The organism is Enterobacter sp. AC1, from assembly GCF_050434705.1.
Lineage (GTDB): Bacteria > Pseudomonadota > Gammaproteobacteria > Enterobacterales > Enterobacteriaceae > Enterobacter > Enterobacter cloacae_L.
The window spans coordinates 1-113,655 of record NZ_JBNDIZ010000004.1 but is presented as its reverse complement, the minus strand read 5'-3'; the positions used below and the strand labels follow the sequence as shown (position 1 = coordinate 113,655).

At 56.1% G+C, this 113,655-nt stretch carries 109 protein-coding genes, 4 tRNA genes and 2 rRNA genes (1 of these 115 only partly in view); 44 read left to right on the top strand and 71 right to left on the bottom strand.

The window, feature by feature from the left end:
• Positions 1-243, top strand: partial view of a ribosome biogenesis factor YjgA gene (gene yjgA / locus M2433_RS13710; RefSeq protein ID WP_042713463.1) — the 3' portion only. Its footprint begins 309 nt before the window's first position; 243 of the gene's 552 nt are visible here — the last part of the coding sequence; the start codon falls outside the window, past its left edge; the stop codon is at positions 241-243.
• Positions 244-332: 89 nt separating this feature from the next.
• Here the strand turns inward: yjgA and mpl are convergent, their stop codons facing one another.
• Positions 333-1,712: a UDP-N-acetylmuramate:L-alanyl-gamma-D-glutamyl-meso-diaminopimelate ligase gene (mpl, locus tag M2433_RS13705; RefSeq protein ID WP_429054819.1), complete on the bottom strand. Its 1,380-nt coding sequence runs from the start codon at positions 1,710-1,712 to the stop codon at positions 333-335.
• A 196-nt stretch (positions 1,713-1,908) separates the two neighbouring features.
• Between mpl and fbp the strand changes: the two genes are divergently transcribed.
• The gene (gene fbp / locus M2433_RS13700) at positions 1,909-2,907 is read left to right on the top strand and encodes a class 1 fructose-bisphosphatase (protein WP_023310178.1); all 999 of its coding nucleotides are present in this window, start codon (positions 1,909-1,911) and stop codon (positions 2,905-2,907) included.
• Between the two features lie 150 nt (positions 2,908-3,057).
• Complete coding sequence (locus M2433_RS13695) at positions 3,058-3,414, top strand: helix-turn-helix domain-containing protein (RefSeq protein ID WP_429055075.1); 357 nt, start codon at positions 3,058-3,060, stop codon at positions 3,412-3,414.
• Here M2433_RS13695 and M2433_RS13690 read toward each other — a convergent pair.
• The 5 genes from M2433_RS13690 to ytfQ all read right to left on the bottom strand — a co-directional run bounded on the left by M2433_RS13690 (position 3,386) and on the right by ytfQ (position 9,666).
• A complete protein-coding gene (locus tag M2433_RS13690; RefSeq protein WP_429054817.1) occupies positions 3,386-4,957 on the bottom strand; it encodes a methyl-accepting chemotaxis protein in 1,572 nt (523 codons plus the stop codon). The genes M2433_RS13695 and M2433_RS13690 overlap by 29 nt on opposite strands.
• Before the next feature lie 93 nt (positions 4,958-5,050).
• A complete protein-coding gene (gene yjfF / locus M2433_RS13685; RefSeq protein WP_429054816.1) occupies positions 5,051-6,052 on the bottom strand; it encodes a galactofuranose ABC transporter, permease protein YjfF in 1,002 nt (333 codons plus the stop codon).
• Entirely contained in the window at positions 6,039-7,064 is a 1,026-nt protein-coding gene (gene ytfT / locus M2433_RS13680; protein ID WP_429054814.1) for a galactofuranose ABC transporter, ATP-binding protein YtfT, read from the bottom strand. The genes yjfF and ytfT overlap by 14 nt, the downstream gene beginning before the upstream one ends.
• A gap of 10 nt (positions 7,065-7,074) precedes the next feature.
• The gene (ytfR, locus tag M2433_RS13675; protein ID WP_429054812.1) at positions 7,075-8,577 is read right to left on the bottom strand and encodes a galactofuranose ABC transporter, ATP-binding protein YtfR; all 1,503 of its coding nucleotides are present in this window, start codon (positions 8,575-8,577) and stop codon (positions 7,075-7,077) included.
• 132 nt (positions 8,578-8,709) lie between these two features.
• Positions 8,710-9,666, bottom strand: a complete 957-nt coding sequence (gene ytfQ, locus M2433_RS13670) for a galactofuranose ABC transporter substrate-binding protein YtfQ (protein ID WP_014882271.1) — start codon at positions 9,664-9,666, stop codon at positions 8,710-8,712.
• Between the two features lie 309 nt (positions 9,667-9,975).
• On the opposite strand from ytfQ, the gene ppa reads away from it, so the two are divergent.
• Positions 9,976-10,506, top strand: a complete 531-nt coding sequence (gene ppa / locus M2433_RS13665; RefSeq protein ID WP_010427397.1) for an inorganic diphosphatase — start codon at positions 9,976-9,978, stop codon at positions 10,504-10,506.
• Positions 10,507-10,624: 118 nt separating this feature from the next.
• On the opposite strand, the gene M2433_RS13660 is transcribed toward ppa, so the two are convergent.
• Genes M2433_RS13660 through tamA form a run of 3 tightly spaced genes read right to left on the bottom strand, consistent with a single transcriptional unit; the run spans position 10,625 to position 16,478 of the window.
• On the bottom strand, positions 10,625-10,969 hold the full coding sequence (locus M2433_RS13660) for a gamma-glutamylcyclotransferase family protein (protein WP_024907288.1): 345 nt from the start codon (positions 10,967-10,969) through the stop codon (positions 10,625-10,627).
• A 2-nt stretch (positions 10,970-10,971) separates the two neighbouring features.
• Positions 10,972-14,748: an autotransporter assembly complex protein TamB gene (tamB, locus tag M2433_RS13655; RefSeq protein ID WP_429054809.1), complete on the bottom strand. Its 3,777-nt coding sequence runs from the start codon at positions 14,746-14,748 to the stop codon at positions 10,972-10,974.
• Complete coding sequence (gene tamA, locus M2433_RS13650) at positions 14,745-16,478, bottom strand: autotransporter assembly complex protein TamA (protein WP_429054807.1); 1,734 nt, start codon at positions 16,476-16,478, stop codon at positions 14,745-14,747. Before tamA ends, tamB begins: the two co-directional genes overlap by 4 nt.
• A gap of 224 nt (positions 16,479-16,702) precedes the next feature.
• Here tamA and msrA point away from each other — a divergent pair, with 224 nt between their 5' ends.
• Positions 16,703-17,344: a peptide-methionine (S)-S-oxide reductase MsrA gene (gene msrA / locus M2433_RS13645; protein WP_429054806.1), complete on the top strand. Its 642-nt coding sequence runs from the start codon at positions 16,703-16,705 to the stop codon at positions 17,342-17,344.
• Here the strand turns inward: msrA and M2433_RS13640 are convergent, their stop codons facing one another.
• Positions 17,345-18,403, bottom strand: a complete 1,059-nt coding sequence (locus M2433_RS13640; protein ID WP_047346156.1) for a LacI family DNA-binding transcriptional regulator — start codon at positions 18,401-18,403, stop codon at positions 17,345-17,347.
• Between the two features lie 192 nt (positions 18,404-18,595).
• On the opposite strand from M2433_RS13640, the gene M2433_RS13635 reads away from it, so the two are divergent.
• The 6 genes from M2433_RS13635 (at position 18,596) to M2433_RS13610 (ending at position 26,209) form a co-directional block, all read left to right on the top strand.
• Positions 18,596-19,747, top strand: a complete 1,152-nt coding sequence (locus M2433_RS13635; RefSeq protein WP_429054805.1) for a Gfo/Idh/MocA family protein — start codon at positions 18,596-18,598, stop codon at positions 19,745-19,747.
• A gap of 16 nt (positions 19,748-19,763) precedes the next feature.
• A complete protein-coding gene (locus M2433_RS13630) occupies positions 19,764-20,948 on the top strand; it encodes a Gfo/Idh/MocA family protein (RefSeq protein ID WP_429054803.1) in 1,185 nt (394 codons plus the stop codon).
• Positions 20,945-22,012: a Gfo/Idh/MocA family protein gene (locus tag M2433_RS13625; RefSeq protein WP_429054801.1), complete on the top strand. Its 1,068-nt coding sequence runs from the start codon at positions 20,945-20,947 to the stop codon at positions 22,010-22,012. Before M2433_RS13630 ends, M2433_RS13625 begins: the two co-directional genes overlap by 4 nt.
• A gap of 12 nt (positions 22,013-22,024) precedes the next feature.
• Positions 22,025-23,047 (top strand): Gfo/Idh/MocA family protein, encoded by a 1,023-nt coding sequence (locus tag M2433_RS13620; RefSeq protein ID WP_429054799.1) that lies wholly within the window; start codon positions 22,025-22,027, stop codon positions 23,045-23,047.
• Positions 23,048-23,127: 80 nt separating this feature from the next.
• Entirely contained in the window at positions 23,128-24,675 is a 1,548-nt protein-coding gene (locus M2433_RS13615) for an MFS transporter (protein ID WP_063430261.1), read from the top strand.
• 196 nt (positions 24,676-24,871) lie between these two features.
• Positions 24,872-26,209, top strand: a complete 1,338-nt coding sequence (locus M2433_RS13610) for a hemolysin family protein (RefSeq protein ID WP_047346150.1) — start codon at positions 24,872-24,874, stop codon at positions 26,207-26,209.
• 78 nt (positions 26,210-26,287) lie between these two features.
• On the opposite strand, the gene M2433_RS13605 is transcribed toward M2433_RS13610, so the two are convergent.
• On the bottom strand, positions 26,288-26,494 hold the full coding sequence (locus M2433_RS13605) for a DUF1107 domain-containing protein (RefSeq protein ID WP_008501430.1): 207 nt from the start codon (positions 26,492-26,494) through the stop codon (positions 26,288-26,290).
• A gap of 323 nt (positions 26,495-26,817) precedes the next feature.
• On the opposite strand from M2433_RS13605, the gene M2433_RS13600 reads away from it, so the two are divergent.
• Positions 26,818-27,375, top strand: a complete 558-nt coding sequence (locus M2433_RS13600) for a YtfJ family protein (RefSeq protein ID WP_429054796.1) — start codon at positions 26,818-26,820, stop codon at positions 27,373-27,375.
• Here the strand turns inward: M2433_RS13600 and cysQ are convergent.
• Entirely contained in the window at positions 27,369-28,109 is a 741-nt protein-coding gene (gene cysQ, locus M2433_RS13595; protein ID WP_429054794.1) for a 3'(2'),5'-bisphosphate nucleotidase CysQ, read from the bottom strand. The genes M2433_RS13600 and cysQ overlap by 7 nt on opposite strands.
• A gap of 190 nt (positions 28,110-28,299) precedes the next feature.
• Between cysQ and M2433_RS13590 the strand changes: the two genes are divergently transcribed.
• Entirely contained in the window at positions 28,300-30,243 is a 1,944-nt protein-coding gene (locus M2433_RS13590; RefSeq protein ID WP_429054793.1) for a bifunctional 2',3'-cyclic-nucleotide 2'-phosphodiesterase/3'-nucleotidase, read from the top strand.
• A gap of 78 nt (positions 30,244-30,321) precedes the next feature.
• Here the strand turns inward: M2433_RS13590 and M2433_RS13585 are convergent, their stop codons facing one another.
• The gene (locus M2433_RS13585; protein ID WP_047346146.1) at positions 30,322-30,708 is read right to left on the bottom strand and encodes a winged helix-turn-helix transcriptional regulator; all 387 of its coding nucleotides are present in this window, start codon (positions 30,706-30,708) and stop codon (positions 30,322-30,324) included.
• Positions 30,709-30,792: 84 nt separating this feature from the next.
• Between M2433_RS13585 and M2433_RS13580 the strand changes: the two genes are divergently transcribed.
• From M2433_RS13580 to M2433_RS13570, 3 genes are all read left to right on the top strand, one after another.
• Positions 30,793-31,641, top strand: a complete 849-nt coding sequence (locus M2433_RS13580) for an SDR family oxidoreductase (protein WP_429054791.1) — start codon at positions 30,793-30,795, stop codon at positions 31,639-31,641.
• Between the two features lie 81 nt (positions 31,642-31,722).
• Positions 31,723-32,547 (top strand): AraC family ligand binding domain-containing protein, encoded by an 825-nt coding sequence (locus M2433_RS13575; RefSeq protein ID WP_429054789.1) that lies wholly within the window; start codon positions 31,723-31,725, stop codon positions 32,545-32,547.
• A 75-nt stretch (positions 32,548-32,622) separates the two neighbouring features.
• Entirely contained in the window at positions 32,623-33,588 is a 966-nt protein-coding gene (locus M2433_RS13570) for a DMT family transporter (protein WP_429054787.1), read from the top strand.
• A gap of 52 nt (positions 33,589-33,640) precedes the next feature.
• On the opposite strand, the gene M2433_RS13565 is transcribed toward M2433_RS13570, so the two are convergent.
• Complete coding sequence (locus M2433_RS13565) at positions 33,641-35,290, bottom strand: methyl-accepting chemotaxis protein (protein ID WP_429054785.1); 1,650 nt, start codon at positions 35,288-35,290, stop codon at positions 33,641-33,643.
• Positions 35,291-35,535: 245 nt separating this feature from the next.
• On the opposite strand from M2433_RS13565, the gene ytfE reads away from it, so the two are divergent.
• Positions 35,536-36,198, top strand: a complete 663-nt coding sequence (gene ytfE / locus M2433_RS13560; protein ID WP_429054784.1) for an iron-sulfur cluster repair protein YtfE — start codon at positions 35,536-35,538, stop codon at positions 36,196-36,198.
• A 96-nt stretch (positions 36,199-36,294) separates the two neighbouring features.
• Here ytfE and cycA read toward each other — a convergent pair whose 3' ends face one another.
• Together cycA and fklB are read right to left on the bottom strand one after the other, a co-directional pair.
• Entirely contained in the window at positions 36,295-37,704 is a 1,410-nt protein-coding gene (gene cycA / locus M2433_RS13555; protein WP_024907315.1) for a D-serine/D-alanine/glycine transporter, read from the bottom strand.
• 311 nt (positions 37,705-38,015) lie between these two features.
• Positions 38,016-38,636, bottom strand: coding sequence for an FKBP-type peptidyl-prolyl cis-trans isomerase (gene fklB, locus M2433_RS13550; protein ID WP_008502892.1), 621 nt, complete (start codon positions 38,634-38,636; stop codon positions 38,016-38,018).
• Positions 38,637-38,869: 233 nt separating this feature from the next.
• Between fklB and M2433_RS13545 the strand changes: the two genes are divergently transcribed.
• Positions 38,870-39,508, top strand: a complete 639-nt coding sequence (locus M2433_RS13545) for a LysM-like peptidoglycan-binding domain-containing protein (RefSeq protein WP_429054783.1) — start codon at positions 38,870-38,872, stop codon at positions 39,506-39,508.
• 68 nt (positions 39,509-39,576) lie between these two features.
• On the opposite strand, the gene rplI is transcribed toward M2433_RS13545, so the two are convergent.
• The 4 genes from rplI to rpsF are packed head-to-tail and all read right to left on the bottom strand — an operon-like array spanning position 39,577 to position 41,016.
• Positions 39,577-40,026 carry a 50S ribosomal protein L9 gene (gene rplI / locus M2433_RS13540; protein ID WP_059311871.1) on the bottom strand — a complete coding sequence of 150 codons (450 nt, stop codon included), beginning with the start codon at positions 40,024-40,026 and terminating at the stop codon, positions 39,577-39,579.
• A 41-nt stretch (positions 40,027-40,067) separates the two neighbouring features.
• Positions 40,068-40,295 (bottom strand): 30S ribosomal protein S18, encoded by a 228-nt coding sequence (gene rpsR / locus M2433_RS13535; protein ID WP_000135199.1) that lies wholly within the window; start codon positions 40,293-40,295, stop codon positions 40,068-40,070.
• Positions 40,296-40,299: 4 nt separating this feature from the next.
• Positions 40,300-40,614 (bottom strand): primosomal replication protein N, encoded by a 315-nt coding sequence (priB, locus tag M2433_RS13530; protein WP_008502895.1) that lies wholly within the window; start codon positions 40,612-40,614, stop codon positions 40,300-40,302.
• Between the two features lie 6 nt (positions 40,615-40,620).
• Positions 40,621-41,016, bottom strand: a complete 396-nt coding sequence (gene rpsF, locus M2433_RS13525; protein WP_014068637.1) for a 30S ribosomal protein S6 — start codon at positions 41,014-41,016, stop codon at positions 40,621-40,623.
• Between the two features lie 340 nt (positions 41,017-41,356).
• On the opposite strand from rpsF, the gene yjfY reads away from it, so the two are divergent.
• On the top strand, positions 41,357-41,632 hold the full coding sequence (gene yjfY / locus M2433_RS13520; RefSeq protein WP_429054766.1) for a DUF1471 family protein YjfY: 276 nt from the start codon (positions 41,357-41,359) through the stop codon (positions 41,630-41,632).
• Between the two features lie 139 nt (positions 41,633-41,771).
• On the opposite strand, the gene M2433_RS13515 is transcribed toward yjfY, so the two are convergent.
• The 6 genes from M2433_RS13515 to ulaA are packed head-to-tail and all read right to left on the bottom strand — an operon-like array spanning position 41,772 to position 46,179.
• The gene (locus M2433_RS13515) at positions 41,772-42,458 is read right to left on the bottom strand and encodes an L-ribulose-5-phosphate 4-epimerase (RefSeq protein ID WP_429054764.1); all 687 of its coding nucleotides are present in this window, start codon (positions 42,456-42,458) and stop codon (positions 41,772-41,774) included.
• Positions 42,451-43,311 carry an L-ribulose-5-phosphate 3-epimerase gene (locus M2433_RS13510; RefSeq protein ID WP_429054762.1) on the bottom strand — a complete coding sequence of 287 codons (861 nt, stop codon included), beginning with the start codon at positions 43,309-43,311 and terminating at the stop codon, positions 42,451-42,453. The genes M2433_RS13515 and M2433_RS13510 overlap by 8 nt, the downstream gene beginning before the upstream one ends.
• A 9-nt stretch (positions 43,312-43,320) precedes the next feature.
• Positions 43,321-43,971: a 3-keto-L-gulonate-6-phosphate decarboxylase UlaD gene (gene ulaD / locus M2433_RS13505; RefSeq protein WP_008502901.1), complete on the bottom strand. Its 651-nt coding sequence runs from the start codon at positions 43,969-43,971 to the stop codon at positions 43,321-43,323.
• A 12-nt stretch (positions 43,972-43,983) separates the two neighbouring features.
• Complete coding sequence (gene ulaC, locus M2433_RS13500; protein ID WP_047346134.1) at positions 43,984-44,451, bottom strand: PTS ascorbate transporter subunit IIA; 468 nt, start codon at positions 44,449-44,451, stop codon at positions 43,984-43,986.
• A gap of 9 nt (positions 44,452-44,460) precedes the next feature.
• On the bottom strand, positions 44,461-44,766 hold the full coding sequence (ulaB, locus tag M2433_RS13495) for a PTS ascorbate transporter subunit IIB (RefSeq protein WP_000218355.1): 306 nt from the start codon (positions 44,764-44,766) through the stop codon (positions 44,461-44,463).
• A 12-nt stretch (positions 44,767-44,778) separates the two neighbouring features.
• Entirely contained in the window at positions 44,779-46,179 is a 1,401-nt protein-coding gene (gene ulaA / locus M2433_RS13490; RefSeq protein WP_059311869.1) for a PTS ascorbate transporter subunit IIC, read from the bottom strand.
• Positions 46,180-46,536: 357 nt separating this feature from the next.
• Between ulaA and ulaG the strand changes: the two genes are divergently transcribed.
• Both ulaG and ulaR read left to right on the top strand, forming a co-directional pair.
• Positions 46,537-47,601, top strand: coding sequence for an L-ascorbate 6-phosphate lactonase (gene ulaG, locus M2433_RS13485; RefSeq protein ID WP_429054761.1), 1,065 nt, complete (start codon positions 46,537-46,539; stop codon positions 47,599-47,601).
• 110 nt (positions 47,602-47,711) lie between these two features.
• Positions 47,712-48,467, top strand: a complete 756-nt coding sequence (ulaR, locus tag M2433_RS13480) for an HTH-type transcriptional regulator UlaR (protein ID WP_059311867.1) — start codon at positions 47,712-47,714, stop codon at positions 48,465-48,467.
• Here ulaR and yjfP read toward each other — a convergent pair.
• Positions 48,464-49,186 carry an esterase gene (yjfP, locus tag M2433_RS13475; RefSeq protein ID WP_429054759.1) on the bottom strand — a complete coding sequence of 241 codons (723 nt, stop codon included), beginning with the start codon at positions 49,184-49,186 and terminating at the stop codon, positions 48,464-48,466. The genes ulaR and yjfP overlap by 4 nt on opposite strands.
• A 137-nt stretch (positions 49,187-49,323) precedes the next feature.
• On the opposite strand from yjfP, the gene bsmA reads away from it, so the two are divergent.
• From bsmA to M2433_RS13460, 3 genes are all read left to right on the top strand, one after another.
• On the top strand, positions 49,324-49,653 hold the full coding sequence (gene bsmA, locus M2433_RS13470; protein ID WP_048339024.1) for a biofilm peroxide resistance protein BsmA: 330 nt from the start codon (positions 49,324-49,326) through the stop codon (positions 49,651-49,653).
• Between the two features lie 148 nt (positions 49,654-49,801).
• Positions 49,802-50,077 carry a DUF1471 family protease activator YjfN gene (gene yjfN / locus M2433_RS13465; protein ID WP_139157912.1) on the top strand — a complete coding sequence of 92 codons (276 nt, stop codon included), beginning with the start codon at positions 49,802-49,804 and terminating at the stop codon, positions 50,075-50,077.
• A 170-nt stretch (positions 50,078-50,247) separates the two neighbouring features.
• Complete coding sequence (locus M2433_RS13460; protein ID WP_429054757.1) at positions 50,248-52,179, top strand: methyl-accepting chemotaxis protein; 1,932 nt, start codon at positions 50,248-50,250, stop codon at positions 52,177-52,179.
• On the opposite strand, the gene M2433_RS13455 is transcribed toward M2433_RS13460, so the two are convergent.
• Positions 52,176-53,798, bottom strand: a complete 1,623-nt coding sequence (locus M2433_RS13455; RefSeq protein WP_429054755.1) for an isovaleryl-CoA dehydrogenase — start codon at positions 53,796-53,798, stop codon at positions 52,176-52,178. The genes M2433_RS13460 and M2433_RS13455 overlap by 4 nt on opposite strands.
• Before the next feature lie 194 nt (positions 53,799-53,992).
• On the opposite strand from M2433_RS13455, the gene M2433_RS13450 reads away from it, so the two are divergent.
• Positions 53,993-55,267 (top strand): MFS transporter, encoded by a 1,275-nt coding sequence (locus M2433_RS13450; protein WP_429054754.1) that lies wholly within the window; start codon positions 53,993-53,995, stop codon positions 55,265-55,267.
• A 90-nt stretch (positions 55,268-55,357) separates the two neighbouring features.
• Here the strand turns inward: M2433_RS13450 and rlmB are convergent, their stop codons facing one another.
• The 25 genes from rlmB to nnr form a co-directional block, all read right to left on the bottom strand.
• Positions 55,358-56,092, bottom strand: a complete 735-nt coding sequence (gene rlmB / locus M2433_RS13445) for a 23S rRNA (guanosine(2251)-2'-O)-methyltransferase RlmB (RefSeq protein ID WP_010427468.1) — start codon at positions 56,090-56,092, stop codon at positions 55,358-55,360.
• A 106-nt stretch (positions 56,093-56,198) separates the two neighbouring features.
• Positions 56,199-56,999: an ABC transporter ATP-binding protein gene (locus tag M2433_RS13440; protein ID WP_429054753.1), complete on the bottom strand. Its 801-nt coding sequence runs from the start codon at positions 56,997-56,999 to the stop codon at positions 56,199-56,201.
• Positions 56,996-57,985, bottom strand: coding sequence for an ABC transporter ATP-binding protein (locus M2433_RS13435; protein WP_237845376.1), 990 nt, complete (start codon positions 57,983-57,985; stop codon positions 56,996-56,998). Before M2433_RS13435 ends, M2433_RS13440 begins: the two co-directional genes overlap by 4 nt.
• On the bottom strand, positions 57,978-58,838 hold the full coding sequence (locus M2433_RS13430; protein WP_429054750.1) for an ABC transporter permease: 861 nt from the start codon (positions 58,836-58,838) through the stop codon (positions 57,978-57,980). The genes M2433_RS13435 and M2433_RS13430 overlap by 8 nt, the downstream gene beginning before the upstream one ends.
• Positions 58,835-59,791 (bottom strand): ABC transporter permease, encoded by a 957-nt coding sequence (locus M2433_RS13425; RefSeq protein WP_429054748.1) that lies wholly within the window; start codon positions 59,789-59,791, stop codon positions 58,835-58,837. Before M2433_RS13425 ends, M2433_RS13430 begins: the two co-directional genes overlap by 4 nt.
• Positions 59,792-59,803: 12 nt before the next feature.
• On the bottom strand, positions 59,804-61,366 hold the full coding sequence (locus M2433_RS13420; protein WP_237845374.1) for an ABC transporter substrate-binding protein: 1,563 nt from the start codon (positions 61,364-61,366) through the stop codon (positions 59,804-59,806).
• Between the two features lie 22 nt (positions 61,367-61,388).
• Complete coding sequence (locus M2433_RS13415; RefSeq protein ID WP_429054746.1) at positions 61,389-62,606, bottom strand: M20 family metallopeptidase; 1,218 nt, start codon at positions 62,604-62,606, stop codon at positions 61,389-61,391.
• A 53-nt stretch (positions 62,607-62,659) separates the two neighbouring features.
• Entirely contained in the window at positions 62,660-63,436 is a 777-nt protein-coding gene (locus M2433_RS13410; protein WP_126545649.1) for an ABC transporter ATP-binding protein, read from the bottom strand.
• Positions 63,436-64,206, bottom strand: coding sequence for an ABC transporter permease (locus M2433_RS13405; protein ID WP_063144093.1), 771 nt, complete (start codon positions 64,204-64,206; stop codon positions 63,436-63,438). Before M2433_RS13405 ends, M2433_RS13410 begins: the two co-directional genes overlap by 1 nt.
• Complete coding sequence (locus M2433_RS13400; protein WP_429054745.1) at positions 64,203-65,210, bottom strand: glycine betaine ABC transporter substrate-binding protein; 1,008 nt, start codon at positions 65,208-65,210, stop codon at positions 64,203-64,205. The genes M2433_RS13405 and M2433_RS13400 overlap by 4 nt, the downstream gene beginning before the upstream one ends.
• 57 nt (positions 65,211-65,267) lie before the next feature.
• Positions 65,268-65,987, bottom strand: coding sequence for an aspartate/glutamate racemase family protein (locus M2433_RS13395; RefSeq protein WP_429054743.1), 720 nt, complete (start codon positions 65,985-65,987; stop codon positions 65,268-65,270).
• A complete protein-coding gene (locus M2433_RS13390; protein ID WP_429054741.1) occupies positions 65,980-66,984 on the bottom strand; it encodes a D-cysteine desulfhydrase in 1,005 nt (334 codons plus the stop codon). Before M2433_RS13390 ends, M2433_RS13395 begins: the two co-directional genes overlap by 8 nt.
• 212 nt (positions 66,985-67,196) lie before the next feature.
• Complete coding sequence (gene rnr / locus M2433_RS13385) at positions 67,197-69,641, bottom strand: ribonuclease R (RefSeq protein WP_429054739.1); 2,445 nt, start codon at positions 69,639-69,641, stop codon at positions 67,197-67,199.
• A 38-nt stretch (positions 69,642-69,679) separates the two neighbouring features.
• Positions 69,680-70,105, bottom strand: coding sequence for a nitric oxide-sensing transcriptional repressor NsrR (gene nsrR, locus M2433_RS13380; RefSeq protein ID WP_010427492.1), 426 nt, complete (start codon positions 70,103-70,105; stop codon positions 69,680-69,682).
• A gap of 192 nt (positions 70,106-70,297) precedes the next feature.
• On the bottom strand, positions 70,298-71,596 hold the full coding sequence (locus tag M2433_RS13375) for an adenylosuccinate synthase (protein WP_047346433.1): 1,299 nt from the start codon (positions 71,594-71,596) through the stop codon (positions 70,298-70,300).
• A 103-nt stretch (positions 71,597-71,699) separates the two neighbouring features.
• Positions 71,700-71,897, bottom strand: a complete 198-nt coding sequence (locus tag M2433_RS13370; RefSeq protein WP_003855996.1) for a DUF2065 domain-containing protein — start codon at positions 71,895-71,897, stop codon at positions 71,700-71,702.
• 71 nt (positions 71,898-71,968) lie between these two features.
• Positions 71,969-72,973 carry a protease modulator HflC gene (gene hflC / locus M2433_RS13365; protein ID WP_059311860.1) on the bottom strand — a complete coding sequence of 335 codons (1,005 nt, stop codon included), beginning with the start codon at positions 72,971-72,973 and terminating at the stop codon, positions 71,969-71,971.
• A gap of 2 nt (positions 72,974-72,975) precedes the next feature.
• A complete protein-coding gene (gene hflK, locus M2433_RS13360) occupies positions 72,976-74,235 on the bottom strand; it encodes an FtsH protease activity modulator HflK (protein WP_429054736.1) in 1,260 nt (419 codons plus the stop codon).
• A gap of 56 nt (positions 74,236-74,291) precedes the next feature.
• Positions 74,292-75,572, bottom strand: coding sequence for a ribosome rescue GTPase HflX (hflX, locus tag M2433_RS13355; RefSeq protein ID WP_429054734.1), 1,281 nt, complete (start codon positions 75,570-75,572; stop codon positions 74,292-74,294).
• Positions 75,573-75,646: 74 nt separating this feature from the next.
• Entirely contained in the window at positions 75,647-75,958 is a 312-nt protein-coding gene (gene hfq, locus M2433_RS13350; RefSeq protein WP_047346121.1) for an RNA chaperone Hfq, read from the bottom strand.
• A gap of 85 nt (positions 75,959-76,043) precedes the next feature.
• Positions 76,044-76,994 (bottom strand): tRNA (adenosine(37)-N6)-dimethylallyltransferase MiaA, encoded by a 951-nt coding sequence (gene miaA / locus M2433_RS13345; protein WP_429054731.1) that lies wholly within the window; start codon positions 76,992-76,994, stop codon positions 76,044-76,046.
• Positions 76,987-78,831 carry a DNA mismatch repair endonuclease MutL gene (gene mutL / locus M2433_RS13340; protein ID WP_429054729.1) on the bottom strand — a complete coding sequence of 615 codons (1,845 nt, stop codon included), beginning with the start codon at positions 78,829-78,831 and terminating at the stop codon, positions 76,987-76,989. Before mutL ends, miaA begins: the two co-directional genes overlap by 8 nt.
• Positions 78,832-78,840: 9 nt before the next feature.
• Positions 78,841-80,181, bottom strand: coding sequence for an N-acetylmuramoyl-L-alanine amidase AmiB (gene amiB / locus M2433_RS13335; RefSeq protein WP_223562236.1), 1,341 nt, complete (start codon positions 80,179-80,181; stop codon positions 78,841-78,843).
• 16 nt (positions 80,182-80,197) lie between these two features.
• A complete protein-coding gene (gene tsaE / locus M2433_RS13330) occupies positions 80,198-80,659 on the bottom strand; it encodes a tRNA (adenosine(37)-N6)-threonylcarbamoyltransferase complex ATPase subunit type 1 TsaE (RefSeq protein ID WP_429054727.1) in 462 nt (153 codons plus the stop codon).
• Positions 80,652-82,175 carry a bifunctional ADP-dependent NAD(P)H-hydrate dehydratase/NAD(P)H-hydrate epimerase gene (nnr, locus tag M2433_RS13325; protein ID WP_429054725.1) on the bottom strand — a complete coding sequence of 508 codons (1,524 nt, stop codon included), beginning with the start codon at positions 82,173-82,175 and terminating at the stop codon, positions 80,652-80,654. Before nnr ends, tsaE begins: the two co-directional genes overlap by 8 nt.
• On the opposite strand from nnr, the gene queG reads away from it, so the two are divergent.
• A complete protein-coding gene (gene queG, locus M2433_RS13320; RefSeq protein ID WP_264439411.1) occupies positions 82,174-83,313 on the top strand; it encodes a tRNA epoxyqueuosine(34) reductase QueG in 1,140 nt (379 codons plus the stop codon). The genes nnr and queG overlap by 2 nt on opposite strands.
• Before the next feature lie 270 nt (positions 83,314-83,583).
• On the opposite strand, the gene M2433_RS13315 is transcribed toward queG, so the two are convergent.
• The 4 genes from M2433_RS13315 to orn all read right to left on the bottom strand — a co-directional run bounded on the left by M2433_RS13315 (position 83,584) and on the right by orn (position 84,634).
• A tRNA-Gly gene (locus M2433_RS13315) sits at positions 83,584-83,659 on the bottom strand.
• Between the two features lie 36 nt (positions 83,660-83,695).
• Positions 83,696-83,771, bottom strand: a tRNA-Gly gene (locus tag M2433_RS13310).
• 45 nt (positions 83,772-83,816) lie between these two features.
• A tRNA-Gly gene (locus tag M2433_RS13305) sits at positions 83,817-83,892 on the bottom strand.
• A 196-nt stretch (positions 83,893-84,088) separates the two neighbouring features.
• Positions 84,089-84,634 carry an oligoribonuclease gene (orn, locus tag M2433_RS13300; protein ID WP_045909541.1) on the bottom strand — a complete coding sequence of 182 codons (546 nt, stop codon included), beginning with the start codon at positions 84,632-84,634 and terminating at the stop codon, positions 84,089-84,091.
• A 107-nt stretch (positions 84,635-84,741) separates the two neighbouring features.
• Between orn and rsgA the strand changes: the two genes are divergently transcribed.
• The 3 genes from rsgA to mscM all read left to right on the top strand — a co-directional run bounded on the left by rsgA (position 84,742) and on the right by mscM (position 90,204).
• Positions 84,742-85,794: a small ribosomal subunit biogenesis GTPase RsgA gene (gene rsgA / locus M2433_RS13295; protein ID WP_429054723.1), complete on the top strand. Its 1,053-nt coding sequence runs from the start codon at positions 84,742-84,744 to the stop codon at positions 85,792-85,794.
• Between the two features lie 98 nt (positions 85,795-85,892).
• Positions 85,893-86,861: an archaetidylserine decarboxylase gene (gene asd, locus M2433_RS13290; RefSeq protein WP_429054722.1), complete on the top strand. Its 969-nt coding sequence runs from the start codon at positions 85,893-85,895 to the stop codon at positions 86,859-86,861.
• Positions 86,862-86,880: 19 nt separating this feature from the next.
• Entirely contained in the window at positions 86,881-90,204 is a 3,324-nt protein-coding gene (gene mscM / locus M2433_RS13285; RefSeq protein WP_059311851.1) for a miniconductance mechanosensitive channel MscM, read from the top strand.
• Between the two features lie 44 nt (positions 90,205-90,248).
• Here the strand turns inward: mscM and epmA are convergent, their stop codons facing one another.
• Positions 90,249-91,226 carry an elongation factor P--(R)-beta-lysine ligase gene (epmA, locus tag M2433_RS13280; RefSeq protein WP_429054721.1) on the bottom strand — a complete coding sequence of 326 codons (978 nt, stop codon included), beginning with the start codon at positions 91,224-91,226 and terminating at the stop codon, positions 90,249-90,251.
• Between the two features lie 310 nt (positions 91,227-91,536).
• Here epmA and frdA point away from each other — a divergent pair, with 310 nt between their 5' ends.
• Genes frdA through frdD form a run of 4 tightly spaced genes read left to right on the top strand, consistent with a single transcriptional unit; the run spans position 91,537 to position 94,830 of the window.
• Entirely contained in the window at positions 91,537-93,327 is a 1,791-nt protein-coding gene (frdA, locus tag M2433_RS13275; RefSeq protein WP_024907346.1) for a fumarate reductase (quinol) flavoprotein subunit, read from the top strand.
• On the top strand, positions 93,320-94,054 hold the full coding sequence (gene frdB / locus M2433_RS13270) for a fumarate reductase iron-sulfur protein (protein WP_028016426.1): 735 nt from the start codon (positions 93,320-93,322) through the stop codon (positions 94,052-94,054). The genes frdA and frdB overlap by 8 nt, the downstream gene beginning before the upstream one ends.
• Positions 94,055-94,064: 10 nt before the next feature.
• Positions 94,065-94,460 carry a fumarate reductase subunit FrdC gene (gene frdC, locus M2433_RS13265; RefSeq protein WP_429055074.1) on the top strand — a complete coding sequence of 132 codons (396 nt, stop codon included), beginning with the start codon at positions 94,065-94,067 and terminating at the stop codon, positions 94,458-94,460.
• Between the two features lie 10 nt (positions 94,461-94,470).
• A complete protein-coding gene (frdD, locus tag M2433_RS13260) occupies positions 94,471-94,830 on the top strand; it encodes a fumarate reductase subunit FrdD (protein WP_429054719.1) in 360 nt (119 codons plus the stop codon).
• 29 nt (positions 94,831-94,859) lie between these two features.
• On the opposite strand, the gene ampR is transcribed toward frdD, so the two are convergent.
• Entirely contained in the window at positions 94,860-95,735 is an 876-nt protein-coding gene (ampR, locus tag M2433_RS13255) for a LysR family transcriptional regulator AmpR (RefSeq protein ID WP_429054718.1), read from the bottom strand.
• Between the two features lie 132 nt (positions 95,736-95,867).
• On the opposite strand from ampR, the gene blaACT reads away from it, so the two are divergent.
• Both blaACT and M2433_RS13245 read left to right on the top strand, forming a co-directional pair.
• Entirely contained in the window at positions 95,868-97,010 is a 1,143-nt protein-coding gene (gene blaACT / locus M2433_RS13250) for an ACT family cephalosporin-hydrolyzing class C beta-lactamase (protein ID WP_429054717.1), read from the top strand.
• A 138-nt stretch (positions 97,011-97,148) separates the two neighbouring features.
• A complete protein-coding gene (locus M2433_RS13245) occupies positions 97,149-97,679 on the top strand; it encodes a lipocalin family protein (RefSeq protein ID WP_429054715.1) in 531 nt (176 codons plus the stop codon).
• Here the strand turns inward: M2433_RS13245 and sugE are convergent.
• A complete protein-coding gene (sugE, locus tag M2433_RS13240) occupies positions 97,676-97,993 on the bottom strand; it encodes a quaternary ammonium compound efflux SMR transporter SugE (RefSeq protein WP_047346106.1) in 318 nt (105 codons plus the stop codon). The two genes, M2433_RS13245 and sugE, sit on opposite strands and share 4 nt — an antisense overlap.
• 261 nt (positions 97,994-98,254) lie before the next feature.
• Between sugE and M2433_RS13235 the strand changes: the two genes are divergently transcribed.
• On the top strand, positions 98,255-98,854 hold the full coding sequence (locus M2433_RS13235) for a response regulator transcription factor (RefSeq protein ID WP_429054713.1): 600 nt from the start codon (positions 98,255-98,257) through the stop codon (positions 98,852-98,854).
• Positions 98,855-98,892: 38 nt separating this feature from the next.
• Here M2433_RS13235 and ecnB read toward each other — a convergent pair whose 3' ends face one another.
• The 3 genes from ecnB to efp form a co-directional block, all read right to left on the bottom strand.
• Positions 98,893-99,039 (bottom strand): lipoprotein toxin entericidin B, encoded by a 147-nt coding sequence (ecnB, locus tag M2433_RS13230; protein ID WP_047346104.1) that lies wholly within the window; start codon positions 99,037-99,039, stop codon positions 98,893-98,895.
• 108 nt (positions 99,040-99,147) lie between these two features.
• A complete protein-coding gene (locus tag M2433_RS13225) occupies positions 99,148-99,279 on the bottom strand; it encodes an entericidin A/B family lipoprotein (protein WP_429054711.1) in 132 nt (43 codons plus the stop codon).
• A 48-nt stretch (positions 99,280-99,327) separates the two neighbouring features.
• Positions 99,328-99,894, bottom strand: a complete 567-nt coding sequence (gene efp, locus M2433_RS13220) for an elongation factor P (RefSeq protein ID WP_010427766.1) — start codon at positions 99,892-99,894, stop codon at positions 99,328-99,330.
• Positions 99,895-99,934: 40 nt separating this feature from the next.
• On the opposite strand from efp, the gene epmB reads away from it, so the two are divergent.
• Positions 99,935-100,963, top strand: a complete 1,029-nt coding sequence (epmB, locus tag M2433_RS13215) for an EF-P beta-lysylation protein EpmB (RefSeq protein ID WP_429054710.1) — start codon at positions 99,935-99,937, stop codon at positions 100,961-100,963.
• Between the two features lie 40 nt (positions 100,964-101,003).
• On the opposite strand, the gene M2433_RS13210 is transcribed toward epmB, so the two are convergent.
• The 3 genes from M2433_RS13210 to M2433_RS13200 form a co-directional block, all read right to left on the bottom strand.
• A complete protein-coding gene (locus tag M2433_RS13210; RefSeq protein ID WP_429054708.1) occupies positions 101,004-101,357 on the bottom strand; it encodes a DUF4156 domain-containing protein in 354 nt (117 codons plus the stop codon).
• Positions 101,358-101,491: 134 nt separating this feature from the next.
• Positions 101,492-103,135, bottom strand: a complete 1,644-nt coding sequence (gene groL, locus M2433_RS13205) for a chaperonin GroEL (protein WP_429054707.1) — start codon at positions 103,133-103,135, stop codon at positions 101,492-101,494.
• 31 nt (positions 103,136-103,166) lie between these two features.
• A complete protein-coding gene (locus M2433_RS13200; protein WP_003855929.1) occupies positions 103,167-103,460 on the bottom strand; it encodes a co-chaperone GroES in 294 nt (97 codons plus the stop codon).
• A 178-nt stretch (positions 103,461-103,638) separates the two neighbouring features.
• On the opposite strand from M2433_RS13200, the gene yjeH reads away from it, so the two are divergent.
• The gene (gene yjeH / locus M2433_RS13195) at positions 103,639-104,877 is read left to right on the top strand and encodes an L-methionine/branched-chain amino acid transporter (RefSeq protein WP_429054705.1); all 1,239 of its coding nucleotides are present in this window, start codon (positions 103,639-103,641) and stop codon (positions 104,875-104,877) included.
• Positions 104,878-104,910: 33 nt separating this feature from the next.
• On the opposite strand, the gene M2433_RS13190 is transcribed toward yjeH, so the two are convergent.
• The gene (locus tag M2433_RS13190; protein WP_429054704.1) at positions 104,911-105,375 is read right to left on the bottom strand and encodes an FxsA family protein; all 465 of its coding nucleotides are present in this window, start codon (positions 105,373-105,375) and stop codon (positions 104,911-104,913) included.
• Between the two features lie 335 nt (positions 105,376-105,710).
• Between M2433_RS13190 and aspA the strand changes: the two genes are divergently transcribed.
• From aspA to M2433_RS13165, 5 genes are all read left to right on the top strand, one after another.
• Complete coding sequence (aspA, locus tag M2433_RS13185) at positions 105,711-107,147, top strand: aspartate ammonia-lyase (RefSeq protein WP_003855923.1); 1,437 nt, start codon at positions 105,711-105,713, stop codon at positions 107,145-107,147.
• Positions 107,148-107,262: 115 nt separating this feature from the next.
• Entirely contained in the window at positions 107,263-108,564 is a 1,302-nt protein-coding gene (locus M2433_RS13180) for an anaerobic C4-dicarboxylate transporter (protein ID WP_024907357.1), read from the top strand.
• A 113-nt stretch (positions 108,565-108,677) separates the two neighbouring features.
• Positions 108,678-109,001, top strand: coding sequence for a divalent cation tolerance protein CutA (cutA, locus tag M2433_RS13175; protein ID WP_429054701.1), 324 nt, complete (start codon positions 108,678-108,680; stop codon positions 108,999-109,001).
• The gene (locus M2433_RS13170) at positions 108,977-110,683 is read left to right on the top strand and encodes a protein-disulfide reductase DsbD (RefSeq protein WP_429054699.1); all 1,707 of its coding nucleotides are present in this window, start codon (positions 108,977-108,979) and stop codon (positions 110,681-110,683) included. The genes cutA and M2433_RS13170 overlap by 25 nt, the downstream gene beginning before the upstream one ends.
• A 49-nt stretch (positions 110,684-110,732) precedes the next feature.
• Positions 110,733-111,308 carry a transcriptional regulator gene (locus M2433_RS13165; protein ID WP_429054698.1) on the top strand — a complete coding sequence of 192 codons (576 nt, stop codon included), beginning with the start codon at positions 110,733-110,735 and terminating at the stop codon, positions 111,306-111,308.
• On the opposite strand, the gene M2433_RS13160 is transcribed toward M2433_RS13165, so the two are convergent.
• Together M2433_RS13160 and M2433_RS13155 are read right to left on the bottom strand one after the other, a co-directional pair.
• Positions 111,305-111,895: a LysE family translocator gene (locus tag M2433_RS13160; protein WP_429054697.1), complete on the bottom strand. Its 591-nt coding sequence runs from the start codon at positions 111,893-111,895 to the stop codon at positions 111,305-111,307. The genes M2433_RS13165 and M2433_RS13160 overlap by 4 nt on opposite strands.
• A 36-nt stretch (positions 111,896-111,931) precedes the next feature.
• On the bottom strand, positions 111,932-112,777 hold the full coding sequence (locus M2433_RS13155) for an AraC family ligand binding domain-containing protein (RefSeq protein ID WP_429054696.1): 846 nt from the start codon (positions 112,775-112,777) through the stop codon (positions 111,932-111,934).
• Between the two features lie 169 nt (positions 112,778-112,946).
• Here M2433_RS13155 and M2433_RS13150 point away from each other — a divergent pair.
• A tRNA-Phe gene (locus M2433_RS13150) sits at positions 112,947-113,022 on the top strand.
• Between the two features lie 239 nt (positions 113,023-113,261).
• Here M2433_RS13150 and rrf read toward each other — a convergent pair.
• Both rrf and M2433_RS13140 read right to left on the bottom strand, forming a co-directional pair.
• Positions 113,262-113,377 (bottom strand): 5S ribosomal RNA (gene rrf / locus M2433_RS13145).
• Between the two features lie 72 nt (positions 113,378-113,449).
• A 23S ribosomal RNA gene (locus M2433_RS13140) occupies positions 113,450-113,655 on the bottom strand; the annotation flags it as partial.

Here is a 113,655-nt window from a genome sequence, read left to right as displayed (position 1 = left end):
CTGAAAAATCGCCACAACCAGCAGGTGGCGTTTTTCCATAAGCTTGAACAGATCCGCGATCGCCTGATTGAACAGGGTGATGACGCCGTACCGGAAGTGCTGAACCTGTGGCCGGATGCCGACCGCCAGCAGCTGCGTTCCTTGATCCGCAACGCGAAGAAAGAGAAAGAAGGGAATAAGCCGCCGAAGTCTGCGCGCCTGATTTTCCAGTATCTGCGCGAGCTGTCTGAGAACGACGAGTAATCCGTTCCCCTCACCCCGGCCCTCTCCCCGGAGGGGCGAGGGAGAAAAGAATGTAGGCCCGGTAAGCGCAAGCGCCACCGGGCTTTTTTTTACGCGTCGGCGGCCGCTTCCGCTTTTTTCGCCAGGCCGTCCAGCAGCTTCTGATGGATCCCACCAAAACCGCCGTTGCTCATCACCAGAATGTGATCGCCAGGCTGTGCGGCTTTCACGACCATATCCGCCAAGACATCCACATCCGCACTCCAGTGCGCAGGCTGAATGCAGGCATCGGCCACTTCGGCCACCTGCCACGGAATATGCTGCGGCTGCAGCAGGAAGACCTCATCGGCGCGTCCTAATGACGGCGCGAGATCGTCTTTGCAGATGCCCATCTTCATGGTGTTCGAGCGCGGCTCCAGCACCGCCAGAATGCGCGCGGTACCGCCGACTTTGCCGCGCAGGGCCGCAAGCGTCGCCAGAATCGCCGTTGGGTGGTGCGCGAAATCGTCGTACACCGTGACGCCGTGGGCTTCACCGCGCAGCTCCAGGCGGCGACGGGCATTGATGAACGAGCCCAGCGCATTCGCTGCATCCGCAGGCAGCACGCCCACGTGACGCGCCGCAGCAATGGCCATCAGGCCGTTGTGCATGTTGTGCTCGCCCACCAGGCCCCACTTCACCTCACCCACTTTTTCACCGTCGAGCAGCACTTCCCACTCGGAGGCATCGGCGTTGAGCTTCTTCGCCTGCCAGTGGCCCTGCTCGCCCACCAGCTCCTGCTCGCTCCAGCATCCCATCGCCATCGTCTGTTTCAGGTTGATGTCGTTTTCCGGCAGGATGATGCGTCCCTGGCCCGGCACGATGCGTACCAGGTGATGGAACTGCTTCTGAATGGCTTTCAGATCGTCAAAGATATCCGCATGGTCGAACTCAAGGTTGTTGAGGATCAGCGTCCGCGGGCAGTAATGGACGAATTTGGAGCGTTTGTCGAAGAACGCGCAGTCATACTCGTCGGCTTCGATAACGAAGAACGGGCTGTCTCCCAGGCGGGCAGAAACGTCAAAGTTGCCCGGTACGCCGCCGATCACAAAACCCGGCTTGTAGCCGCAGGCTTCGAGGATCCAGGTCGCCATCCCGGCAGTGGTCGTTTTGCCGTGCGTGCCGGCTACGGCAACTACCCAGCGGTCGCGCAGCACGAAATCATGCAGCCACTGCGGGCCGGACATGAACGGAATATTGCGTTCCAGTACCGCCTCGACGCACGGATTACCGCGGGTCATGGCGTTGCCAATGATCACCAGATCCGGCTCGGGATCCAGCTGGCTGGCATCGTAGCCCTGAATTAAAGAGATGCCCTGCTTTTCCAGAAGCGTGCTCATTGGCGGATACACATTGGCGTCCGAACCTGTCACTTCGTGGCCCAGCGAGCGCGCCAGCATTGCCAGTCCGCCCATGAAAGTGCCACAAATCCCCAATATATGAATGCGCATACGTCACTATCCTTCTTCAATGTGGCGCACATTTTACTCACATGTCAGCGGGTGTGAAACGCATTTCAGGAAAATCCGTATCCTGCTGGCGCGATTCACCTCTGCGCTACTATTTGAATGTTTGTTAAGATTGTTGGGCTTTAGTCGTTTTAGTGAACATAAATCGCTCTACTCACAAAGATGCAGGGAAAGTGTTATGAAAACGTTAGGTGAATTTATTGTCGAAAAGCAGCACGAGTTCTCTCATGCTACCGGTGAGCTCACTGCTTTGCTGTCGGCAATAAAGCTGGGCGCTAAGATCATCCATCGTGATATCAACAAGGCCGGTCTGGTCGATATCCTGGGTGCCAGCGGTGCCGAGAACGTTCAGGGCGAGGTTCAGCAGAAACTCGATCTGTTCGCAAATGAAAAACTGAAAGCTGCACTGCGCGCGCGCGACATCGTTGCGGGTATCGCCTCCGAAGAAGAAGATGAGATTGTTGTTTTCGAAGGGTGCGAACACGCGAAATACGTTGTGCTGATGGATCCGCTCGACGGCTCCTCAAACATCGACGTTAACGTTTCTGTCGGTACCATTTTCTCCATCTACCGCCGCGTCACGCCTGTTGGCACGCCGGTGACCGAAGAAGATTTCCTGCAGCCGGGCATTAATCAGGTGGCTGCCGGTTACGTCGTTTATGGCTCTTCCACCATGCTGGTGTACACCACCGGGTGCGGGGTTCACGCCTTTACGTACGATCCTTCACTGGGCGTTTTCTGTCTGAGCCAGGAACGCATGCGCTTCCCGGAGAAGGGCAACACCTACTCCATCAACGAAGGCAACTACATCCGCTTCCCGAACGGCGTGAAGAAGTACATCAAATTCTGCCAGGAAGAAGATAAAGCGACGCAGCGCCCTTACACCTCCCGCTATATTGGCTCTCTGGTCGCGGATTTCCACCGTAACCTGCTGAAAGGCGGTATCTACCTCTATCCAAGCACCGCAAGCCACCCGGACGGGAAGCTGCGCCTGCTGTACGAATGCAACCCGATGGCGTTCCTCGCCGAGCAGGCGGGCGGCAAGGCGAGCGACGGTAAAGAGCGTATTCTGGATATCGTGCCGGAAAGCCTTCACCAGCGCCGTTCATTCTTCGTCGGCAACAACCATATGGTTGAAGACGTTGAACGTTTTATCCGTGAGTACCCGGACGCGTAATACCTTTCTTCAGGGGAGCCGTTCTGGCTCCCCTGGTCATTTATATATTTTACCGTATAAGTGTTTATAAAAAACACGCTTTAATATTCACCACTGCTCCTGCATTATTTCCATAACAGTTTGACAGATATTCCCTGGAGCAGAACCGCTATGAAAAATTATTCTCGTGCTACTACCGGTATTGATTTAAATCTTATCCCTGTTTTTATTGAAATCGTCCGCTGCGGCAGCATGGCAAAAGCCTCTGTGCGCCTCGATATGTCACGCCCGGCGGTGAGTCTGGCCCTGAAGCGTTTTAATCAGCTGTTTGAAGAGCCGTTATTTTTCCGCAAGGGTTTATATCTTGAGCCGACTGAAAAAGCGTTAGCCTTAACCCGTTCTCTGGAAATATTAATGGGCGATATTCACGATAATATTGCGGCAGTTAATTCCGCGAAAAATAAAGCCCCGGTACAGAACGGTCCGGGGCTGGGGAATATTATGCCGCGGTCTGAGACGTCACTTTGAATGATGACATGGCTTCTATCAGCTGACGCGACTGCTCCTCAAGGGAGCGGGTCGCGGCGGAGGATTGCTGCACCAGCGCCGCATTCTGCTGCGCGGTTTCGTCCATCTGGTTTACCGCAATATTCACCTGCTCAATGCCGCGGCTCTGCTCCTGGGACGCGGTCGCAATCTCGCGCATCAGTTTAGTCATGCGCAGCACTTCTGTTGCGATCTCATCCATCGTTTCGCCAGCCTGCTGGGCCAGCTCGCTGCCCTCGTTAACGTGGGTCTGCGAATCGCTGATAAGCGAACGGATCTCTTTCGCCGCGTCGGCGCTGCGGCTGGCGAGGTTTCGCACTTCGCCGGCGACGACGGCAAACCCGCGCCCCTGCTCGCCCGCGCGCGCCGCTTCCACGGAGGCGTTAAGCGCCAGAATATTGGTCTGGAAGGCAATGCCGTCAATCACGCTCAGGATGTCGGCGATGCGCGCCGAGCTGCCGGAGATATCGCGCATTTTTTCAATCACGTAGCAGACCATTTCGCTGCCGTGATCGGCCGTGTCGGACACTGACTTCGCCAGCTGGTGCGCCTGCTCGGCGTTATCGGCGTTGAGTTTCACCGTGGCGGTGATCTGTTCCATGCTGGCCGCCGTCTGCTCCAGCGAGGTGGCGGTAGATTCCGTACGCTCGGCGAGATCCCGGTTCCCCGCCGTCAGCTCGCGGCTGCCGGTGTCAATTTGCGAGCTGGCATCACGCACCCGCAGAACCGAGTTCATCAGCGACTGGCGCATCTCCTCTATCGCCGCGTTGAGACGGTTAAACTCCTGACTCGCTGGCGCATTCAGGGTATGGGTTAAATCGCCCGCCGCCACATTCTCCAGTTGAGCGATCGACGCCGAGAGCGGCTTGAGCAGCATGTGGCGCAGCACCAGCCAGGCCAGCACGATAATGCCTGCCGTCAGCAGCGCCGCAACGATAATCAGGATCAGCACGCGGGTTTTACTCGCCTGCACGGCACTCACTTCCGCCTGACCCCGCGCTTCGCTCCATTTCTGAAACGCCTGCATATCGTTATCAAACTGCTTCGCCACCGGGATCAGCGCGTTTTCCAGCAGATCGTAATAGCTGTCCGCGCTCTGGTCATTCAGGGTTTTCAGCATCGGATTGATCCCCTGCTGGTTATACGTCGCCAGGCTCGCCGCGACTTTATCAAGAAGCTGCTGCCCCTGCCTGTCGGCCACGCCGCCGTCGATCACGCCTTTGAGCGTTTTCTGGGCCAGGGCCACTTCCTGATTGATGTTTTTTACCGATTTGGATGCATCGTCCAGCAGACCAATTTCCATCATTCGGACGGCCTGGCCCGCCTCGTTGCGCGCGCGCAGGATCAGCGTATAGCCAGAATTAAGCTGCACCATCTGCTCACCCTGAAGGTGGTTGATGCGCTGAAGCGAAGAAGAACTCTGTGTGAGGGCATAGATGCCAATGCCGCTGACAATCAGCAGCAGAAGGGTCATAACGGCCAGTAAAGAGAGCAAGCCGGTACGAATCGATAGCGTTTTAAGCATGATATTATTTCCGGTAGCGAGATATTTCTGGGCATAAAAAAAGAGTATCGGCCGCTACCGGAAAATGTTTAGAGTTTAAGCAATTTCAGGATGTTATCGCTCTGTTACTGATGTATCCACGCGCGTAACGGGTGAGCTTTGACGGTTCTCCCAGAGCACCGTCAGACCGCGCTGCAGGGCAATAAAAATAAACAGCAAAATGCCGATGGCGATCTTCGTCCACCACGAGCTGAGCGTGCCGTCAAAGTTGATATAGGTTTGTATCAGCCCCTGGATCGCCACGCCGAACAGCGTCCCCAGGACCGTACCCACCCCGCCGCTGAGCAGCGTGCCGCCGATAACCACAGAAGCAATCGCATCCAGCTCCACGCCAACGCCCGCCAGCGCGTAACCGGCCTGGGTATACACAGAGAAGACAATTCCCGCCAGCGTCGCCAGCCCGGTCGACAGCATATAGATGCGGATAGTGGTGCTGCGGGTGGAGATCCCCATCAGGTTGGCCGACGTGGCGTTACCGCCAATGGCGTATACCTGGTTGCCAAACCGGGTACGGTGGGCAAGGAAGATGCCAATGACCACCACGCCCAGCATCAGCAGCCCCATCGCGCTCAGGCGGCCGCCGCCGGGGATTTTCCAGGCCAGGCTGGAGAGCGTGTCGTAGATGGGGTGGTTAATCGGAATCGACTCTTCCGACACCAGATAACTCACCCCGCGCAGGAAGAACATCCCGGCGAGGGTGATGATAAAGGCTGGAATTTTCAGCGCGTCGATCAGCAACCCCATAAAGGCACCAAACGCGCAGCCCATCGCCAGCACCAGCGGGAAAGCCACCAGAGGAGAGATCCCCCAGAAGCCGATCGCTTTCGCGAGGAACACGCCGGTGAAGGCGATCACCGAGCCGACGGAGAGATCGATCCCGCCGGAGAGGATCACAAACGTCATGCCGACGGCGATAATGCCTAAAAAGGCGTTATCGGTCAGGATATTGCAAATCACGCGCGTCGAGGCAAACCCCGGGAACTGGGTCAGGCAGTAGAGATACCCCAGCACAAACACGCCCAGCGTGATCATTAGCGGTAAATTACGTTTTATCATGGCCACGGATCCCCTTAACGATGCTGACAAAGCGCGGTGACTGGACGATCAGCACGCAGAGCACGACCACCGCTTTCACCACCTGATTGAGTTCCGGCTGAAAACCGGAGAGCAGGATCCCGGTGTTCATTCCCTGAATGATCAGCGCGCCAATCACCGAGAGCAGCAGGTTAAAGCGCCCGCCCATCAGCGACCCGCCGCCGATCACCACCGCCAGGATTGCGTCCAGTTCCAGCCAGAGTCCCGCGTTGTTTGCGTCGGCCCCGCGGATATCCGCCGCGACGATGACCCCGGCGATGGCGGCGCACACGCCGCTCAGCACGTAGGTCAGCATCACCATCAAGCGGGTGTTGACCCCGGCGTTGCGCGCGGCGCGGATGTTGATCCCCACCGCTTCAATAAACATGCCGAGCGCCGTTTTGCGGGTAAAGAGCCAAAAGATAACCAGCGTCACGAGGGCAATAATCACCGGCGTCGGGAAGAACAGAAGGTTGCCGCTACCGAGCCACGCCAGGCTCGGCGAGTTGAAGGTGACAATCTGGCCGGAGGTAATGAGCTGCGCCACGCCGCGCCCGGCCACCATTAAAATCAGGGTAGCGACAAAGGGCTGAATTTTCAGCACCGCCACCAGAATGCCGTTCCATAATCCTGCCAGCACGCCGGTGCCTAAGGCCGCCAGCAGAACGACCGGCAGGCTATGCCCGGCCACGGTCATTGAGGCTGCCGTGGCCCCCGCGATGGCCATCACCGCACCGACGGAGAGGTCAATTCCGCCGGTAGCAATGACCAGCGTCATCCCGATGGCCAGCAGCGCCACGGGTGCGGCACGGTTTAAAATATCGATCGGACTGCCAAACAGGCGGCCATCCTGCACGATGATCTGGAAGAAATGCGGTGCGACCAGGCTATCCACCAGCAGCACCACCAGCAGCGCCGCGATTTGCGGCGTGCCGGTTGGCCAGCTGAAGCGGCGCTTTGTCTCACCGGTTTGCGAAAGCGAACGGGGCATCACGATTCACTCCTTATGCCGCGATGGCATTCATGATTGCCGGAACGGACAGCTTATCCAGCGGGATCTCTGCCACCTGTTTGCGATCGCGCATGATAATGACGCGATCGGCATACCCCACCAGCTCTTCCAGCTCGGATGAAATGACCAGCAGCGCCAGCCCGTCCGCACACAGCGTTTCGATAAGGCGGATAATTTCGGCGTGCGCCCCCACGTCTATGCCGCGGGTCGGTTCGTCGAGGATCAGGAACTGGGGTTTGGTCAGTAGCCAGCGTGACAGCAGCACTTTCTGCTGGTTACCGCCGGAGAGAAATTCAATCGGCTGTTCCGCGCTCGGGGTGCGGATGCCGAGCTGGCGGATAAAGCGCTCGGCAATAGCGTTCTGCTCTTTGCGTGGGATCGGCCGTAGCCAGCCGCGCTGGGCCTGCAGGGCAAGAATGATGTTTTCCCGCACCGAGGCTGCGGCAATAATGCCATCCGTTTTCCTGTCTTCCGGGCAGAAGCCCACTCCGAGGCACGAGGCCTGATGCGGCGATCGCAGAGTTTGCGGTTTGCCCTTGATCAGCGCGCTGCCGCTGTCCGCAGGCTTGATCCCGAAGATCACCTCGGCGGTTTCGGTTCGCCCAGAGCCTAACAGGCCCGCCAGACCGACAATTTCGCCCGGGCGGACTTCCAGGTTAAACGGCGAGATCACCCCTTTTTTGCCGTAATCGCTGAAGGCGGCGACCGGTTTATCGCTCAGCAGCGTGCGGCCCGCGCGCTGAAGGGCGTTGGTGTCGAGTTCACGGCCCAGCATCATTTTCACCAGCTCGATCTGCGGCAGCTCGCGGGTTTCGCGGCAGCCGACAAAGCTGCCGTTGCGCAGCACCGTAATGCGATCGCTCACCTCATACACCTGATCGAGGAAGTGCGTCACGAAGATCAGGCTGACGCCCCGATCGCGCAGCTGGCGCATCAGGGTAAAGAGCATCTCCACTTCCTGGGTATCGAGGCTGGCGGTGGGTTCGTCGAGGATAAGCACCTTTGCCGAGAGATCGATCGCGCGGCAAATCGCGACAATCTGCTGCATGGCGACGGAAAAGCGGTTCAGCGGCTCGCGAACGTCAAGAGAGAAGCCGTAAGATTCCATCAGCGCTGTCGCCCGCGCCTCCATCTCTTTGCGGCGCAGCAGGCCAAAACGTCGTGGCTCGCGGCCAATAAACAGGTTATCCGCCACCGACATATTGGGCAGCAGGTTCACTTCCTGGTACACCGTCCCGATCCCCAGTTCCTGGGCATGGGCGGTATTTTTTGGCGAAATGGCGTTGTCTTCCAGCCAGATGGTGCCGCGATCGGCGTGATAAACGCCAGTGAGGGATTTAATCAGCGTCGATTTCCCCGCACCGTTTTCCCCCAGCAGCGCCATAATCTCACCGCGCCGCAGGCTGAAATCAACGTTATCCAGCGCTTTTACGCCGGGGAAGAATTTACTCAAGCCCTCTGTGCGGAGGATTTCCTGGTGTTGTTCAGTGGTCATGGTTTTCCCCCTCACCCTGACCCTCTCCCCGGAGGGGAGAGGGGACTGTTCGTGCCAATTATTAATATCCAGCTCCGCCCTGCCTTTCCCCCTCTCCCCTCCGGGGAGAGGGCTGGGGTGAGGGGCGAGGGCTTAGTAGCCCATATTTTTCTTCTTCTCTAACTCTTCTTTCGCCGTATCCGGCAGGTAGAGCGTGGATTTGGTGACCGTCACCTTCTCAGGCATCGTGCCGTCTTTCTTGAATTTCTCCAACGCATCGAATGCCGGGCCAGCCATGTTTGGCGTGAGTTCCACGCTGGCGTTGGCTTCGCCGTCGATCATCGCTTTGTAGATATCAGGCACGCCGTCGATAGAGCCGGTCAGGATATCTTTGCCCGGCTTTAGGCCCGCTTCTTTAATCGCCTGAATCGCACCGATTACCATGTCATCGTTATGGGCGTAAACCATGCAGATGTTTTTGCCGTTGTTTTCAGCCTTGATGAAGCTCTCCATGACCTCTTTACCTTTGCTACGCGTAAAGTCGCCGGACTGAGAGCGGATTATCTTGATGTTTGGCGCTTTGGCGATGGCCTCGGCAAAGCCTTTTTTACGGTCGATGGCCACGCTCGCGCCGACGGTGCCCTGCAGCTCAACGACGTTACACGGCTTGCCGTCGACCTGCTTCACCAGCCAGTCGCCAATCAACTGCCCTTCAAGCACGTTGTTGGCGGTGACGGTGGTCATATAGAGGGATTTGTCTTTGACGTCGATGGAACGGTCGAGCAGGAAGACCGGGATCTCAGCGTCTTTCGCTTCCTTCAGGACGGGTTCCCAGCCGGTCGCCACGACGGGTGCAATAAAGATGGCATCCACGCCCTGGGCGATAAAGGAGCGTACGGCTTTGATCTGGTTCTCTTGTTTTTGCTGACCATCGGCGATTTTCAGGGTGATGCCGCGTTTCTGGGCCTCGCTTTTCGCCACGTTGGTTTCTGCCGCTCGCCAGCCAGATTCAGAGCCGACTTGCGAAAAACCTACGGTTAAGGGGGCGGCCATCGCCATAGACGACATGGCTGCCGAAACTGCTGTGACCAGGAGTAAGCGCTTCCACATATGAACGTCCTCGTAGGGTGAGTTATTGTTGGTTAAAAGATGTTCTGCGGAATGACTATAGCCGATGAAATATGTAACGAATTGCGTTACATCACACTTCAGAAAAGTGAATAAAACGTTAATCACAAGTTTGTAATCGCTTTCATTTCTTCATGAAAAATGCGGCTGAGTTTATGGATTTTCCTGTCATGGAATCGGTCTGAAAAGTGGTAACAACGTGGAGAATAGGCGAAAACAGGCGGAGACATTCAGCGCGAGTTGGCTATAATACCTGCCACTTGTTTACCATCCATTTTAAAGGACACCGACATGAGCTTACTCAACGTCCCAGCGGGTAAAGAACTGCCAGAAGACATCTACGTAGTTATCGAAATCCCGGCTAACGCAGATCCGATCAAATACGAAGTGGACAAAGAGAGCGGCGCCCTGTTCGTAGACCGTTTCATGTCTACCGCGATGTTCTATCCGTGCAACTATGGTTACATCAACCACACCCTGTCTCTGGACGGTGACCCGGTTGACGTGCTGGTCCCAACGCCATACCCACTGGAGCCAGGCTCCGTCATTCGCTGCCGTCCAGTTGGCGTGCTGAAAATGACCGACGAATCCGGTGAAGATGCGAAGCTGGTTGCGGTACCGCACACCAAGCTGAGCAAAGAATACGATCACATCAAAGATGTGAACGACCTGCCAGAACTGCTGAAAGCGCAGATCACTCACTTCTTCGAGCACTACAAAGACCTCGAAAAAGGCAAGTGGGTTAAAGTTGACGGCTGGGACAACGCAGAAGCGGCGAAAGCAGAAATCATCGCCTCTTTCGAACGTGCTGCGAAGAAGTAATTCTTACTGCCGATCGATAAAGCCCCGCTGGTCGGGGCTTTTTTGTGTCCGGAGAGTAGCGCCACCCGGCAAGAGGCACAAAAAAACAACGCCACCGTGAGGTGGCGTTGTTTTTTTTTCAGTACTGGTCTCTGTCTAACCAGTTACCGCTTACAATCCGCGTTAACCCTTCGACCGGACGCTGGTAGACGTACATCCACGCACTTCCGTACGGCGTCTGGATCAACTGGCGCGCGTATTCACCGCCCCTGGTGCGCAAGGCATCAAGTTCGGCAAGCGTCGCGTTATCAATACGATAAACCTCACCCTGTACCGTTCCCTCCCCGGGAACCGCGCCTGGATAGTGGCCCAGGCTGTACAACTGGTAGTTCTCGATATTGTAATTCCCCAGCAGCAGGGCATTGGTCATCCAGTGACTGTTGCCTTGCCTGGTTCTTAAACTGCCGTAGACAAATATTCGCATTGCTAAAACTCAAACTGATAGAGCAGATCAAGTGCCTGGTCTATGCCGGACACTGCTTCCAGATATAGCTTAGGCATCAGGCGATAGCGTAACGTGAGTGTTGCCAGTGAGTCAAAGATCCCCACACCATATTTCACCTGCAGACCCGGCAGTACATAGCCGCTGACCACCACCTGCGAGGAGTCACCCACGCCCTGGGTGTCCAGCGCCAGATTGCTTACGCCGAACGTCTCGCCGATTTTACCCACAACCTGCCCACTTTGTGCAACCCCCAGACCCACTAACATCGAGGTCATCGCCGCACTGTCGCTCTGACCGCTGTCCAGACCTTGTCCTCGCAGCAGATAAGAGAGGGCTTCCTGCTGCGACATCGCCGGGTCAGAGAAGATCTCCGCCTTCGGTTCGTCGGCGGAGCCGGTGACGCGGACGCCCGCGATAACGTCGTTTTCCGTTGCTTCCGGGTTACGAATCGCTTCGATGTTCAGCAAAGGCTGATCCGGTGGACCGGAGAACAGCAGCTCGCCTTTGCGGACAATCAGATCCTGGCCATAGGCGTGGAAGCGCCCTTCAGGAATATTGATTTGCCCGTTCAGGCCAAGCCCTTGTTTATCCTGCGCCACTTTCAGGTCGCCCGTGAGCCGTGCCTTCAGCCCAAACGCATCCAGCCGCACGTTATTCCCCACGTGCACGATAAGGTTACTATTAATCGGTATGCCTGCGCTCTTCTGTTCGACAGGTTTCAGATTTTCATTGAGCATCACTTCATCGCTTGAGACGCCAACCGCACTTTCCGGCACGTCGTGGACCACGATGCGCGCCCACGGCACGTCGACGCGTCCGTCAAGCGTAAAGAGGCTTGGCGTGGCTTCAAAGACCACATCTGGCGAGACGTCCAGGCGCACCATTGGCGGTACGGTGATGCGCACCCTACTGCCTTTCGCGGCAATGCGGGCGCGCCAGTTATCGAGCTGGCTCCAGTCCGCGTCGCCGCTGAGGTTGATTTGTCCCTGCTGCGTTAATACCGAGCCGCTCAGCGTCGAGCTCATGCCGTTGAAGTTCATCGCGATCTGGCTGGGCTGCATATCAAACGGCATAAAGTTGCCGTCAATATCCACGCCGCTGAGCCGCATCTGACCGAACAGCTGCGGGCTTTGCGCGTTGCCGGCCAGGCGCAGGTTAGCGTTGAGCATGCCCTCTGCTTTTTCCCCGCGGGCAAAAATCGGGTTCACCATCGCCAGGTTGAAGTTACGGATATTCACGTTGCCGCCCAGATTACGCCGTCCCTGCGGGTCGGTAATCTGTACCTGTCCATCCAGCTGACCGTTGTTGGTCAGACGGATAAGCCACCCCAGCTCCGCGCGGTTGTTATGCAGGTCCGCGCTCAGGTTCAGGGTGTCGAATGCTACCGGCAGCGGCGCATCGTTGACCTCCTGGGTCACCTTCACGTTACGCCCGGAAAGGGTGACGCTGCCCTGCGGCAGCCCCTCTTTCGTGGTGTCCCAGGCGACATCGGCCTTCCCGCTGAAGACGCCGCTGGCCTGCGTGGTATCCGGCATAAACGGCTTCAGCATCGCCAGATCGAAGCGATTGAGGTTGATCTGCGCGCGCCCTTCCGCTCCCGCATCGATGGTCTGCGGCACGCACAGTTCCGCATTCGGGTTGGTCCAGCAGTGTGGCCCAATGCTGATCTTCTGCTCGGCGTTGCGGTAGTCCAGCGCGATGGAGCGTGACAGCGCCAGCGGCCCAACCGGGGTGTTGAAGCGGGTGTTGTCCAGCGTCCCTTTCCAGCGTTCTTCCTTGCGATCGAAGCTGCCGGTCAGGTGAAGCTGGCCGGAGACCGGCTCGCCCTGCACGCGCAGCTGGAGGTCGTGCTGCTTCTCGTTCCCTTTGGCGTCCAGGGTGACCAGGTTAATGTTGACGTCCGGCTGAGAAATACGCTCCACGCGCAGGTTCAGGTTACCGCCGATCTGATCGGTGGATTTTACATCCCCTTCAACGCGAACGCGGGCAACGCTAAGCTCCTGCCAGCGCAGGTTGTTGGCGGTGATATCCGCCAGCAGCTGCGGCGCGTCGACCGTGCCGCGCACTTTCACTAACCCTTTCGCCGTGCCGCCAAGGCCCGGCAGGGCGTTATCCAGGCTCGGCGCGTCAATGGAGGCATCCAGATTGAGATCTTTCACCCCCAGCTCGCCTTTGATATCCGCCGTGTTGCGGCCCAGCGCCACGTGCAGCCCCGGGATGATCCACTGCAGATAGCTGTTGCCTTTCAACGAGCCTTCAACGTTTACCTTGTTCTGCTTCACGTTCCCGGTGAGCTTGATTTCCGGCACGTCCATCTGCCACGTGCCGCCGTACAGGCTGCCGCGGGTTTTGATCAGGCCATCCAGTTTTGACGGCCAGTCCGGCACCTCTTTGGCGGTGTTAATGCCCGTCAGCTTAAGCTCGCCGCGCCAGCTGATCGCCTGCTGCCAGTCGAGCAACGCGGTCAGCTCGGTTTTACCTTCCAGCGCCGCGACGGTCAGCTTGTCGAGGTTGACCTGCTGTTCGTTGCCCTTCGCATCCAGCGTGATGGTTGCAGGCGGCACGCCCTGCCCCTTCACCGCGGTGCGGAACGAGAGCGTGTAATCGGTCATCTTGCCGCTCAGCTTCAGCTTCAGGTCATCGGCCTGGAACTGCTTTTCGCCGGTGAACGGCCAGTAAAGCTGCTTGCTGACAACCTCAAGATTAAGCGGCAGCCCGGCCTCCGCCAGCTGGGTTTGCGCGCGCAGGACCATGTCCACCGGGCCGGAGAGATTCACGCCGACGTCCAGCTTATCGCGCAGCGCCCCGCCCACTTTGACCTTCACCTTTTCGCCTTTCAGCGGATCGATGTTGAGCGCGCTGTTCAGCGTGATATCCACCGGCCAGCTGTCGCGCAGCAGGGCATTCCCTGACGCGTTAACCGAGCCCTGGTTAGTGTCGATATCCAGCGCGTCGAGCTTCATATTGCCGTCAATGCTGCTGACCTTCAGCAGCATGGTATAGACCGTCAGATCGGTATCGCCGGTCAGGCGCAGCTGCTCGCCTTTGAATTCCTCAATGTTGAGGTTCAGCGGCAGATGAACGTCGGTCATCTCCGGCAGGACAGGCTTCGAGAAGAGATCTTTCAGCGTTTCGCCCAGCGGCTTTTCTTCCGGCTGCGGGTTCTGGATCTTCGGTTCGACGATCTCTTCCTGCGCCACGTCCGCCACTTTCGGCAGCGCGATGAGTAAACCCTGCAGCGACGTAGGCGTCAGGGTCAGGTTTTTCTCCTGCCAGCGCAGGCCGGAGGTGAAATCCATCACCGACACGGTGGTGTCGTCGATTTTGATATTAACGTTATCCAGCGCCACCCGATAAAGCGCGATCGGGTACGGCGTGGAGAGATTCAGCGGGCCGCTGTCCTCTTCTTCAACCGGCGCAGACTTCGGCATTTTTTTCGAATCTATCGCCACGTTGACATCTTTTAGCGACAGATCGTTAACGCAGAGCTTGCTGTCGCGCAGGCATCCCAGCTTCACCGCGAGGTGAAACTCCCCGGCGTTCACCGCCACGCCCGGCTGCTCATAGCGGATGTTCTTCAGGCGCAGGTCGCGCCAGCCGCCCGTCACCTGGCCGATTTCCAGCCCGGGCACCCAGCGGTTCGCGGCGTTAAACAGCAGATGCAGCCCGGTCGTCGTTCCCACCAGAAACGCCACCGTACCGAGCAGCAGCACGATAAAAATCAGCACCCCGAGGCTTATCTTCTTCCATAAACTCATAATTCAGGCCCCAGACCGATGTAAAACTGTAATCCGTGTTCGTCTTTGTCGCCCACCGGGACGGCGAAATCGAGCTTGATGGGCCCGACGGGTGACTGCCAGCGCACGCCTACGCCCGCGCCGGTTTTGAAATCGCTGCGGCGGATATCGTTTACCGCCTCACCGCCGTCAACGAACATCGCTCCCCACCACTTGCCGCTGACGTTGTACTGATACTCCAGCGAGCCGGTCGCCAGTTTGGATGCCCCGGTCAGCTGGCCTTTTTCGTTTTCCGGTGAGATCGATTTGAACTTATAGCCGCGAATGCTGCGGTCGCCCCCGGCGAAGAAGCGCAGATCCGGCGGAACGCGCTCGAAGTCTCCCGTCTCAATCCAGCCGAGATTACCGCGCATCACAAAGCGGTGTTTGTCGTACAGCGTGCGGATCCAGACGTTTTGCGCCTGAAAGACCGAGAAGTCCACGTCGGAGCCCCAGGCGGTGTTGGAATAATCGATGGAGTAGCGCTGTGAGTCGCCCCAGGTCGGCATCAGGCCCCCGCGCGAGCGGGTGCGGCTGATCATCACGCCCGGATAAAGCAGCATGGTGGTATTAGTGACGTTGGCCTGGGTAAAGTGGTCGAGGCTCCAGCGCAGGTTAATGGCGCGCTGCCAACCGCTTGAAAGATCCCAGAAACGCGATACGGCAAGCGTCGTTGAGTCCTGCTCGGTGTCGTTCAGGTCGGTGCGCTTAAAGCCGCCCTGCAGAAGGTAATACTGCTCAAGCGGATTTTTCAGCAGCGGCATTTTGTAGCTGAAATCAAGCTGCTGCTCGGGCGCAGAGAGGCTCAGGCTGGTGGTCAGGCTGTGGCCGTAAGAGTTCATCCACGGTTTTTTCCACGAGGTTTTCACGCGTGGACCAACATCTGTCGAATAGCCTACACCGGTCTCAATGGTGTTCTCGGTGCGCGGCGAAACAACGCCATGCAACGGCAACACCTTGGTTTTGCGAGACTTATCAAATTCCGGTGCGACAATCACGGAGTTAAACCAGCCGGTGGCGGAGAGGCGGCGGTTCAGCTCTCCCAGGTCGCTCGACTGGTAGTAATCCCCTTTTTTGAAGGGGACGAGGTTTTGCAGGTACTCTTCACGAATTTGCGACCCTTCAAACGTCACGTCACCAAAGCGGTAGCGCTCCCCGCTGTCGTAGTCGATATCCCAGAAGGCCTGACGTCGTTCCAGCGACACGCCAAGCTGGCTTTTGTTGAACTGGCTGTCGAAATAGCCTTTACGCAGCGCGACGCTGGTTAAGGATTTTTTAAAATGATCGTAATCGCCGTGATTCAGAACGGTGCCAATTTTTGGACGTGTACTCAGCAGATCGAGGTAATCCCGATCCGTGCGCGCACCGCCGCGCAGCACCACGTTGGTGCCGCCAATCAATACCGGCTCGCCCGGCGAAACGCGGGCAATAAGCACCTGTCGTCCTTTTTTCGGCGGCGGACGGAGGTCAAAATCAATGGTGGGTTCGTAATAACCCAGCGCTTTAAGCCCTTCACGGATCGCGTCATCCACGCGCGCGCGAAAACGCCGGTCCGGCGTCACCTCATCGCTCTGGATGGTCGATAGCTGCGCCCGCACGTTTTTTTGTAGCGCCCCGGATAACCCCTCAACCTGCAAACGGACATTCGCCGCGCTGGCAATCCCGCTTGTCAGCAATACACTGACTAAACATAACTGGCGGATTTTTGTCACGTTTTCTCCTGAATATCCCTGTTTCCACCCTGGAAGCAAATGAAGTGCCGCTCCGCGGCAAAATACGGCCCGTTGGCCAAAAACCCGAATCGCGGGTTGAAAATGGGTGTAACACCCAAATATTTCTTATGATTAAATCTAGACTCATTCAGCGCATTTATTGTGTTCAATTAAACGCTTCGTGACAACCTTAACTGAAACATCGCACCCCGGGAGGCCCCATCGTGAGTTTATTCGACAAAAAGCATCTGGTTTCACAAGCCGATGCATTACCGGGACGCAACACCCCTATGCCTGTGGCGACCTTACACGCCGTCAATAACCATTCAATGACCAACGTTCCAGAAGGGATGGAAATCGCCCTGTTCGCGATGGGCTGCTTCTGGGGCGTTGAACGCCTCTTCTGGCAGCTGCCCGGCGTTTACAGCACGGCGGCCGGCTACACCGGCGGTTACACGCCTAATCCAACCTACCGCGAAGTTTGCTCCGGGGAGACCGGCCATGCGGAAGCGGTTCGCGTGGTTTATGACCCTGCGGTGATTAGCTACGAGCAGCTCCTGCAGGTCTTCTGGGAAAATCACGACCCGGCGCAGGGCATGCGTCAGGGCAACGATCACGGCACCCAGTACCGCTCGGCCATTTATCCGCTGACGCCGGAGCAGGACGCCGCCGCGCGCGCCAGCCTTGAGCGTTTCCAGCAGGCCATGCGTGAAGCGGGCGATACGCGCGAGGTGACCACGGAAATCGCGTCCGCGAAACCGTTCTACTATGCCGAGGACGATCACCAGCAGTATCTGCATAAAAACCCCTATGGCTACTGCGGTATCGGGGGCATCGGCGTCTGCCTGCCGCCGCAGCTGGCGTAATTACTGGTCCAGCGCCACGCGAGCCGCGTGGCGCGTAGCGTTACTGACCGAGCCGTAGTCCATCACTTTGCCCTGCAGCAGCAGGTTAAAGACCGGTGCCTGCGGTCGGTTGAGCCGCGTTTGCAGCAGGTGAACGGCCTCAATGCCCAACTCGCGGCAGGGCACCGTAACGCCCGTGATCGGTCTTTCCAGACGGTGCGCTAAATTCCAGGCAAAATCGGTCGTGATGAGCGAAATGTCTTCCGGAATGCGCAGCCCGTGGCGCGTTAACGCCCTGACCACGCCTTCCGTCATGCTGGTACTGTTCGGGAAAATCACCTCCGGCCACTGGGATCTGTCATGACTCATCAGCCACGCGTCCAGCGCCCGCTCGGCCTCGTCTGCCGTAAACCACTCCGTCACTAATAGATCGCGCTGGGGATCAAAGGCGACGTGAAAATGGCGGTATGCCTCCTTGATGCCGTCCAGACGCGCGTAGAGCGTATCCCGGCGCAGGCAGGTGAGCGTGAGCACCCGGCGATGCCCCTGCTCAAAAAGGTACTGCATGGCGGTGAAACCAATCGCCCGGTGGTCGGGCGACACGGAATCCAGCACCCGATCCCGGTCAACGGAGTTAATCAATACGCAGGGCTTATTCAGCGTGCTCGCCAGTTTAAATATGGTGGAATCATCAGTCCCAATAATGATTATCGCGTTGATATTCTTATGACTGGCCTTTTCCATAAATAATTTCACATCGGCGTGCTGCTCTTCTAATCCACAGCAGCTGACCCACACGTTGTGCGGCGCGCAGGCTTCAGCAATACCTTTGGTCACTTCCAGATAAAAAATGTCCCCACGTCCCTGAAAGGTTCTTTCCGGGGCAAAGACCGCGATGCCGTTAATCAGCAGCCGCCCGCTTGCCATCGACTCAAGCACACCCAGCTTTCGCGCGGTACGTACAATCGCTTCTCGGGCTTTCTCGCTGGTGTATGACTTGCCGCTCAGGACCCGCGAAACGGTGCTGACGGAATAGCCCGTAAGCGCCGCGATCTCCTCCATTTTTAACCTTCCCGACATAGTGTGACCTCGCTCTCAATCAGTTTTTGCAAATATTTGCAGAAACAGCACGTTGATTTTAAAACCAAATTTCAGGAAGCCTGGAGATTACTTAACCACCCTGCGAGTATTCTCACAAAAACACATTGTCGCTGCCGCTCCCCTTTCCTATTTTCCGGTCATCACTCATTTCAACTGAAATTAAGGTGTGACATGGAGAAGGTACGTTTTGGCATTATTGGAATAGGTAATATCGGTACGGTCCACGCGCGTTATTTACTGGCAGGTACGGTCAGCGACGCCTGCCTGGCGGCGGTTTGCGATAATGCACTGGAAAAACACCCGGCCATTCGCCAGCTGGTCGGCACTCTCCCCCTTTTCAGCGACGCGCAGGAGATGCTCCAGAGCGGGCTTATCGACGCGGTGATTGTCGCGACTCCCCACTACGACCATCCGCGCCTGTCGATGCTGGCAATGCGCCACGGCATCCACACCCTGTGTGAAAAACCAGCGGGCGTGTATACCGCCCAGGTTCAGGAGATGAACGCCTGTGCCCAGGCGTGCGACGTGGTGTTCGGCATCATGTACAACCAGCGCCCGAACCCGCTCTACCGGAAGGTGAAAGATCTGATCGACAGCGGCGAGCTGGGCGAGATCCGCCGCTCCAACTGGATCATCACCAACTGGTATCGATCGCAGAGCTACTACAACTCCGGCGGCTGGCGCGCCACCTGGAAAGGAGAAGGCGGCGGCGTACTGCTCAACCAGGACCCGCATCAGCTCGATCTCTGGCAGTGGCTGGTCGGCATGCCGGTTCGCCTGCGCGCGTTTTGCCAGTTCGGCAAGCATCGCGATATCGAAGTGGAGGACGAGGTCACCGCCTATGCCGAGTACGCCAGCGGTGCGACGGGCGTGTTTATTACAACCGTGGCGGAAACGCCGGGGACCAACCGGCTGGAAATCGTCGGCGATCGCGGCAAGGTGGTCGTCGAAGAGGGGAAACTGCGCTACTGGCGGCTGCGTGAGTCCGAAACTGACTTCAACGCCCGCTGGCAAAACGGTTTTGGTGAACCCGAATGCTGGGAGGTCACGCTTCCCGTCGCCCCGGAGTGCAGCGAACACCACGTCATTACCGCCAATTTCTGTGCCGCCATCCTGCGCGGCGAACCGCTCATTGCACCGGGCCTGGAAGGGATCAATGGGCTGACGCTCTCCAACGCCATGCACCTCTCTACCTGGACCGATGACTGGGTCGAACTCCCGCTCAACGAGAAACAGTATCTGCGCCTGCTTCAGCAGCGCATCAGCACCTCAGTGGCTAAAGAGACAGCCAGCGTCACGCTGGATGCCTCCGGCACCTGGTAACTCCGGAGAAGAAACGATGTTAAATGTCGCTATCGTGGGAACAGGGAATATCTCGCATAACCATATTCAGGGCTATTTGCAGTTTGGCCAGCGCTGCCGGATCGTCGCGCTGGTGGATATCTACCCGGAAAAAGCCCACGAGAAAAAAACGCGTTACGGCCTGACGGACGCTCGCGTGTATGAAAGCCACCAGCAGATGCTGGCGTCAGAGCCGGATATCGACATCGTCGACGTCTGCACGCCGCCCTACGTCCATGCAGAGATAAGCATTGATGCCCTCACTGCCGGCTGCCATGTGCTGTGCGAAAAGCCGATGGCCGCCTCGCTGGAGGAGTGCGACGCCATGCTCGCCGCACAGAAGGCCAGCGGCAAAACGCTCGCCGTCATTGCCCAAAACCGCTTTACCGACGCCTTCTGGCGCTTAAAAGCGGCGCTGGATTCAGGTCTGGCTGGCAAGGTCTGCCATGCCCAGGTGGATTCGTTCTGGTGGCGTGGACACTGCTACTACGACCTGTGGTGGCGCGGTACCTGGGAAAAAGAGGGCGGCGGCTGCACGCTTAACCACGCGGTTCACCACATCGACGCCATTCAGTGGATGCTGGGCTTCCCGTCCGAGGTGGTGGCCATGATGACCAACGTGGCGCACGACAACGCTGAAGTCGAAGATCTCAGCGCCGCGATATTTAAATACCCCAGCGGCGCGCTCACCCAGTTGACCGCCTCGGTCGTACACCACGGGGAAGATCAAAAAATCATTATCCAGGGTGACAAGGCGCGGATCTCCGCCCCGTGGCAGGCCTTTGCCAGCGTCAGCGCCGATAACGGCTTCCCGCAGGAAGATCGGGATCTGCAGCGGGAAGCTCAGCTCAACGCCGTTTTTCAGGAGACGCCGAAGCTCGAATGGACGCTGCACACCGGGCAGATTAACGACCTGCTGCACGCCATCGAGCGGGGCGCGGCGCCGTTAGTGGACGGCCTGCAGGGCAAACGCTCCCTGGAGCTGATTACCGCGGTTTATAAATCCGCCATTACCCGCAGCGTGGTCTCGCTGCCGATTCAGCGCGACGACCCGTTTTACCGCACCGGCGGGACGAACGCACTCGCCCCCCGTTTTTATGAAAAATCCGCAAGCGTTGCCAACTTCAGCGAAGTCGGTGCGATTCCCCTCGGCAAAGATCTGGATGAAGGAGTGACACCATGAACAAAAATGACGGTATGAACTACGCGCCGGTCGGTAAGCCACAGCCGGTCGTGAAGGAAGGCGAATTTGTTTTTGCCGCTGCCGCGCTCGACCACGGCCATATCTACGGCATGAGTAACGGCCTGATTGAAGCTGGCGCCACGCTGAAGTGGGTGTACGACCCTGACCCGGCAAAAGTGGATAAATTCATCCAGCAGTATCCGCAGGCCAGGGTTGCAGAATCCCTGGACGTGATACTCGCCGACGACGAAGTGCGTCTGGTGGCAGGGGCCGCCATTCCCTCCGAGCGCTGCGCGCTGGGGCTGAAGGCGATGGCGGCGGGCAAGGACTACTTCACGGATAAAGCGCCGCTCACCACCCTTGAGCAGCTGGAAGATGCGAAAGCCATGGTGGAAAAAACGGGCCGGAAATACGCCGTGTACTACAGCGAACGCCTGCACGTTGAGAGCGCGGTCGTTGCCGGACAGCTGGTGCAGCAAGGGGCCATTGGCCGCGTCGTACAAACGCTGGGGACTGGCCCGCACCGGGAAGGGACCGGCCGCCCGGAGTGGTTCTACGATCGACGCTATTTCGGCGGCATTCTGTGCGATATCGGCAGCCACCAGATTGAGCAGTTCCTTTTTTACACCGGCAACAGCGACGCCACCGTGGTGGCAAGCCAGGTGCGCAACGTTAAACACCCGCAGTATCCCGCCTTTGAAGATTTTGGCGATGCCGTGCTGAAAGGGGAAAACGGCGCCAGCGGCTATTTCCGCTGCGACTGGTTTACCCCTGACGGTCTCTCTACGTGGGGCGATGGCCGTCTGACGCTGCTCGGTACCGAAGGCTATATCGAGATCCGCAAATATGTCGATCTCACCCGCGGCGAGCAGGACGTGGTGTATCTCGTCAATAAAGAGGGAGAGTTCCGCTATCCGGTCGCCGGACAGGTGGGGTTCCCGTTCTTTGGCGAACTGATCCTCGACTGTTTGCATCGTACTGAAAATGCCATGACCCAGGCACACGCCTTCAGGGCGGCGGAGCTCTGCGTGAAGGCTCAGATGCTGGCCAACGCGACGGAATAACGGGAGGCGACGATGACGATCCTGAACACGGCAGTTATCGGCGCCGGGGCGATTCACGGTTGCCATGTGAACGCGCTGCGCCAGCTCCCCAACGTTGCCCTGCGCGCGCTGGTCGATATCGACAGCGTCAAAGGGCTGAAGCTGGCGATGGGCTACCAGTGCCGCTTTTATCAGGATTACCGGGAAATGCTGCTGGATGACGCCATCGACGTGGTCCATATCTGCACGCCGCATTTCGAGCATAAAAGCATGATCCTGGCGGCTCTCGCCGCCGGGAAGCATGTTTTCTGCGAAAAACCGGTGGGCATGAACAGCAGCGAACTCGTGGATATCACCCGCGCCGCTGAACGGGCGCCGGGCCTGCTCGGCGTGTGCTATCAGAACCGGCTCAACCCCACCAGCCTGCGCATTCGCCAGACGCTGGACGATGGCGGACTGGGAAAAATGCTCAGCATCAAGGCGGTGCTGACGTGGTCGCGCGCGGGCGCGTACTACACCGAAAGCCCGTGGCGCGGCCGGCTGGCAACGGAAGGCGGTAGCCTGCTCATCAACCAGGCCATCCATACTCTCGACCTGATGCAGTGGTTCGCCGGCGGCGCAACGCGCGTCAAAGGGGTGGTCGATAGCGGTGAGCTGGCGGACGTGACCGAAGGTGAAGACAGCGCGATGGCGACGCTGCATTTTGCCAACGGCGCGCGCGGCCTGTTTTACGCCAGCAACTGCAACACCACCGACTCCCCGCTCCTGATGGAGATCCACTGTGAGCGGGGCTCGCTGCTGCTGAATGACAACGTGCTCTGGCGCGTGACGCCGGGCGAGCGCGTGAGGCTGGCGACCGACGACTCGCCTGACGGCTCGGTCAAAAGCTACTGGGGGCTGGGACACGAGCAGGCGATCCGCCGTTTTTATCACGCTATCACCCACCCGGGAAACACGGGCTACACCGACATCCGTGAAGCCGGAAAATCACTCACCCTTGTGGAGGCTATTTACCGCTCATCTCAATTAAGACAATGGATAGATATCAATAATTAGAACGTAATTTGTATTCCACCAGTAAATAAAAAAAAACGACCCAAATATGGGTTTATAGCTACCCTACACTGGAAATTATTATGGTCAAACCAACTGAACGTAGAGTGGGTTATGGCGTGGCGCTTGGCTACGGCATAACCGATCTGTTTGGCGGAGGCGCTTTCGCCATTATCGGCACCTGGCTGTTATTTTTTTACACCACCTACTGCGGGCTCTCGGTTATTGAAGCGGGATCTATATTTGCCATTGCCCGCGTTATCGATGCGCTGTTAAGCCCGATTATGGGGTATATCACCGATAATTTCGGCGATACCTGGCTCGGGCGTAAATTTGGCCGTCGCCGCTTCTTTTTATTGCTCAGTTCCCCGTTAATGTTTTTATATGCCCTGCTGTGGATGACCGATATGGGGTACTGGTATTACCTGGGCACCTACCTCTCGATTGAATTGCTGTCGGCGATGGTGCTGGTGCCCTGGGAGACCCTGGCGGCTGAGATGACCAACCGCTACGAAGAGCGTAGCCGCCTCTCCGGCGTGCGTATGATCTGCTCCCAGCTGGGCGGTTTTCTTGCGGTTTCCGTTCCCGGCGTCATTATGCAGTTCACCGGTAAAGATAATCCGTTTACCTATACGCTGACCGGGCTGATCTTTTCCTGCATCTTCTGCATTGCGGTATTTATTACCTGGTACACCACCTGGGAAGCGAAGGATGTGCAACAGGAGTCCACGTTTAAAGTAGAGAATCATCGCAGCAGCGGGATACTCAATCACCTGAAATATCTGGTGCTGGATCTCTTCTCCTCCTTCCGTATTCGCGCGTTCCGTCTGCACATTATTATTTATATCTTTTCGTTTACGGCGATGGACGTCTTCGGGTCGGTCTTTACCTATTATGTCGTTTATTGCCTGAGCCAGGATGCGGCGGCGGTGTCGGGCTGGCTGAGCATAGCGGCTTTCGCCTCGGTGCCCGGCACCTATGGATTTATGCTGCTGTTGAACCGTCTGAACATGACACCGTCTGCCGCCCTGCGTCTCTCCTACGGCTGTATTTTCCTGGTACTGGCCTTCCTGTTTACGGTCTATCTGACCAAAACGCAGGTGCCGACGCTGCTGTTCTCGGCGGTCTTTATCCTGCTCGGCGCCGCCCGCTCTGGCCTCTATTACATACCGTGGAACATCTACAGCTTCATTCCGGACATTGACGAGATGGTGACCCAGCAGCGCCGCGAAGGCATTTTTGCCGGCGTGATGGTCCTGACCCGCAAAAGCACCGTGGCGATTGCCATCATGATTATTGGCCTGGTGCTGCAGGAGTCCGGCTTCGTGAAGGGCAGCGGCGCGCAGCCTGAAAGCGCGCTGGGGGCGATTATTGGCCTGATGATTTTCGCGACGGCCGCCCTGCTGGCGGTAAGCTTCTTCACGACCTACAAGTTCAGGCTCACCCGCGAGACGCATAAGCTGCTGCTTAAGGAGATTGCGCGCCGCAAGCTGGGCGGAGACTATCGTGACTGCGACGCCAGGACCCGCGTGGTGATCAAACAGCTTACAGGCTATGAGTACGACCAGGTATGGGGAGGCGATGCGACCCGACGGGCAGAAGGAAACGCCCGTTTATCCGCCGCGAAATAACCCCCTCTTACCGGACAGCATCAGGCTGTCCGGTCTGTTTTATGCCAAAAATGTGACCTCTGGCAGATTTACATCTCTTTACGCTATACTACCCGCTGAAATAATCGGCTCAACGCTACGAGCTGACGTTCAATGTGTCTTCACACAAATGGTATCAACTCCCCTTCTGAGGATCTGGCGATAAGCCGGATAAACTATGTTAAACAGTATTTTAGTAATACTTTGTCTTATTGCCGTCAGTGCATTTTTCTCGATATCTGAGATCTCGCTGGCCGCATCCCGTAAAATCAAACTGAAGCTGCTTGCAGACGAAGGCAACATCAATGCCACCCGCATCCTGAAAATGCAGGAAAACCCCGGCATGTTCTTCACCGTGGTGCAGATCGGCCTCAACGCGGTCGCCATTCTCGGCGGTATCGTCGGCGATGCGGCGTTTTCCCCGGCGTTTTATAGCCTCTTTGTAAAGTACATGTCCGTTGAACTGGCCGAACAGCTGAGCTTTATCCTTTCCTTCTCGCTGGTGACCGGGCTGTTCATCCTCTTCGCTGACCTGACCCCGAAACGCATCGGTATGATTGCGCCAGAAGCCGTGGCTTTGCGTATCATCAACCCGATGCGCTTCTGTCTGTACGTGTTCCGTCCGCTGGTGTGGTTCTTCAACGGCCTGGCGAACGTGATTTTCCGCATCTTTAAGCTGCCGATGGTGCGTAAAGATGACATCACCTCTGACGACATTTATGCGGTCGTGGAAGCCGGCGCGCTGGCCGGGGTGCTGCGTAAGCAGGAGCACGAGCTGATTGAGAACGTATTCGAACTGGAATCCCGTACCGTGCCCTCTTCCATGACGGGCCGTGAAAATATTATCTGGTTCGATTTACACGAAGACGAGCAGAGCCTGAAGACCAAGGTGGCGGAGCATCCGCACTCTAAGTTCTTGGTCTGTAACGAGGATATCGACCACATCATCGGTTACGTCGACTCCAAAGACCTGCTGAACCGCGTGCTGGCGAACCAGAGCCTGGCGCTCAACAGCGGCGTACAGATCCGCAATACCCTGATTGTGCCGGACACCCTGACGCTCTCAGAAGCGCTGGAAAGTTTCAAAACCGCCGGGGAAGACTTCGCGGTTATTATGAACGAATACGCGCTGGTGGTGGGTATTATCACCCTCAACGACGTAATGACCACGCTGATGGGCGACCTTGTTGGCCAGGGACTGGAAGAGCAGATTGTTCAGCGTGACGAAAATTCATGGCTGATTGATGGCGGTACGCCGATTGAAGACGTGATGCGCGTGCTGGATATTGACGAGTTCCCGCAGTCCGGTAATTACGAGACCATCGGCGGCTTTATGATGTTTATGCTGCGTAAAATACCGAAACGTACCGACTCGGTGAAGTTCTCCGGCTACAAGTTTGAGGTGGTGGATATTGATAACTACCGCATCGACCAGCTGCTGGTGACGCGTATCGACAACAAACCGACCGTCCTGGTGCCTAAGCTGCCGGATGCGGAAGAGAAGGTGTCCGCGTAAGATTCCTGCCCCCCACAAACATCAACGGCTCCCATTGGGAGCCGTCTTTTTATCTACTACTACTGCATAGCACGTTGGTTAAGCCATCTCAGTTTGCAGACGCATAACCTGACGGTTGACTTCGGACATCACAGACAGGTGCTGTTTGTCCTTCACTTTTGGGACAAGGATCTTGCCCTTATCAAACTCAAAAGCGCCAACATCCTTGATATACAACCGTCCACGGAACAGGATCTTCACGTACTTCGCCACCTGAAGCGGGTTGTAGCGTTGGAAAATTTTCATTCTTGTATCTCCTGCGAATCATACGCTCTTGCGGTGCCACAATCGGCCCGACTGTCCTGAGCGCAAATTTTAATGCCCCATGACTATAGACCAGAACTACGTTGTTACCCAGTATGCATAAGTTTATTTACCGTTTGATTACAATTATTCAGAATAATCTTTGCAAACCGTCACTGAGGGCAGTATAAGCCGTCGTTTTTTCATGGATATGTGCGTTCACCCGCAAACTGGCATCCGGATTGCGGGAAAACCACATTGATCGCACTTATCATTAAAGCGTATGACCAAGTGGTCGGATCACCTGCAAACAATAAGGAAACGCCATGACCCTACGTAATATCCTTGCAGCAGCTTGCCTGCTGCTGCCTCTGTGGGCTTCCGCTCACAACATTGAAAAAGGACAACGTGTACCGCCAGTCGGCATTGCTGACCGGGGAGAATTGATTCTCGACAATGATAAGTTTAGCTACAAACCCTGGAATAGCGCGCAGCTCGTAGGGAAAGTGAGAGTTGTACAACATATTGCCGGTCGTACATCCGCAAAAGAGAAAAATGCCAACCTGGTGGAAGCGATCAAGTCCGCAAAATTCCCCCATGACCGCTACCAGACGACCACCATTGTTAACACTGACGACGCCATTCCGGGCTCCGGGATGTTTGTGCGCTCAAGCCTTGAGAGCAATAAAAAGCTCTACCCGTGGTCGCAGTTTATCGTCGACAGCAACGGCGTAACCCGTAAGGCCTGGCAGCTGGAGGAAGAGAGTTCTGCGATCGTTGTGCTCGATAAAGAGGGCCGCGTGCAGTGGGCGAAAGACGGCGCGTTAACCCAGGAAGAGGTGCAGCAGGTTGTCGACCTGCTGCACAAGCTGTTGGCTCAATAAATAGAGACGCGGAAGCCGGGGTTGAGGAACGATTCGCGCGGGGTATAGTCCAGCGGCTTGCCCTGCCAGTCATGAACGTGCGCTCCGGCGGCCGAGGCAACGGCATGACCTGCCGCGGTATCCCAAACGTTGGTTGGCCCGAAGCGGGGGTAGAGCTGCGCCTGGCCTTCCGCCACCAGGCAGAACTTCAGCGATGAGCCAATCGAGGTAGTCTGGTGTTCGCCCAGCTGTTGCAGATACTCCTGCAGCTCGCTGTCGCTGTGCGAGCGGCTGATCACCACCAGCGGTGGACGCGCATCCCGCACCTGGATCTGCTTACGCACGCCGCACTCTTCCTTCCAGGCCTTCCCTTCTGCGGCGCTGTACATCACCTTCATCACCGGCGCGTATACCACCCCCAGCACCGCTTTGCCTTTCTCAATCAGGGCAATGTTGACGGTGAACTCACCGTTGCGCTTGATGAACTCTTTTGTCCCGTCCAGCGGGTCAACCAGCCAGTAACGCTGCCAGTGCTGGCGCTCGTCCCAGCTTTGCGGCGCTTCTTCAGACAAAACGGGAATGTCCGGCGTTAAGGCCTGTAACCCTTGCAGGATCACCTTATGCGCCGCGATATCTGCCGCCGTGACCGGAGAGTCGTCGGCTTTGCTGACAACCTCCATCGGTTTATTACCGTCATAGACCTGCATGATGGCATCTCCCGCATCCCGTGCGAGCTGACAAATTTTATCTAGCATTTTCCACCTCTTTGTTAACGCAGTGAGGTTAACTCTTTGTTTTAGTTATATCGTAATGTGAACAATTCCGCTATCTGTGAAGCAATTCCGGTTTCAGGGCGCTTTTTTCTGTCAGGATTCACATTTCTGTAAGCAACACGCTATAGATACATACTCTTTTGTGGCATGGATCGAAAAAAGGACTCCTCTGATGATTAAGTTTAGCGCAACGCTCCTGGCGACGCTGATTGCAGCGAGCGTACAGGCGGCGACGGTCGATCTGCGTATTCTCGAAACGACCGATCTTCACAGCAACATGATGGACTTCGACTACTACAAAGATACCCCGACGGAAAAATTCGGACTGGTACGCACGGCAAGTTTGATAAACGCCGCGCGCGGTGAGGTGAAAAATAGCGTGCTGGTCGACAACGGCGATCTCATTCAGGGCAGCCCGCTCGGCGATTACATGGCGGCGAAGGGGCTGAAAAAAGGCGAGATCCATCCTGTTTATAAAGCGATGAACACGCTGGACTATGCCGTCGGCAACCTCGGCAACCACGAATTCAACTACGGCCTGAAATACCTGCATGACGCGCTGGCAGGGGCTAAATTCCCGTACGTTAACGCCAATATCATCGACGTTAAAACCCAAAAGCCGCTGTTTACGCCTTACCTGATTAAAGAGACAGAGGTAGTCGACCAGGACGGTAAAAAGCAGACGCTGAAAATCGGCTACATCGGCTTCGTACCGCCGCAAATTATGACGTGGGATAAGGCGAACCTCAGCGGCAAAGTCACCGTTAACGACATTACCGAGACGGCGCGTAAATACGTGCCGGAAATGCGTGAGAAAGGGGCGGATCTGGTGGTCGTCGTCGCCCATTCCGGCCTTTCTGCCGATCCGTATCAGGCCATGGCCGAAAACTCCGTTTACTACCTGAGTGAAGTCCCGGGCGTTGACGCGATCCTCTTCGGCCACGCTCACGCGGTCTTCCCGGGCAAAGATTTTGCCGGCATCAAAGGGGCGGACATCGCAAAAGGGACGCTCAACGGCGTGCCGTCGGTGATGCCAGGCATGTGGGGCGACCATCTTGGCGTGGTGGATCTGGTGCTGAATAACGACGGCGGCAGCTGGAAGGTTACGCAGTCAAAAGCCGAAGCGCGCCCGATTTACGACGCAGCGGCTAAAAAATCACTGGCGGCGGAAGATAAAAAACTGGTCGAGGTACTTAAGCACGATCACGACGCCACGCGCGACTTCGTCAGCAAACCGATCGGCAAATCCGCCGACAACATGTACAGCTTCCTGGCGCTGGTTCAGGACGATCCGACCGTCCAGGTGGTCAACATGGCGCAGAAAGCCTATGCCGAACACTTTATTCAGGGCGATCCGGATCTGGCGAAACTGCCGGTGCTCTCAGCCGCTGCGCCATTCAAGGTAGGCGGGCGTAAGAATGACCCGGCAAGCTATGTGGAAGTCGAAAAAGGCCAGCTGACCTTCCGTAACGCCGCCGATCTCTACCTCTACCCGAACACGCTGGTGGTGGTAAAAGCGACAGGCCAGGAGGTGAAAGAGTGGCTGGAGTGCTCCGCCGGACAGTTTAACCAGATTGACCCGCACAGCAGTAAGCCGCAGTCGCTGATTAACTGGGACGGATTCCGCACCTACAACTTCGACGTGATCGACGGCGTGAATTACCAGATTGACGTCACCCAGCCGGCGAAATATGACGGCGAGTGTCAGGCAGTCAACCCGCAGGCGGAGCGCATCAAAAACCTGACCTTCAACGGCAAGGCGATCGACCCGAGCGCCAGCTTCCTGGTGGTGACCAATAACTATCGCGCCTACGGCGGCAAGTTTGCCGGTACGGGAGACAGCCACATCGCCTTTGCCTCGCCGGATGAAAACCGCTCGGTGCTGGCCGCCTGGATCGGCGCCGAGTCGAAAAAGGCGGGGGAAATTCACCCGGCCGTGGATAATAACTGGCGCCTGGCGCCGATCCACAGCGATACGCCGCTGGACATCCGCATTGAAACGTCACCGTCCGATAAGGCAGCCGCGTTTATTAAGGATAAAGCGCAGTATCCGATGAAAAAGGTGGCGACGGATGATATCGGGTTCGCGATTTATCAGGTGGATTTAAGCAAGTAAAAGCAAAACGGCAACTTTGTTCCCTCTCCCTGTGGGAGAGGGTCAGGGTGAGGGCATCAGGCCGCACATTCCCGGCTTTTACGCCGCACGATCGTCGCGATTCGCCATCACCTTCGGCGTATTTACCTCAATCCAGTCCGCCAGCGCGGCGACTTTCTCGCTGACCTCAATACCTAACGGCGTCAGGCTATACTCTACGTGCGGCGGCACAACCGGATACGACACGCGATCGACAAACCCGTCCAGCTCCAGCGCCTGGAGTGACTGGGACAGCATCTTTTCGCTTACTCCGCCCATTTTACGACGCAGATCGCTAAAGCGGTGCGTTCCCTCGCGCAGGGCCAGCAGAATCAGTACTCCCCAGCGGCTGGTCACGTGTTTAAGCACCTCCCGCGAAGGGCACTGCTCCGCGAAGAGATTGCCATCGCGCATTTGTTCGCTGAGCGTCGGAATCGTTGTTTTCATACTTACCTTTTTGTACGTACTTACTAAAAGTTAGCTATGGTGCTAGTGTGCCACAACACCAGACAAACACGAAGGAGATTCATCATGATCGCGATTACCGGCGCTACCGGCCAGCTTGGCCATCTCGTTATCGAACAGCTGTTGAAAACCGTACCGGCCAGCCAGGTTGTGGCCATCGTACGTAACCCGGCGAAAGCGGAAGCCTTAAGCCAGCAGGGTATTGTGGTTCGTCAGGCTGACTACACGGACGAAGCCGCCTTCACCGCCGCGCTGAGCGGCGTGGATAAACTGCTGCTGATCTCGTCCAGCGAAGTCGGCCAGCGCGCGACCCAGCACCAGAACGTGATTAACGCCGCCAAAGCCGCCGGCGTGAAATTCATCGCCTACACCAGCCTGCTGCATGCGGACACATCGCCGCTCGGTCTTCACGTTGAACACGTCCAGACCGAAAAAGCGCTGGCAGAGTCAGGCGTGCCATATGCCCTGCTGCGCAACGGCTGGTACACCGAAAACTATCTGGCGAGCGCACCGCCGGCGCTTGAGCATGGGGTCTTTATTGGTGCGGCAGGCGAAGGCAAAATCGCCTCTGCGACCCGTGCAGATTACGCGGCGGCTGCAGCCAAAGTCGTTTCTGAGGAAGGTCACGCAGGTAAGGTGTATGAACTGGCGGGCGACAGCGCGTGGACGCTGAGCGAACTGGCAGCTGAACTGAGCAAGCAGAGCGGTAAGCCGGTGGCGTATCAGAACCTGAGCGAAGCGGATTTTGCCGCCGCGCTGAAGGGCGTTGGTCTGCCTGCCGGGCTGGCGGATATGCTGGCGGACTCCGACGTGGGCGCCTCGAAAGGCGGCCTGTTTGACGACAGCCGTACCCTGAGCAAGCTGATCGGCCGCCCGACCACTACGCTTGCTGAGAGCGTCAAGTCCATCCTGTAATTGTTACGGATTGGTTATTTTTTGTGGCGTCCCCTCGGGTCATCTCTGATAATGAAGCGATGACCCACGAGGAGGCTTACCGTGCAAGGCGTACCGGAACAGTTCATTGATGAGAGAGACAGCGCACGCTTTCGCCATCTGGCGCAGGTGCCGGGCATCGAACTCTATCACGCGCATATTTCCCGCTATGCCTTTGAGCCTCACACTCATGAAGCCTTCGGTATCGGCACCATTGAAACCGGTGCCGAACGCTTTCGCTATCGTGGCACCCAGCATCTCGCGCCTGAAAAATCCGTCGTGACCATGAACCCGGACGAGATCCATACCGGCGAGTCCGCCACCGAAGACGGCTGGCGCTACCGGATGGTTTATATCGAACCCGACCTGCTGGAAGAGGTGACCGGCCTCCGGCACTGGTGGTTTAGCGATGTGACCCGTTATGACCCGCTGCGCTCGCAGCAAATCGGCAGGCTCATTTATGGCCTGTGGCACACGAACGATCCGCTGGCGCAAAAAGGGCTGCTGCTGGATCTGATTGAGACCTTCCAGCCGTTAGCCCGCCACGCGCCTGTCGTTCACGAAGGTGCGCACCGGTTCGAACGGGTACGCGAGTATCTGCACGATAACTATATGCACGCCCTGACGCTGGACGAGCTGGCAAGCGTCGTCTCGCTGAGCCCTTACCATTTCCAGCGCCAGTTCAAAGCCCATTTTCACGTGACGCCGCATCAAATGCTGATGGCCATCCGCCTGTGGCGCGCCAAAGCGTTCCTCACGCACGGCATGCCCGCCGCCGAGGTCGCCGCCGCGACCGGGCTGACCGACCAGTCGCATCTGACCCGCGCCTTTACCCGCCGCTACGGCATTACGCCCGTGCGTTACCAGAAGCAGGTCACCCGGCGCTAATGCGCAACCTCATACAATACGCGCCCCTTTCCCCCACCTACACTGAGCGCAACGTGAATCAATGTGGATGGAAAAATGATTAGTGGTGTGTTGTATGCCCTGCTGGCCGGGATGATGTGGGGACTGATTTTTGTCGGCCCGCTGATCGTGCCCGAGTACCCGGCAATACTGCAGTCGACCGGACGTTACCTGGCGCTGGGGCTGATTGCCTTGCCCCTGGCGTGGCTGGGACGCGCGCGCCTGCGCCAGCTCAGCCGTCAGGACTGGAGTACCGCGCTGGCGCTGACCATGATGGGCAATCTTATCTATTACGTTTGCCTCGCCAGCGCCATTCAGCGCACCGGCGCGCCGGTATCCACCATGATTATCGGCACGCTGCCGGTCGTTATCCCCGTCTTCGCGAACCTGCTCTACAGCCACCGCGACGGCAAACTGGCGTGGTCAAAAATGGTGCCAGCGCTGTTCTGCACCGCCCTGGGTCTGGTATGCGTCAATATTGCCGAGCTGCGTCATGGTCTGGCCGATTTTGACCTGTGGCGTTACGGTTTTGGCATTTTGCTGGCGTTCATTTCCGTGGCCTGCTGGGCCTGGTATGCCCTGCGCAATGCGCGCTGGCTGCGGGAGAACCCGGACAAACATCCTATGATGTGGGCGACGGCGCAGGCGCTGGTCACGCTGCCCGTCTCCCTGGTGGGATATGTCGGGGCGTGCATCTGGTTAGGCCATCAACAGCCAGACTTCGCCCAGCCCTTCGGGCCAAGACCGTGGGTGTTTATTGGCCTGATGGTGGCGATTGCGGTGCTGTGTTCATGGGTGGGCGCGCTATGCTGGAACATTGCCAGCCAGAAGCTGCCGACGGTGATCCTGGGGCCGCTGATTGTCTTCGAAACCCTGGCCGGGCTGCTTTACACTTTCCTGATGCGCCAGAGCGTGCCGCCGCTGTTAACGGCCTGCGGGATTGCGTTGCTGGTCGTAGGGGTTGTGATGGCGGTAAGGGCGAAGCCGGAAAAACCGAGGGTCGTTCCGGCGTCGGAGAGGTGAGCATTGCCCAGCGGTGCGGCCTATAAAACCGTAGCCGCCAACGGGCAAGCCCTTAAAACGTTTCCCAGTTCGCTTCAGACGCGGCCGCTACGGGCTGCGCTTTAGGCACATAGGTTTTCACCGGAGCCGCCTTAACCGCCTGGCTGCGGGTGATTTTAAACACCGCCACCGCTTCGTTCAGGCGTGCAGCCTGATCTTCCAGCGCCGCCGCCGCGGCCGCAGACTCTTCAACCAGCGAGGCGTTCTGCTGGGTCACGCGGTCCATCTCGGCCACCGCCTGGCCTACCTGATCGATACCGCGGCTCTGCTCGTCAGAGGCCGAGGCAATCTCACCCATGATGTCGGTAACGCGGGTGACCGCATTCACGATCTCTGCCATCGTGGCACCGGCTTCGTTAACCAGCTGCGAACCCGCGTTTACGCGCTCGCCGGAATCATCGATCAGCGCTTTGATCTCTTTCGCCGCCTGGGCGCTGCGCTGGGCAAGGGTACGCACTTCACCAGCCACGACCGCAAAGCCACGGCCCTGTTCGCCTGCACGCGCCGCTTCCACCGCCGCGTTGAGCGCCAGGATGTTAGTCTGGAAGGCAATTCCGTCGATCACGTTAGTAATTTGCGCAATTTTGCCGGAACTGGTGGCGATTTCGTCCATCGTGCGCACAACGCCTTCGACCACATTTCCGCCCTTCTTCGCGGTAGAGGACGCATCCAGCGCCAGACGCGAAGCCTGACGCGCATTATCGGCGTTCTGCTTCACCGTTGCCGTCAGCTGTTCCATGCTGGCTGCCGTCTCTTCCAGAGAAGCGGCCTGCTGCTCGGTACGGGAAGAGAGATCGTTGCTGCCGGCCGAAATTTCACCTGCACCGGTGTAAATAATATCTGCGCCTTCCCGCACCACGCCCACGGTGTTCGCCAGCGAGGTTTGCATTTCCTGCACGTTGCGCGCCAGGATCGCCATTTCATTTTTACCGTCTGCCTGAATCGGCTGGGTCAAATCCCCTGCAGCAATGGCGCGGATATGGTTGATGACGTCCTCCAGAGGCAGCAACAGCACGCGACGCATCGCAATCCAGCTGGAGATAATCACCGCAATGACGAGAATCATGACGGCAGAAAGGATCCACAGGATGCGCTTATAGTCGCTTTCGTTATCCTGAATGCCTTTATTAGTGAGCGCGGCCTGCGCCTCACGCCACTCGCGGTAGACCTTTTGCATCGCCGTCTGCTTCTGCTCGGCGTTCTGTTTAAACATATCTTCCAGATTGCCCTGGCCTAGCAGAACGTTCATTTGCGTCAGCGTGGCGGAATATATGCGGTACTGCTCCTCCAGCCGATCGGCCAGTTTCTCATCCAGACCCGGGGTTTCCGGCAGCGCGTAGTATTTATCGTAATGCGCCTGGGCATCGGCCAGCAGGTTTTTCGCGGTGTTCACCAGTTCGTTCAGCTGACCGCCGTTAATCTGCGACGCCATGCTGCTTTGCAGGCGCAGCATGCCGCGGTTCAGCGTCACACGCGCCTGGTTCAGGCTGATCCAGGCGTCGGTAAATTCAGCAACGTTTTGGCTGGAAAGCTGAGAAACAGTGAAGTTCTCTTTATCATTATTAAGCGCATTGATGAAAATGCCGGCTGAGATCAGCTGCATAATGCCGAGCACAAGCAGCACCGAAATCAGAAGGGTAATGACTTTTATACGTTTAAACATGCGTTGCCTTTTTTATATGCAGGTATTGTCTGACGTGTATCTATCGGCAGGCTCGGCGCGTTGTTTACTGTTTCTACACCTTTAAAAAGTTTCTAAAGCACTTTCTTATGTTCATTCAGGGAGTTAAACGAGACATTTTTTTGTGATCCACCTCTCATTCTCTCCCTTCCCTCTAAAGGGTTATAGCCTCGCCACAAAGATGCATTTAATATGCACCTTATATTATTCATGACGAGGTAACTGCTATGGCCTTCCGCGACCAACCCCTCGGCGAGCTGGCGCTCTCCATTCCTCGCGCTTCTGCGCTGTTCCGTAAATACGATATGGATTACTGCTGCGGCGGTAAGCAAACCCTGGCGCGTGCGGCTTCGCGTAAGGAGCTGGACGTCGAGGTGATTGAAGCAGAGCTGGCGGAGCTGGCCCAGCAACCCGTCGACAAAGACTGGCGAACCGCCCCGCTCGCGGAAATCATTGACCATATCATCGTGCGTTACCATGACCGCCACCGTGAACAGCTGCCGGAACTGATCCTGCAGGCAACCAAAGTGGAGCGCGTGCACGCCGACAAACCTTCCGTACCGCGCGGTCTGGCGAAATACCTGACGATGCTGCACGAAGAGCTTTCCAGCCACATGATGAAAGAAGAGCAGATCCTCTTCCCGATGATCAAACAGGGAATGGGTAGCCAGGCAATGGGGCCAATCAGCGTGATGGAAAGCGAACATGATGACGCCGGCGAGCTGCTGGAAGTGATCAAACACACCACCAACAACGTCACGCCGCCGCCAGAAGCGTGCACAACGTGGAAAGCGATGTACAACGGCATTAACGAAACGATCGACGACCTGATGGAGCACATCAGTCTTGAGAACTACGTTCTGTTCCCGCGGGCGTTGGCCGGGGAATAAAAAAGGCCACTGAAGCCTGATGCCCTCACCCCGGCCCTCTCCCACGGAGAGAGGATGCAAAAACTAAAAACGGCAACCGAAGTTGCCGTTTTGCTTTTACCTTACGCCTGCCATACGTTTCTTACCGATAAACACCCAGCCCAGCCCCAGCGCGATAAACCACAGCGGCGTGACGATCAGCGCCTGACGGGTATCATCTTCCAGCGTCAGCAGAACCAGCACGAAGACGAAGAACGCCATGCACACCCAGCACATCAGCTTACCCAGCGGCATCTTGTAGATCGATTTTTCATGCAGGTGTGGACGCTGCTTGCGGTACACCAGGTATGAACACAGGATGATGGTCCAGACGAACATAAACAGGATCGCAGAGACCGTGGTAATCATGGTAAATGCGCCAATCACGCTTGGGTTCACGTAGAGCATCACCACGCCGCCCAGCAGGCACATGCAGGAGAAGGTCAAACCTTTCGCCGGTACCGCACGCTTAGACAGCTTCGCGAACGCGCTCGGCGCCACGCCTTCCTGCGCCAGACCAAACAGCATACGGCTGGTTGAGAAGACGCCGCTGTTGGCAGATGAAGCCGCAGAGGTCAGCACCACGAAGTTAATCAGGCTCGCGGCGGCAGGCAGGCCTACCAGCACGAACAGTTCAACGAACGGGCTCTTGGTTGGCACCACGGAGCTCCACGGCGTCACGGACATAATAATGACCAGCGCGAAGACGTAGAACATGATGATACGAACCGGAATGGAGTTAATGGCGCGCGGAAGAGACTTCTCCGGATCTTTGGTCTCTGCAGCCGTGGTTCCTACCAGTTCAATCCCCACGAAAGCAAACACCGCAATCTGGAAGCCGGCAAAGAAGCCGCTGATGCCTTTCGGGAACCAGCCACCGTCATTCCACAGATGGGTAAACGAGGCCTGAACGCCCGTTGGCGACTGGAAGTGGGTAAGAACCATCACCAGACCCACAACGATGAGCCCGACAATCGCCACGATTTTAATCATCGCGAACCAGAACTCCATCTCACCGAACATTTTAACGGTGGCGAGGTTCAGGCTCAGCAGCAGAACAATGACCGCCAGCGAAGCCACCCAGTCCGACAGCCCCGGGAACCAGAACTGCGCGTAAGCCGTAATCGCCACGACATCCGCCATGCCGGTCACGACCCAGCAGAACCAGTATGTCCAGCCGGTGAAATAGCCCGCCCACGGTCCGAGCAGGTCTGAAGCAAAGTCGCTGAAGGATTTGTATTCGAGGTTCGAGAGCAGCAACTCACCCATTGCACGCATCACGAAGAACAGCATAAAGCCGATAATCATATAAACGAATATGATTGACGGCCCGGCCAGACTGATGGTTTTGCCTGACCCCATAAACAGCCCGGTACCGATGGCACCCCCAATGGCGATGAGCTGAATATGACGGTTTGTGAGATTGCGCCGTAGCGACTGTTCAGACGACGCCTCTTCGTCGGCGACGACTTTGACCTGATCTACCATTTGATATTTTCCTGTTTATGCCTGTCTGTGTTGTTAAGGCTCTTCTGGCCTTTAAATACGTCAAAGGATGACGTTCCCTTGTAAGGGCTAATCGATATTAGGTAAGAATCGGCGGGATGAATACTATGATTTAGATATTATGTTAACAATATGTTGAAAGTGAGTGTCATATCACTCATACAGCGCGAAACAGCTCACAAAAATACACGCAACTGTTTCGTTTGCAAGATAAAATATTGATTGCGTCGTAACTATAGGTTTTAACACTATTTTCCTCTCCCCAACCGGGAAGAGGAAATAAGAAAAGTCGATTACAGAATTTCCAGCAGCTCGACTTCAAACACCAGGGTGCTGAATGGCGGAATGGACGCGCCAGCGCCACGTTCGCCGTACGCCAGGTTATGTGGGATAGTCAGTTCCCATTTAGAACCTACTGGCATCAGGGTCAGCGCTTCGATCCAACCCGCGATAACGCCATTCACCGGGAATTCAGCCGGTTCGCCGCGTGCCACGGAGCTGTCGAAGACGGTGCCGTCGATAAGCTTACCGGTGTAGTGTACGCGAACGTGATCGGTGCGCGCCGGGATTGCGCCGTCGCCCTGATTGATTACGCGGAACTGCAGACCGGACTCGGTGCTGTTCACGCCTTCACGCTCACGGTTCTCTTCCAGATATTTCACGCCTTCGGCTGCCATCTCTTCAAAGCGCGCGCGACGCACGGCGTCAGCACGTTCGTGGATTTCACGCAGCGCGCGGTGCACAACGTCAACCGGAACAGCAGGCTGTTTGCCTTCCAGCGCGTCAGCGATACCCGCCACCAGCGCTTCTGGTAACAGACCTTCCAGGCCGGATTCGCTCAGCTGCTGTCCTACCTGCAAGCCGATACCGTAACTTGCCTGCGCTTCGATAGTGTCAAAAGTCGGGGTGGTCATGGGTTTTCCTTCCATCACATTTAAAGTAGCGGGCAGCATATCAGCCATGCCCTTATGGGTAAAACTTTGTCTGAAGTTAAGGTGACAAACCGCGACGAAACAGAAACAATAGAGATAACCAGGATTAATCCCGAACTGATGTCACGGATGTCGGGTTTGCTACGCCGTTCAGGCAGTTAGCAAACTATACTTCGGAGCACAGGATAAAAAATACGCGGAGCAGGAGGAGTGCCATGCCCGGGCGATTTGAACTGAAACCTACCCTGGCGAAAATCTGGCAGGCGCCGGACAATTTTCGCATCATGGATCCGCTGCCTCCTCTGCATCGCAGAGGGATCATCATTGGCGCGCTGATGGTGATCGTGGGCTTCCTGCTTCCTTCCGGGGGCGATGATGTTGATACCGCGCCCGTCACCCGTAACGCGCAGCTGGACATTCAGTCGCAAACGCGGCCGCAGCCTGACACGCAGCCGATGCAGACGCAGCTCGTCGCCCCGTCTAACGATCCGGGTCAGGTCGCGCCTGTTGAGCCAGAGCCCGTTCAGGAAGAACAGCCGCAGGAGCAAGCTACCGCTGAGCCACAGACGCAGCAGCCCACCGGCATTGAGCAACAGTGGCGTTCCTATCGCGTAGAGCCGGGCAAAACCATGGCGCAGCTGTTCCGCGACCATAACCTGCCGCCGACCGACGTATATGCTATGGCGAAAGTGGAAGGCGCGGGTAAGCCGCTCAGTAACTTGCAGAATGGTCAGATGGTGCAGATTCGCCAGAATGCCAGCGGTGTGGTAACAGGCTTAACGATTGATACAGGCAATGGTCAACAGGTGCTGTTTACCCGCCAGCCTGACGGCAGTTTTATCAGAGCGCGTTAAAAACCCGATTCTGTAAAAAGCAAAACGCCGGCACAAGGCCGGCGTTTCAACGTGAGCAGAGTAGAAAATTACTCAGCTACAACGTTAACAACCAGTTTAGCGAACACTTCGCTGTGAACCTGGAAGTCAACTTCGTGCTCACCAGTGGTACGCAGAACGCCGTTCGGCAGACGAACTTCGCTCTTAGCCACTTTAACGCCAGCAGCAGTTACTGCATCAGCGATATCGCGGGTACCGATGGAACCGAACAGTTTACCTTCGTCGCCAGCTTTGGAAGCGATGGTAACAGTGCCCAGTGCGTTGATTGACTCAGCGCGAGCATTAGCAGCCGCCAGAACGTCAGCCAGTTTGGCTTCCAGTTCAGCGCGACGTGCTTCGAAAAACTCTACGTTTTTCTTGGTAGCTGGAACAGCTTTACCCTGTGGAACCAGGAAGTTACGAGCGTAGCCCGCTTTAACGTTTACCTGATCACCCAGGCTGCCCAGGTTTGCTACTTTATCAAGCAGAATAACTTGCATTACCTTATCCTCTTAAAGTCGTATTAATGGACCGTGCCCGATTACTGATGACGATCAGTGTACGGCAGCAGGGACAGGTAGCGAGCGCGTTTGATAGCGCGAGCCAGCTGACGCTGGTATTTTGCACGAGTACCGGTGATACGGCTTGGGACAATCTTACCGCTTTCGGTGATGTAGTTTTTCAGCGTTGCGATATCTTTATAGTCGATCTCTTGAACGCCTTCCGCGGTGAAACGGCAGAACTTGCGACGACGGAAATAACGTGCCATATGGCTAGTCTCCAGAATCTATCAAATCAATCTGCTCGGCATGCAGAACCATTTTGCTCAGGCCGTTCTTTGCCTTGTGGCAAGAAATGAACCCCTGAACGATTACTGCGCTACCGACCGTTAAACTGTGAGTAATGGCCTGGTTTTCGTGTCCGCTAATAATAACGGGCATTTGGCACCACGCCTGCCGGTGAAAACCGGCTTCCTCTTGCACAGAACGATGCTCAAGCACGAACTGGCAATGCGGAATTCCTGATGGACTGACCTTTCGAAGGGGAGCCCTGCATACGATGCCGGACAACGCCAGACGGTTGGTCATCAGAAATTACTCTTCAGAATCCCCAGCATCAGAATCATCTGCGGTTTCGTTTGCGAAATCATCGCGACGCTCACGGCGCTCGTCTTTCGCTTTAACCATCGGAGATGCTTCGGTAACTGCGTTTTTGGTACGCATAACCATGCTGCGGATAACGGCATCGTTGAAGCGGAAGGTAGTTTCCAGCTCATCGATCACTTCCTGCGGCGCTTCAACGTTCATCAGAACGTAGTGTGCTTTGTGCAGTTTGTTGATCGGGTAAGCCAGCTGACGGCGGCCCCAGTCTTCCAGACGGTGGATCGTACCTTCTGCACCAGTGATGGCAGCAGAGTAACGCTCGATCATACCCGGAACCTGTTCGCTCTGGTCAGGATGGACCATAAAAACGATTTCGTAATGACGCATCGAATTGCTCCTTACGGATTATTCAGCCTCCTGTCTGGGTCAGCCGAGGCCCGGGGAGGCAAGGAACGTGTTAAAGGTCGGCTGAAAAATTGACGCGTCATAATACTTGCGTGCCCCAGGAAACTCAAGCTGATTGCGCAAATAATTCGCACAAAGCGCGAAGCGGGTCTAAGTGGGTGATTTAAAATTAATCGCATCAGGAAGCGTTGTTTTTTTGAACAACTGCATCAGAAATGGTCACGCATCCTCGCCGGAGGAGTGATTACACTTTAATCAAAGACCACCTGAATTCAAGAAGGAGCTTCCCCCTCTCACAGCACGCAGTCGTGGAGCGCATATCATGAAAAAAATCGCATTAGCCGTAATGGCGGCGCTTTTGCTCAGTGCAAACGCGATGGCAGCCATCAAGATAGACAGCCGGCAGGCCAGAAACATGGATGATGTGCAAAGCTTGGGCGTAATTTACATCAATCATAATTTCGCCACGGAAAGTGAAGCAGATCAGGCACTAAACGAAGAAACCGATGCGCAGGGCGCAACCTATTACCACGTGATGTTAACCCGTGAGCCCGGCAGCAACGGCAATATGCACGCCAGTGCAGATATTTACCGATAACGCTTTAACGCTAGCACCAGGAAAGCCAACAACGAGAACATAGCCATAGTTTACGTTGCCCCCTGCCCGGGGGCTTTTTTTTGTGAATGGCTCCGGAATACCACCGGTTACAACTGTTTAGGTATTCCAGAGCGCTTATTCACTTCTGCCCGTAATAAGCATTCGGGCCGTGCTTGCGCATGAAATGCTTGTTCATCAGGTAATCGTCAATGCCATGAAGCTGTGGGTTGATGCCGCGGGCAATCCACGCCATTCGCGCCACTTCCTCCATGACAACCGCATTATGGACGGCGTCGTGGGCATCTTTTCCCCAGGAGAACGGACCGTGCTGATAGACCACAATACCCGGCGTATGCAGCGGCTCCTTCTCTCCCAGCGTTTCGATAATCACCTTCCCGGTGTTGAGCTCGTATTCACCCTCGACTTCATCCTGGGTTAACGCGCGCGTGCAGGGGATATCACCGAAGAAGTAGTCCGCATGGGTCGTACCCAGCGCCGGAATAGCCAGCCCCGCCTGTGCCCAGGCGGTGGCATGGGTCGAGTGGGTATGCACGACTCCACCAAGCGACGGATAACGCCGATACATCGCCAGGTGAGTCGCGGTATCCGACGAAGGCCGCCATTTACCCTCGACAACGTTACCTTCCAGATCCACCACCACCATATCGTCTGCTTTCATGGTGTCATACGCCACACCGCTGGGCTTAATGACAATGAGGCCCTGCTCGCGATCGATAGCGCTGACGTTACCCCAGGTAAATGTCACCAGGCCATAGCGAGGAAGATCCATGTTGGCCTCAAAGACCTGCTGCTTGAGCTTAAGCATGTTCAGCCTCCAGCAACCCCGCCCGCGCCATGCGCTCACGCACCCAGTCCCGTGCGTTTGCCACTTCTGCGGCCGGGTCGTCCGACGTTTCACTCCACATCTCAATCAGGTAAGGTCCGCAATACCCAGTCTGCTTGAGCGTCTGGAAGCACCGTTCGAAATCCACCACCCCGGTGCCGAACGGAACATTTTTGAATACGCCTGGACGGGTATCTTTGACGTGAACCGCCACGATATGCCCGACGCCCGCCTGCAGTTCCATCTGCACGTCGTTATCCCATGCGGACAGGTTGCCGATATCGGGATAAAGCTGGAACCATGGATTATTGAGATAGTGCGCGTAGCCCAGCGCCTTACTGATGGAGTTCATCAACGGGTAGTCCATGATCTCCATCGCCAGCGTCACCTGCGCGCGGCTTGCCATCTCAACGCTCTCTTTCAGGCCGTTGCGAAAGCGGCGGCGCGTTTCGTCATTGGCTTCCTGATAGTAGACGTCATAGCCCGCCAGCTGAATCACGCGGATACCGACATCCTGGGCAAAGCGAATGGCTTTACGCATGATCTCCAGCCCCTGCGCACGCACGGCATCATCTTCACTTCCAAGAGGAAAACGGCGATGGGCGCTGAGGCACATGGAGGGCACTCGCACGCCCGTTTCAGCAATAGCGCTCACCAGCGCCAGACGTTGCCCCTGGCTCCAGTCGAGGCGAGAGAGGCGCTCGTCCGTCTCATCCACTGACATTTCGACAAAATCGAAACCCAGTTCTTTTGCCAGCTGCAGCCGCTCCAGCCAGCACTCCCCCGCAGGGAGTGCCTTTTCATAGATGCCGAGCGGGACCTGTTTTGACAACATACCCGCTCCTTAGCCCCAAAGCTGAGCGATAGAGCGTTTGAACTGACGCGCCGCTTCCACCGGAGACGCCGCATCACGAATGCTACGACCGGCAATAAATACGTGGATTGGAATACCTTTAAACAGCGGCAGATCTTCCAGCGCCAGGCCGCCCGTGACGGTTACCTTGAAGCCCATATCCGCCAAACGTTTGATGGCGCTGATATCCGCTTCACCCCATGCCACGCCAGCCGCCTGCGCATCACGGCTGCGGTGATAAACCACCTGCTGGATACCTGCGTCACGCCACTCCTGCGCCTGCTCCCAGGTCCAGAAGCCGGTCAGCTCAATTTGCACGTCGCCGTTGAACTCTTTCGCCACGTCCAGCGCGCCTTTCGCGGTGTTGATATCCGCACAGCAGATCACGGTGACCCAGTCGGCGTTGGCTTCGAAGCACATGCGGGAGAGGATTTTGCCTGCGTCAGCAATTTTGGCATCCGCCAGCACGATTTTATGTGGGTAGAGGGCCTTCAGGTCACGAACGGCGCGAACGCCCTCGCCGACGCACAGAATGGTGCCCACTTCGATAATGTCGACTTCTTCCGCAATCAGGCGAGTCGTTTCGTAGGCGTGAGACAACGTCTGGTTATCGAGCGCAACCTGCAACATTGGTAATGACATTTTCATTTCCTCTTAGACTGCCGCCGCAGTGGCGGTATCAATTAAATCCAGCACTTCCTGCTCGGTACGGCAGGCGCGTAAACGGTCAAAATTGGCTTCATCATCAAACAGATTGACGATCTGCATGATGCCCACCTCCTGGTGAGTGTTGGCATCAACGGCCGCCATGGTGATCAGGATGTCGACCGGGTCGTTATCTTCATGGTTAAAGACCAGCGGTGTTTTCAGCGTCACCAGCGCAAAGCCGGTTTTCTTCACGCCCTCTTCCGGGCGGCCGTGCGGCATGGCCAGACCTGGCGCAATGACAAAGTAAGGACCGTGCTGCGCCACGCCATCAAGAATGGCCTGGTAGTAACGCGGCTCGACCACGTCAGCTTTAACCAGCAAATCCACGCTCAGCTTTACTGCTTCCTGCCAGGTGCTGGCCTCAGCCTGTAAAAGGATGGAGTTATTCTCTGCCAGCGAATCACGTAGTTTCATATGGCGCCCTTACTTCACGTCTTGTGGGAAGTGTTCTTTGATCACTTCCAGCAGCTTGGGACCGAAATCCGCAGGCGACAGCATGTTGCGTACCCCCACGACATATTTATTGCCCGTCACGGTGATTTCACCGGCAATATGGGTAGAGGCAATGATGATGTCCGCGCCGTTCAGCTCGCTTTTATATTCACCCACTGCGCAGCTGTTCACCGTGTGATCGATGTTTGACTGGGTTAAAAACTGGTCCACTTTCATCTTCATGATCATGGAGCTACCTTGCCCATTGCCACAGACAGCCAGGATACGTACGGTCATAATCGAAACTCCTTAATGAGCAGACACTTCTGCTGTTTGTTTTTCCGCATCTTCTTCAGCGCGCAGCGTGCGGCCCGCGAAGAACATATAAGCCAGAGCAATCAGGATGATGACGGCCATAAAGACCAGTCCGACGGAGGCGAAGCCCTGCATCATCGGTGGTGCCAGAATTGACCAGTCCGCCATGCCCATCCAGGCGCTCATACCGGTGAGCTTGACCGCCCACACGCAGCCGAAGATTTCAACCATGCCCATCACCAGGCAAATCTTGAGCGCCGCGCGCCAGCCGCCAAAATGGTTCGCAAAGACGCCGATAGTGGCGTTAGAGAAGAACATCGGGATAAAGCCAGGAATGATCAGAATGGACGAGCCGCAGCCCACCAGAATGCCCACCGCAATCAGCTGGCCGATGGTGCCCCACATAAAGCCCCAGACCACCGCATTTGGCGCAAAGCTATAGATAGCAGCACAGTCAATCGCCAGCACCGCGCCAGGGATCAGGCGTTGGGAGATACCGTTGAAGGCTTCCGACAGTTCGGCGACGAACATGCGCACGCCCTGAGTGATGATGAAAATGGCCACCGCGAAGGAGAAGCCGGTTTGCAGGATATAGACCGTCCAGTGGGTTTTACCCGCCATCGCCTGCACCACGTCAATACCGAAGGAGAGCAGGATGGCACCGAAGAAAATGGTCATCACAATGGCGGTTGAAACGATATTGTCGTGGAAGATATTCAGCCAGCCAGGCAGCTTAAGGTCTTCAACGCTCTCTTCTTTTTTACCCAGATACGGTGCGACTTTGTAGGCAATCCAGGAAGCGAACTGCTGCTGGTGGCCGATGGAGAAGCCGCAGCCGTCGGTCACTTCCTGCGTTGGCTTGTACATCATGTTGGAGGTGATCCCCCAGTAGAGCGATACCAGCACCGCGGTGCAGATAATCGTGGTCCACATGGGGTAACCGAAGATATAGAGAGAAACGGCGATCAGCCCCGCCTGCTGGAACATGATGTGTCCCGTCAGCATGATGGTGCGAATACCGGTAATGCGGCGCAGCAGAACGTAGATGATGTTCAGCGCCAGGGCGAGCAGAACCGCGTAACCCACCCAGCTATAGGCATCACCCATGCGATCGATGGTGGCCATCATTGAGGCGTAGGTGTCTGAGATGGCACCGTTGATGCCATACACTTCCGACATTTTGGCCACGACCGGCTTGAACGTGCTGGTCAGGATGCCTGACCCCGCCTGCAACAGCATGAAACCGATGATGGTCTTAATCGTGCCTTTGATAATCACGCTCACGCTTTTACGCAGCAGGATATAACCCAGGCACGTCACAATCCCCAGCAACAGCGGGGCGTTAGTCATGACCTGATTGAAGAACACGGTAAAGACGTTGTAGAGGATCTCCATAACTCTCTCCAGAAATGAGACACGAGGGGCAATCCCTGTGTGGTTGGTGCCACCACTCTATTAATCACAAATAATCACCACAAGATTGAATTTGACTATTTGTGACGCATCACGCATTTTATTTCCATGGTGTTAGTAATGATTTTCACTACCGCATAATAAAAATAAATTAATCTCTATTATTCATATAGTTAATCTTTGATACGCAATAATCTAACAAGGAAAAAGCGGATAATCCGTGAAGTCGAACAGATAAAATTCCTCATTTTAGCCATTGCAAAGCGCATCAAATGGTGCCAGCATTAATCACAACAAATCACAAAATGATTATTTTTGATTAAATCAGGAGCCAAAACGATGAGTAAAGTAAACACCATCACCCGTGAATCATGGATTCTGAGCACCTTCCCGGAATGGGGTAGCTGGTTAAATGAAGAGATCGAGCAGGAAAAAGTTGCTCCTGGTACTTTTGCCATGTGGTGGCTGGGCTGCACCGGCATCTGGCTGAAATCAGAGGGTGGCGCGAATATCTGCGTCGATTTCTGGTGCGGCACGGGCAAACAAAGCCACGGTAACCCGCTGATGAAAAAAGGCCATCAGATGCAGCGCATGGCGGGCGTAGAAAAACTGCAGCCGAACCTGCGAACGACGCCATTTGTGCTTGATCCGTTTGCCATTCGTCAGATCGATGCTGTTCTCTCCACTCACGATCACAACGATCATATCGACGTGAACGTGGCGGCAGCGGTCATGCAAAACTGCGCTGAGGATGTGCCGTTTATCGGGCCACAGACCTGCGTGGATCTCTGGATTGGCTGGGGTGTTCCGAAAGAGCGGTGCATCGTGATGAAGCCTGGCGACGTGGTGAAAATCAAAGATATTGAAATTCACGCGCTGGATGCCTTTGACCGTACGGCATTGATTACCCTGCCAGCCGACCAGAAAGCCGCTGGCGTATTGCCGGACGGTATGGATGAGCGTGCGGTGAACTACCTGTTTAAAACCCCTGGCGGTTCCCTGTACCACAGCGGTGACTCTCATTACTCCAACTACTACGCGAAGCACGGTAACGAGCACCAGATTGACGTAGCGCTGGGCTCCTACGGTGAGAACCCGCGCGGCATTACTGACAAGATGACCAGCGCCGATATGCTGCGCATGGCGGAAGCATTGAACACCAAAGTGGTGATCCCGTTCCACCACGATATCTGGTCAAACTTCCAGGCCGACCCGCAGGAAATCCGCGTGCTTTGGGAGATGAAAAAAGATCGCCTGAAGTACGGCTTCAAGCCGTTCATCTGGCAGGTCGGTGGCAAGTTCACCTGGCCACTGGACAAAGACAATATGGAATATCACTACCCACGTGGTTTCGATGATTGCTTCACCATTGAGCCTGACCTGCCGTTCAAGTCCTTCCTCTGATTGTGAAGTTAAATCGCCAGACCTTGTGTCTGGCGATGTCATATTTATTTTAGTAATTTCACGCTATTTCAAATATCATCTTTTCAAATCAATTCTTATCGGAATAGCTCATGACGGAAGCGCAACGGCATCAAATTCTCCTGGAACTCCTGGCGCAAACAGGGTTTATCACCGTCGAGAAAGTGATCGAACGTTTAGGTATTTCCCCGGCAACAGCGCGGCGGGATATCAACAAGCTGGATGAAAGCGGTAAACTGAAAAAGGTTCGCAACGGGGCGGAAGCAATCAGCCAGCAGCGCCCCCGCTGGACACCGATGAATATTCATCAGGCGCAAAATCACGATGAAAAGGTGCGCATTGCCCGAGCGGCCTCCCAGCTGGTGAATCCCGGTGAGAGCGTCGTCATCAACTGCGGCTCCACCGCGTTTCTGCTGGGCCGCGAAATGTGCGGCAAGCCGGTGCAAATCATCACCAACTACCTACCGCTCGCCAACTATCTTATCGATCAGGAGCATGAGAGCGTCGTGATCATGGGCGGCCAGTACAACAAAAGTCAGTCCATTACGCTCAGCCCGCAGGACAGTGAAAACAGTCTCTATGCCGGGCACTGGATGTTTACCAGCGGCAAAGGCCTTACCGCAGATGGCCTCTATAAAACCGATATGCTCACCGCGATGGCGGAACAAAACATGCTCAACGTCGTGGGCAAGCTCGTTGTGCTGGTCGACAGCAGCAAAGTGGGCGAGCGCGCAGGGATGTTATTCAGCCGTGCCGAACAGATCGACATGGTGATCACCGGCAAAGGTGCCAACCCTGAAATCCTCAAGAAGCTGGAAGATCAGGGCGTGAAAATCCTGCGCGTTTAGAGATGCTGGCGGAAAAACGCCACCGTGGCGTCCAGCGCCGTTGGAGTGATACGGTGGCGAACGCCCTTTTCCCACAGGCATGTCAGATTGCCATCCAGCCCCTCATGCTGCAGCGCCTGCTGAAGGCGGAAGGTTCCGTCGGGCGGAACCACATCATCTGCATCACCGTGCCACAGCAGCAGCGGGCGATCGGCCAGGCGCGGCAATGCCCGGGCCACTTCCCACTCTGCCAGCAACGCCGTCATTTCCGTTAAATCCTGAGGAGGAAAAAGCGTCTTCGCCAGCGACGTAAAATAGCCCGAGCCCATCAGACAGGCGACGGAGCTCACTTCTGGATGATGCGTCATGATCCCCAGCGCGGTCATACCGCCCATTGACGCCCCGGCGACTGCCAGCCGGTTATCGGCCACCAGCCCGGCCTCATAAAGCGCATCATGCAACCCGGCAAACTCGGTCAGACTACCGTGCAGAATGTGCCAGAATCGCCCAAGCCGCGCCTGTTCATTGCCCGTAAAGCGTGCGCCGTGGTCGGGAGCATCCGGCATCACTACCCGAAAACCCGCCTGCGCCAGCGCCACCGCAAAATAACTGTAGACCAGCTTCGATGACGTAAAGCCATGATAAAAAACGACAACAGGCAGCGGTTTATCACGTTTTCCCGCGGGCATCGCGTGTAAAATTTCATGGTCGCCGAGGTGGCGTATTTCAATTTCAATCATTGTCGACCCTGTGCGAATGTATGATTCATAATGTTGAGAACTGGGTTACGCTTTCACGCCATTTTCATTCGAAATATACGTCCCAGATAACACTTCGGGAACATTCCCCCAAAACTAAATTCACAGACAACTACACTATGGCTATCAGGAAACGAGATATGGTTATGCGCAGGTTTGCTGCTTTATTGCTGGTGTTTCTGCTTAGTGGCTGTAGCGCGCTTCAGGGAACGCCGCAACCCGCTCCACCGGTCGCCGATCATCCACAGGAGATTCGTCGTAATCAGACGGAAGGATTACAACGAATGGGCACCGTCTCCGCGCTGGTTCGCGGTTCTCCGGATGACGCAGAAGCGGCAATAAAAGCACAGGCCGTCGCCGCCAAAGCAGATTATTACGTCATCATTATGATCGATGAAACCATCATAACGGGACAGTGGTACTCACAGGCTATTTTGTACCGTAAATAATGGTTTTCATTTGAACGACATTTACACTGCTTTGCGTCCATAGACATTTTCCTGTCCACAATAAACTCCATGTCCGCGTCGATGGAAAGGAGTTTATTAGCGAAGGATTGCCCGGCGGATACCGGAGACATGTGAAATGGAGCTGACGATGAAACGAACTCTTGCCTTGACCACACTGTTGCTCTCAGCAGGCCTTGTGAGCACAACCGCACAATCAGCTGAATTCGCCAGTGCTGATTGCGTGACTGGCCTGAATGAAATAGGCCAAATCTCCGTGAATAACATTTCGGGAAGCCCGCAAGACGTTGAACGTGTCGTTGCATTAAAAGCCGATGAACAAGGCGCTTCCTGGTATCGCATCATCCAGATGCAGGAAGATAACCATGTCGATCATTGGCGGGTACAAGCCATCCTCTATGTTTAGCCCCTCCCGATAAAAGCCACTTAATTTTAGTGGCTTTTCGTTTTTGCAAATCTTTTATCTTTTTCAAAACCATCCAAAAACAAATAAATAACATTTTGTTACATTAATAGCATAAATGTTATCGCTGCTCTGCCGTTGAACAGGCATACCTTTTCAATGATGAGCAATTTATGATCAATTCTTTCCGCCGTGCGGGTCTGGGCACTAAGCTATCGCTGCTGACCGGCATGAGTGTCGCCATTCTGTTTTTGCTTTTCACTTTTCTGCTCAGCCATAAAGCCAGCCAGCAGCTTGAAGATCTTGCCGTCGAAGATTTGCATAACCAGTCCACCGGCATGGTCGATATGGTGCAGATGTTTAATACCAGTCTGAGCGAAGAGGTCGAAAGCTATACCCGACTGTTCACCACTTTCCTGCCTCAGCCATTTACGGTCGATACGAGTCAGCCCCGTACCATTAGCGGTATCAATGTGCCTTTGCTGAAAGGCGGTGAATCTGAACTGCATGAAAACAATGCTTTTTCTGACGACTTCCTGAATCGTACGGGCGCAATCTCCACGCTGTTCGTTCGCAGCGGTAACGACTTTATTCGCGTTGCCACCTCCCTGCGCAAGGAGAATGGCGACCGGGCAATGGGAACCCTTCTGGATACCACCAGCCCGGCGTTTGCGGCCGTCACCAGGGGCGAAGTTTACCGTGGCCTGGCGCTGCTGTTTGGTAAACGCTACATCACCCAGTACCAGCCGGTTAAGAATGGTGAAGGCCAGGTTATTGGGATCATCTTTGTTGGGGTAGATATCACACACTCCTGGAACGTTATGCGAGAGAAAATCCTCAACCGCCGGCTGGGCGAGAGCGGGCACTTCTATGTGCTGGATCGCAGCAACGGTAAAACGCGCGGGCAGTTCCTGTTCCACGGCAGTGAAGAGGGGCAACTGCCGAAGTGGGACAGCGCCACCCAACAGCAGCTGCTGAGCGATTCCTCCGGCACGCTGGAGCGCGTAAGCGACGACGGCCGCACGCTGAAAATGGCCTATACGCCGCTGCCGGGCTGGAACTGGACCATCGTGGGTGAAGTGGATAAATCGGTCCTTCTCGCAAGCGTCAACGCCATGCGTGACCGGTTCCTGCTGGCGGGCGTGGTGCTTTCCGTGCTCTTCGCGAGCCTGTTTGTGGCGCTCATTCGTCGAATGCTGACCCGCCCGCTGCGTAACGTGATCGAGCTGGCCCGCCAGTATGCCGCAGGCGATCTGCGCGCCAGCCTGCCCGTAACGCGACAGGATGAGGTCGGCCAGCTGGTTGATGCCATCAACGGTATTGGCGATGGGCTGCAAAAAATTGTCCTGCAGGTGCGTGAGGCCGCGGGCGAGATCCATTTGGGCACCAATGCGCTGGCTTCCGACACCGGAGAAATCTCGGAGCAGATCAACAAGCAGGCCAGCAGCGTGGAAGAGACTTCCGCCAGCATGGAGCAGCTGGCCGCCACCGTGCAGCAAAATGCCGCCAACATGGAGCAAACGCAGCAGCTGGTGGGTGAAACCTCGCTCGCGGTTCATCAGGGCGGTGAGACGGTCACCCACGCGGTGTCGACCATGGACGACATCCGCGATGCCTCTAAACGCATTGAGGACATCACCCGCGTGATTGAGTCCATCGCGTTCCAGACTAACATTCTGGCGCTGAATGCGGCGGTCGAAGCGGCTCGCGCGGGCGAACATGGCAAAGGCTTCGCCGTGGTGGCGCAGGAAGTTCGTGCCCTCGCAGGACGCAGCGCTAACGCGGTGAAGGAGATTGAACAGCTGATCGGCGATACGCTCAGAAAAGTAAGTGAGGGCCATGCGCTATCTGAACAGACACGCCTGGCGATGGATGACATCATCATTCATATCGATAACATCAGCCAGCTGGTCACCGAGATTAACCATGCGTCACGCGAGCAATCCGCAGGCATAGGCCAGGTGAATCTCGCCATGACCCATATTGGCGAAGCGTCGCATATCAATGCCGATCGCATCTCACGCAGCGAGCAAACCGCACAAACGCTGCGCGAGAAGGGTTCACACCTGACCCAGCTGGTGAGTCTGTTCCAGCTTAAAAGCTAGCCAACCCTGCCCGTGGCGCGCAGCAGCAGGTCACTTTGTACCTGCTCGCTCATCAGCGTACCGCCCCGGGTATCCAGCATCATGCGGCACCACGCCTGCGCTATCGGGGGCGATGCGTGTCGCAGCATTTGGCTGCCTGCCCCCAGTAAAAAGAGCTGTTGAGCAATTTCTCTGCCCTGCGCTTCCTGCGGCTTACGCAGTTTTTGCTGAAGCTGCCGCCAGCTGCGGTCGAAATGTCTGTCCTGCCCTTTTACCTGTGCAAACTCATCGGCAAGCAGGTCGTGAATACCTGGCTGCTTCGCCAGCACGCGCAGCACGTCCAGGCACATGATATTGCCTGACCCTTCCCAGATGCTGTTCACCGGCATCTCGCGGTACAGGCGGGGAAGTTCACTCTCCTCGCAGTACCCGACTCCCCCCAGCACCTCCATCGCTTCAGCCACAAACGGAATGCCCGCTTTGCATACGCTAAATTTCGCGGCCGGGGTAAACAGCCGCGCCCAGGCAGCCTCTTGCGGATCGGCGCGTTTATCCCAGGCGCGAGCCAGGCGGAACAGCAGCGCCGTGTGTCCCTCAAGCACCAGCGCCATCCGGCTTAATACCTCGCGCATCAACGGCTGGTCGATGAGGTTTTTGCCAAAGGTTTGACGCTGATGGGCATGGTACAGCGCCACCGAGAGCGCCCGCCGCATCAGCCCGTGGCTGCCCAGCGCGCAGTCGAAGCGCGTCAGCCCGCCCATTTTGAGTATCTGTCGAACCCCTTCGCCCTCCTCCCCCAGCAGCCAGCCGGAGGCATCAAGAAACTCCGCCTCGCTGCTGGCGTTGGAGCGGTTCCCGAGCTTGTCCTTAAGGCGCTCCAGCCTTACGGCGTTACGCTGTCCGTCGGGCAAAAAGCGCGGCACAAAAAAGCAGGAAAGCCCGCCTTTCGCCTGGGCCAGCACCAGGTGCGCATCGCTTTGCGGGACGGAGAAAAACCATTTGTGCCCCACCAGCCGGTAGCTGCCGTCGCTGCATTTCTCTGCTTTGGTGGTGTTGCTGAGCACGTCCGATCCGCCCTGCTTCTCCGTCATCCCCATGCCGATCAGCAGGCCGCGCTTTTGCGCGCCGGGGGCGAGATGAGGATCGTAACGATCGCTGAGTAGCGGCGTCAGCCAGTCGTGAAACGCTTTGGGGAGCGCCTGCTGCAGCAGCGGCGTCGCGGCGAACGTCATCGTGACGGGACAAAGCGTGCCCGCCTCCACCTGAGCATGCAGGACAAAACGCGCGGCCCGGGCGACAAACGCGCCTTTCCGCGCCTCCTCTTCCCATGCCAGGTTATGTACGCGGTTGGCACACAGCCCCTGCATCAGCAGGTGCCAGGCCGGGTGAAAGCGGACGTCATCCAGCCGCTCTCCGGTGGCGTCATAGCGTAGTAGCTCTGGCGGATTAACGTTGGCCAGCCGTCCCAGCTCCAGTGATTCTGCCGTACCGAGCTGCTGGCCAATGCTGGCGAGAAGTTCGATATCCCACTCGGCCCCTTCACGCGTCACTGCGTCACGCAGGGCGCAATCTGAGAGGAAAAGGTTGCTGTTAGAGAGCGGTGCGGGTTGATTGAAAACGGTATGCGTCTGCCAGTGCATGCTGTCTCCCTCCTTCAGTGACAATGAAGGTAAGTATGGACAGACCCCGTTAACGCTGCATGGGAGTGAGGTCACACAGTGGCGATCCCGCTGATATCATTCGTGAAATGGCTCACAGAACATAAGAATAAACTATTTCATCCCTTCGGCTTTGTTGAATAATTTATTCTCTCCCCCTTTCAGTGAGGAAAGTTATGCAACCGGATGCGCACAAACGAGCATTAATTGCAGGCTCCATTGGTAACTTTATCGAGTGGTATGAGTTTGCGGTCTACGGTTTTCTGGCGACCGTCATTGCGAAGAATTTCTTCCAGCTTGAAGGGGAAGCGGGGCTCACTAGCCTAATCCTCACCTACGCCTCATTTGCCATCGCCTTCTTCTTCCGTCCGCTGGGTGCGGTGGTGTTTGGCCGCATCGGCGACCGAATAGGCCGAAAACCGACGCTGATTATTGTGCTGGTGCTAATGACGCTCGCTACCGCTGCCATCGGTCTTGTGCCGGTCTACGCCAGCATCGGTATCGCTGCGCCGCTGATTATCACGCTGCTGCGCATCCTGCAGGGGTTGTTCGCGGGCGGCGAGTACGGCGGTGCGGTCTCGCTGATGACGGAATTTGCCCCACGCGGCAAGCGCGGGCTCTACGGCGCGTGGCAGTCCTTTACCGTGGCGCTGGGCTTGTTAGCGGGCGCAGGCATCGTGGCGCTGCTCTCCGCCCTCCTCACGCCTGAGGCATTGCATGACTGGGGCTGGCGCATGCCGTTCTTCCTGGCGCTGCCTATGGGCGTCGTTGCGCTGTGGCTGCGTGTCAGCATGGAAGAGACGCCAAGCTTTGTACTGCAGCAGGAAAAACCGCTCGTCGCTCAGGCGGATACTGTCGCCACGATCAAAGCCATTATGATGGGGATTGGCCGCGTAATGGTCTGGTCCGCGGCAGGGTATACCTACCTGGTCATAATGCCGACCTATCTGCAGTCAGCGCTGCATACCGGGTTTAACCAGGCGCTGCTGATAGCGGTGATTTCGAATATCGGTTTTGCGCTGACGATTATCCCATCAGGGATCCTGAGCGACAGGATCGGCCGCCGCATGGTGATGATTATCGCCACCGTACTGCTGCTGCTCCTCGCCCTGCCGCTGCTGAAAATCCTGCAGGCGGATTCCAGCACGCTGGCGGTGAAAGCGATCGTTGTATTGATTGCAGGCGGTCTGGTGGGCATGCTGGCGGGGCCGGGCCCGGCAATGCTATCTGAGATGTTCCCGACGCGCGTGCGCTATACCGGGCTTGGGCTGGCCTATTCCCTGTCGAACGCGATTTTCTCGGGGTGTGCAGGGTTAATCATTACCGGGCTGATTAAGCAGACGGGCAACCTGGATATTCCGGCGTATTACGTGATGGCGACGGCGGTAGTGAGTATTGTCGCGCTGATGACGCTGAGAAAGGATGACCATTTGCGGTCGCTGGAGGAGTGAGGTTGTCACCGTCTGGTGCCCTCACCCCGGCCCTCTCCCACCGGGAGAGGGAGAATACACAAAAGGCCGTCCACCGGACGGCCTTGCTGTTTATTCTCCGCGCTGACGCACCGCTTCAAACAGGCAGATGCCCGTCGCAACGGACACGTTCAGGGACGACACGCTGCCCGCCATCGGAATGCTGATCAGCTCGTCACAGTGCTCACGCGTCAGGCGACGCATTCCTTCCCCTTCCGCCCCCATCACCAGCGCCAGGCGGCCGGTCATTTTGCTCTGATAAAGGGTATGATCCGCTTCACCGGCGGTACCGACGATCCAGATGTTCTCTTCCTGCAGCAGACGCATGGTGCGCGCCAGGTTGGTCACGCGGATCAGCGGAACGTTTTCCGCCGCGCCGCAGGCTACTTTCTTCGCCGTCGCATTCAGCTGTGCTGAACGATCTTTCGGCACGATCACCGCATGCACCCCCGCCGCATCCGCGCTGCGCAGGCAGGCACCGAGGTTGTGCGGATCGGTAACGCCATCGAGGATCAGGAAGAACGGGTTATCCAGCTCGGCAATCAGATCCGGCAGATCGTTTTCCTGATACTGACGGCCCGGCTTCACGCGCGCAATAATGCCCTGGTGTACCGCACCTTCACTTTTCTCATCCAGGAACTGGCGGTTCGCCAGCTGGATCACCACGCCCTGCGCTTCCAGCGCGTGGATCAGCGGCATCAGACGTTTATCTTCACGCCCTTTCAGAATAAAGACTTCCTGAAAACGCTCCGGTGCGCGCTCCAGCAGGGCCTGCACCGCGTGGATGCCGTAAATCATTTCACTCATTGAACTTACTCGTTTTAGGCGGTGTGCGCCGGGTTAAATGGGGTCGTGACAGAGATCGCTTGCGCCTATTATAACCGACCCGGCGTTCAAATCGACCCTGACAGTTTTACCCGTTGGCCACCACGCGCGTTTCCTCCTCCTTTACGGGATGAATGGGCAAAATGGCATCCAGAAGATAGCGCGTATACTCATGCTGAGGCGCACTAAAAAGCTGCGCCGTCTCGCCCTGTTCAACCAGCACTCCCCGGTACATCACCCCGACCCTGTCCGCTATGTGCCTGACAACGTTGAGATCGTGGGAAATAAAGAGATATGCCATCCCATACTCCTTCTGTAACCGCATAAGCAGATTCAGGATCTGCGACTGAATGGAGACATCAAGCGCTGAAACCGGCTCATCGCAAACAATCAGTTTCGGCTTCAGTATCAGCGCCCGGGCAATACCGATCCGTTGACGCTGGCCGCCAGAAAACTCATGCGGATAACGGGCGGCATCCTGGGGGCGCAGGCCAACCTGCTCGAGTATATGAGTGACCTGCGCTTTTCGATTGCCTATGCCGTGAATCGTCAGCGGCTCTTCAAGGCTATAACCCACGGTGCGTTTAGGGTCGAGTGACGAGAGGGGATCCTGAAAAATCATCTGCATGTCACGGCGCACGCTGCGCCATCCTGCAGTATTCAGTCCTGTCAGCGATCGGCCTTCAAACGCGACGTCGCCAGCATTGGCTGAGGTTAGCCCCAGCACAAGACGGCCGATGGTGCTCTTACCGCTGCCTGACTCACCGACCAGCGCCCAGGTTTCACCTGCGTTCAGGGCAAAGCTGACGTTATCCACCGCATGCACCGATTGCTCACGGCGATGGAATATTTTCGACAAATTGTTCACGCTTAATAAGGGTATCGTCATCCAGCCGCTCCTGTCTCCTCGGCACGCCAGCAGCGAACCTGCTGTGCCTTGTATCCCACCGTCTGCAGCTCGGGGGCCTGCGCGCGGCAGCGGGGTTGCGCCAGCGGGCAGCGATCGGCATAGGTACACCCTGAAGGAAATGCATGCAATGAAGGTACCTGACCACTGATTTCAGCCAGCGGTGTTTTGGGAGGATGATCCGCCGAAGGACGAGCAGCCAGCAGCGCACGGGTATAAGGATGGCGCGGTTGTGCAAAGAGCGTATGAACATCAGTCTCCTCCACAACCTGTCCGGCATACAGTACGGCCACGCGCTGGCAAAGCCGCGCCACTACGCTTAAGTCGTGGGTGATAATGACAATCCCCATGCCCGTCTGCTGCTTAAGTCCGTCGAGTAAATCGAGGATCTGCGCCTGAATGGTGGCATCCAGTGCCGTAGTCGGTTCGTCAGCAATCAGTAGAGAAGGAGAGGTCGCAATGGCCATGGCGATCATTACGCGCTGACGCATTCCGCCTGAAAGCTCATGCGGCCAGGCATTGGCGCAGCGGGCAGGATCGGCAATACCAACCTGGGTCAACAGGCCGATCGTTTTCTGCTGACGCTGGGCGCGTTTCAAATAGGTATGCAGCCGCAGGCTTTCATCAATTTGAGCACCAATGGTCATCACCGGATTAAGGCTGGCGAGCGGATCCTGAAAAATCATCGCCATCTCTCGTCCACTCCGTTGACGACGTACTTTTGCCGACAGCGAGTGCAGCGCCTTCCCCCCCAGAATGACCTCACCCTTGACCCGGCTGGTGCGGGATGAAAGCAGTCCCATTAACGCCTGCGCAGTCACACTCTTGCCGCAGCCTGATTCCCCGATGATGCCGAGAGTTTCATGGGTGTTTACCCGGAAAGAAACGCCGCGCACCGGAGAGACAACGCCCATTCTCGTCGCGAATGTAACCTCAAGATTATTCACCTCAAGTAAGGCTTCAGCCATGGCGTCCTCCCTGTTTAAGCAGACGCAACACGCGGCGAGGCAGTGGTTTAAGGCCCGGGTCTGCACTGTCTCGCAGGTCATCGCCAATAATATTTAATCCGAGGATCAGCAACACAATGGCGATCCCTGGAAAGAAGGTCATCCACCAGGCGGTGAAGATCACGGCCTTTCCTTCGAGTAATAAGTTGCCCAGGCTTGGCATCGGGGCTGGCACGCCAGAACCGAGAAAGCTCAACGCTGCTTCGGTAAGAATGGCCACCGAAAACACCCAACTGACCTGCACGATAAACGGCGAGATCACGTTAGGCAAAAGGTGCAGCCAGATAATGCGCGAGGCACCTGCCCCCTGCGCGCGCAGGGCTTCAATAAAGTTCTTCTCTTTGATCACCATGGCCGCACCTCGGATCACCCGCGCAACCGACGGCACGTATACCAACGATAGCGCCAGCACCACGTTGGCGATATTCGGTCCGAGCACGCCGACAATGGCGATCGCCAGTAGCAAAGACGGAAAGGCAAAAAGACCATCACAGACGCGCATCAGGATCCTGTCTACCGGACGATACCAGGCGCACAGTAGCCCGACGATCATTCCCGTCACACCAGCTATCACCGCTACCGCTGCGCCCACCGAGAGCGACACGCGCACCGCCAGCACCACACGGACAAAGAGATCCCGCCCGAAGTTATCGGTGCCGAACCAGTGTTCCGGAGAGGGAGGGGTCAACCGGCTTAGCGGATCGAGGCTGTAGGGATCGTAAGGGCTTACCATGCTTGCAAAAAATGACAGCACCACAATGGCACCCAGCACGGCGGGCCAAATTAAAAGCCCCGGATTTCTCAAGGTAATCATTTTTCCCCTCCGTCAACGGACAGACGCGGATCGGCAAGATAGTTCAGAATATCCACTGCCAGGTTGATCAACACGTAGCAAACGGTGATCAGCAGCACCACGCCCTGGATCACCGTCACGTCACGCCGCTCGATCGAATCGACAATGAGCGATCCCACGCCGGGAATACCGAACACGCTTTCGATCACGATCGTGCCGGTTATCAGCGACGCGAAGGATTCACCGCAGATGGTCAGTATGGGGATCAGGCTGTTTTTGAGCGTGTGCCGTAAAAGCACAAGCCACTCCGGGACCCCTTTTGCCCGTGCAGTGTTGATAAAAGGCTCTTGCAATACATCCAGCATCACGGCACGGGTCATGCGGGCAATCAGTGCGGCGATGCGCAGCCCCAGCGCAATAGCAGGTAAGGTTAGGTACCAGACGTTCAGCCAGAAATCATCGTTGGTAGAGCGATACCCCACCACCGGAAACCACCGCAGCTGAACGGCAAAGAAGAAGATGAGGACGAGGCCGAGCAAAAAACCCGGAACCGACATGCCAAAAGTCGCCAGCATACGAATGATGCGATCCGTGATGCCGCCATGTTGCCAGGCGCTTATCACTCCCCCCGCCAGCCCCAGAATGAGCGCAATGAGTTGAGCATATAATGCCAGCGCCAGCGTCGGCGTCAGGTGCTGTAAAAAGAGCGACATAACGCTGGTATTTAAAAACAGGGAATGTCCCAAATCCCCGGTAAGGATCTCGCCAAACCAGTTGAAGAACTGCACCAGCAGGGGCCGATCCAGCCCCATCTGCTGGCGCAGCGCAGCAATATCTTGCGGACTGGCATCATTCCCCAGGATCACCAGCGCCGGATCGCCCGGCGCGAGATGAATCAAGCAAAACACCACTACCGACACCACCAGCAGCACCGGCAGAAGTGCCACCAGGCGGTGAAAGAGGTATCTTCTCATCGCCTTCTCCCGTCAGGGTTTCGTCACGCTCACGTTCCATAAAATAGGGCCAATCAGATCCTGATAGCCTTTCACATTGCCTTTTAGCGCCACCGCATCCGGCGTCGTGCGGCCAAGCACAATGACCGGCAGATATTGCCAGCTCAACCTGTTCAGCTGATCCACCAGCGGTTTCGCCTCTTTCAAGGAAGGGGCCTGCTTGATTTCATCCAGTACGTTATCGATCTCCGGGTTGTTGCTCAGCCCGGGAAACTTCGCGCGCGAATCGAGGAAGGGATATTGATGCAGCACCTGACGCATGGAGAACTCCAGCGCACAGAGATCGAAGTTTTTCGGATCCTGGCGGCGCTGCAGAACGGTCGGCCAGTCGTAGACGTCGAGGCGTGACTTCACGCCAATCTGCTTCAGTACCTGCTGAGCCACTATCGCCAGGTTATACAACTCGGCATATTCTTTCGTGGCGATGATTACCACTTCTTCACCGTTGTAGCCCGAGTCTTTCACCAGCGCGCGCGCCTCGTCGAGCCGATGTTGGTTCCAGAAAGGTTTACCGGCCTCGCTGTACCAGTCCACCTGTTCCGGGAAGCCCAGTGACGGATCTTCCTTAAAGAAACGCGGATCGCTGTAGCCCGCCAGCAGCGTTTGATGGACATTAAGCGCAAGGTTAAATGCCTGACGCAGCTTCACATTGGCAAACGGCCCCTGGTTTTTATTGAACAGGTAGGTAATGAGCGAGCCGCCGCTTTTGGGCTGGAAGAGCGACAGATCCGGTACGCTGCTGAGCGTGTCGATATTGTCCTTCGGCAGCTGGAATACCAGATCGTATTCCCCGGTCATCGCCCCGGCCAGGCGAGTGGATTCATCGGTAATGTAGCGGAACCAGATGTCCTTCACGTCCGCTTTCTTCTGACCCGATAGGCCGCTTGCAGGCTCCGTGCGGGACTGATACTGGTCATAACGGGTTAAGTGCAGAAAATCACCGGGTTTGAACTCAGCCAGTTTATAAGGTCCGGTGCCAATGAGCTCGGTCACGGGCTTCTTGCTGCTGTTGGCCTCATCAATAATGCGTTTCGGCATAATAGCGGCGATGTTCTTCACGTCTGCCAGCACGTTGAGCGTAATCAGTGACGGGGAAGGAAGCGTAAAGGTGACGGTTTTATCATCCACCTTACTGAACTGCACGCCGGGCAAATTCGCTTTCCCCTGCGTGGAAACTGCCAGCCAGCGATTCATTGAAGCCACAACGTCATCCGCAGTCAGCGGTTGTCCGTCATGAAAATGGATCCCGTCACGCAACACAAAGGTGTAGGTCTTGCGATCGTCACTTAGCGTGTAACTTTTCACCAGCTCCGGTACAGGCTCAAATTTGGCGTTGATGGTGAACAACGTTTCGAAAATATGCCTGTCCACGTCGGAGGTGGCGTTATTGGTCGTCAGATACGGGTCCAGCGTTCCAGGCCGGTTCCCGTAGGCAATATTCAGCACGGCGTTACGATCGATACTCTCGGCCTGTGCACTTCCCAGGGGTAAAACCACCGCCAGCATGAGTGCGGCGGCAGAAAACAGCATTTTCATTGTTATGGTGCTCCGGTTTAGGTCATGCAGCTTGCGTGGCGGCGGTTTGCCCGGCAAATTCGTCTTTCACTTCCTGCAGCAACGCGGTATCGGTTAACAGTCGCAGCCCGGTTCGGGCCAGCACCTGTGCGCCTGTCACCAGCGCGTCATAGCCCTGTACTGAGTTAGCGGCCTCGCGGAATGCCACGGTGTGACCAATCAGTTCATCGGGGCCAATCTTGATGTAAGGATGCGCTGTCGGTACCGCATGGCTGATATCGCCAGCATCGGTTGAGCCCAACCCCTCTTTTTCCTTCAGCTCGACCGTCTCCCCAGCAGCGGTGAACTCTTCCAGCAGTACACCGTTCAGCGTGTGGTTGATGTTGAAATCACGCGGCCCAACCTGATGCTCAATCTTGACCGTGGTACCGGTTGCCAGCGCGACGCCTTCCGCAATGGCGCGAATGCGTGGCTCCAGCGCAACCACCTCTTCACGGGTATGGGCACGAATGTAATAGTGCGCCGACGCATACTCCGGGATCACATTCGGAGCCTGACCGCCGTTGGTGATAATGCCGTGAACGCGGATGCCATCCGGCAGCTGCTGGCGCAGAACGCTGATACCGTTATAGAGCAACACCAGCGCATCCAGCGCGTTCACCCCTTTATGCGGTGAGCTGCCCGCGTGGGAAGGTTTGCCATAGAAATGGAAGTAGAGATGGTTATTCGCCAGTGACGGGCCGGACAATCGCGTTTTCCCCGCGGGGTGGACCATCAATGCCACATCGACATCGTTAAGGAAGCCATGCTCCACGAAGCGGGCTTTCACATTACCGTTTGGACCGCCTTTTCCACGCAGCCCGCCCTCTTCTGCAGGCGTACCGAGTACCACGACCTTGCCACCAGTCGCGTCCAGCGTTTCGCTAAGCGCAATCGCGGCAGCAATACTGGTAACCCCAATAATGTTGTGACCACAGGCGTGCCCGATATCAATAAGCGCATCGTATTCCGCCAGGAACGCGATGGTTGGGCCGGGCCTGCCGCTCTCCTTCACCGCATAAAAAGCCGTTTCATGACCCGCGACGTTAAGCGTGACGGCAAAGCCCTGTTTTTCCAGCAGCTGTGTCAGCTTACCGCTGGCGTAATACTCGTTATTGCCGGTTTCAGGGTGGGCGTGAATATCTTTGGCTATCGCCACATACTCATCCCGGTGCTGTTGAATACTTGTTTCAAGACGGTCTCGTAATTCGCTATTGCTCATTGCTTCCACCTCAGTCATGACAGTTGATTCATTCCCGACACCGGGAATTGTGGTTAACGTAAGTGCCGCTTCGCCTCCTGGCGTACCCGATGCAGGACGTGATGCTTGATCTCGCTATAGGAAGGGTGTTCCGCCAGCGTTTCGATGTCTCGCTCCCGCCCAAAGGGCAGAACGATCTCATCAACGATTTTTCCCGGTTTTGCCGACATGATCAGAATGCGGTCAGCCAAAAAAAGCGCCTCTTCCACATCGTGCGTGACGAAGAGCAGCGTGGTGCCGGTGGAGAGCCATGCCTCACGCAGCAACTCCTGCATCATCAGTCGGGTTTGCGCATCCAGCGCACCGAACGGTTCATCCAGCAGCAGCACTTCCGGGCCGGGGAGCCAGGCGCGAGCGAGCGCCACGCGCTGCTTCATACCGCCAGAAAGCTGCCAGGGCGCATGATGTTCAAAACCTTTCAGACCCACGCGCTCAAGCCACGTCTGCGCCAGGGCATTGGTTTCGTCCTTACGGTATTTGCCCAGACGTGGGCCAAACGTGACGTTTTCCAGCACCGAGAGCCACGGGAACAGGTTGGGTTGCTGGAATATCATTCCGCGATCGGGACCAGGCCTGCCGATCTCTTTCCCGCCTGCAGCCACCCGCCCCCGGTCCGGCTTATTAAACCCGGCAACAAGGTTCAGAATGGTGGATTTACCGCAGCCAGACGGACCAAGCAGGACCACAAACTCCCCGCTGTTCAGGCTCAGATTGATATCTTCCAGCACCGTAAACGGCTGGGGTTTCGCCGCGAAAGAGAGCGATACGTTTTCCAGGGTGATAGCACTCATTATTCTTTCCCCGCCCAGGGCACTGTCAGCCGCTGTAGCCCCAGCAGTAATAAATCCAGGAGGTAGCCAATACCGCCCAGCAGCAAAATGCCGAGCATGACGATATCAGTACGCAAATAAGAGCTGGCGTTGATGACCATCCAGCCCAGGCCGGAACTGGCTGCGACCATCTCCGCGGCAATCAACGATGTCCAGCCAATACCAATGGAGAGCCTGACGGTGGTGAAAAGGTCCGGTAGCGCGTCCGGGAGGACGACGCGCATGAAGATTTGTCTGCGGGAAGCGCCCAGGGTCTGCGCCACGCGAATACGTGAACGACCAATGCGTTCAACGGCAGCCGACGCCCCCACGACCACGCTTAAAAACGTGGCAATGAAGATCAGGAAGAATTTGGAGGCCTCGCCAATCCCAAGCCACACGACGGCCAGGGGGATGAGTGCAATTTTGGGTAAAGGACGCAGAAACTGAACGAAAGGATTAAGTACCGCCGCCAGCCCGTCAGACAGCCCCATCAGTAACCCCAGCGGAATACCAATGATAATCGCCACGGTAAATGCGCTCAGCGCTCGCGCGAGGCTCACCGCAATGTGTTCCCAGAGCGGTACCTGACGATAGCCATCGGCAAGCAGCTCTTCAGTCGTCAAACCAATGTCCGTTAGCGACGGTAACAGCAACGGATCGACCCACTGCTGCGTTGCCGCCACCTGCCAGACGATAAAGAAAACCGCCACCGACACTACGCTGATGGCGATATGCTGACTCAATCTCATTGCGCCGCCACCGCCGCATCACGGATATAGCGAGAATCAATGGCGGTATCCCAGCTTGCAGGGATATCGCGCTTGCGGATTTCGCCAATACCGGCGAGGAAGCTGGAGGTTTTGGTTAAGGCCTTGCCGATACCGCTGTCGGTGGTCTGCGTGCCATTACCCAGCCAGTCCGCAGTACCCTGTTGGGCAAGCGTTGGATACTCCAGCCCACCCAGCGTATTTGCCGCCGTGGTAACCGGTGCCCCAACTTCTTTAGCCACGATACCTGCTGCACGCTCCGGGTCTTTCTTAAACTCATCCACCTTCTGCTGATGCACGCGAAGAAACGCAGTGACCGCTTCTGGGTACTGCTCAGCAAAGGCTTTCCGTACCACATAGTTGTTGTAGATAAGATAGCCGTCTTTCTGCAGATCCTTGGTGGCAAAGACCTGGTGCCCACCCGACGCCTCGAGTTCCTGGGCAAACGGTGCCCAGACATAGCCAGCATCAATGTCACCACGCTTCCATGCCGCGACCATTTCTGCAGGACGCAGCGGCAGTAACGTGATTTTGCTGCGATCCAGTTTGTTCACGCTGATCGCGGCTTCGAGAGCATACTGAGCCGTTGAGTTGGGTGGGTAGGCGACACGCTTCCCTTCGATATCATTAATTTTCACAATGCCCTCTTTGCCGATCAGGCGTTCATAGCTGGCGATCACGCCCGATACGCCAATAATTTCGACCGGCAATTTGCGGACAATGCCTGCCGTCGCTGGACTGGATCCAAAATTGGCAATATCAATCGCGTTACTGGCAAAATAATTAAGCGCATCGGCACCCGATGCAAATTGCACCCACTTCACTTTAGTGTTTAACGCTTTATCAAGAGATCCATCGGCTTTTGCCAGCATTAATACCTGAGAACCGCCGCTATATGCCACACGAACTTCAGCAGGTGAATCGGCAAAACTCATATTTGCCCATAGCCCGCCCGCTGCAATTAATAAGCAGAGACTTTTTTTCATTTTATTTATCCTGTGATTGATCTGAATATAATGTCCGTTATCGTACCGGACGGTGCGCTAATTAAATGATCTGCTGGTTTGCCATAACTGCGAACATCGTTCTGCCAGTGCCTGAGCCGGATCCCAGGTGAGATGACGAAACGGAGCCCTGGCAGCCTCCAGCGCAACAGGCACTTCGGTACAGGCCAGCACCAGTTTTTGTGCACCACGGGCAAACAATGCGTTGGCCTGCAACACCAGCAGTTCGCCACCGTCAACCAGCGCGCCACGCTTTACCGCGTAGCAGCCCGGTACAAACCATTCGGCCAGCTCCTCGGGGGTCGGCACGACGACCTCAATAGCCTGCGCGGCCAGTCGTTCCTGATACCAGCCCGCGTCCAGCGTGCCTTTAGTGGCAATGACGCCAACCCGCTGGGGTTTTTCATCAGCCTGCGACAGGGCATCCAGCGTCGCATCAACGATATGCAGAATAGGGGCGCTGCTGGCTTCACTCAGCGCGTCGTACCAGTGGTGAGCCGTATTACAGGGGATTGCGATATGGCTTGCCCCCGCCTGGTTAAGTTTCTCGACAGCGTGAAGAAGCTGCGGCAAAGGCGACGGGCCCGTACCCGCCAGCGCGTTCTGGCGATCGGCAATTTGCGGTACATTCCAGACGACCGTTGGAATCTGCTGCTGGTCGCTCTGCGCAGGCGTAGCCTCCAGCAGGCGACGCAGAAAATCCAGCGTCGCAAGGGGGCCCATACCACCCAGCACGCCAAGCAGAAAAGGCTTAGCCATGCTCCAGCACCTGACGATAGCCAAATAGCCCTGCTGATCCACCCGTGTGGATAAAGACAATATTTTCATCCTGGCGGAAGTGTCCTTTGCGGATCAGATCGATAAGCCCGGCCATCCCTTTTGCGGAGTAAACCGGATCGAGCAGGATACCTTCATGGCGGGCCAGCAGCCGCAGCGCTTCAAGCGTGCCCTCCGTCGGCAAACCGTATCCGTCACCGACATAATCGCTGTTAGCGACGACCGCATGCCGCGACAGTTCCCCCGGTACGCCCAACAGATCCAGCGTTCTGGATGCCAGATTCCAGACGTTCTCTTCCTGTTTATCTTTGGGTGCCCGCACGCTGATGCCGAGCACCGGAATGTGGCTGTTGGTGGCGGTGAACCCCGCAACCAGCCCCGCCTGCGTACCGGTACTGCCCGTTGCATGGACAACGTGATCGATGCGCAAACGACGCTCTGATGATTGGTAAAGCAGCTCCTCCGCACAGGCGACGTAGCCCAGCGCCCCGATGGGGTTGGAACCTCCGCCCGGAATAACGTACGGACGGTGGCCTTGTTCGCGAAGCGTTGCGGCGTACTCTTCCATCGCCTTTTGCATATCGCTACCGCCTGGCAGATGTGCGACAATCTCGCCGCCCAGAAGGGTATCCAGCAGCACGTTACCCGAGCGCTGATAATCCTCACCAAAATCAATCACGCGTTTTTCAAGCAGCGCTTTTGCCTGCAGGCCAAGGCGTGCGGCACCGGCGATCGTTTGACGTACGTGGTTAGACTGGGTTGCGCCCTGCGTCACGATGACATCGGCTTTTTGCTGCAGCGCATCCGCCAACAGAAATTCCAGCTTGCGGGTTTTATTCCCGCCGCTTGCAAGGCCCGTTGCATCGTCGCGTTTTATCCATATTTTGGGCCCGCCTAATAATTGGGTTAAATTATTTAACGGTTCCAGTGGGGTAGGAAAATGACCGAGCGAAATTCGGGGAAAACGGGCCAGATGCATAAACGCTCCTTGCTGAAAAGGGGGCTTTATAAAAGTGAAATTCACTATACACATCTGAATAACACGGCTAATCAAAAATAATAAATAACGATTACCGGAAAATGAATAAGCAGGAAAAACGGGTTGATAAGGCCGCTATCTATTCTGTTCTGGAATGTCTTACGGCAAAAAAGAATAACCCCTTTCGTTGGAAAGGGGTTATGGGGACGAAATTACTGCGCGGTATTTTTTTTAGCTGCACGCTTCGCTTTGGTCGCGGCCGCTATTTTCTGCGTTTTAGCGGAAGGCTTTTTCGCTGAGCGAGCTTCTTTCTTCGCCGCCTTCGGCTTCTGTTTCTTCTCGCCGCGGAACGCGCTGTCCGGCTCGAAGTTTACCTTCTTGCCCGCCTGACGACGTTTACCGCCGCCCGGTTTACCGTTACCGGTTTTTTTCGCCCTTTCACGCTCGGTTTTACCGACGTTACGCGGCGCGCGCTCGCTGGAGATCAGGCTGAAGTCGATTTTACGGTCGTCCATATTCACGGCCTCGACCTTCACTTCCACACGGTCGCCCAGACGATAGGTCTGACCGCCGGACTCACCAATCAGGCGCTGACCGACCTGGTCGAAGCGGTAATAGTCGTTATCCAGGCTGGAGACGTGCACCAGACCGTCAATAAACAGCTCGTCCAGACGAACGAAGAAGCCAAAGCCGGTCACGCTGGCAATCACGCCTTTGAAAACGTTGCCTACCTGATCCAGCATAAAGTCACACTTCAGCCAGTCCGCCACGTCGCGGGTTGCTTCATCGGCACGACGTTCGGCCATGGAGCAATGCTGGCCCAGCTGCAGCATCTCTTCCATCGAATAGTGATAGCCACCGGTTTCGGTGGTGTTCCCTTTATGGCCCTGCTCCTGCGCCAGCAAATACTTGATCGCGCGGTGCAGGGAGAGGTCAGGATAACGACGGATCGGCGACGTAAAGTGGGCGTAAGACTGCAGCGCCAGGCCGAAGTGGCCGCGGTTTTCCGGATCGTAAATCGCCTGCTTCATAGAACGCAGCAGCATGGTCTGCAGCATTTCTGCATCAGGACGATCGCTAATGGATTCCAGCAGCTCGGCGTAATCGCGCGGCTCTGGCTTGTTGCCGCCCGGCAGCTCCAGACCGAGTTCGGCCAGCACGGAGCGGAACGACGTAATGGCTTCCGTGGTCGGCTTATCGTGAATACGGAACAGTGCCGGCTCTTTGGCTTTTTCAACGAAGCGTGCCGCCGAGATATTTGCCAGGATCATACACTCTTCGATCAGCTTGTGCGCATCGTTACGCTGGGTCTGTTCGATACGCTCAATGCGGCGTTCAGCGTTGAAGATAAACTTCGCCTCTTCGCTCTCAAAGGAGATCCCGCCGCGCTCTTCGCGCGCCTGGTCCAGCGTTTTGTAGAGGTTATGCAGCTCTTCAATATGTTTGACCAGCGGCGCGTACTGCTCGCGAAGCTCCCGATCGCCCTGCAGCATATGCCAGACCTTGGTATAGGTCAGACGCGCATGCGAGCTCATTACCGCTTCGTAGAACTTGTAGCCCGTTAAGCGCCCTTTGGTGGAGATGGTCATCTCACAAACCATACAGAGGCGGTCAACCTGCGGGTTCAGGGAGCACAGGCCGTTAGACAGCACTTCCGGCAGCATCGGGACAACCTGAGACGGGAAGTAGACCGACGTGCCGCGACTGCGCGCTTCGTTATCCAGCGGCGTATGCGGACGGACATAATAGCTTACGTCAGCGATAGCCACCCACAGACGCCAGCCGCCACCGCGTTTTTTCTCACAGTAAACGGCGTCATCGAAGTCGCGGGCGTCTTCTCCGTCGATAGTGACCAGCGGCAGGGAGCGCAGATCCACGCGGCCCACTTTGGACTCTTCCGGCACTTCTTCGCGCAGGCTTTCGATCTGATCTTCAACCGCTTTCGGCCAGACGTAAGGGATCTCATGGGTGCGCAGCGCCATATCAACGGCCATCGTGGTGCCCATGTTATCGCCCAGCACTTCGACGATTTTACCTACCGCTTTGGTGCGACGGGTTGGGCGCTGGGTGAGTTCTACCACCACCACAAAGCCCATGCGTGCGCCCATCACCTCTTCAGGTGGGATCAGGATGTCGAAGCTCAGACGGCTGTCGTCCGGCACCACGAAGCCCACGCCCGCGTCGGTAAAGTAGCGGCCAACAATCTGGCTGGTTTTTGGCACCAGAACGCGCACGACGCGCGCTTCGCGGCGACCTTTACGGTCAGCGCCCAGCGGTTGCGCCAGGATCTGATCGCCGTGGATACACATCTTCATCTGCTCAGATGAGAGGTACAGATCGTCTTTGCGCCCTTCCACGCGCAGGAAGCCGAAGCCATCGCGGTGACCAATGACGGTCCCTTTCAGCAGATCGAGGCGTTCTGGCAGCGCGTAGCACTGGCGGCGGGTAAAGACCAGCTGCCCGTCACGCTCCATCGCGCGCAGACGGCGGCGAAGGGCTTCAATTTGCTCTTCACCTTCAATGTTTAATTCAACGGCAAGTTCTTCACGATTGGCGGGTTTTTCGCGTTTTGTTAAGTGTTCAATGATGAACTCGCGGCTGGGGATAGGATTCGCGTATTTTTCGGCTTCGCGTTCCTGGAAAGGATCGTGTGACATGTCGGTTCCTCCGTTGTCAGCTCCGGTGGAAATTTTCTTCATTCCACCAGCAATAATTTATAAAGCGGTTGATTCTCTTCAACCAAATCGGCCAGCGTGTAGTTATCCAGCTCCATGAGAAAACTTTGCACGGCCTTAGAAAGCGCCTGTTTCAGGCGACAAGCGGGCGTAATGTGGCAGAACTCGCTGCTGCAGTTCACCAGAGATAATGGCTCCAGTTCACGTACCACATCGCCAACACGAATACTCTGTGCCGGTTTACCGAGACGGATCCCACCATTCTTCCCGCGGACGGCAGCTACGTATCCGGCACGGCTAAGTTGATTGATTATTTTGACCATATGATTACGGGATACGCCGTAGACCTCTGTCACTTCAGAGATACTGGTCATTTTCCCATCGGGTAACGACGCCATGTAGATCAGCGCACGTAAGCCGTAATCGGTGAAACTTGTTAACTGCACATCAACCTCAGGAAAAAGGGAAATCGCGGACAAACCGCAGAGATATTCATTAATGATGATAAACCAGCCAGATAGTTGGCGGCTAATTTATTTGACAGACGGGGCGAAAAAGCGGAGATCCAGGAGCGGTCGCCGGATGGCGCTACGCTTATCTGGCCTACGGGTCACCCCGCAGGCCAGAATTCACGAAGATTATGCGTCGAACGGGTCGCGCAGGATCATCGTTTCAGTACGATCCGGGCCGGTGGAGATAATGTCGATCGGCACTTCGGTCAGTTCTTCAATGCGCTTGATGTAATCCAGCGCCGCCTGCGGCAGGCCGCTACGCTCTTTCACACCGAAGGTGGTCTCAGACCAGCCCGGCATGGTTTCGTAAATTGGCTCGATGCCTTCCCAGTCGTCAGCTGCCAGCGGAGTGGTGGTCACTTCGCGGCCATCTGGCATACGGTAGCCTACGCAGATTTTCACTTCTTTCAGGCCGTCCAGTACGTCCAGCTTGGTCAGGCAGAAGCCAGACAGGGAGTTGATCTGCACTGCACGACGCACGGCAACCGCATCCAGCCAGCCGGTACGACGACGACGACCGGTGGTCGCGCCAAACTCGTTACCCTGCTTGCACAGGAACTCGCCGGTTTCATCAAACAGCTCGGTCGGGAATGGACCCGCACCCACGCGAGTGGAGTACGCTTTGATGATGCCCAGAACGTAGTTCACATAACGTGGACCCAGGCCAGAGCCGGTCGCCACGCCACCTGCGGTGGTGTTAGAGGAGGTTACGTACGGATAGGTACCGTGGTCGATGTCCAGCAGCGTACCCTGCGCACCTTCAAACATGACGAAATCGCCACGCTTGCGCGCCTGGTCCAGCAGATCGGATACATCAACAACCATACCGGTCAGAATGTCTGCAATCGCCATGACGTCATCCAGCACTTTCTGGTAGTCAACAGCGTCAGCTTTGTAGAAATTCACCAGCTGGAAGTTGTGATATTCCATCACTTCTTTCAGTTTTTCAGCAAAAGTTGCTTTGTCGAAGAGGTCACCCACGCGCAGACCGCGACGTGCAACTTTATCTTCATAAGCCGGGCCGATACCACGACCGGTGGTACCGATCGCTTTCGCACCGCGTGCTTTTTCACGCGCAACGTCCAGCGCCACGTGATAATCCAGGATCAGCGGGCAGGCTTCAGAGAGCAGCAGACGCTCACGAACAGGGATACCACGGTCTTCCAGACCTTTCATCTCTTTCATCAGCGCAGCTGGAGACAGCACCACGCCGTTACCGATGATGCTGGTGACGTTTTCGCGAAGAATGCCTGATGGAATAAGATGGAGGACGGTTTTTTCACCGTTGATTACGAGAGTATGGCCTGCGTTGTGACCGCCCTGGTAGCGTACAACATATTTAGCCCGTTCAGTCAGAAGATCAACAATCTTCCCTTTACCTTCGTCACCCCATTGGGTGCCCAGTACGACGACGTTGTTACCCATTTTTTCAAAATCACCGTTTGCTTAAAAATGGATTCTACCATCGCTTTTTCAGATATACAGCACTTTTTGACCTCAAAGCACGCCAAATCCGACCACTTTTTGATCAGCCAATCGTTTTCCTCAACATGTAGTAGATCACGATGCCAGCAACCACAAGACCGCCACCAAAACGACGCAAAATATTATCCGGAAGTTGACTCATTGTGGCGATCATACGACGCCATGCGCGCGGATAAAGCATCGGCCCCAGTCCTTCCAGGACTAATACGAGCGCCAGTGCCAGCCAGATCGTTGAATTCATTTTTAATCCTTATAAAAGAAAACCACCGCTCCGTTGGGAGCGGTGGTTTGAATACTCAAACGAGCCTGAGTTTATCGCGTTGCGTTAGTCGGCGTCTTCATATAACGGAAGAAATCGCTATCCGGGCTGAGCACCATCACATCCTGGTTGCTCTGGAAGCTATTCTCGTAGGCGCGCAGGCTACGGATAAAGGCGTAGAAGTCGGGATCCTGGCTGAAGGCATCAGCGAACAGCTTGGCGGCTTCCGCATCACCCTCACCGCGCAGAATACGGCCCTGACGCTCAGATTCCGCCAGCGTCTTGGTCACTTCGTAGTCCGCTGCGGCACGTAGCTTCTCAGCCTCTTCCTGACCCTGTGAACGGTGACGACGGGCAACCGCTTCACGCTCGGCGCGCATACGGTTGTAAATCGCCTCGGACACTTCCACCGGCAGGTTGATCTGCTTGATACGCACGTCAACCACTTCGATACCCAGCGCGGCCATACTGTTCGGGTTGATCACCGGCACTTTGCCGTTGGTTTCAGCCTGAACGCGTTCTGCCGCTTTGGCAATCGCATCATCTGCAGCCGGCGTAGAAACTTCGTCTTCCGTGCCCGCTGTACCGGAGTTCAGCGCATCACGCACTTCCAGCGTCAGACGACCGCGGGAGTCGGTCACGATATCTTTCACATCCAGACGACCAATCTCAGAGCGCAGACGGTCAGAGAACTTACGTTTCAACAGCACTTCCGCCTGAGAAACGTCGCCGCCGCCTGTCGCCAGGAAGTAACGGCTGAAATCACTGATGCGCCATTTGATATAGGAATCCACGATCAGGTCTTTCTTCTCTTTGGTCACGAAACGGTCGGCCTGGTTATCCATCGTCTGGATACGCGCATCGAGCGTTTTCACCGACTGAATGAAAGGCACCTTGAAGTGCAGACCCGGTTCGTAAATCACCGGGCGTTTGTCACCATCACGCACGACGCTGCTGAACTGGAATTTGATCCCACGCTCGCCTTCTTTCACCACAAAGATCGAGGTATACAGCACGACCAGTACGATGACGATGATCGCAATAACTGACTTACGCATCCTTATTCCCCCTGACGCTGGTAGTCGTTACGCTGCGCGTTAGCACGGCGTTGGTCCATAATGTCACCATCGTTCGAAGAAGGCGTTGTGTTCGCGCTGGCGTTACCTGAAGAGGCTGGTGGCAGACGCAGCAGGTTATTCGCACCGCTGGTGTCTTTCGCAGCCGGTGCAGAACCGCCTTTCAGCATCTGATCCAGCGGCAGGACCATCAGGTTTCCGCCTTTGCTGTCGTTAACCAACACTTTGCGGGTGTGGCTCAGCACTTTTTCCATGGTCTCGATATAGAGACGCTCGCGGGTAATTTCCGGAGCCGCTTTATATTCCGGCAGGATTTTCGCGAAACGCGCCACTTCACCCTGGGCTTCCAGGATGGTCTGCGTCTTATACGCGCGCGCTTCTTCAAGAATACGCTGCGCCTGACCGTTAGCACGCGGCTGAACTTCGTTGGTGTACGCTTCCGCTTCACGGATGTACTGCTGTTCGTTTTCACGGGCAGCAATGGCGTCATCAAACGCGGCTTTCACCTCTTCCGGCGGACGAGCGGCCTGGAAGTTAACGTCCAGCAGGGTAATACCCATGTTGTACGGACGAATGGTCTCTTCCAGCTCACGCTGGGTATCGCTACGAATAACGGTACGACCTTCGGTCAGAATGCGGTCCATGGTGTATTTACCGATCACCCCGCGCAGGGCGCTATCGGTCGCCTGGCGCAGACTGTCATCGGCGCTGGTCACGCTAAACAGATAACGTTCAGGATCGGTGACGCGGTACTGCACGTTCATCTCAACGCGCACCACGTTCTCATCGGACGTCAGCATCACACCCGATGCCGCCAGTTCACGAACAGATTCCACGTTTACCGCGGTCACGTCATCAATGAAAGTCGGCTTCCAGTTCAGGCCCGGCTCAACCAGATGGCTGAACTTACCAAAACGCGTAACGACGCCGCGTTCCGCTTCTTTAATGGTGTAGAACCCGGTAGCAGCCCAGATGATTACCACGGCGGCGGCAACAATGCCCACCACGCGGCCACCCATTTGCGGGCGCGGCCCCTGGGTGGAATTTCCACCTGAGCCAGAGCCTTTACCTCCGCCAAGACCACCAAGCTTCTTGCTTAGCTTGCGGAAGATATCATCCAGATCCGGCGGCCCCTGCTCGCGACCACCTTTGTTGCCATTTCCCCCAGAGTTGCCGCCTTGATTATTGCTGCTTCCCCACGGGTCGCGGTCCTGTCCGTTATTACCGGGCTGATTCCACGCCATGTATATGCTCCATATTTGTTATGCAAGGGCGAATTATTCAGGCATCCCCTTTCTGATCAGACGATATAGTCCGCCAGCGCAGGTTCTTGTTTACAGAGGCGACGCCAGTCAACGATCGGCATACGCACCTGCATCCCCACGCTGCCGTCATCCTCCATCCACTCTTTTTCTATCGCCTGAAGCTGATAAAACCGGCTGCGCAGCCTGCCTTCCTGTGGCGGCAATCGCAGCGTGTGCTGGGCTACCTCACCGGAAAGACGTTCTGTCAAAGCCTGGAAAAGCAGTGGCACACCAATACCGGTCTGGGCAGAAAGCCAGACCCGAATCGGTTTGTTCTCTTCATCTCGGTCGATACGCGGCTCGAAATCTTCCAGCATATCGATCTTGTTCATCACCAACAGGGTTGGGATCTCGTGGGCGTCGATCTCTTCAAGCACCACGTTTACCGCGTCGATGTTCTCCTGCACGCGGACGTCTGCAGCGTCAATCACGTGCACCAGCAGGGTCGCCTGTCGCGTTTCCTGCAGGGTCGCTTTAAACGCCGCGACCAGGTCGTGCGGCAGATGGCGGATAAACCCTACGGTATCCGCCAGCACCGTCTCGCCGACGTCGGCAACGTCGATACGACGCAGCGTTGGGTCCAGGGTCGCAAACAGCTGGTCTGCGGCATACACCTGGGCCTCAGTAATCTGGTTAAACAGGGTGGACTTACCGGCGTTGGTATACCCCACCAGCGACACCGTCGGAATGTCGGCTTTTGAGCGCGCGCGGCGCCCTTGCTCACGCTGTTTCTCAACGCGTTCCAGACGTGAGAGGATCTGGGTAATACGGCCACGCAGCAAACGGCGGTCGGTTTCGAGCTGGGTTTCACCCGGACCGCGCAAACCAATCCCGCCTTTCTGTCTTTCAAGGTGGGTCCAGCCACGCACAAGTCGCGTCGCCAGATGGCGCAACTGCGCCAGCTCAACCTGCAGCTTACCTTCGTGGGTACGTGCACGCTGAGCAAAAATATCTAAAATCAAACCCGTGCGATCGATAACACGGCATTCGCAAAGACGTTCCAGGTTACGTTCCTGAGCCGGAGACAGCGCATGGTCAAACAGCACGACTGACGCGCCGGTTGCTTTTACGGCATCCGCAATTTCAACTGCTTTACCTTCACCAACAAAATACTTTGGGTGCGGCGCTTTACGGCTACCGGTAATCACCTGCATTGCTTCGACACCGGCGGAAGAGACCAGAGATTCAAACTCCTGGAGGTCTTCCATATCTTTGTCTTGCGAAAAATAGATGTGTACCAGCACCGCCTGCTCACCGGCATCATAACGGTCAAACAAGCGTATAATCCTCAAAAAAGATCAGCGGGGAACGCAGGATCGCTGGCTCCCCGTGTGGATAACAGCGCGAAACCTTACTCGGTATCTTCGCTGTCCTGCGCTGGCGTTGAAGAGCCCTGCGCGTTGCTGCCATGATGGTAGTTACTACCAGTGCCGCCGCCAGCGTTATTGCTGTGATGAGAGACCGGACGAGACGGAACAACAGTAGAAATAGCGTGCTTGTAAACCATCTGGCTGACCGTGTTTTTCAACAGGATCACAAACTGATCGAAAGACTCAATCTGACCTTGCAGCTTAATACCATTCACCAAATAAATAGAAACTGGAACACGTTCCCGACGCAATGCGTTCAGGAACGGATCTTGTAAAGATTGCCCCTTAGCCATTCTATCTTTTCCTTATATGCTTGTTTTGTACTTAGAACCTTGCGATTCTGAAAAATTGCGCACGATACGACTCAATTGTACACATTCAGTGAGCGATATCACCAACAACCTCAATCACTTCGTTTAACGCCTGTTGTGGTTTTTCACTGTCTAACCAGTGAACCCCCTCCCAACCGCGCAACCAGGTGATCTGGCGCTTCGCTAACTGTCTCGTGGCGCAAACACCTCGATAAACCATTTCATCGTATGAAATCTCACCTTCAAGATACGACCACATCTGGCGGTATCCCACACAACGAATGGAAGGCATGTCCGTATGCAAATCTCCACGGGCAAATAGCGCCCGCACTTCTGCTTCAAAATCTGAAGCTAACATCTGATGAAAACGCTGCTCAATTCGCTGATGGAGCAGTTCACGGCTCGCCGGGGCGATGGCGAACTGATGCACCTGATACGGCAGAGCGTCTCCTGACGTTTGCGTCAGTTCCGTTAAAGTTTTACCCGAAATGAAAAAAACTTCCAGTGCCCGGGAAAGCCTTTGCGGATCATTTGGATGGATTCGCGCTGCCGCAACCGGGTCAATCTGCGCCAGTTGCTTATGCAAAACGTCCCAACCCTGCTCTGCCGCCTGCTGCTCAATTTTCGCTCTTACTTCCGGGTCCGCTGATGGCAGAGGAGAAAGCCCCTCCAGCAGCGCCTTGAAATAAAGCATGGTTCCGCCAACCAACAGCGGTATACGTCCCGCCGCCGTTATCTCGGCCATCTCGGCTAAGGCATCCCGGCGGAAATCCGCTGCGGAGTAGGCCTGAGCCGGGTCGAGAATATCCAGCAAACGGTGCGGTGCCGCGCGCAGCTCTTCTGCGTCAGGCTTCGCCGTGCCGATGTCCATCCCTCGGTAGATGAGGGCGGAGTCGACGCTAATCAACTCTACAGGCAAAACTTTACGCAACTCAATGGCTAGCGCCGTTTTGCCGGAGGCCGTTGGGCCCATTAAAAAAATTGCCTTAGGCAGGCTCGCCTTACTTACGTCAATCATGTTTCAGGGCGTTCATCGCCGTTTGTAAATCAACAGGTTGTAATAACCCACCCGGCGGCGTCTTCACCAGATGCGGACAGAGGCGTTCCACCTCCGCCAGCACGCTAATGGCCTGTGCCATACTCCACGGCGCGTGTTCGCTTGCCAGGTGGCGGGCGATCCACTGCGCGGTGTTAGCGGCATCAAACGACGTTTGCTGCGCCAGGTAGCCTATCAGTTCAGGAATCAAGTTTTGTAAATTTTGTTGGCGTAAGGGTAAAGGCACTGCACGAATTGTCACATGTTGTGGTTCGAGCACCATTTCTATACCCATCTGCGCCAGCTGAGGCTCGGCGCGCTGCAATACCCTTGTTTCTTCAGGGGATATTTTCAGACGAACCGGGATCAGCAGCGGCTGCGCGCAGGCCGCATTTTCGCCCGGCGTGAGCTGCACCTGTTTGAGCCAGCGTTCGGCTACCGGCAGTGCCAGAAGCATCAACTTACCGTCACGTTCAAGCAGTGCCATATCCGGTGCGATAATCGTCAGTACCCGGCCAAAACTCTGGCTGTGACCGTCCAGCGACGGCGGCGATACCGGGATAGACTCATTACGTTCCACGGCCGGCGTTTCCAGCAGTTTGCGATACAACGCCCCCTGCTGCTTTTGATAGCCAGGTTGGGCATTCGGGTAGTTCGCTCCCGTCGGGCGCGGTGCGGCCCCTGCCGAGGAGAAACGCGGGGCTTCCGGCTCACGTGCGGCAGCAGGCTCAGCAAAATGGTTACGACCCGCAGCGACGCGGTTTTCCGGGAACGGGCGCGGCGCAGGCTCTGCGTTTTCCAGCGGCAACGTGGGTTCAACCCGCTGTTGCAGCACGCTCAGCACGCCCTGATAGATAAAATCATGCACCAGTCGTGACTGGTGGAACCGCACTTCGTGCTTGGCAGGATGGACGTTCACATCCACCTGATGCGGGTCGATCTCCAGATACAGTACGAAAGCGGGTTGCTGATCGGCCCCGAGCTTGTCTTCGCAGGCCTGGCGAATGGCGTGATTAATAAGACGGTCGCGCATCATGCGTCCGTTCACGTAGCAATACTGAATCTCCGCGAACGCCGCGCTGCTGGCGTTCGGGTCAGCCACCCACCCGCGCAGCGCCAGATCGCCATGCTGCCACTCAATGGCCAGCGCCTGTTCGAGAAACGGCGTACCGCAGATTGCCCCTAAACGGCGCTCTTTCTGCCCGCCTTCTGCCACCGCGCGATACTGGCGCATCACCTTGCCGTTGTGGCTGAGGTTAATGGTGACATCGAAACGCGCCAGCGCGATGCGACGTATGATCTCGTCGATATGGCCGAATTCGGTTTTTTCGGTACGCATAAACTTGCGTCGGGCGGGAGTGTTGTAGAACAGATCCAGGACTTCCAGCGTCGTACCGACAGGATGCGCGGCGGGTTTGACCGTCACATCCATATCGCGCCCTTCGGCGTAAGCCTGCCAGGCTTCCTGCTGTTCAGCGGTGCGGGAGGTCAGCGTTAAGCGCGAAACCGAGCTGATACTGGCCAGCGCTTCGCCGCGAAAACCGAGGCTAAGGATCGCTTCCAGGTCATCCAGAGAGGCAATTTTACTGGTGGCGTGTCGGGCCAGCGCCAGCGCCAGCTCGTCTTTTTTAATGCCGCAGCCGTTGTCGCGAATGCGAATAAGCTTCGCGCCACCGCGTTCGATATCAATATCGATGCGGGTCGCGCCCGCATCGAGGCTGTTTTCCACCAGCTCCTTCACCACCGACGCAGGGCGTTCCACCACCTCACCGGCGGCGATTTGGTTCGCAAGCTGCGGCGGTAGAACCTGAATCGGCATGAATTCTCCTTAGTTTGTCGCAGTCATCTCGCCCGGCAGCGCGGCACTGGCCGTCTGAGCTGCCCCGCCCTGCGGCGCGGACTGCAGAGGATGCGCCTCAAAATATTTGCGCAAGCCGTTATAAATCGCTTCGGCAATTTGTTGCTGATAGCTATCGCTACCCAACAAACGCTCTTCACTGTTATTGCTGATAAAGCCCGTTTCCACGAGGATCGATGGAATATCCGGCGAACGCAGAACCCCCAGGCTCGCATGTTCCGGACGGCGCTTATGCAATGCCCCGATGCCCTGCAGCTGGTTCAGTACGTTAGTGGCGACATCATACCCGACGCGCTGGGAATGGCCGAACTGTAAATCCAGTACCGCCTGGCTGAGATACGGGTCAGACTGGCTATTAGCCAGCACATCACCCGCACCGCCCAGCAGTTCAGACTGTTTCTCATGCTCTTCAAGCCAGTTTGCCATTTCACTGTTGGCCCGACGGTTCGACAGCACCCAAACCGAGGCGCCGGTCGCACTGCGATTCGGTGCGGCATCCGCATGAATGGAGACCAGGAAATTGGCGTTTTGCTTACGCGCCACGTCCGAGCGTCCCATGACGGAGATAAAGTAATCCCCGTCGCGGGTTAACACACCTTTAAACATCGGATCGTCGTTTAACAGCGCCCTGAGCTTGCGGGCCACCGCGATGGTGACGTTTTTCTCCCGCGTACCGCCCGGGCCAATCGCCCCCGGATCTTCCCCGCCGTGACCCGCATCAATGGCGATAATCACCTTGTCACCGCTGACCGTCGCACGTCGCGCACTGGCCGCCGGACGCGTCACCGTATTGCTGCTGGTTGCCGCAGTAATGCGATCGTTCTGAGATTTAAACGGATTACGCGCAGGTTCTGAAGGACGCGGCGTATACACCGGTTCTTCCACACGTTTAGCAACGACCGGCGGCGGTGGAGGCGGTGGCGGCGCGTCGGCATTGATCGTAAAGACCACCGTGTAGTTCGCCCCGTTTTGCTGCTTCACCGCCTTCGTTTTGCCCTTTTCGGTCAGATCGACCACCAGGCGTAATGACTGGCTATCCTGGGGCGTGCCCGAACGGATACTTTTCACCAGGTTGTTACCGCTGAACCGCAGCGGTAACCCCTGGATCACGCCTGTCTGTTTGATATCCAGCGCCACGCTGTGGCTGTCTGGCTGTGAGAACGCATATTCAGGATCGCCCATAAAGCTGAACGTGATCCGGGCCTGGCTTTCGCCGTTTGATACCTGAATATCTGAGAGGTTTGCAGCCCCGGCCTGCGCGCACAGCAGCACCGTGGCAGCCAACAACCAACCTTTAACGCGATTTATCATCCCGTCATCCCTACGCTTAACCGGCCAGACGGGCCAGTAAGGAACAGCCTGATGAGGAAACTGCACTGATGCGTGCCTCACGCCCTTGTGCCTGGTAATCTAAGTGAATTTCGACATCCGGGTCAGGCAACACACCCGCACCTTGTTGCGGCCACTCCACCAGGCAGATGGCATCATTGGCAAAATAATCACGGATCCCCATAAATTCCAGCTCCTCAGGATCCGCAAGGCGGTATAAATCGAAGTGGTACACCATAAGATTTTCAAGGGTGTACGGTTCTACCAGCGTATAGGTTGGGCTTTTCACATTCCCGTTATGCCCTAACGCCTGCAAAAAACCCCGGCTGAAGGTGGTTTTACCCGCACCTAAATCACCATACAGATAAATGACGGTTGCCCCCTGACAGGCCTGCGCCACGCGCTTGCCGAGTTCTAAAGTGGCTTGTTCATCAGGTAAAGAAATCGCTCGATTAGTCATTTTCTACGTCAATCACATCCGGGTTAACAACACGCCGCAGCGTGCAAAAGAGATCGGTGGCCAGCATACCGCGTGTACCGTAACGCGCAGCCAGTGTATCTGCCGCGGCACCGTGAGCCACGCAGCCCGCACAGGCTGCATCATAAAGGGGAAGTTTCTGTCCAAGCAACGCGCCAATGATACCGGAAAGCACGTCGCCCATTCCGCCACTCGCCATGCCCGCATTTCCGGCATCAATAATGCCCAGTGCCTCATCGCTGGCGACAACGGTTCCTGCCCCTTTCAAAACAGCAACACCTCCGTAACGTTTTACCAGACGCTGAGCAGAAAGTAAGCGATCGCTTTCAATTTCTGCCACGCTGCAGTTAAGCAGCCGCGCGGCTTCGCCGGGGTGTGGCGTGAGAATGCGATTGTGACGCTTATCCGGATTGATTGCCAGAAGGTTCAGCGCGTCGGCATCCCACAGCATCGGTTTACGAAAATTCTCGACCTTTTGCAGAGCCTGTTTACCCCACGCCTGCTGCCCTAGCCCAGGTCCAATGACGACCACATCCGCCCATTCAAGGCTTTCCTCAAGGGTCTGAAGCGTAAGCTCATGGACCATCAGTTCCGGCCGGGCTGTGATTATCGGCGCAATATTCTCAATGCGAGTGAGTACTCGCACTAAACCGGCACCGCTTCGCAATGCCGCTTCACCGGCCATACGGATAGCGCCCGCCGTGCCGTGGTCACCGCCAACAATCACCAGCTTGCCGTGATCGCCTTTATGGGACGTCGGACGTCGGGGCGGAAGCCACTCGGCAAGCTGAGACGCATCAAACCGCGCGAGGTGCGTTTCCTGCCCGGCCAGCCAGCTCTCCAGCCCCAGCGCAGCGTGGTGTAACGCGCCGACCACATCCCGCGCTTTGCCGGTCAGTAAACCCGGCTTCAGGGCGATAAAGGTCACCGTATGCGCAGCCTGAATCACCGCCCCCGGCGTCGTCCCCGTTTGCGCTATCAGGCCCGACGGAATATCCAGCGCGACCACCGGCGCGGAATGCCTGTTAGCGCGAGCAATGAGCGCGGCAATGTTCTCGCGAGGCGCGCTGCGCAGGCCGGTGCCGAGCAGGCCATCAACAACCAGATCAACATCCTCTGGCCAGACGATATCAGCCGCGTGAATCACACCGCCTGCATTCAGCCATGCGTCTCGCGCTGCGCTAGCCTCCTCCGGCAGCGGCTTATCACTCTCAAGAGCCAGTAACGTAACGCGCAGGCCTGCTGCAACCGCAAGACGGGCAACGACGTAACCGTCACCGCCGTTATTGCCGTGCCCGCATAACACCAGCCAGTGAGCGGCCTGCGGGTACGCGCCGCGGGCAACGTTAAACGCCGCCTCTCCTGCGCGCTGCATCAGTTCATAAAGGGTAATACCGAGACTATCTGCTGCCTCTTTTTCGGCATGCCGGAGCGCGTCCGCATGCCAGATGGAATGTGGTATACTTGCGGGGTTTTTCTTCACCGTATGGTCCGTCATGTCACAGCCCCTCGATCTCAATCAGTTAGCGCAAAAAATTAAACAGTGGGGTGCTGAACTCGGCTTCCAGAAGGTGGGTATTACCGATACCGACCTCTCCGCCAGCGAGCCGAAACTGCAGGACTGGCTGGATAAACAATACCACGGCGAAATGGAATGGATGGCGCGTCATGGCATGATGCGCGCCCGTCCACACGAGCTTTTGCCGGGTACGTTACGCGTCATCAGCGTGCGCATGAACTACCTGCCGGCCAACGCGGCCTTTGCGCGCACGCTAAAAAACCCCTCTCTGGGTTACGTCAGCCGGTACGCCCTCGGGCGTGATTACCATAAGCTCTTGCGTAACCGCTTAAAAAAACTCGGGGAAACTATTCAGCAGCACTGTGTTTCGCTGAATTTTAGACCCTTTGTCGACTCTGCGCCCATTCTTGAACGCCCGATCGCTGAAAAAGCCGGGCTTGGCTGGACAGGTAAGCACTCACTTATCCTTAGCCGCGATGCCGGATCGTTCTTCTTCCTGGGTGAACTGCTGATTGATTTACCGTTGCCGGTAGACGGCCCGGTAGAGGAAGGATGTGGGCGCTGCGTGGCCTGCATGACCATCTGTCCGACGGGTGCCATCGTCGAGCCTTATACCGTCGATGCGCGACGCTGTATCTCTTACCTCACGATAGAACTGGAAGGGGCGATCCCCGAAGAATTTCGACCGCTTATTGGCAACCGAATCTACGGCTGCGACGATTGCCAGCTCATTTGCCCGTGGAACCGCTATTCGCAGCTCACGGATGAAGAGGATTTCAGCCCGCGTAAGGCGCTGCATGCGCCGCAGCTCATCGAACTGTTCGCCTGGACCGAAGCCTGGTTCCTGAAAGTGACGGAAGGTTCGGCCATTCGCCGCATCGGTCATCTGCGCTGGCTGCGTAATGTTGCCGTTGCGCTGGGGAATGCCCCATGGGATGAAGCGAATATCCGGGCGCTTGAAAGCCGTCGAGGTGAGCACCCACTTCTTGATGAACACATAGAATGGGCGATTGCGCAGCAAATCGAGAAGCGTAATGCCTGCGTTGTCGAGGTGCAGCTACCGAAGAAACAGCGACTGGTGAGAGTGATAGAGAAAGGGCTTACGCGAGATGCCTGAACTATTCACAGCCTGTGAATAAAATTACAAACTCAAGCGCCATCTGGGCTTGAGAAGAGATCAAGTGATCTCGATAACATTTTGAAATGAAAATTTATACTTAAAATACAAGGAAATACGAAGATACTATTCACCCTGCTAAGTTTTGTTCCTGTTACGCTAAAGCGCAGTTTCTGTGGATAACTCTGTTTACAAGAGTATTTCAGATGCAATAGAAAACGTCCCCAACGACTCTTTTCGCTGTGGATATTTTAGAAATAAAGAAGAATTTGGAGCGGGAAACGAGACTCGAACTCGCGACCCCGACCTTGGCAAGGTCGTGCTCTACCAACTGAGCTATTCCCGCTTGGGTGGTCCGTGCTGTGGAAGCACTTTCAAATTTTGGAGCGGGAAACGAGACTCGAACTCGCGACCCCGACCTTGGCAAGGTCGTGCTCTACCAACTGAGCTATTCCCGCTTGGGTGTTCTGGTGCTGTGCGTATCTTACGATACTTTCAAATTTTGGAGCGGGAAACGAGACTCGAACTCGCGACCCCGACCTTGGCAAGGTCGTGCTCTACCAACTGAGCTATTCCCGCAAATCTGCACTGCTTTTGTTGCTGTCGTAACGTGTAATTCTCTGTCGTTACGGGAGGCGCATTATACGAGAAATCCGTTTAGCTGCAACCCCCCTTAAAGCGATTTTTTCGAAATTCAGTTCAAGTGCTTATTTAATCGGCAAGCTGCACAATTTAGCGTCAAACTTACGCTCACGCAAGGCGCCTGGTCGCAAAATCACAGCTTAATAAAGTTTTCGCGGTAGTACGAAAGCTCCGCCACGGACTCACGGATATCGTCCATCGCCTGGTGGGTCCCCTGCTTTTTAAAGCCATCGAGGATTTCAGGCTTCCAGCGACGCGCCAGCTCTTTCAGGGTGCTGACGTCCAGATAGCGGTAGTGGAAGTAAGACTCCAGCTCCGGCATATACTTAAACAGGAAACGGCGATCCTGGCCGATGCTATTGCCGCAGATAGGGGATTTACCTGCCGGAACCCACTTTTTCAGGAACTCAAGCGTCGCCAGCTCCGCCTCGCGATCACCCATGGTGCTTGCCTTCACGCGCTCCACCAGGCCACTGCCGGTATGGGTACGCACGTTCCACTCATCCATCAGCGCAAGCTGATCGTCTGACTGATGCACCGCAATCGTTGGTCCTTCCGCCAGGATATTCAGGTTGGCATCGGTGACCAGCGTTGCAATTTCAATAATGCGATCGCGCTCGGGATCCAGCCCGGTCATTTCAAGATCGATCCAAATCAGGTTGTTTTCATCCGCGCTCATGTTATTTTCCACCCTTCTCGCATAACCAGCAGTAGCAGGTTAACTAGTATTAATTAGAGTGTATCATAGAGGTTTTGCCCATCATGGGCGACCAGGAGCCAGCGCGATTGAGTAAAAATAAACTCTCCAAAGGGCAGCAGCGCCGCGTAAACGCCAATCACCAGCGCCGTCTTAAAACCACTTCGGAGAAGCCGGAGTATGACGACAACCTGTTTGGCGAAGCGACGGAAGGCGTCGTGATTAGCCGCTTTGGTATGCATGCCGATGTCGAATCCGCCGACGGGGATATTCACCGTTGTAATATCCGCCGCACCATCCGTTCACTGGTTACCGGCGATCGCGTGGTCTGGCGTCCGGGTAAAGAAGCCGCCGAAGGCGTAACGGTGAAGGGTATCGTTGAAGCCGTGCATGAACGCACGTCGGTGCTCACCCGTCCAGACTTTTACGACGGGGTTAAACCTATTGCCGCCAATATTAACCAGATTGTTATCGTTTCGGCGATTTTACCCGAGCTCTCGCTCAATATTATCGACCGTTATCTCGTCGCGTGTGAAACGCTGCAGGTTGAGCCGATAATCGTGCTGAATAAAATCGATCTGCTGGATGACGACGGCATGGCCTTCGTGAATGAGCAGATGGATATCTACCGCAAGATTGGTTATCGCGTGCTGATGGTCTCCAGCCACACTAAAGATGGCCTTAAGCCGTTAGAAGAGGCACTGACCGACCGTATCAGCATCTTTGCGGGCCAGTCCGGCGTGGGTAAATCAAGCCTGCTAAATAATCTGCTCGGCCTCCAGCAAGAGATCCTGACTAACGATGTGTCCAACGTCTCGGGCCTGGGCCAGCACACCACCACCGCCTCGCGTCTGTATCACTTCCCACACGGCGGCGACGTGATCGACTCCCCTGGCGTGCGTGAGTTCGGCTTGTGGCATCTCGAGCCGGAACAAATCTTCAACGGGTTTGTCGAATTCCATGACTATTTAGGCGCTTGCAAATACCGCGACTGTAAACACGATAACGACCCGGGCTGCGCTATCCGTGCAGCGGTTGAGAACGGGGAAATTGCGGAAACTCGCTTTGAGAACTACCACCGTATTCTTGAGAGCATGGAAGACGTAAAAACGCGTAAAAACTTTTCTGATTCTGATAACTGACAACTAAGCTAAGCATCGCTAAAATCGTCCCCTTTTTTTCAGGTTCCGGCGGCTTCACGCCGGATCAGGAACGACAAAACAATGGCCTGGAGGCTACCTTGTTAAACGCATTTAAACTTTCGCTTCAATACATTCTGCCAAAACTGTGGCTCACTCGCCTGGCGGGCTGGGGCGCGAGCAAACGAGCAGGCTGGCTGACCAAACTGGTCATCGACCTTTTCGTAAAATATTACAAGGTCGATATGAAAGAGGCGCAGAAGCCGGATACCGCCAGCTACCGCACCTTTAACGAATTTTTCGTGCGCCCGCTGCGTGACGAAGTGCGCCCGGTAAACACCGACCCTAACGTCCTGGTGATGCCAGCAGACGGCGTAATTAGCCAGCTAGGTGATATCGAAGACGACAAAATTCTGCAGGCCAAAGGCCATAACTACAGCCTGGAAGCGCTGCTGGCGGGTAACTACCTGATGGCGGATCTGTTCCGTAACGGTACGTTTGCCACCACCTATCTGTCACCGCGCGACTACCACCGCGTGCACATGCCGTGTAACGGTATCCTGCGCGAGATGATCTACGTCCCGGGTGACCTGTTCTCCGTCAACCACCTGACCGCGCAGAACGTTCCGAACCTGTTTGCCCGTAACGAGCGCGTCATCTGCCTGTTTGATACTGAATTTGGCCCAATGGCGCAGATTCTGGTAGGTGCGACCATTGTAGGCAGCATCGAAACCGTCTGGGCTGGCACCATCACCCCGCCTCGCGAAGGCGTGATCAAGCGCTGGACCTGGCCTGCCGGTGAAGCGGAAGGCTCTGTCGCCCTGCTGAAAGGTCAGGAGATGGGTCGCTTCAAGCTGGGCTCAACCGTGATCAACCTGTTTGCGCCGGGCAAAGTGAAGCTGGCTGAACAGCTCGAAAGTCTGTCAGTCACTAAATTGGGCCAGCCTCTGGCAATCTCTACCGAAACCTTCGTGACGCCGGATGCAGAACCGGCTCCGCTGCCGCAGGAAGAGATTATCGCCGAGCACGACGCCAGCCCGCTGGTTGACGACAAGAAAGACGAAGGCTAACAACAGAAGGATCGCTGACGTGCGCCCGATTATCGTTCTACTGATGGCCTGGTGCCTCAGCATGGGGGCGTACGCAGCGACAGCCCCCGACGCCAAACAGATAACCCAGGAGCTGGAGCAGGCAAAAGCGGCAAAACCCGCTCAGCCAGAGACCGTTGAATCACTCCAGTCCGCGCTGAACGCGCTTGAAGAGCGCAAAGGCTCTCTTGAGCGCGCTCAGCAATATCAGCAGGTTATCGACAACTTCCCCAAACTCTCGCAGACGCTGCGCGCGCAGCTCAATAATTTGCGAGATGAACCGCGCGACGTGCCCGCGGGCATGACCTCCGACGCCCTGAACCAGGAGATCCTGCAGGTCAGCAGCCAGCTTCTGGAAAAGAGCCGGCTTGCCCAGCAGGAGCAGGAGCGAGCGCGTGAAATTGCCGACTCCCTCAGCCAGCTTCCGCAACAGCAAACCGACGCCCGCCGCCAGCTTAATGAAGTTGAGCGTCGCGTTGGCACGCAAAGCGGCAATACGCCGCAGGCTCAGGCACAAAATCTGGGCCTGCAGGCAGAATCTGCTCGCCTGAAGGCCCTTGTCGATGAGCTGGAGCTGGCGCAGCTCTCCGCCAATAACCGTCAGGAGCTGTCGCGGATGCGCTCTGAACTTGCTCAGAAGCAGAGCGAGCAGCTGGACGCGTATCTTCAGGCCCTGCGCAACCAGCTCAACAGCCAGCGCCAGCGTGAAGCAGAGCGTGCCCTTGAAAGCACCGAACTGCTGGCGGAAAACAGCGATAACCTGCCTGCCGGCATCGTTCAACAGTTTAAGGTCAACCGCGAGCTTTCTGCCGCCCTGAATCAGCAGGCGCAGCGTATGGATCTGGTTGCCTCGCAGCAGCGTCAGGCTACCAACCAAACCCTTCAGGTTCGTCAGGCGCTCAATACCCTGCGCGAACAGTCCCAGTGGCTTGGGTCATCAAACCTGCTGGGTGAGGCGTTACGCGCTCAGGTCGCCCGTCTGCCGGAAATGCCGAAGCCGCAACAGCTCGATACCGAGATGGCCCAGCTGCGCGTTCAGCGGCTGCACTTTGAAGACCTTCTCAATAAGCAGCCGCAGATCCGCCAGATCCGTCAGGCTGATGGACAGTCCCTGACCAGCGAGCAAAACCGCATTCTGGAAGCCCAGCTGCGCACCCAGCGTGAACTGTTGAACTCTCTGCTGCAGGGCGGAGATACGTTGATTCTGGAGCTGACCAAGCTGAAGGTCTCTAACAGCCAGCTGGAAGATGCGCTGAAAGAGGTGAACGAGGCAACGCACCGTTATCTCTTCTGGACGTCCGACGTGCGTCCGATGACCTTCTCGTGGCCGATTGATATTGTTCAGGACCTGCGCCGCCTGATTTCGCTGGACACCGTCAGCCAGCTGGGACAGGCCAGCGTGATGATGCTCACCAGCAAAGAGACCATTTTCCCACTGCTGGGAGCATTAATTCTGGTGGGCTGTAGCATTTACTCGCGCAGACATTTCACCCGTTTCCTGGAACGCTCCAGCTCCCGGGTGGGGAAAGTCACCCAGGATCACTTCTGGCTGACGTTGCGTACCGTATTCTGGTCGATTCTTGTTGCCTCCCCGCTCCCCGTGCTGTGGATGACGCTGGGGTATGGCCTGCGGGAAGCCTGGCCCTATCCGCTCGCGGTAGCGATTGGCGATGGCGTCACCGCCACGGTTCCCCTGCTGTGGGTGGTGATGATCTGCGCTACGTTCGCGCGGCCCAATGGCCTGTTTATCGCCCACTTTGGCTGGCCGCGTAATCGCGTTGCGCGCGCCATGCGTTACTACCTGATGAGCATCGGACTGATTGTGCCGCTGATTATGGCGCTGATCATGTTCGATAACCTCAACGACCGGGAGTTCTCAGGCTCGCTGGGCCGCCTCTGCTTTATGCTGATTTGCGGGGCGCTGGCCATCGTGACGCTCAGCCTGAAGCGCGCCGGTATACCTCTCTATCTGGATAAATCCGGTAGCGGCGACAACATGTTCAACCGGCTGCTCTGGAACCTGCTGCTGAGCGCGCCGTTGATTGCGATGCTGGCAGCCGCGGTGGGTTACCTGGCAACCGCGCAGGCGCTGCTGGCGCGACTGGAAACCTCAGTGGCAATCTGGTTCCTGCTTCTGGTGGTGTACCACGTGATCCGCCGCTGGATGTTGATCCAGCGGCGCCGGCTGGCGTTTGACCGTGCCAAGCATCGCCGGGCGGAGATCCTCGCCCAGCGTGCGCGGGGTGAGGAAGAGCCAAACCATGTCAACAGTACGGAAGGCACGACGGAAGCGGACGAGGTTGAACTGGATCTGGATGCCATCAGTACCCAGTCCCTGCGTCTGGTTCGCTCCATCCTGATGCTGATTGCCCTCCTGTCGGTCATTTTCCTGTGGTCGGAGATCCATTCCGCATTTGGTTTCCTGGAGAACATCTCACTGTGGGACGTAACGTCCACGGTGCAGGGTGTGGAAAGCCTGGAGCCGATTACCTTAGGGGCAGTGTTGATTGCCATTCTGGTGTTGATCATCACCACGCAGCTGGTGCGCAACTTCCCGGCGCTGCTGGAGCTGGCGCTGCTGCAGCATCTGGATTTAACCCCCGGGACGGGATATGCGATTACGACCATTACCAAATACCTGATCATGCTGTTCGGCGGGCTGGTGGGCTTCTCGATGATCGGTATTGAATGGTCGAAACTGCAGTGGCTGGTGGCGGCACTCGGTGTCGGGTTAGGTTTTGGCTTACAGGAGATCTTCGCTAACTTCATCTCGGGCCTGATCATTCTGTTCGAAAAACCGATTCGTATTGGCGATACCGTAACGATCCGCGATCTGACCGGCAGCATCACAAAGATCAACACCCGCGCGACAACGATCAGCGACTGGGATCGCAAAGAGATCATCGTGCCGAACAAGGCGTTTATTACCGAGCAGTTCATCAACTGGTCGCTATCCGACTCCGTTACCCGCGTGGTGCTGACGGTACCGGCGCCGTCGGACGCCAACAGCGAAGAGGTTACCCAGATCCTCTACACCGCCGCAGAACGCTGCTCGCTGGTGATCGATAACCCGGCACCGGAAGTGTTCCTGGTCGATTTACAGCAGGGGATCCAGATTTTCGAGCTGCGTATTTACGCCGCCGAAATGGGGCACCGGATGCCGCTGCGTCATGAGATCCACCAGCTGATTCTGGCGGGCTTCCGCGAGCACGGTATTGATATGCCGTTCCCACCGTTCCAGATGCGTCTGGAAAGCCTGGACGGACGTAAAACGGGAAGAACGTTGACGTCAGCGGCGCGTACGCGCCCGGCGGGAAGTCTGTAAGGTAAGCGGGGCAACCCTCTCCCACGGGAGAGGGTGAACTACCGTCAGGCGCGATCTACGGTAAACGCAATCACATCGCCCAGCTGTTCTGCGCCCAGGGCCAGCATCACCAGACGATCCACACCCAGCGCTACGCCGGAGCAATCCGGAAGACCTGCTTTTAAGGCTTCAAGCAGGTTGGTATCAATAGGCTGCTGCGGAAGGCCGCGCGCGGCGCGCTTGCGGTTATCCTGCTCGAAACGCTGCTGCTGCTCGCGGGCGTCAGTCAGTTCGTGGAAACCATTCGCCAGCTCAATGCCTTTGTAATAGACCTCAAAACGCTCTGCCACGCGGTGATCTTCAGTGCTGATCTGCGCCAGTGAGGCCTGGCTTGCCGGGAAATGATAGACAAACGTCGGACGGTCTTTGCCAATCTGCGGTTCAACGCCAAAGGTGAACAGCAGCTGCAGCAGCGTGTCGCGATCTTCTTCGGTATCCGCCACGTTGCTCAGATCCAGCTTTGCCGCCACGTCGCGCAGCTGCGGTTTGTCCGCAGATAACGGATCGATTTCCAGATAGCGCTGGAAAGCCTGCTGATAGGAGAGCGTTTCCGCTTCCGGGCACTCAAGGACCTGCTGCAGCAGATCGTCCACCTCATTCATCAGGCGGTACATATCATAATGCGGGCGGTACCACTCCAGCATGGTGAATTCCGGATTGTGGTGACGGCCCATCTCTTCATTGCGGAAGCTACGGCACAGCTGATACACCGGACCACATCCTGCCGCCAGCAGGCGTTTCATGTGATATTCCGGGCTGGTCATCAGATACAAATTCATACCCTGAGAGTGGCCAGGGCCAACAAAACGGGTTTCAAACGGGACCAGATGAATATCCGTTACCGTTGCCTGACTCATGCACGGCGTTTCCACCTCCAGGACTCCGCGGTCGGCAAAGAAACGGCGGATCTCCGCCATAATTGCTGCGCGTTTTAACAGATTTGGGATGGATGCGCTCGGCTGCCAGGTGGCCGTTTCGCTCATGAGTTGCTCTCCGATTTCATACAAGGGCACGAAGTCTACTCGTTAGCAGTGACGGAGACAAATTTTGCGCAGTAAAAAAGCGGATTTCATTTAAGTGAGCAATGACGTGACGTGATTCATCAATCGCCATGATAAATCGCCGGACAGAACAGCAAAAAAATCGAACACGTCAAATTTCCCTGTCATCTACACGGTTATACTGTTTTACCCATAAAGGAGCAGTGGAAACGCTTTCGCAATCGTCCTTTTGGACGGGTGAACTACCTTTAGTTTGTCGCGTTGCGAAATAACAAAAATCTGGAGGAATGTCGTGCAAACTTTTCAGGCCGATCTTGCCGTAATAGGCGCTGGCGGGGCTGGATTACGTGCTGCGATTGCTGCAGCGCAGGCTAATCCCAACGCTAAAATCGCATTGATTTCAAAAGTCTACCCAATGCGCAGCCACACGGTGGCAGCAGAAGGAGGGTCCGCCGCCGTTGCGCAGGATCATGATAGCTTTGAATACCATTTCCACGACACGGTTGCAGGGGGCGACTGGCTTTGCGAACAGGATGTCGTCGACTACTTTGTGCACCATTGTCCAACCGAGATGACCCAGCTTGAGCAGTGGGGTTGTCCGTGGAGCCGCCGTCCGGACGGCAGCGTCAACGTTCGCCGCTTCGGCGGAATGAAGATCGAACGTACCTGGTTCGCCGCCGATAAGACCGGCTTCCACATGCTGCACACCCTCTTCCAGACCTCCCTTCAGTTCCCACAAATTCAGCGCTTTGATGAGCATTTCGTCCTCGATATTCTGGTTGATGACGGACAGGCGCGCGGCCTCGTGGCGATGAACATGATGGAAGGGACGCTCGTCCAGATCCGCGCCAATGCGGTGGTCATGGCAACGGGCGGTGCGGGTCGCGTTTACCGTTATAACACCAACGGCGGCATCGTCACAGGTGACGGCATGGGCATGGCGCTCAGCCACGGCGTACCGCTGCGCGATATGGAGTTTGTGCAGTATCATCCAACCGGCCTGCCGGGTTCCGGCATTCTGATGACGGAAGGCTGCCGCGGTGAAGGCGGTATTCTGGTCAACAAAAACGGTTACCGCTATCTGCAGGATTACGGTATGGGTCCGGAAACGCCGCTCGGCGAGCCGAAAAACAAATACATGGAGCTCGGCCCGCGCGATAAAGTGTCCCAGGCCTTCTGGCACGAATGGCGCAAAGGCAACACTATCTCTACGCCGCGCGGCGACGTGGTCTACCTTGACCTGCGCCACCTCGGCGAGAAGAAACTGCTGGAACGCCTGCCGTTCATCTGCGAGCTGGCAAAAGCTTACGTCGGCGTCGACCCGGTGAAAGAGCCGATTCCGGTACGCCCAACGGCGCACTACACCATGGGCGGGATCGAAACCGACCAGCAGTGTGAAACCCGCATCAAAGGTCTGTTTGCCGTGGGCGAGTGTTCCTCCGTGGGTCTGCACGGCGCCAACCGTCTCGGGTCTAACTCGCTGGCTGAGCTGGTCGTCTTTGGCCGCATGGCGGGCGAGCGCGCGATGGAGCGCGCGGCTACAGCAGGCGAAGCCAACGGTGCCGCGCTGGATGCGCAGGTCGCAGACGTTGAAAAACGCCTGAAAGATCTGGTGAACCAGGAAGGTAACGAGAACTGGTCTAAGATCCGCGACGAGATGGGCCTGTCGATGGAAGAAGGTTGCGGTATCTACCGTACTCCTGAGCTGATGCAGAAAACCGTCGATAAGCTGGCGGAGCTGCAGGAGCGCTTCAAGCGCGTACGTATCACCGATACCTCCAGCGTCTTTAACACCGACCTGCTCTATACCATCGAGCTGGGTCACGGCCTGAACGTGGCGGAATGTATGGCGCACTCCGCGCTGGCGCGTAAAGAGTCGCGCGGGGCCCACCAGCGTCTTGACGAAGGCTGTACCGAACGTGACGACGTCAATTTCCTGAAACACACTCTCGCCTGGCGCGATGCGGATGGCACCACGCGTCTGGACTACAGCGACGTGAAAATCACCACGCTGCCACCGGCTAAACGCGTGTACGGTGCAGAAGCAGAAGCCGCCGAGAAGAAGGAGAAGGCGAATGGCTGAGATGCAAAAACTGAAAGTTGAAGTGGTGCGCTACAACCCGGAGGTGGACACCGCACCGCATAGCGCTTTCTATGAAGTGCCTTATGACGAGCAAACTTCCCTGCTGGATGCGCTCGGCTATATTAAAGACAACCTGGCGCCGGACCTGAGCTACCGCTGGTCCTGCCGCATGGCGATCTGCGGTTCCTGCGGCATGATGGTTAACAAAGTGCCGAAGCTGGCCTGCAAGACCTTCCTGCGCGACTATACCAAAGGTATCAAGGTTGAAGCGCTGGGCAACTTCCCGATTGAACGCGATCTGGTGGTCGATATGACCCACTTTATCGAAAGCCTGGAAGCCATTAAGCCCTACATCATCGGCAACCCGCGCACGCCGGATCAGGGGCCTAACACCCAGACCCCGGCCCAGATGGCGAAATACCATCAGTTCTCCGGCTGCATCAACTGCGGTCTTTGCTACGCCGCCTGTCCACAGTTTGGCCTGAATCCGGAGTTCATCGGCCCGGCCGCCATTACCCTGGCGCACCGCTATAACGAAGACAGCCGCGACCACGGTAAAAAGGAACGCATGGCGCAGCTTAACAGCCAGAACGGTGTCTGGAGCTGTACATTTGTGGGTTACTGCTCCGAAGTTTGTCCGAAGCATGTCGACCCGGCCGCCGCCATTCAGCAGGGTAAAGTGGAAAGCTCGAAAGACTTTCTTATCGCTACCCTGAAACCACGCTAAGGAGTGCATGATGACGACTAAACGCAAAGCCTATGTGCGGCCAGTGCCGTCCACCTGGTGGAAAAACCTGCCGTTTTATCGCTTCTACATGCTGCGTGAAGGCACGGCGGTACCGGCGGTCTGGTTCAGCCTTGAGCTGATGTACGGTGTTTTTGCCCTTAAGCACGGTCCGGAAAGCTGGGCGAGTTTTGTTGGCTTCCTGCAAAACCCGATCATTGTTGTGCTGAACCTGATCGTGCTCGCGGCCGCGCTGCTTCATACCAAAACCTGGTTTGAACTGGCGCCAAAAGCGGCAAACATCATTATAAAAGGCGAGAAAATGGGGCCAGAGCCGGTCATAAAAGGACTCTGGGCGGTGACGGCGATTGTCACCGTGGTCATTCTGTTTGTCGCACTGTTCTGGTAAGGAGACACCTGTGATCAATCCAAATCCAAAACGTTCTGACGAGCCGGTCTTCTGGGGTCTGTTTGGCGCAGGCGGCATGTGGAGCGCCATCATCGCTCCCGTCATCATCCTGCTGGTCGGCATTATGCTGCCGCTGGGGCTGCTCCCGGGCGATGCGCTGAGCTATGAACGCGTACTGGCATTCGCGAGCAGCTTTATTGGTCGCGTGTTCATCTTCCTGATGATCGTCCTGCCGCTGTGGTGTGGCCTGCACCGTATTCACCATGCGATGCATGACCTGAAAATCCATGTACCGAGCGGTAAATGGGTGTTCTACGGTCTGGCGACCATCCTGACCGTGGTCACGCTGATTGCCGTGGTCACTATCTGACGCCTCTGGCCCGCCATCCGGCGGGCCTTTTATTTTTGCATCTTACCCACCAGCCATTGAGCAAACTCGCGCATTGCGGGCGTTTCTGCTCGTGACTGCAGTCTTGTCAGCCAGTAGCTGCCGAGGTCAATCTGCGTTGCAAACGGCTGCACGATGCGCTCGCTGCTAAGCAGGTGGGTAAACATATCCACGGGTGCGATGGCAATCCCTACACCTGCCTGGGCCGCTTCCAGCATGGTTACGGACGAATCAAATACCATCACCCTGTGCGTCGGCGAGGGTGGATGTTCACCCGCGGCCTGCATCCACGCGGCCCACTCGTCGCGCCGGTAGGAGCGCAGCAGGGTAAACTTCAGGATATCTGCCGGGCTTTTTAGACAGGAGGCAATGTCGGGTCTACAGAGCGGAGCCAGCGGCGCAGGGCAAAGAAATTCAGCATCGGTTCCATGCCACGCGCCGCCACCGTAGCGAATGGTGTAATCAAGCCCTTCGGCAGCCGGGTCGACGCGATTGTTATGGGTGGAAAGCTGAAGATCAATATGTGGATAGCAGCGGCGAAAATCATCCAGCTGCGAAAATAACATCCCCGTTGCGAAAGTGCCCACCACACCTATTTTTAGCTTCTCCTGAGCGCGATGGCTGGCAAAGCGATCCAGCATTCCGGCAATACGGTCGAACGAGTCGTTCAGCACCGGCAGTAAATTTTCACCCTCGGTGGTCAACATCAACCCGCGCGAAACGCGCACGAAGAGCTGACAGTTAAGGTGCTGCTCCAGCGTTTTAACATGCTGGCTAATGGCAGAGTGGGTCACGTTCAGCTCAATGGCCGCATGCGTAAAGCTGAGATGCCTGGCGGCGGCTTCAAAGGCTCGAAGCGAATTAAGGGGGAGATAGCTTCGCGTCATGGTCTCATCCGTTAGAAAAATTAACAGCTAATGCTAAATTTAACCGTTTGTCAGCCACAGTCAAATCCCACAGACTACTGCTGTCTGACGGGCCCGGACACTCCCTTGAACCACTATTACGGAAGATAACTGATGATGAAAAAATCCCTTTGCTGCGCCCTGCTGCTCAGCGCCTCCTGCTCAGTATTTGCTGCTTCAATGTCAGAACAACAGCTGGCTGAGGTGGTGGAACGTAACGTTACGCCGCTGATGAAAGCGCAGGCCATACCGGGTATGGCGGTGGCGGTGATTTATCAGGGTCAGCCGCACTACTTTACCTTCGGTAAGGCTGATGTCGCGGCGAGCAAAGCCGTCACCCCGCAAACCTTGTTCGAGCTGGGCTCTATAAGTAAAACCTTCACCGGCGTGCTGGGTGGCGATGCTATTGCTCGCGGGGAGATATCGCTGGGCGATCCGGTAACAAAGTACTGGCCTGAGCTGACGGGCAAGCAGTGGCAGGGAATTCGCATGCTGGACCTGGCAACCTATACCGCAGGCGGTCTGCCGCTGCAGGTACCGGATGAGGTCACTGATAACGCCTCTCTGCTGCGCTTTTATCAACGCTGGCAGCCGCAGTGGAAGCCGGGCACTACGCGTCTTTATGCGAACGCCAGCATCGGTCTTTTTGGCGCCCTCGCGGTGAAACCCTCCGGCATGAGCTTTGAAGAGGCCATGACGAAGCGGGTCTTTAAGCCGCTCAAACTGGACCATACGTGGATTAACGTTCCGAAAGCGGAAGAGGCGCATTACGCCTGGGGATACCGTGACGGTAACGCAGTACGCGTGTCGCCGGGGATGCTCGACGCTGAAGCCTATGGCGTCAAAACCAACGTGAAGGATATGGCGAGCTGGGTGATGGTCAACATGGCCCCCGACTCCCTTCAGGATACCTCGCTCAAGCAAGGCATTGCCCTGGCGCAGTCTCGCTACTGGCGCGTGGGTGCCATGTATCAAGGGTTAGGCTGGGAAATGCTTAACTGGCCGGTTGATGCCAAAACGGTAGTCGGGGGCAGCGACAATAAGGTGGCGCTGGCACCGTTGCCCGTGGCAGAGGTGAATCCACCGGTTCCCCCGGTCAATGCGTCCTGGGTCCATAAAACAGGCTCTACTGGCGGGTTTGGCAGCTACGTAGCATTTATTCCTGAAAAGCAGATCGGTATTGTGATGCTCGCGAATAAAAGCTATCCAAACCCGGCGCGAGTTGAGGCGGCATACCGTATTTTGAGCGCGCTGTAGCAAACATTGCCGGGTGGCGGCTTCGCCTTACCCGGCCTACAAAATCTACGGTGTGACCACCCGGCGAAACACACCGCACGTCCCCCACATTTTCCTTGCCGTCATCTACACTTAACAAAAAACAGTAAGGAAACTCCTATGCGCATTCTGCCTGTTATCGCCGCGGTGACAGCCGCGTTTTTAGTGGTTGCCTGCAGTTCCCCTACCCCACCACCTGGCGTTACCGTCGTCACGCCTTTCGATGCACAACGCTTCCTCGGAACATGGTATGAAATCGCACGCCTCGACCACCGGTTTGAGCAGGGCTTAGAGAAGGTCACTGCACATTACAGTCCGATGGATGATGGCGGTCTTCAGGTGATCAACCGGGGATATAATCCCGACAGGGAGATGTGGCAACAGTCGGTTGGGAAGGCCTACTTCACCGGCGACCCGCGACGGGCCGCGCTCAAAGTCTCTTTCTTTGGCCCGTTTTATGGCGGCTATAACGTGATCGCACTCGACAGAGAGTACCGTCACGCGCTGGTCTGCGGGCCGGATCGCGACTATCTGTGGATACTTTCCCGCACGCCAACTATTTCGTCAGAAATGAAACAGCAGATGCTGGACGTCGCGACCCGGCAAGGGTTTGATGTGTCAAAACTCATCTGGGTAGAACAACCCCATTAGTGGGTGCTGAGCTTCAGCCCAATGATTCCGGCCACAATCAGCGCGAGGCTGGCGATACGCGCCAGACTCGCGGACTCTCCCAGCAGCAAAATGCCCGTGATGGCAGCCCCCACCGCACCAATGCCCGTCCAGACGGCATAAGCCGTTCCGACAGGCAGAGATCGCATCGCCCAGGATAACAGAACAATACTCACTATCATCGCGGTGACGGTAATGACGCTGGGGGTCAGGCGGGTAAAGCCGTGGGTGTATTTGAGACCAATCGCCCATACCACTTCGAGCAGGCCGGCAATAAAAAGAACGATCCAGGACATTTCAGGCTCCTTAACTTAATACAAGTTGGGGCCGTCCCCGGTGAAAGAAACGCTTACGGGTCGTCCCGTAAGGCAGAGATTACGCCCTATATTGTGGTTAGCGTGCGATTTTTTTTCAATCCCTTTCTGCTGAACATGTTAAGGCAAGAAATAGCCGCAGTATGGCGCGTAGTTCCGGCATTTAGCACTCATCCGACTTCTCTATGATGATGTGCTTTCTGATGGCAGGAAGCCAAACCACCAGCCGACTGCGAATAAAATATGTTCAAAATTCTTTTGATTGACCGTTGTCACTTCACCCGCACGGGGTTTGAAGCATGGCTCAATCATTCCGGTCTATTCCCGGGGCACTACGTCGTGACCGGGCTAAATAATCTGTTCCTTGCCAGAGAGCATATTCTGCACTGGAAACCCACGCTGGTTATCGCTGACCTGTACGGCTTCAGGCAGGATATCCACCATTTTCAACAACTCTCATCCTTACTTAACGCCAGTGAACGATTGCCGTTTATTTTACTGCAGTCGGGAGAGGATAGCGGCATGACGGACTGGCTCGGGCAGTTCCCGGTTTGGTCATCGTTGTTGAAAAATGTCCCTCTTGAAGAAGTGGCCACGGCTATCAACGACGCGTTACTCTCGCGCGCAGGCGCTGAAAGGCCAACCTTGGCCGCCCCGTTGCTGACCCGACAGGAAGAGAAAGTGCTGACATTGTGGATGGACGGCGCGAGCAATCAGAAAATTGCGGCTCACCTGAGTATCAACGGAAAAACGGTCTATACCTATAAACGCAATATCCGCATGAAGCTGCATATGGATACGCGTTTCTCTCCGTTTTTATCCCTGCAGGAAGTCCAGAATTGACGGTACGGTGAAAGTGTCGTGCCGTACCGTCCATACTTTTAGTTCTGGGCTTTCGTTGCTGCACCAGAAATAGCATTACCACCGTCGGAGATATCTTCCCCTACGCCGCGGGTGGTATTACATGCAGTCAACACTGTGGAAAGAACGAGGACAGAAAAGATCGCTGCAATTGTTTTCTTAACCATAATATCTTCCTTTTATAGCCAAAGTTGTTTTGTGTATAGCAACTTAAGAATAGACAAGATCTCGTCGTTTGACGGAAAAGGAAGCAATTTTAGGAAAATTAGACGGTGTTAGCTGGCAGCGTGAGAAATGACATGGCCGAGATCCTGGATATCTTCACCCACGCCGCGCGCGGTGTTACACCCGGAAAGCATTGCGCTGGAGAACGCTAACAGAAACAGAATTTTAACGATACGTTTCATCATCCCTGCCTGCAAAAATCAGGCGCAGCGGGCGCTGCGCCCTGACTATTACTTCACGCGTGATACGTATTCGCCGGAGCGGGTATCCACTTTGATCACTTCGCCAGTCTGTACGAACAGCGGAACTTTAACCACTGCACCGGTAGACAGTTTGGCAGGCTTACCGCCAGTACCTGCGGTGTCACCTTTCAGACCTGGATCGGTTTCCACGATTTCCAACTCAACGAAGTTTGGTGGGGTCACAGCGATAGGCTGGCCGTTCCACAGGGTCACGATGCACTCGGCCTGATCCAGCAGCCATTTAGCGCTATCACCTACCGCTTTCTCATCAGCAGACAGCTGTTCGAAAGTGGAGTTGTTCATGAAATGATAGAACTCACCGTCGTTGTACAGATAGGTCAGGTTCATATCAACAACATCAGCGCCTTCAGCGGAGTCGGTAGACTTGAAGGTTTTCTCAACACGGGTACCGGTCAGCAGGCGGCGCAGCTTAACGCGTGCGAATGCCTGGCCTTTACCTGGTTTAACGAATTCGCTGGCTTCAACCGCGTACGGTTCGCCGTCCATCATGATTTTAAGACCAGCACGAAAATCGTTGCTATAGTACGTTGCCATAAGGCCCTCTAAATTTGTTAACTGGTAGCTAAGCCACAAAATGGCGCATATTGTAACCCTAAACACCCCGTCCAGAGAAGATTGGTTATCGCAACTTGCCGATGTAATCACCAGTCCTGATGAATTGCTGCGTCTTTTAGACCTCGATCAGCACCCAGAGTTGCTTGCAGGCCGGGAGGCGAAGCGCCTCTTTGCCCTGCGTGTTCCCCGCGCGTTTGTTGCCAGAATGGAGAAAGGAAATCCTGACGATCCTTTATTAAAACAAACGCTTACTTCGCAGGATGAGTTCATTACTGCGCCGGGATATAGCACCGATCCTCTTGATGAGCAGAACAGCGTGGTACCGGGTTTACTGCACAAGTATCTCAACCGTGCCCTGCTGCTGGTAAAAGGCGGCTGTGCGGTAAATTGTCGTTATTGTTTCCGTCGGCACTTCCCGTATGCCGAAAATCAGGGCAATAAACGCAACTGGCAGGTCGCGCTGGACTATATCGCCGCCCATCCGGAGCTGGATGAGATTATTTTTTCCGGTGGCGATCCGCTGATGGCGAAAGATCACGAGCTGGACTGGCTGCTGACTCAGCTTGAAGCCATCCCGCACATTAAGCGTCTGCGCATTCACAGCCGTTTACCGATTGTCATTCCGGCGCGTATCACTGACGGCCTGGTGTCGCGCCTGGAGCAGTCTCGACTGCAGGTGCTGCTGGTGAACCACATTAACCACGCGAACGAAATTGGCGATGATTTTCGCGCGGCGATGGCGCGTCTGCGTAAAGCGGGCGTGACGCTGCTGAACCAGAGCGTGCTGCTGCGTGGCGTAAATGATAGCGCCCGCGTGCTGGCTGACCTGAGCAATGCGCTGTTTGATGCGGGCGTAATGCCCTATTACCTGCACGTGCTGGATCGCGTTCAGGGCGCGGCCCATTTCATGGTGACGGATGAAGAAGCCCGGCAGATCGTGCGCGAACTGTTAACGCTGGTTTCAGGCTATATGGTGCCGAAGCTGGCACGTGAGATTGGCGGTGAGCCGAGCAAGACGCCGCTGGATTTGCAGCTGCGGCAGAACTAGTTTCCCCTCACCCTCTCCCTTTGGGAGAGGGAAAAGGCAATCAGTTCGGGCACTTATAGACTTGGCCGTTCATCTTACTGGCCGTCGGCACGAAGCTGGACAGCATACCCTGCGTTGGGCTGCTCACACCGTAAATTACGTTACCGCCCATTGCCGCAGCCTGGTTACGCAGGGCATTCGCCGCACCGCGCATAGAACCACCTTCTTCGCCATGCTGACCCGACATCCAGTTACTTTGCTCACCGGATGCCGTGCCTAACAGCTGGCATTCGCTGCCCGGCTTATCTTCCACAAAGCGAACACCCTGGCCCGCTGCCGACAGCTCATTGCTGGAGCTACAACCCGCCAGCAGCAATGCTGCTCCTACGATCCCTGCACAGACTTTTACGCGCATGTTATTCCTCGTTTTCAATAAGCTGGACAGTAGTTGTCCGTGTGTAAATCTTATACCTAAAAGATGACCAAAAGAAAAACCCCCGAGCATTTCTGCCCGGGGGTTTTTCACATTCTAAGCGGTAAAGCGCACGATTACATCATGCCGCCCATACCACCCATGCCGCCCATACCAGCAGCACCTAAGTCAGGCGCGTCGCCTTTAGGCAGGTCGGTTACCATGCACTCGGTAGTGATCATCAGGCCCGCTACAGATGCCGCGTACTGCAGAGCAGAACGGGTTACTTTAGTTGGGTCCAGGATACCGAAGTCGATCATGTTGCCGTATTCTTCCGTTGCCGCGTTGTAACCGTAGTTACCTTCACCCGCTTTCACGCTGTTGGTCACAACAGATGGTTCTTCACCGGCGTTGGATACGATCTGACGCAGAGGTGCTTCCATTGCGCGCAGCGCAACTTTGATACCCACGTTCTGATCTTCGTTCTGCGCGGTCAGGCCAGCCAGTTTAGCGGCAACACGCACCAGCGCAACACCACCACCAGCCACTACGCCTTCTTCTACCGCAGCACGGGTCGCATGCAGCGCATCGTCAACGCGTGCTTTTTTCTCTTTCATTTCAACTTCAGTCGCAGCACCGACTTTGATTACCGCAACGCCGCCTGCCAGTTTCGCTACGCGCTCCTGCAGTTTTTCACGGTCGTAGTCAGAAGTCGCTTCTTCGATCTGCTTACGGATCTGACCAACGCGGCCCTGAATAGCGGCTTCTTCACCCACGCCATCGATGATGGTGGTGGTGTCTTTGTTGATCACAACGCGTTTCGCCTGGCCCAGGTCTTCCAGGGTCGCTTTTTCCAGCTCCATACCGATCTCTTCAGAGATGACGGTACCGCCAGTCAGGGTAGCGATATCCTGCAGCATTGCTTTACGACGATCGCCGAAGCCAGGTGCTTTAACCGCAGCCACTTTCACGATGCCGCGCATGGTGTTAACCACCAGGGTCGCCAGCGCTTCGCCTTCAACGTCTTCAGCGATGATAACCAGCGGCTTGCCTGCTTTCGCAACGGCTTCCAGCACTGGCAGCATTTCGCGGATGTTGGAGATTTTCTTGTCAGCCAGCAGGATGAACGGGCTTTCCAGCTCAACAGCGCCAGTCTCTGGCTTGTTGATGAAGTATGGGGACAGGTAACCGCGGTCGAACTGCATACCTTCAACCACGTCCAGTTCGTCTTCCAGACCGGTACCGTCTTCAACGGTGATCACGCCTTCTTTACCGACTTTATCCATCGCTTCTGCGATCAGTTTACCTACGGTTTCGTCGGAGTTAGCGGAGATGGTACCAACCTGAGCAATCGCTTTAGAGTCAGAGCACGGTACGGACAGCGCTTTCAGTTCTTCAACAGCGGCAGTGACAGCTTTGTCGATACCACGTTTCAGATCCATTGGGTTCATGCCCGCAGCAACGGCTTTCAGACCTTCGGTGATGATCGCCTGCGCCAGTACGGTCGCGGTGGTGGTACCGTCGCCTGCAGCGTCGTTCGCTTTAGAGGCAACTTCTTTCACCATCTGCGCACCCATGTTTTCGAACTTGTCTTCCAGCTCGATTTCACGTGCTACAGAAACACCATCTTTGGTGATGGTTGGCGCGCCGAAGGATTTATCCAGCACTACGTTACGGCCTTTCGGGCCCAGGGTCACTTTAACTGCATCTGCCAGTACGTTTACGCCGCGGAGCATTTTTACACGAGCGTCGTTACCGAATTTTACGTCTTTAGCTGCCATGTTCTTATTTCCTCAAATTCTCGTGCGTAAATTACGCTTCAACAATTGCCAGAATGTCGCTCTCGGACATGATCAACACTTCTTCATTGTCGATCTTCTCGGATTTCACGCCGTAGCCATCGTTGAAAATGACGATGTCACCAACTTTAACGTCCAGCGGCTGCACAGTTCCGTTTTCCAGGATGCGGCCCTTACCGACAGCGATGATTTCGCCACGCGTTGATTTGGCTGCCGCAGAACCGGTCAGAACGATGCCGCCAGCAGACTTGGTTTCAACTTCTTTACGTTTGACGATCACACGATCATGTAACGGACGAATACTCATTGATAGCTCTCCTTTGAGAAAGTCATTATCAGTTATGGATGACGCCGGGCCGCACGCGGTTTTCCGGCTAGTGCCCTGAGAGATGGGGATAGCTTTTTCCCCCTTCAAGGGGGAATCGAAAAAAAATTTGCGAAAGTGTTACCATCGCCTCTCTTTTGAGGGTGGCAGGACGATGGAAATGAGTGGACTCAAGCAGGAGTTGGGGCTGGCACAGGGCGTTGGCTTACTCTCCACCTCCTTGTTAGGCACAGGCGTGTTTGCCGTACCCGCCCTGGCTGCGCTGGTCGCGGGGAATAACAGCCTGTGGGCGTGGCCGGTGCTGATTGTGCTGGTTTTCCCGATAGCCATTGTGTTTGCCATCCTGGGACGGCATTTCCCCAGCGCGGGCGGCGTGGCGCATTTTGTCGGGCTGGCCTTTGGCCCGCGACTGGAGCGTGTGACCGGCTGGCTGTTTCTCTCCGTTATTCCGGTTGGCCTCCCTGCGGCGCTGCATATTGCGACCGGCTTTGGTCAGGCGCTGTTTGGCTGGCATAACGAGCAGCTGCTGCTGGCCGAACTGGGTACGCTGGCTATCGTCTGGTGGGTAGGCTCTCGCGGCACCAGCTCGAGCGCGAATCTGCAAACGCTGGTTGCGGTATTGATTATTGCCCTGATTGCCGTCATCTGGTGGGCGGGCGATATCGCGCTGAAAGACATTCCCTTCCCGGCGGTAACCGACGTCGACTATTCACAGCTTTTCGCCGCGCTCTCCGTCATGTTCTGGTGTTTTGTGGGCCTGGAAGCCTTCGCTCATCTGGCGTCGGAATTTAAGCAGCCTGAACGCGATTTCCCGCGCGCGCTGATGATTGGCCTGCTGCTGGCTGGTACGGTTTACTGGGCTTGTACCGTACTGGTGTTACATTTCGACGCCTTTGGCGCGGATAAAGCTGCCGCCGCCTCGCTCCCCGGCATTGTGGTACAGCTGTTTGGAGTGAAAGCGCTGTGGGTCGCCTGCGTCATCGGCTATCTGGCCTGTTTTGCCAGCCTGAATATTTATATCCAGAGCTTTGCCCGTCTGGTGTGGTCTCAGGCGCGCTATAGGCCCGAGAGCCGCCTTGCGCGCCTGTCTAAACGTCAGCTCCCCTTGAATGCCCTGAATACCGTGCTGGGCTGCTGCGTGCTGAGTACGCTGTGTATTTACGTCCTGAAGATCAATCTGGATGCGCTGATCGTCTACGCCAACGGCATTTTCATTATGATCTATCTGCTGTGTATGCTCGCGGGCTGCCGCCTGCTGAAAGGTCGCTATAAAGCCCTGGCGGTCGTTGGGGGTGTGCTTTGCCTGCTGCTGCTGGCGATGGTGGGATGGAAGAGTCTGTACGCTATTGTCATGCTGGGAGGGCTGTGGCTGTTTTTACCGAAACAGCAGAATCCGTAGGCCCGGTAAGCGAAGCGCCACCGGGCAACAACATCACCGATCGTCTTTATGATCTAAGCGGTCGTGCTGTTCATCCTTACGCTGATACTCCCCTTCAAACGTATCGCCTGGCCCGGTACTAAAACCACCGCCTGGCATACGGCTAAAGCGCAGATGCGGCAGCAGCTTCATGGTCAGGTGTTTTTGCACCGGCGGCAGAAGCAGCAGAAGGCCGAGGAGGTCGGTGAAGAAGCCCGGCAAAATCAGCAGCAGCCCCGCAATAATCAGCGATACGCTTTTGATCATCTCCGCTGCCGGACTTTCGCCTGCAGCCATCTTCTGCTGCATTATCAGGAAATTTTTGAAACCCTGATTACGCACCAGCGACATGCCGATGACGGAGGTGAAAATCACCAGAACCAGCGTCAGCAGGACGCCCAGCACGTGGGCAACCTGGATGAAAATGGAAATCTCGATGTAAACATAGAGAAAGAAAGCGATAAATGGTATCCAGCGCACTGGCATCTCCTGTGTGGCAGGTGCCCTCGGGCCCCTGTCTGAATGTATTCGCGACGCGCGTTTGTATGAGATGGTGACGGTTAGCGAAAATTCAATCAGTTTGCACGGATATTTTTTTTGGAAATATTAAAGCGGTGACTCATTTCACAGATTAATAATTATCATGGAATCGGGTCGATAATAAGTGATCCAGCTTACGGCAATTCGCTATCATCAGCATATGATCTCGGGCATCTGGCTGATTGAGGGAATAATCGTCGGCCAGAAAATATTCAAAACCACATAAATACTGTGTGTTTAGTACAATCCATCGGCAGCTTGAAAAGAAGGTTCACATGTTAAACAACATTCGTATCGAAGAAGACTTGTTGGGTACCAGGGAAGTTCCAGCGGATGCCTACTACGGTGTCCACACTCTGAGAGCGATTGAAAACTTCTACATCAGCAACAGCAAAATCAGCGACATCCCTGAGTTTGTCCGTGGCATGGTGATGGTGAAGAAAGCCGCAGCGCTGGCCAACAAAGAGCTGCAAACCATTCCTAAAAGCGCGGCAAATGCGATTATCGCAGCCTGCGATGAAGTGCTGAACAACGGCAAATGCATGGATCAGTTCCCGGTTGACGTCTATCAGGGCGGCGCGGGCACCTCCGTCAACATGAATACCAACGAAGTACTGGCAAACATCGGCCTGGAGCTGATGGGTCACCAGAAAGGTGAATATCAGTACCTGAACCCGAACGACCACGTGAACAAATGCCAGTCCACCAACGACGCCTACCCTACCGGTTTCCGTATCGCGGTGTACGCCTCTGTGGTGAAGCTGGTGGACGCGATCAACCAGCTGGGCGATGGCTTCCAGCGTAAAGCGGTTGAGTTCCAGGATATCCTGAAAATGGGCCGCACCCAGCTGCAGGACGCGGTGCCAATGACCCTCGGCCAGGAATTCCACGCGTTTAACGTGCTGCTGAACGAAGAAACCAAAAACCTGCTGCGCACCTCCGAGCTGCTGCTGGAAGTGAACCTCGGCGCAACCGCCATCGGTACACGTCTGAACACCCCGGATGGCTATCAGCAGCTGGCGGTACAGAAGCTGGCTGAAGTCTCTAACCTGCCGGTTGTGCCTGCTGAAGACCTGATTGAAGCCACCTCAGACTGCGGTGCCTACGTCATGGTACACAGCGCCCTGAAACGTCTGGCGGTGAAACTGTCCAAAATCTGTAACGACCTGCGCCTGCTCTCTTCCGGCCCGCGCGCTGGCCTGAATGAAATCAACCTGCCAGAGCTGCAGGCCGGTTCATCCATCATGCCGGCTAAAGTGAACCCGGTGGTGCCAGAAGTGGTGAATCAGGTTTGCTTTAAAGTCATCGGTAACGATACGACCGTGACCATGGCTTCTGAAGCGGGTCAGCTGCAGCTGAACGTGATGGAGCCCGTGATTGGCCAGGCCATGTTTGAATCCATCCATATCCTGACCAACGCCTGCTACAACCTGCTGGAAAAATGCATTAACGGCATCACGGCGAACAAAGAAGTCTGTGAAGGCTATGTCTATAACTCCATCGGGATCGTCACCTACCTCAACCCGTTCATCGGTCACCACAACGGCGACATCGTCGGTAAGATTTGTGCCGAAACCGGTAAGAGCGTACGTGAAGTGGTGCTGGAGCGTGGGCTGTTGACCGAAGCCGAGCTGGACGATATCTTCTCGGCCCAGAACCTGATGCACCCGGCATATAAAGCGAAACGATATACCGATGAAAGCGAACAGTAACCGTTCAGGCTAGGCTTCTTAAGGCACGTCACTTGTGACGTGCCTTTTTTCTTTTTAGGTGTTACCGAAATACAACAATTCAATATCAACTTGTTAATAAGCAAGGCAGGTCCTTATGTTTGGAGCAGAACTCGTCATCGTCTTGTTGGCGATTTATTTGGGAGCAAGACTCGGGGGTATCGGCATCGGTTTTGCCGGCGGTCTTGGGGTGCTCGTTCTTACCCTTATCTTTCAGATTAAACCCGGCGCAATCCCGTTTGACGTTATCGAAATCATCATGGCAGTTATTGCCGCTATCGCCGCCATGCAGGTGGCAGGCGGTATGGACTATCTGGTAAGCCTGGCGGAGCGTATGCTGCGCCGCCATCCAAAGTACATCACCTTCCTTGCCCCGCTGGTGACCTGGTTTATGACCATCCTCGCCGGAACGGGCCACACTGCGTTCTCTACGCTGCCAGTGATTACCGAAGTGGCAAAAGAACAGGGTATCCGTCCGTCTCGTCCGCTCTCCATCGCGGTGGTGGCGTCTCAGATTGCGATTACCGCCTCGCCGATTTCAGCCGCAGTGGTGTTCTTCGCCGGTATCCTTGAGCCAATGGGCGTGAGCTACCTGACGCTGCTGGCGATCTGTATTCCAGTCACGCTGATTGCGGTGATGATTACCGCCGTGCTGTGTAACTTCCTCGGCGCCGAGCTGAAAGACGATCCGGTCTATCAGGAACGCCTTGCCAAGGGTGAAGTGAGCCTGCGCGGTAGCCAGGTCTTCGAACTGAAGCCACACGCGAAACGCTCCGTGCTGCTGTTCCTGATTGGTATCGTCGCCGTCATGTTCTACGCGACCGCGATCAGCGATACCGTGGGTCTGATCCAGAACCCGGTACTGCCGCGTAACGAAGCGATTGTCGTGTTTATGCTGACTATCGCGACGCTGATTAGCATCACCTGTAAAATCGACACGAGTGAAGTGCTGAACGCCAGCACCTTCAAATCCGGTATGAGCGCCTGCGTATGCGTCCTCGGCGTTGCCTGGCTTGGTGATACCTTCGTAAAAGCGCACATTAGCGACATCCAGACCGTGGCCGGCGACCTGCTGCACAACTATCCGTGGCTGCTGGCGGTCGTGCTGTTCTTTGCTGCGACACTGCTTTACTCTCAGGCCGCGACCACCAAAGCGCTGATGCCTGCGGCACTGATGCTGGGCGTAACGCCGTTAACCGCCATCGCCTCGTTTGCTGCCGTCTCTGCCCTGTTCGTGCTGCCGACCTACCCAACCCTGCTGGCGGCGGTAGAGATGGATGACACCGGCTCAACCCGTATCGGTAAATACGTGTTTAACCATGCGTTCCTGATCCCGGGCGTGGTCGCCATTTCACTGTGCGTGATCCTCGGCTTTATCATTGGCGGCGTGGTGCTGTAAACGATTAAGGGTTGTAAAAATAGTTAAAATCGGGCCGCTCTGCGGCCCGTTTCATTAATGACCCGTTGTCTTGCGTGATATAGTGAAGCCTTTCATGATGAGGAGGTCGACTTGTGAACACGCCTGATGCTGTTGTCGTACTGTGTACCGCCCCTGATGAAGCCTCTGCCCAGGATCTCGCCGCCAAAGCGCTGGCTGAAAAACTGGCCGCCTGCGTGACGCTCCTCCCCGGTGCCACCTCTCTTTATTATTGGGAAGGCAAGCTGCAGCAAGAGTACGAAGTCCAGATGTTACTCAAAACTAATCTGGCGAATCAGCAGGCACTCCTGGACTGCCTCAAATCTCATCATCCTTACCAAACCCCGGAGCTGCTGGTTCTGCCAGTGGTTCATGGCGATAACGACTATCTCTCATGGCTCAACGCTTCCTTACGCTGATCCTGCTGCTGTGCAGCACATCAGTATTTGCCGGGTTGTTTGACGCGCCCGGCCGTTCGAACTTTATTCCTGCCGACCAGGCGTTTGTTTTCGATTTTCAGCAAAACCAGCACGACCTTACCCTCACCTGGCAGGTGAAAGAGGGCTACTACCTTTATCGCAAGCAGGTGAGCATTACCCCTGCCCAGGCAAACGTGGGGGCATTACAGCTGCCCGCAGGCGAGTGGCATAAGGACGAGTTCTACGGCAAGAGTGAAATCTACCGCCAGCGCTTAAGCGTGCCCGTCACGGTGAACCAGGCGGATAAAGGCGCGACGCTGACGGTGACCTATCAGGGATGCGCGGATGCCGGATTCTGCTATCCGCCGGAAACGAAGGTTGTTCCGCTCAGCGAAGTGAAAGCGGCTGCCGTTTCCCCTCTCCCCTCAGGGGAGAGGGCCAGGGTGAGGGGAGAAGGCGAAGACCGCGCAGACCTGCCGTTCTCAGCGCTCTGGGCCTTACTGATTGGCATTGGTATTGCCTTTACCCCGTGCGTGCTGCCGATGTATCCGCTCATCTCTGGCATCGTGCTGGGAGGTAAGCAACGGCTTTCCACCGCACGTGCCCTGCTGTTAGCCTTTATTTACGTGCAGGGTATGGCGTTGACCTACACTGCCCTTGGCCTTGTGGTTGCCGCTGCCGGGCTACAGTTCCAGGCTGCGCTTCAGCATCCTTACGTGCTTATTGGCTTGTCGATTGTCTTCATCCTGCTGGCGCTGTCGATGTTTGGCCTGTTTACCCTGCAGCTACCGTCTGCGCTGCAAACTCGCTTAACGCTGATGAGTAACCGCCGGCAGGGTGGTTCGGCAGGCGGCGTGTTTGTGATGGGGGCCATCGCCGGATTAATTTGCTCCCCTTGCACCACCGCCCCGCTGAGCGCCATCCTGCTCTATATCGCCCAGAGCGGCAACATGTGGCTTGGGGGCGGCACGCTTTATCTCTATGCGCTGGGCATGGGTCTACCGCTGATTCTGGTGACGGTATTTGGCAACCGCCTGCTGCCGAAGAGCGGCCCGTGGATGGAGACGGTGAAAACCGCGTTTGGCTTTGTCATCCTCGCGCTGCCGGTCTTCCTCCTTGAGCGTATCCTCGGCGACGTCTGGGGTATGCGCCTGTGGGCTATGCTCGGCGTAGCGTTCTTCAGCTGGGCATTTATCACCAGTCTGGGAGCGAAACGACCGTGGATGCGTTTGGTGCAGATTATCCTGCTCGCCGCCGCGCTGGTAAGCGTACGCCCGCTGCAGGACTGGGCGTTTGGTTCACCCGTGGGTCAGATGCAGGCGCATCTGAACTTCACCCAAATAAAGAACGTGGAAGAACTTAACAGCGCCCTGGCGGAGGCGAAAGGCAAACCGGTGATGCTCGATCTCTATGCCGACTGGTGTGTCGCCTGCAAAGAGTTTGAAAAATACACCTTTAGCGATCCGCAGGTGCAGCGCGCCCTGAAAGAGACGGTGCTTCTTCAGGCGAACGTCACCGCCAACGATGCGCAGGATAGGGACCTGCTGAAACAGCTTAACGTTCTCGGTCTGCCCACCATTTTGTTCTTTAATGAACGGGGTGAAGAGCAGCCAGAAAAGCGTGTAACCGGGTTTATGGATGCAGCGGCATTCAGCGCGCATTTGCGCAATCGCCAACCGTAAACAACACTTTAGACGGGACAAACCGTTGGGAATAGCGGAGGAGATAACCGTGCAACGCGAAGACGTACTGGGACAAGCCCTGCAATTGCTTGAGATTCAAGGGATAGCCAGCACCACGCTTGAGATGGTAGCCGACCGTATCGATTACCCCCTGGATGAACTTAAGCGCTTCTGGCCAGATAAAGAGGCGCTGCTTTATGATGCCCTGCGCTACCTCAGCCAGCAGGTTGATGTCTGGCGCAGGCAGCTGATGCTGAATGAAGAACTGACCGTGGAACAAAAGCTGCTGGCGCGCTATACCGCCCTAACGGAATGTGTCAGCAACAACCGCTACCCGGGCTGTCTGTTCATCGCCGCCTGCACATACTTTCCGGATCCAGGTCATCCTATCCACCAGTTGGCGGATCAGCAGAAACGTGCGGCGCATGACTTCACCCACGATCTGCTGACGCGGCTTGAAGTGGATGACCCGGCAATGGTGGCTAAACAGATGGAGCTGGTGCTGGAGGGCTGCCTGAGCCGCATGCTGGTAAACCGTAGCCAGGCCGATGTGGATACGGCGCACCGCCTGGCGGAAGATATTCTGCGCTTTGCCCAGTGCCGTATGGGCGGAGCACTGACCTAAGCCATCATGCCCGCCCAGGCGGAGACGAGCAGACACAGCGCCATCAGACGCTGAAATCGCACCATCGCCACGGTGGTGCGAAAAATTCGGTTCACCGCTTTACCCAGCCACGCCCAGCACATCAAACTGGCTATCGAGATCAGCAGAAACCATAGCGCCATTAGCGCGATATCACGCAAGGCATGGTCGTTCGCCGGAGCAAACAGGCTGACAATCGCCAGCGCCATCATCCAGGTTTTCGGGTTCACGATCTGCAGTAGCGCCGCCGCCTGAGCGGTGAAACGGACAGGACTTTGAGAGGAAAGAGTGGCGGCCGGGGCGCTAAACAGCTGCCAGCTCATCCAGCTTAGCCACAGCACGCCCGCCCAGCTCATTATCTGACGTATCAAAGGATACTGACGCAGCACTTCCCCTGCGCCCGCGCCTGATACCAGCACGATCGCACTGGCCGCGATACACCCGCCCAGAATAGCAGGTACGGTATTTTTTACGCCAAAGTGCTGGCTGTTCGTCAGCACCAGAATATTGGTTGGTCCCGGCGTAATGGAGGCGACAAAAGCGAACAACAGAAAGGGTATCAAACTCACAGGTGGCTCCTTTTTATTAGAGCCATGAATGTGCCGTTATTTTTTGGAAACGTCTGGAAGGTTTGTGCACAACCGTCGGTAATGCGCGGGAGAGATACGGTACGCCCGCTGAAACCAACGCCCCAGGTGGCTTTGATCGGCAAAACCCACTGCCGCAGCCACATCAACAGGCTGCTCGCCGCGCGCCAGCAGCTGTCGGGCCTTTGCCAGACGCAGCTGAATAAGCCATGCATGTGGTGCCAGGTTGAACTCGCGCTTAAAACAGCGCGTCAGGGTAAAGCGATCCGTGCCCGTCTCGCGTGCAAGGTCTGACAGCCCCACGTTCTCGCCGATATGAGCATAAAGGTAGTCGCGCGCACGATGCGCCACGGCAGCGCTTTGTAACTGAGTCGGGAGCTTCTTACGCCAGTGGCAATGGGCGGTGATGCGGGAGAGCAGATTATCCATTGTGCTCTGCTGAAGGATTTTCATCTCATCATTATGCAAAGTAGAGAATGTCTCACCGATAGCGCGCACGAGCTGCGGCTCACGCGTCAACGTTTGGGCAAAGTGGAGTGAATAATGCCCGGGAGTGGATTCGTACAGCCCCTGTAGCGCACGGGTAAGCCAGCGCTCATCCAGATAGAAGGTCAGATAGGTAAAGCCGCCCTCTACTGGCGCATCACCGTCGTGGATCTCTCCGGGCTCAAGTAAAAATGCATCACCCGGCTGGCTACGATGACGCTCACGGCGGCAGTGAAACTGCTGAGTGCCGGAGAGGGTTATCCCTACCAGATAGCTATCGTGCCAGTGTGGATCAAAAGCATGCCCTTCGAAATGCGCTTTAATCGTCTCAATACCCGTATCTGCATGCTGACGCAGCTCAAGCCAGTCATTCGTCATACTGCCCTCCTCTTACTCTCAGCATTGCCATATCACGCTGGTACTGTCTGGAAGATTTGTGCATTTTCGCGGCGAAAGCGGACAGATTGCCGCAAACTTAAGCAGTTGAACAGCTTTTCCCGAAATAATGTTGACGATCGGGCGTGATTGCGGTTTAATGCGCTCCGTTGCCCGGATAGCTCAGTCGGTAGAGCAGGGGATTGAAAATCCCCGTGTCCTTGGTTCGATTCCGAGTCCGGGCACCACTATTTAAAGAACCCAGCCTATGGCTGGGTTTTTGCTTTTCTGCGTTTATAAATCCCTTCTTTAGTATTCTTGTTTCTCTTTACCGTGAGATCGTGCGGTCTGCCATGCCCGGTGGCGCTACGCTTACCGGGCCTGCAGGTTTTGTTGGCCGGATAAGGCGAAGCCGTCATCCGGCATGTTTTCTGGCGTGCAAAGCAAAAAACCCCGCACCTTACGGTACGGGGTTCTTCTATTTGATGCCTGGCAGTTCCCTACTCTCACATGGGGAGACCCCACACTACCATCGGCGCTACGGCGTTTCACTTCTGAGTTCGGCATGGGGTCAGGTGGGACCACCGCGCTAAAGCCGCCAGGCAAATTCTGTTAAATCTGTATCAAGCTGAAATTTGATTGTCTGTCTCTTCGCCAAAACATCTTCGGCGTTGTAAGGTTAAGCCTCACGGTTCATTAGTATCGGTTAGCTCAACGCATCGCTGCGCTTACACACCCGACCTATCAACGTCGTAGTCTTCAACGTTCCTTCAGGACCCTTAAAGGGTCAGGGAGAACTCATCTCGGGGCAAGTTTCGTGCTTAGATGCTTTCAGCACTTATCTTTTCCGCATTTAGCTACCGGGCAGTGCCATTGGCATG

Coding starts and splice junctions, on each gene's coding strand:
- nnr (WP_429054725.1), bottom strand. CDS start 82,175: ATGACGGACCATACGGTGAAGAAAAACCCCGCAAGTATACCACATTCC.
- ppa (WP_010427397.1), top strand. CDS start 9,976: ATGAGCTTACTCAACGTCCCAGCGGGTAAAGAACTGCCAGAAGACATC.
- M2433_RS13585 (WP_047346146.1), bottom strand. CDS start 30,708: ATGAAAACAACGATTCCGACGCTCAGCGAACAAATGCGCGATGGCAAT.
- epmA (WP_429054721.1), bottom strand. CDS start 91,226: ATGAGCGAAACGGCCACCTGGCAGCCGAGCGCATCCATCCCAAATCTG.
- M2433_RS13375 (WP_047346433.1), bottom strand. CDS start 71,596: ATGGGTAACAACGTCGTCGTACTGGGCACCCAATGGGGTGACGAAGGT.
- M2433_RS13450 (WP_429054754.1), top strand. CDS start 53,993: ATGCAACCGGATGCGCACAAACGAGCATTAATTGCAGGCTCCATTGGT.
- yjeH (WP_429054705.1), top strand. CDS start 103,639: ATGAGTGGACTCAAGCAGGAGTTGGGGCTGGCACAGGGCGTTGGCTTA.
- M2433_RS13630 (WP_429054803.1), top strand. CDS start 19,764: ATGTTAAATGTCGCTATCGTGGGAACAGGGAATATCTCGCATAACCAT.
- M2433_RS13690 (WP_429054817.1), bottom strand. CDS start 4,957: ATGCTTAAAACGCTATCGATTCGTACCGGCTTGCTCTCTTTACTGGCC.
- M2433_RS13420 (WP_237845374.1), bottom strand. CDS start 61,366: ATGAAAATGCTGTTTTCTGCCGCCGCACTCATGCTGGCGGTGGTTTTA.
- M2433_RS13425 (WP_429054748.1), bottom strand. CDS start 59,791: ATGAGAAGATACCTCTTTCACCGCCTGGTGGCACTTCTGCCGGTGCTG.
- fbp (WP_023310178.1), top strand. CDS start 1,909: ATGAAAACGTTAGGTGAATTTATTGTCGAAAAGCAGCACGAGTTCTCT.
- ulaD (WP_008502901.1), bottom strand. CDS start 43,971: ATGTCATTACCAATGTTGCAGGTTGCGCTCGATAACCAGACGTTGTCT.
- ampR (WP_429054718.1), bottom strand. CDS start 95,735: ATGACGCGAAGCTATCTCCCCCTTAATTCGCTTCGAGCCTTTGAAGCC.
- orn (WP_045909541.1), bottom strand. CDS start 84,634: ATGAGCGCGGATGAAAACAACCTGATTTGGATCGATCTTGAAATGACC.
- ytfE (WP_429054784.1), top strand. CDS start 35,536: ATGGCCTTCCGCGACCAACCCCTCGGCGAGCTGGCGCTCTCCATTCCT.
- rpsF (WP_014068637.1), bottom strand. CDS start 41,016: ATGCGTCATTACGAAATCGTTTTTATGGTCCATCCTGACCAGAGCGAA.
- M2433_RS13370 (WP_003855996.1), bottom strand. CDS start 71,897: ATGAATTCAACGATCTGGCTGGCACTGGCGCTCGTATTAGTCCTGGAA.
- M2433_RS13600 (WP_429054796.1), top strand. CDS start 26,818: ATGACCCTACGTAATATCCTTGCAGCAGCTTGCCTGCTGCTGCCTCTG.
- yjfP (WP_429054759.1), bottom strand. CDS start 49,186: ATGATTGAAATTGAAATACGCCACCTCGGCGACCATGAAATTTTACAC.
- M2433_RS13400 (WP_429054745.1), bottom strand. CDS start 65,210: ATGAAAAAAAGTCTCTGCTTATTAATTGCAGCGGGCGGGCTATGGGCA.
- M2433_RS13405 (WP_063144093.1), bottom strand. CDS start 64,206: ATGAGATTGAGTCAGCATATCGCCATCAGCGTAGTGTCGGTGGCGGTT.
- M2433_RS13625 (WP_429054801.1), top strand. CDS start 20,945: ATGAACAAAAATGACGGTATGAACTACGCGCCGGTCGGTAAGCCACAG.
- M2433_RS13660 (WP_024907288.1), bottom strand. CDS start 10,969: ATGCGAATATTTGTCTACGGCAGTTTAAGAACCAGGCAAGGCAACAGT.
- M2433_RS13200 (WP_003855929.1), bottom strand. CDS start 103,460: ATGAGTATTCGTCCGTTACATGATCGTGTGATCGTCAAACGTAAAGAA.
- M2433_RS13155 (WP_429054696.1), bottom strand. CDS start 112,777: ATGACGAATGACTGGCTTGAGCTGCGTCAGCATGCAGATACGGGTATT.
- M2433_RS13180 (WP_024907357.1), top strand. CDS start 107,263: ATGTTTGGAGCAGAACTCGTCATCGTCTTGTTGGCGATTTATTTGGGA.
- M2433_RS13605 (WP_008501430.1), bottom strand. CDS start 26,494: ATGAAAATTTTCCAACGCTACAACCCGCTTCAGGTGGCGAAGTACGTG.
- M2433_RS13430 (WP_429054750.1), bottom strand. CDS start 58,838: ATGATTACCTTGAGAAATCCGGGGCTTTTAATTTGGCCCGCCGTGCTG.
- ulaC (WP_047346134.1), bottom strand. CDS start 44,451: ATGAAACTACGTGATTCGCTGGCAGAGAATAACTCCATCCTTTTACAG.
- frdC (WP_429055074.1), top strand. CDS start 94,065: ATGACGACTAAACGCAAAGCCTATGTGCGGCCAGTGCCGTCCACCTGG.
- yjfF (WP_429054816.1), bottom strand. CDS start 6,052: ATGATAAAACGTAATTTACCGCTAATGATCACGCTGGGCGTGTTTGTG.
- M2433_RS13415 (WP_429054746.1), bottom strand. CDS start 62,606: ATGAGCAATAGCGAATTACGAGACCGTCTTGAAACAAGTATTCAACAG.
- hflK (WP_429054736.1), bottom strand. CDS start 74,235: ATGGCGTGGAATCAGCCCGGTAATAACGGACAGGACCGCGACCCGTGG.
- M2433_RS13515 (WP_429054764.1), bottom strand. CDS start 42,458: ATGCTTAAGCTCAAGCAGCAGGTCTTTGAGGCCAACATGGATCTTCCT.
- tsaE (WP_429054727.1), bottom strand. CDS start 80,659: ATGACTAATCGAGCGATTTCTTTACCTGATGAACAAGCCACTTTAGAA.
- aspA (WP_003855923.1), top strand. CDS start 105,711: ATGTTAAACAACATTCGTATCGAAGAAGACTTGTTGGGTACCAGGGAA.
- fklB (WP_008502892.1), bottom strand. CDS start 38,636: ATGACCACCCCGACTTTTGACACTATCGAAGCGCAGGCAAGTTACGGT.
- ecnB (WP_047346104.1), bottom strand. CDS start 99,039: ATGGTTAAGAAAACAATTGCAGCGATCTTTTCTGTCCTCGTTCTTTCC.
- cysQ (WP_429054794.1), bottom strand. CDS start 28,109: ATGCTAGATAAAATTTGTCAGCTCGCACGGGATGCGGGAGATGCCATC.
- miaA (WP_429054731.1), bottom strand. CDS start 76,994: ATGATTGACGTAAGTAAGGCGAGCCTGCCTAAGGCAATTTTTTTAATG.
- M2433_RS13435 (WP_237845376.1), bottom strand. CDS start 57,985: ATGGCTGAAGCCTTACTTGAGGTGAATAATCTTGAGGTTACATTCGCG.
- M2433_RS13510 (WP_429054762.1), bottom strand. CDS start 43,311: ATGTTGTCAAAACAGGTCCCGCTCGGCATCTATGAAAAGGCACTCCCT.
- M2433_RS13225 (WP_429054711.1), bottom strand. CDS start 99,279: ATGAAACGTATCGTTAAAATTCTGTTTCTGTTAGCGTTCTCCAGCGCA.
- M2433_RS13395 (WP_429054743.1), bottom strand. CDS start 65,987: ATGGCTAAGCCTTTTCTGCTTGGCGTGCTGGGTGGTATGGGCCCCCTT.
- M2433_RS13695 (WP_429055075.1), top strand. CDS start 3,058: ATGAAAAATTATTCTCGTGCTACTACCGGTATTGATTTAAATCTTATC.
- ulaG (WP_429054761.1), top strand. CDS start 46,537: ATGAGTAAAGTAAACACCATCACCCGTGAATCATGGATTCTGAGCACC.
- yjfY (WP_429054766.1), top strand. CDS start 41,357: ATGAAAAAAATCGCATTAGCCGTAATGGCGGCGCTTTTGCTCAGTGCA.
- rnr (WP_429054739.1), bottom strand. CDS start 69,641: ATGTCACACGATCCTTTCCAGGAACGCGAAGCCGAAAAATACGCGAAT.
- amiB (WP_223562236.1), bottom strand. CDS start 80,181: ATGATAAATCGCGTTAAAGGTTGGTTGTTGGCTGCCACGGTGCTGCTG.
- ytfQ (WP_014882271.1), bottom strand. CDS start 9,666: ATGTGGAAGCGCTTACTCCTGGTCACAGCAGTTTCGGCAGCCATGTCG.
- ulaB (WP_000218355.1), bottom strand. CDS start 44,766: ATGACCGTACGTATCCTGGCTGTCTGTGGCAATGGGCAAGGTAGCTCC.
- M2433_RS13210 (WP_429054708.1), bottom strand. CDS start 101,357: ATGCGCGTAAAAGTCTGTGCAGGGATCGTAGGAGCAGCATTGCTGCTG.
- M2433_RS13440 (WP_429054753.1), bottom strand. CDS start 56,999: ATGACGATACCCTTATTAAGCGTGAACAATTTGTCGAAAATATTCCAT.
- ytfR (WP_429054812.1), bottom strand. CDS start 8,577: ATGACCACTGAACAACACCAGGAAATCCTCCGCACAGAGGGCTTGAGT.
- rpsR (WP_000135199.1), bottom strand. CDS start 40,295: ATGGCACGTTATTTCCGTCGTCGCAAGTTCTGCCGTTTCACCGCGGAA.
- hfq (WP_047346121.1), bottom strand. CDS start 75,958: ATGGCTAAGGGGCAATCTTTACAAGATCCGTTCCTGAACGCATTGCGT.
- M2433_RS13245 (WP_429054715.1), top strand. CDS start 97,149: ATGCGCATTCTGCCTGTTATCGCCGCGGTGACAGCCGCGTTTTTAGTG.
- M2433_RS13590 (WP_429054793.1), top strand. CDS start 28,300: ATGATTAAGTTTAGCGCAACGCTCCTGGCGACGCTGATTGCAGCGAGC.
- M2433_RS13235 (WP_429054713.1), top strand. CDS start 98,255: ATGTTCAAAATTCTTTTGATTGACCGTTGTCACTTCACCCGCACGGGG.
- groL (WP_429054707.1), bottom strand. CDS start 103,135: ATGGCAGCTAAAGACGTAAAATTCGGTAACGACGCTCGTGTAAAAATG.
- blaACT (WP_429054717.1), top strand. CDS start 95,868: ATGATGAAAAAATCCCTTTGCTGCGCCCTGCTGCTCAGCGCCTCCTGC.
- M2433_RS13570 (WP_429054787.1), top strand. CDS start 32,623: ATGATTAGTGGTGTGTTGTATGCCCTGCTGGCCGGGATGATGTGGGGA.
- M2433_RS13640 (WP_047346156.1), bottom strand. CDS start 18,403: ATGTCGGGAAGGTTAAAAATGGAGGAGATCGCGGCGCTTACGGGCTAT.
- sugE (WP_047346106.1), bottom strand. CDS start 97,993: ATGTCCTGGATCGTTCTTTTTATTGCCGGCCTGCTCGAAGTGGTATGG.
- mutL (WP_429054729.1), bottom strand. CDS start 78,831: ATGCCGATTCAGGTTCTACCGCCGCAGCTTGCGAACCAAATCGCCGCC.
- M2433_RS13455 (WP_429054755.1), bottom strand. CDS start 53,798: ATGCACTGGCAGACGCATACCGTTTTCAATCAACCCGCACCGCTCTCT.
- M2433_RS13170 (WP_429054699.1), top strand. CDS start 108,977: ATGGCTCAACGCTTCCTTACGCTGATCCTGCTGCTGTGCAGCACATCA.
- M2433_RS13410 (WP_126545649.1), bottom strand. CDS start 63,436: ATGAGTGCTATCACCCTGGAAAACGTATCGCTCTCTTTCGCGGCGAAA.
- bsmA (WP_048339024.1), top strand. CDS start 49,324: ATGGCTATCAGGAAACGAGATATGGTTATGCGCAGGTTTGCTGCTTTA.
- efp (WP_010427766.1), bottom strand. CDS start 99,894: ATGGCAACGTACTATAGCAACGATTTTCGTGCTGGTCTTAAAATCATG.
- M2433_RS13390 (WP_429054741.1), bottom strand. CDS start 66,984: ATGCATCTGGCCCGTTTTCCCCGAATTTCGCTCGGTCATTTTCCTACC.
- rlmB (WP_010427468.1), bottom strand. CDS start 56,092: ATGAGTGAAATGATTTACGGCATCCACGCGGTGCAGGCCCTGCTGGAG.
- yjfN (WP_139157912.1), top strand. CDS start 49,802: ATGAAACGAACTCTTGCCTTGACCACACTGTTGCTCTCAGCAGGCCTT.
- ulaR (WP_059311867.1), top strand. CDS start 47,712: ATGACGGAAGCGCAACGGCATCAAATTCTCCTGGAACTCCTGGCGCAA.
- epmB (WP_429054710.1), top strand. CDS start 99,935: ATGGCGCATATTGTAACCCTAAACACCCCGTCCAGAGAAGATTGGTTA.
- rplI (WP_059311871.1), bottom strand. CDS start 40,026: ATGCAAGTTATTCTGCTTGATAAAGTAGCAAACCTGGGCAGCCTGGGT.
- queG (WP_264439411.1), top strand. CDS start 82,174: ATGTCACAGCCCCTCGATCTCAATCAGTTAGCGCAAAAAATTAAACAG.
- M2433_RS13615 (WP_063430261.1), top strand. CDS start 23,128: ATGGTCAAACCAACTGAACGTAGAGTGGGTTATGGCGTGGCGCTTGGC.
- tamB (WP_429054809.1), bottom strand. CDS start 14,748: ATGAGTTTATGGAAGAAGATAAGCCTCGGGGTGCTGATTTTTATCGTG.
- M2433_RS13580 (WP_429054791.1), top strand. CDS start 30,793: ATGATCGCGATTACCGGCGCTACCGGCCAGCTTGGCCATCTCGTTATC.
- M2433_RS13610 (WP_047346150.1), top strand. CDS start 24,872: ATGTTAAACAGTATTTTAGTAATACTTTGTCTTATTGCCGTCAGTGCA.
- ulaA (WP_059311869.1), bottom strand. CDS start 46,179: ATGGAGATCCTCTACAACGTCTTTACCGTGTTCTTCAATCAGGTCATG.
- hflC (WP_059311860.1), bottom strand. CDS start 72,973: ATGCGTAAGTCAGTTATTGCGATCATCGTCATCGTACTGGTCGTGCTG.
- M2433_RS13545 (WP_429054783.1), top strand. CDS start 38,870: ATGCCCGGGCGATTTGAACTGAAACCTACCCTGGCGAAAATCTGGCAG.
- M2433_RS13635 (WP_429054805.1), top strand. CDS start 18,596: ATGGAGAAGGTACGTTTTGGCATTATTGGAATAGGTAATATCGGTACG.
- cycA (WP_024907315.1), bottom strand. CDS start 37,704: ATGGTAGATCAGGTCAAAGTCGTCGCCGACGAAGAGGCGTCGTCTGAA.
- frdB (WP_028016426.1), top strand. CDS start 93,320: ATGGCTGAGATGCAAAAACTGAAAGTTGAAGTGGTGCGCTACAACCCG.
- M2433_RS13460 (WP_429054757.1), top strand. CDS start 50,248: ATGATCAATTCTTTCCGCCGTGCGGGTCTGGGCACTAAGCTATCGCTG.
- priB (WP_008502895.1), bottom strand. CDS start 40,614: ATGACCAACCGTCTGGCGTTGTCCGGCATCGTATGCAGGGCTCCCCTT.
- M2433_RS13565 (WP_429054785.1), bottom strand. CDS start 35,290: ATGTTTAAACGTATAAAAGTCATTACCCTTCTGATTTCGGTGCTGCTT.
- M2433_RS13620 (WP_429054799.1), top strand. CDS start 22,025: ATGACGATCCTGAACACGGCAGTTATCGGCGCCGGGGCGATTCACGGT.
- mpl (WP_429054819.1), bottom strand. CDS start 1,712: ATGCGCATTCATATATTGGGGATTTGTGGCACTTTCATGGGCGGACTG.